General features: G+C 74.0%; 74 protein-coding genes and 3 pseudogenes (2 of these 77 running past the window's edge). 50 read left to right on the top strand and 27 right to left on the bottom strand.

Features of this window, described 5'->3' with window-relative positions; genetic code table 11:
• Positions 1 to 203 carry the 3' portion of an SCO4402 family protein gene (locus H7H31_RS20785; RefSeq protein ID WP_187061199.1) on the top strand. It extends 298 nt beyond the left edge of the window, so only the last 203 of its 501 coding nucleotides appear in the window; the start codon falls outside the window, past its left edge; its stop codon occupies positions 201 to 203.
• A gap of 32 nt (positions 204 to 235) precedes the next feature.
• On the top strand, positions 236 to 1,180 hold the full coding sequence (gene purU, locus H7H31_RS20790; protein WP_187061197.1) for a formyltetrahydrofolate deformylase: 945 nt from the start codon (positions 236 to 238) through the stop codon (positions 1,178 to 1,180).
• A gap of 99 nt (positions 1,181 to 1,279) precedes the next feature.
• Here purU and H7H31_RS20795 read toward each other — a convergent pair whose 3' ends face one another.
• Both H7H31_RS20795 and H7H31_RS20800 read right to left on the bottom strand, forming a co-directional pair.
• The gene (locus H7H31_RS20795) at positions 1,280 to 2,518 is read right to left on the bottom strand and encodes an MDMPI N domain containing protein (protein WP_408647980.1); all 1,239 of its coding nucleotides are present in this window, start codon (positions 2,516 to 2,518) and stop codon (positions 1,280 to 1,282) included.
• 302 nt (positions 2,519 to 2,820) lie between these two features.
• Positions 2,821 to 3,405 carry a sigma-70 family RNA polymerase sigma factor gene (locus tag H7H31_RS20800; RefSeq protein ID WP_187061198.1) on the bottom strand — a complete coding sequence of 195 codons (585 nt, stop codon included), beginning with the start codon at positions 3,403 to 3,405 and terminating at the stop codon, positions 2,821 to 2,823.
• Between the two features lie 396 nt (positions 3,406 to 3,801).
• Between H7H31_RS20800 and H7H31_RS20805 the strand changes: the two genes are divergently transcribed.
• Complete coding sequence (locus H7H31_RS20805) at positions 3,802 to 4,176, top strand: STAS domain-containing protein (protein ID WP_176166141.1); 375 nt, start codon at positions 3,802 to 3,804, stop codon at positions 4,174 to 4,176.
• A gap of 330 nt (positions 4,177 to 4,506) precedes the next feature.
• On the opposite strand, the gene H7H31_RS20810 is transcribed toward H7H31_RS20805, so the two are convergent.
• Positions 4,507 to 5,898 (bottom strand): helix-turn-helix domain-containing protein, encoded by a 1,392-nt coding sequence (locus H7H31_RS20810; RefSeq protein WP_372456052.1) that lies wholly within the window; start codon positions 5,896 to 5,898, stop codon positions 4,507 to 4,509.
• Between the two features lie 225 nt (positions 5,899 to 6,123).
• Between H7H31_RS20810 and H7H31_RS20815 the strand changes: the two genes are divergently transcribed.
• The 10 genes from H7H31_RS20815 to H7H31_RS20860 all read left to right on the top strand — a co-directional run bounded on the left by H7H31_RS20815 (position 6,124) and on the right by H7H31_RS20860 (position 18,922).
• On the top strand, positions 6,124 to 7,443 hold the full coding sequence (locus H7H31_RS20815; RefSeq protein ID WP_187060391.1) for an alpha/beta fold hydrolase: 1,320 nt from the start codon (positions 6,124 to 6,126) through the stop codon (positions 7,441 to 7,443).
• A gap of 224 nt (positions 7,444 to 7,667) precedes the next feature.
• A complete protein-coding gene (locus H7H31_RS20820) occupies positions 7,668 to 9,008 on the top strand; it encodes a M64 family metallopeptidase (protein ID WP_187060392.1) in 1,341 nt (446 codons plus the stop codon).
• Between the two features lie 443 nt (positions 9,009 to 9,451).
• Entirely contained in the window at positions 9,452 to 9,628 is a 177-nt protein-coding gene (locus H7H31_RS20825) for a hypothetical protein (protein ID WP_187060393.1), read from the top strand.
• Complete coding sequence (locus tag H7H31_RS20830; protein WP_187117997.1) at positions 9,625 to 10,581, top strand: hypothetical protein; 957 nt, start codon at positions 9,625 to 9,627, stop codon at positions 10,579 to 10,581. Before H7H31_RS20825 ends, H7H31_RS20830 begins: the two co-directional genes overlap by 4 nt.
• Entirely contained in the window at positions 10,578 to 11,519 is a 942-nt protein-coding gene (locus H7H31_RS20835; RefSeq protein WP_187061724.1) for a DUF6895 family protein, read from the top strand. Before H7H31_RS20830 ends, H7H31_RS20835 begins: the two co-directional genes overlap by 4 nt.
• Complete coding sequence (locus tag H7H31_RS20840; protein WP_187061725.1) at positions 11,516 to 12,718, top strand: serine hydrolase domain-containing protein; 1,203 nt, start codon at positions 11,516 to 11,518, stop codon at positions 12,716 to 12,718. Before H7H31_RS20835 ends, H7H31_RS20840 begins: the two co-directional genes overlap by 4 nt.
• Positions 12,719 to 12,735: 17 nt before the next feature.
• Complete coding sequence (locus H7H31_RS20845; protein ID WP_187061726.1) at positions 12,736 to 12,957, top strand: hypothetical protein; 222 nt, start codon at positions 12,736 to 12,738, stop codon at positions 12,955 to 12,957.
• Between the two features lie 161 nt (positions 12,958 to 13,118).
• Positions 13,119 to 15,038 (top strand): serine/threonine-protein kinase, encoded by a 1,920-nt coding sequence (locus H7H31_RS20850; protein WP_187061727.1) that lies wholly within the window; start codon positions 13,119 to 13,121, stop codon positions 15,036 to 15,038.
• Positions 15,039 to 15,340: 302 nt separating this feature from the next.
• The gene (locus H7H31_RS20855; protein WP_187061728.1) at positions 15,341 to 16,978 is read left to right on the top strand and encodes a succinic semialdehyde dehydrogenase; all 1,638 of its coding nucleotides are present in this window, start codon (positions 15,341 to 15,343) and stop codon (positions 16,976 to 16,978) included.
• A gap of 150 nt (positions 16,979 to 17,128) precedes the next feature.
• Positions 17,129 to 18,922: a GMC family oxidoreductase gene (locus H7H31_RS20860; protein WP_232110337.1), complete on the top strand. Its 1,794-nt coding sequence runs from the start codon at positions 17,129 to 17,131 to the stop codon at positions 18,920 to 18,922.
• Between the two features lie 144 nt (positions 18,923 to 19,066).
• Here H7H31_RS20860 and H7H31_RS20865 read toward each other — a convergent pair whose 3' ends face one another.
• Entirely contained in the window at positions 19,067 to 20,209 is a 1,143-nt protein-coding gene (locus H7H31_RS20865) for an LAETG motif-containing sortase-dependent surface protein (protein ID WP_187061730.1), read from the bottom strand.
• Between the two features lie 1,367 nt (positions 20,210 to 21,576).
• Entirely contained in the window at positions 21,577 to 21,891 is a 315-nt protein-coding gene (locus H7H31_RS20870) for a chorismate mutase (RefSeq protein WP_187059503.1), read from the bottom strand.
• Between the two features lie 385 nt (positions 21,892 to 22,276).
• Here H7H31_RS20870 and guaA point away from each other — a divergent pair, with 385 nt between their 5' ends.
• The 5 genes and pseudogenes from guaA (at position 22,277) to H7H31_RS20895 (ending at position 31,802) form a co-directional block, all read left to right on the top strand.
• Positions 22,277 to 23,875, top strand: a complete 1,599-nt coding sequence (gene guaA, locus H7H31_RS20875) for a glutamine-hydrolyzing GMP synthase (RefSeq protein WP_176162137.1) — start codon at positions 22,277 to 22,279, stop codon at positions 23,873 to 23,875.
• Positions 23,876 to 24,250: 375 nt separating this feature from the next.
• Complete coding sequence (locus tag H7H31_RS20880) at positions 24,251 to 24,703, top strand: MarR family winged helix-turn-helix transcriptional regulator (protein WP_187061773.1); 453 nt, start codon at positions 24,251 to 24,253, stop codon at positions 24,701 to 24,703.
• 260 nt (positions 24,704 to 24,963) lie between these two features.
• Positions 24,964 to 25,557, top strand: a complete 594-nt coding sequence (locus tag H7H31_RS20885) for a DoxX family protein (protein WP_187061774.1) — start codon at positions 24,964 to 24,966, stop codon at positions 25,555 to 25,557.
• Positions 25,558 to 26,393: 836 nt separating this feature from the next.
• On the top strand, positions 26,394 to 30,995 hold the full coding sequence (locus H7H31_RS20890) for a SpaA isopeptide-forming pilin-related protein (protein WP_187061775.1): 4,602 nt from the start codon (positions 26,394 to 26,396) through the stop codon (positions 30,993 to 30,995).
• A gap of 120 nt (positions 30,996 to 31,115) precedes the next feature.
• A pseudogene (locus tag H7H31_RS20895) lies at positions 31,116 to 31,802 on the top strand (L,D-transpeptidase).
• A 401-nt stretch (positions 31,803 to 32,203) separates the two neighbouring features.
• On the opposite strand, the gene H7H31_RS20900 reads toward H7H31_RS20895, so the two are convergent.
• Both H7H31_RS20900 and H7H31_RS20905 read right to left on the bottom strand, forming a co-directional pair.
• Positions 32,204 to 32,815: a hypothetical protein gene (locus H7H31_RS20900; RefSeq protein ID WP_187061776.1), complete on the bottom strand. Its 612-nt coding sequence runs from the start codon at positions 32,813 to 32,815 to the stop codon at positions 32,204 to 32,206.
• Positions 32,812 to 34,161 (bottom strand): PspC domain-containing protein, encoded by a 1,350-nt coding sequence (locus H7H31_RS20905; RefSeq protein ID WP_187061777.1) that lies wholly within the window; start codon positions 34,159 to 34,161, stop codon positions 32,812 to 32,814. Before H7H31_RS20905 ends, H7H31_RS20900 begins: the two co-directional genes overlap by 4 nt.
• 256 nt (positions 34,162 to 34,417) lie before the next feature.
• On the opposite strand from H7H31_RS20905, the gene H7H31_RS34155 reads away from it, so the two are divergent.
• From H7H31_RS34155 to H7H31_RS20920, 3 genes are all read left to right on the top strand, one after another.
• A complete protein-coding gene (locus H7H31_RS34155) occupies positions 34,418 to 36,790 on the top strand; it encodes a protein kinase domain-containing protein (RefSeq protein WP_372455995.1) in 2,373 nt (790 codons plus the stop codon).
• Positions 36,791 to 37,024: 234 nt separating this feature from the next.
• On the top strand, positions 37,025 to 38,287 hold the full coding sequence (locus tag H7H31_RS20915) for an ATP-binding protein (protein ID WP_187060361.1): 1,263 nt from the start codon (positions 37,025 to 37,027) through the stop codon (positions 38,285 to 38,287).
• Positions 38,284 to 39,006, top strand: a complete 723-nt coding sequence (locus H7H31_RS20920) for a LuxR C-terminal-related transcriptional regulator (RefSeq protein WP_187060362.1) — start codon at positions 38,284 to 38,286, stop codon at positions 39,004 to 39,006. The genes H7H31_RS20915 and H7H31_RS20920 overlap by 4 nt, the downstream gene beginning before the upstream one ends.
• A gap of 299 nt (positions 39,007 to 39,305) precedes the next feature.
• On the opposite strand, the gene H7H31_RS20925 is transcribed toward H7H31_RS20920, so the two are convergent.
• The 5 genes from H7H31_RS20925 to H7H31_RS20945 all read right to left on the bottom strand — a co-directional run bounded on the left by H7H31_RS20925 (position 39,306) and on the right by H7H31_RS20945 (position 44,586).
• Positions 39,306 to 40,190 (bottom strand): polysaccharide deacetylase family protein, encoded by an 885-nt coding sequence (locus H7H31_RS20925; protein ID WP_187060363.1) that lies wholly within the window; start codon positions 40,188 to 40,190, stop codon positions 39,306 to 39,308.
• Between the two features lie 211 nt (positions 40,191 to 40,401).
• A complete protein-coding gene (locus H7H31_RS20930) occupies positions 40,402 to 40,971 on the bottom strand; it encodes a Uma2 family endonuclease (RefSeq protein ID WP_187060364.1) in 570 nt (189 codons plus the stop codon).
• A gap of 227 nt (positions 40,972 to 41,198) precedes the next feature.
• Positions 41,199 to 42,407 (bottom strand): globin domain-containing protein, encoded by a 1,209-nt coding sequence (locus H7H31_RS20935; protein ID WP_187059613.1) that lies wholly within the window; start codon positions 42,405 to 42,407, stop codon positions 41,199 to 41,201.
• Between the two features lie 254 nt (positions 42,408 to 42,661).
• Complete coding sequence (locus tag H7H31_RS20940; protein ID WP_187117999.1) at positions 42,662 to 43,102, bottom strand: RrF2 family transcriptional regulator; 441 nt, start codon at positions 43,100 to 43,102, stop codon at positions 42,662 to 42,664.
• A 239-nt stretch (positions 43,103 to 43,341) separates the two neighbouring features.
• A complete protein-coding gene (locus tag H7H31_RS20945; protein ID WP_187060464.1) occupies positions 43,342 to 44,586 on the bottom strand; it encodes a C40 family peptidase in 1,245 nt (414 codons plus the stop codon).
• A gap of 408 nt (positions 44,587 to 44,994) precedes the next feature.
• Between H7H31_RS20945 and H7H31_RS20950 the strand changes: the two genes are divergently transcribed.
• Positions 44,995 to 47,856, top strand: coding sequence for an ATP-dependent DNA helicase (locus H7H31_RS20950; protein ID WP_187060465.1), 2,862 nt, complete (start codon positions 44,995 to 44,997; stop codon positions 47,854 to 47,856).
• Positions 47,857 to 48,116: 260 nt separating this feature from the next.
• Here H7H31_RS20950 and H7H31_RS20955 read toward each other — a convergent pair whose 3' ends face one another.
• Complete coding sequence (locus H7H31_RS20955) at positions 48,117 to 50,153, bottom strand: M23 family metallopeptidase (protein ID WP_187118262.1); 2,037 nt, start codon at positions 50,151 to 50,153, stop codon at positions 48,117 to 48,119.
• Between the two features lie 896 nt (positions 50,154 to 51,049).
• Between H7H31_RS20955 and H7H31_RS20960 the strand changes: the two genes are divergently transcribed.
• Positions 51,050 to 51,463 carry a cobalamin B12-binding domain-containing protein gene (locus tag H7H31_RS20960; RefSeq protein WP_176162124.1) on the top strand — a complete coding sequence of 138 codons (414 nt, stop codon included), beginning with the start codon at positions 51,050 to 51,052 and terminating at the stop codon, positions 51,461 to 51,463.
• A gap of 248 nt (positions 51,464 to 51,711) precedes the next feature.
• Here H7H31_RS20960 and H7H31_RS20965 read toward each other — a convergent pair whose 3' ends face one another.
• Complete coding sequence (locus tag H7H31_RS20965; RefSeq protein WP_254391053.1) at positions 51,712 to 53,574, bottom strand: DUF5691 domain-containing protein; 1,863 nt, start codon at positions 53,572 to 53,574, stop codon at positions 51,712 to 51,714.
• Between the two features lie 304 nt (positions 53,575 to 53,878).
• Positions 53,879 to 55,501 carry an SWIM zinc finger family protein gene (locus H7H31_RS20970; protein WP_187061690.1) on the bottom strand — a complete coding sequence of 541 codons (1,623 nt, stop codon included), beginning with the start codon at positions 55,499 to 55,501 and terminating at the stop codon, positions 53,879 to 53,881.
• A gap of 225 nt (positions 55,502 to 55,726) precedes the next feature.
• Between H7H31_RS20970 and H7H31_RS20975 the strand changes: the two genes are divergently transcribed.
• The 4 genes from H7H31_RS20975 to sucD all read left to right on the top strand — a co-directional run bounded on the left by H7H31_RS20975 (position 55,727) and on the right by sucD (position 64,724).
• Complete coding sequence (locus H7H31_RS20975) at positions 55,727 to 56,821, top strand: ATP-binding protein (RefSeq protein WP_222625075.1); 1,095 nt, start codon at positions 55,727 to 55,729, stop codon at positions 56,819 to 56,821.
• Positions 56,822 to 57,069: 248 nt separating this feature from the next.
• Positions 57,070 to 61,554 carry a DUF5682 family protein gene (locus tag H7H31_RS34160; protein ID WP_222625074.1) on the top strand — a complete coding sequence of 1,495 codons (4,485 nt, stop codon included), beginning with the start codon at positions 57,070 to 57,072 and terminating at the stop codon, positions 61,552 to 61,554.
• 1,091 nt (positions 61,555 to 62,645) lie between these two features.
• A complete protein-coding gene (gene sucC, locus H7H31_RS20995) occupies positions 62,646 to 63,818 on the top strand; it encodes an ADP-forming succinate--CoA ligase subunit beta (RefSeq protein WP_176162121.1) in 1,173 nt (390 codons plus the stop codon).
• 21 nt (positions 63,819 to 63,839) lie between these two features.
• A complete protein-coding gene (gene sucD, locus H7H31_RS21000) occupies positions 63,840 to 64,724 on the top strand; it encodes a succinate--CoA ligase subunit alpha (protein WP_176162120.1) in 885 nt (294 codons plus the stop codon).
• 1,121 nt (positions 64,725 to 65,845) lie between these two features.
• On the opposite strand, the pseudogene H7H31_RS35160 reads toward sucD, so the two are convergent.
• A pseudogene (locus H7H31_RS35160) lies at positions 65,846 to 66,019 on the bottom strand (helix-turn-helix domain-containing protein); the annotation flags it as partial.
• Between the two features lie 1,259 nt (positions 66,020 to 67,278).
• On the opposite strand from H7H31_RS35160, the pseudogene H7H31_RS34170 reads away from it, so the two are divergent.
• Together H7H31_RS34170 and H7H31_RS21010 are read left to right on the top strand one after the other, a co-directional pair.
• Positions 67,279 to 67,614 (top strand): annotated as a pseudogene (locus H7H31_RS34170) (cell division protein PerM); the annotation flags it as partial.
• A gap of 124 nt (positions 67,615 to 67,738) precedes the next feature.
• Positions 67,739 to 69,403: a cell division protein PerM gene (locus tag H7H31_RS21010; RefSeq protein ID WP_187118000.1), complete on the top strand. Its 1,665-nt coding sequence runs from the start codon at positions 67,739 to 67,741 to the stop codon at positions 69,401 to 69,403.
• A gap of 150 nt (positions 69,404 to 69,553) precedes the next feature.
• On the opposite strand, the gene H7H31_RS34835 is transcribed toward H7H31_RS21010, so the two are convergent.
• Positions 69,554 to 70,981, bottom strand: a complete 1,428-nt coding sequence (locus tag H7H31_RS34835; protein WP_308284211.1) for a collagen-like domain-containing protein — start codon at positions 70,979 to 70,981, stop codon at positions 69,554 to 69,556.
• 880 nt (positions 70,982 to 71,861) lie between these two features.
• On the opposite strand from H7H31_RS34835, the gene purN reads away from it, so the two are divergent.
• From purN to H7H31_RS21050, 6 genes are all read left to right on the top strand, one after another.
• Positions 71,862 to 72,512, top strand: a complete 651-nt coding sequence (gene purN, locus H7H31_RS21020; protein ID WP_187118263.1) for a phosphoribosylglycinamide formyltransferase — start codon at positions 71,862 to 71,864, stop codon at positions 72,510 to 72,512.
• A complete protein-coding gene (purH, locus tag H7H31_RS21025; protein ID WP_187060858.1) occupies positions 72,509 to 74,074 on the top strand; it encodes a bifunctional phosphoribosylaminoimidazolecarboxamide formyltransferase/IMP cyclohydrolase in 1,566 nt (521 codons plus the stop codon). Before purN ends, purH begins: the two co-directional genes overlap by 4 nt.
• A gap of 150 nt (positions 74,075 to 74,224) precedes the next feature.
• Positions 74,225 to 75,088 carry a bifunctional methylenetetrahydrofolate dehydrogenase/methenyltetrahydrofolate cyclohydrolase gene (locus tag H7H31_RS21030; protein ID WP_187060859.1) on the top strand — a complete coding sequence of 288 codons (864 nt, stop codon included), beginning with the start codon at positions 74,225 to 74,227 and terminating at the stop codon, positions 75,086 to 75,088.
• 84 nt (positions 75,089 to 75,172) lie between these two features.
• Complete coding sequence (locus H7H31_RS21035) at positions 75,173 to 75,670, top strand: DUF3017 domain-containing protein (protein ID WP_187060860.1); 498 nt, start codon at positions 75,173 to 75,175, stop codon at positions 75,668 to 75,670.
• 723 nt (positions 75,671 to 76,393) lie between these two features.
• Positions 76,394 to 78,727 carry a helix-turn-helix domain-containing protein gene (locus H7H31_RS34175; protein WP_232109989.1) on the top strand — a complete coding sequence of 778 codons (2,334 nt, stop codon included), beginning with the start codon at positions 76,394 to 76,396 and terminating at the stop codon, positions 78,725 to 78,727.
• Positions 78,728 to 79,782: 1,055 nt separating this feature from the next.
• Positions 79,783 to 80,772: a malate dehydrogenase gene (locus tag H7H31_RS21050; RefSeq protein WP_187059916.1), complete on the top strand. Its 990-nt coding sequence runs from the start codon at positions 79,783 to 79,785 to the stop codon at positions 80,770 to 80,772.
• A 457-nt stretch (positions 80,773 to 81,229) separates the two neighbouring features.
• Here the strand turns inward: H7H31_RS21050 and H7H31_RS21055 are convergent, their stop codons facing one another.
• Together H7H31_RS21055 and H7H31_RS21060 are read right to left on the bottom strand one after the other, a co-directional pair.
• Positions 81,230 to 82,465, bottom strand: coding sequence for a metallophosphoesterase (locus tag H7H31_RS21055; RefSeq protein WP_187059917.1), 1,236 nt, complete (start codon positions 82,463 to 82,465; stop codon positions 81,230 to 81,232).
• 921 nt (positions 82,466 to 83,386) lie between these two features.
• Positions 83,387 to 84,160 carry a hypothetical protein gene (locus H7H31_RS21060; protein WP_187059936.1) on the bottom strand — a complete coding sequence of 258 codons (774 nt, stop codon included), beginning with the start codon at positions 84,158 to 84,160 and terminating at the stop codon, positions 83,387 to 83,389.
• A 207-nt stretch (positions 84,161 to 84,367) separates the two neighbouring features.
• Here H7H31_RS21060 and H7H31_RS21065 point away from each other — a divergent pair, with 207 nt between their 5' ends.
• The 5 genes from H7H31_RS21065 to H7H31_RS21085 all read left to right on the top strand — a co-directional run bounded on the left by H7H31_RS21065 (position 84,368) and on the right by H7H31_RS21085 (position 92,430).
• Positions 84,368 to 85,870, top strand: coding sequence for an aldehyde dehydrogenase family protein (locus tag H7H31_RS21065; RefSeq protein WP_187059937.1), 1,503 nt, complete (start codon positions 84,368 to 84,370; stop codon positions 85,868 to 85,870).
• A gap of 369 nt (positions 85,871 to 86,239) precedes the next feature.
• Positions 86,240 to 87,781 (top strand): GMC family oxidoreductase, encoded by a 1,542-nt coding sequence (locus tag H7H31_RS21070; protein WP_187059821.1) that lies wholly within the window; start codon positions 86,240 to 86,242, stop codon positions 87,779 to 87,781.
• Between the two features lie 113 nt (positions 87,782 to 87,894).
• On the top strand, positions 87,895 to 89,241 hold the full coding sequence (locus tag H7H31_RS21075; protein WP_187118264.1) for a quaternary amine ABC transporter ATP-binding protein: 1,347 nt from the start codon (positions 87,895 to 87,897) through the stop codon (positions 89,239 to 89,241).
• The gene (locus H7H31_RS21080; RefSeq protein WP_232109990.1) at positions 89,238 to 91,364 is read left to right on the top strand and encodes an ABC transporter permease; all 2,127 of its coding nucleotides are present in this window, start codon (positions 89,238 to 89,240) and stop codon (positions 91,362 to 91,364) included. The genes H7H31_RS21075 and H7H31_RS21080 overlap by 4 nt, the downstream gene beginning before the upstream one ends.
• Before the next feature lies 1 nt (position 91,365).
• On the top strand, positions 91,366 to 92,430 hold the full coding sequence (locus H7H31_RS21085) for an ABC transporter substrate-binding protein (protein ID WP_187059962.1): 1,065 nt from the start codon (positions 91,366 to 91,368) through the stop codon (positions 92,428 to 92,430).
• Between the two features lie 617 nt (positions 92,431 to 93,047).
• On the opposite strand, the gene H7H31_RS21090 is transcribed toward H7H31_RS21085, so the two are convergent.
• Together H7H31_RS21090 and H7H31_RS21095 are read right to left on the bottom strand one after the other, a co-directional pair.
• On the bottom strand, positions 93,048 to 93,869 hold the full coding sequence (locus H7H31_RS21090) for an isocitrate lyase/PEP mutase family protein (protein ID WP_187059675.1): 822 nt from the start codon (positions 93,867 to 93,869) through the stop codon (positions 93,048 to 93,050).
• The gene (locus H7H31_RS21095) at positions 93,869 to 94,315 is read right to left on the bottom strand and encodes a carboxymuconolactone decarboxylase family protein (RefSeq protein ID WP_232109991.1); all 447 of its coding nucleotides are present in this window, start codon (positions 94,313 to 94,315) and stop codon (positions 93,869 to 93,871) included. Before H7H31_RS21095 ends, H7H31_RS21090 begins: the two co-directional genes overlap by 1 nt.
• 86 nt (positions 94,316 to 94,401) lie before the next feature.
• Here H7H31_RS21095 and pdxR point away from each other — a divergent pair, with 86 nt between their 5' ends.
• Positions 94,402 to 95,910, top strand: coding sequence for a MocR-like pyridoxine biosynthesis transcription factor PdxR (pdxR, locus tag H7H31_RS21100; protein WP_187118001.1), 1,509 nt, complete (start codon positions 94,402 to 94,404; stop codon positions 95,908 to 95,910).
• 151 nt (positions 95,911 to 96,061) lie between these two features.
• Here pdxR and rocD read toward each other — a convergent pair whose 3' ends face one another.
• Entirely contained in the window at positions 96,062 to 97,291 is a 1,230-nt protein-coding gene (gene rocD, locus H7H31_RS21105) for an ornithine--oxo-acid transaminase (protein WP_187060475.1), read from the bottom strand.
• A gap of 300 nt (positions 97,292 to 97,591) precedes the next feature.
• On the opposite strand from rocD, the gene trpS reads away from it, so the two are divergent.
• From trpS to H7H31_RS21130, 5 genes are all read left to right on the top strand, one after another.
• Positions 97,592 to 98,605: a tryptophan--tRNA ligase gene (trpS, locus tag H7H31_RS21110; protein WP_187060476.1), complete on the top strand. Its 1,014-nt coding sequence runs from the start codon at positions 97,592 to 97,594 to the stop codon at positions 98,603 to 98,605.
• 235 nt (positions 98,606 to 98,840) lie between these two features.
• Positions 98,841 to 99,521 carry a 2'-5' RNA ligase family protein gene (locus H7H31_RS21115; RefSeq protein WP_187060477.1) on the top strand — a complete coding sequence of 227 codons (681 nt, stop codon included), beginning with the start codon at positions 98,841 to 98,843 and terminating at the stop codon, positions 99,519 to 99,521.
• 55 nt (positions 99,522 to 99,576) lie between these two features.
• The gene (locus H7H31_RS34180) at positions 99,577 to 100,386 is read left to right on the top strand and encodes a TetR/AcrR family transcriptional regulator (protein ID WP_232109992.1); all 810 of its coding nucleotides are present in this window, start codon (positions 99,577 to 99,579) and stop codon (positions 100,384 to 100,386) included.
• Between the two features lie 731 nt (positions 100,387 to 101,117).
• The gene (locus H7H31_RS21125; protein WP_232109993.1) at positions 101,118 to 103,163 is read left to right on the top strand and encodes a HelD family protein; all 2,046 of its coding nucleotides are present in this window, start codon (positions 101,118 to 101,120) and stop codon (positions 103,161 to 103,163) included.
• Between the two features lie 193 nt (positions 103,164 to 103,356).
• Entirely contained in the window at positions 103,357 to 104,292 is a 936-nt protein-coding gene (locus tag H7H31_RS21130) for a YihY/virulence factor BrkB family protein (RefSeq protein WP_187060352.1), read from the top strand.
• A gap of 528 nt (positions 104,293 to 104,820) precedes the next feature.
• On the opposite strand, the gene H7H31_RS21135 is transcribed toward H7H31_RS21130, so the two are convergent.
• Together H7H31_RS21135 and H7H31_RS21140 are read right to left on the bottom strand one after the other, a co-directional pair.
• Positions 104,821 to 105,261 carry a nuclear transport factor 2 family protein gene (locus H7H31_RS21135; RefSeq protein ID WP_187060353.1) on the bottom strand — a complete coding sequence of 147 codons (441 nt, stop codon included), beginning with the start codon at positions 105,259 to 105,261 and terminating at the stop codon, positions 104,821 to 104,823.
• Positions 105,262 to 105,602: 341 nt separating this feature from the next.
• Positions 105,603 to 107,111 (bottom strand): D-alanyl-D-alanine carboxypeptidase, encoded by a 1,509-nt coding sequence (locus H7H31_RS21140; protein ID WP_232109994.1) that lies wholly within the window; start codon positions 107,109 to 107,111, stop codon positions 105,603 to 105,605.
• Between H7H31_RS21140 and H7H31_RS34190 the strand changes: the two genes are divergently transcribed.
• From H7H31_RS34190 to H7H31_RS21150, 3 genes are all read left to right on the top strand, one after another.
• The gene (locus H7H31_RS34190; RefSeq protein ID WP_232109995.1) at positions 107,050 to 107,301 is read left to right on the top strand and encodes an SCO4848 family membrane protein; all 252 of its coding nucleotides are present in this window, start codon (positions 107,050 to 107,052) and stop codon (positions 107,299 to 107,301) included. The two genes, H7H31_RS21140 and H7H31_RS34190, sit on opposite strands and share 62 nt — an antisense overlap.
• A 15-nt stretch (positions 107,302 to 107,316) precedes the next feature.
• Entirely contained in the window at positions 107,317 to 108,936 is a 1,620-nt protein-coding gene (locus tag H7H31_RS21145) for a metallophosphoesterase (RefSeq protein ID WP_187118002.1), read from the top strand.
• Between the two features lie 632 nt (positions 108,937 to 109,568).
• Positions 109,569 to 111,134, top strand: a complete 1,566-nt coding sequence (locus H7H31_RS21150; protein ID WP_187060219.1) for an ABC transporter substrate-binding protein — start codon at positions 109,569 to 109,571, stop codon at positions 111,132 to 111,134.
• 114 nt (positions 111,135 to 111,248) lie between these two features.
• Here H7H31_RS21150 and H7H31_RS21155 read toward each other — a convergent pair whose 3' ends face one another.
• On the bottom strand, positions 111,249 to 112,166 hold the full coding sequence (locus tag H7H31_RS21155) for an alpha/beta fold hydrolase (RefSeq protein WP_187060220.1): 918 nt from the start codon (positions 112,164 to 112,166) through the stop codon (positions 111,249 to 111,251).
• 66 nt (positions 112,167 to 112,232) lie between these two features.
• On the opposite strand from H7H31_RS21155, the gene H7H31_RS21160 reads away from it, so the two are divergent.
• Positions 112,233 to 112,658 (top strand): MerR family transcriptional regulator, encoded by a 426-nt coding sequence (locus tag H7H31_RS21160; protein WP_187118003.1) that lies wholly within the window; start codon positions 112,233 to 112,235, stop codon positions 112,656 to 112,658.
• Between the two features lie 165 nt (positions 112,659 to 112,823).
• Here H7H31_RS21160 and H7H31_RS21165 read toward each other — a convergent pair whose 3' ends face one another.
• Both H7H31_RS21165 and sdhA read right to left on the bottom strand, forming a co-directional pair.
• Positions 112,824 to 113,597 (bottom strand): succinate dehydrogenase iron-sulfur subunit, encoded by a 774-nt coding sequence (locus H7H31_RS21165; RefSeq protein WP_187060126.1) that lies wholly within the window; start codon positions 113,595 to 113,597, stop codon positions 112,824 to 112,826.
• On the bottom strand, positions 113,597 to 115,343 hold the 3' portion of the coding sequence (gene sdhA, locus H7H31_RS21170) for a succinate dehydrogenase flavoprotein subunit (RefSeq protein WP_187060127.1). The gene runs 8 nt beyond the window's last position; only the last 1,747 of its 1,755 coding nucleotides appear in the window; its start codon lies beyond the right edge, outside the window; the stop codon is at positions 113,597 to 113,599. The genes H7H31_RS21165 and sdhA overlap by 1 nt, the downstream gene beginning before the upstream one ends.

Genomic DNA, 115,343 nt, shown 5'->3' on the forward strand with positions numbered 1-115,343 from the left:
CCGCCGTGCTCCGGGTGCTGCGGATCATGCACGAGGTCGGGGCGGACGCGCCGGTCTCCACGTACATGGGCCACCCCGGCTGGCCCGAGGCGGTGCACGCGGCGCGCGAGGCCCACGTCCACCTGGCCTCGGCCGACGGCGAGGACCCGGACGTGCCGCCGCACTCGCTCCAGGCGCTGGCGCGGCTCACGCAGACGGCCTGAGCCCCGCCGGCGGTGTGCGACGCTATTGGGTTATGAACGCCTCGCAGCCCGCGCCGCCGCCCGCTCCTGAGCACGTCTCCGAGTCCGCCCCCGAGCAGTTCGTCCTCACGCTGTCGTGCCCCGACAAACAGGGCATCGTGCACGCCGTCTCCAGCTTCCTCTTCATGACCGGTTGCAACATCGAGGACAGCCAGCAGTTCGGCGACCGCGACACGGGTCTGTTCTTCATGCGGGTGCACTTCACCGGCGGACGTCGCGGCGAGGGCCCCGGCGGGTCCGCGCCGGCGCAGCCGCCGGTCACGGTGGAGAAGCTGCGGGCGAGCTTCGCCGCCGTGGGGGACTCGTTCGCGATGGACTGGCAGATCCACCGGGCCGACGAGAAGATGCGCGTCGTGCTGATGGTGAGCCGCTTCGGGCACTGCCTGAACGACCTGCTCTTCCGCTCCAGCATCGGCGCCCTGCCGATCGAGATCGCGGCCGTCGTCTCCAACCACCCCACCTTCGCCGAACTCGCCGCCTCGTACGGGGTCCCCTTCCACCACATCCCGGTCACCGCCGACACCAAGGCCGAGGCGGAGGCGCGACTCCTCGAACTCGTCCGGGACGAGGAGGTCGAACTCGTGGTGCTCGCCCGGTACATGCAGGTGCTCTCGGACGACCTGTGCAAGCGGCTCTCCGGGCGGATCATCAACATCCACCACTCCTTCCTGCCGAGCTTCAAGGGCGCCAAGCCCTACCACCAGGCGCACGCGCGCGGCGTGAAGCTGATCGGCGCGACGGCGCACTACGTCACGGCCGACCTCGACGAGGGCCCGATCATCGAGCAGGAGGTCGAGCGGGTCGGCCACGAGGTCACCCCGGACCAGTTGGTGGCGGTCGGCCGGGACGTGGAGTGCCAGGCGCTGGCCCGCGCGGTGAAGTGGCACAGCGAGCACCGCGTCCTGCTCAACGGGCGGCGCACGGTCGTCTTCGCGTAGCCGGCGGCGGGTTGGCGAGTTGACGGGTCGGTGGGCTGGTCGGTCGCGGCTCGCGGCGAACGAGTCGCGGGCGGTCCGGGCGGCCCGGGCGCCGGCCGGTCACAGCCGGGAGAGCGAGGCGGTCGCGTAGAGCACGTCGCGAATGGCCTCGGGGTCGCCGAGCTGCCCGGCCACCACGTCCAGCGGCGGCACGTGGCCGGCCACCAACCGGCAGAACTCCTCCCGGTCCAGCACGAGGTGCGCCACCTGTTCGTCGGGGGACGCCGTCGCGGTGGGCGAGTCGAGCGCGATGCACCAGTGGCCGCCGCCGTGCCCCTCGACCTCCAGGTGCAGCGAGCGGCTCGGCACCCCGGCCCGCCCGAGGTGGCGCGGCGGGCTGGCGAGCCCGGCCTGTCGCCGCTCGGCGAGCGCCCGGGGCAGCAGCCGCGCGCACAGGTCGATCATCAGGTTGAGGTGCGCGGCGGCGGGCGGCCGGTACGGGTAGCTGACGGCCTCCGCGATGTCCACGCCGTGCACCCAGCACTCGAAGGCGCGGTCGAGCAGCGCGTCGCGCAGCGGCAGCGCGAACTCGCCGTACGGCACGGAGAGTTGGCTGATGCCACGGCCGGCGAACGACACGGTCCGCAGCAACGCGTGCCCCTGCTCCCGCCACGGCCCACGGATCGCGCCCGGCCGCGGCCCGGCCCGCGAGGACTCCGGCGGCCGTGGGGTGGCCGGCCGGGAGGCGGCGCGCGGCGGCCGGACGCCGTGCGGGCGCTCGCCGTGGCGGGTGAGCTGGGCAACGTGGGCGGGCTCGGCGCGCCAGTACGCCTCGGTGCGCGCCAGCGGCCCGGTGGGCGCGCCGGGGCCGAGCGGGTCGGGCAGCCCGACGGCGGTGGCGACGATGCCGTCCACGGTCAGCAGGTGGCCGATGACGCCGGCCACGGTGGTGTCGCGCAGCCGGGCCCGCTCGCCGTCGAACCACCGCAGCGCCACCGGGGCGCGCCACTCGGCCTCGCCCATGTCGCCGATCAGCGCGTCGAGCCGGGCGGCCTCCGCGTCGTACGGCGCGGCCCACTCGGGCACCGGGATGCGGGCCGGGCGGCGGCCGAGGCAGCCGGCCAGGACGCGGGACCTGAGCTGTGGGTTGAGGTCGAGGTTCTCCTCGACGTGCAGCAGGCCGACCGCCCTGCGCAGCCGGACGGCCTCCTCGGCGCAGGTCGGGCACTGGTTCAGGTGGTGGTCGACGACCGCGATCTCCTCGGCCGAGCAGGCGGCCAGCGCCCAGGCGCCGAGCATCGACTTGAGGACGTGGTGCGAAGGGGCGGGCGTGCCGGTCAGGTCGGACTCCGCGCTCACGCCGCCGGCCTCCCCTCGCGCGCCGGGTTCGGGAGGGGTGCCGGCCGCCGCCGGCTCCTCGTCTGGTCGCGCTGTCGTGGGGTTGGGTGCATCCGTCTCGGACTCCGTGTGTCGTGTATCGGCCTCCGCGGCCTCGGGCGACCCGCCCTGCGCCGGCACCCCGCGCGGCCGGGCCGGGGCCGGCCCGGGCCAGTGCCCGCCGTCCTCGGCGGGCGGGCGCGGCGCGGGTATGCGCGGCCGTCGGGCGGGGCCGGGGGCGTCGCTGTCGTCGGGGCCGGTGCGGCCCGGTTCGCCAGGCCCGCTCACCGGGCGCGCCCGGGTCCCGGGGGCGAGCTGGCCCGTGGCGCGGCGTCGTGCGCCGTGGAGAGCAGTTGCAGGCCGAGCCGGAGTCGCCGTCTGGCCTCGTCCTCGGTGACCCCGAGCGCGGCGGCTGCTTCGCGGTAATCCCGCCGCTCGCGGTAGGCGAGTTCGAGGGCGTCGCGCAGCGGCGCGGGCATGGCGGTCACGATGTAGTCAGCGCGAGCGGCGGCGGAGGCGTGTCGGATCTTCAGCTCGACGTCCGCCGGGCTGGCCTCGTCGGCGCCCTCGTCCACGCTGACCGCCGTGGACTGGCGCAGTCGGTGCACCGCCTGCCGGTGGGTGAGGGCGGCGATCCAGGACCGCAGCGAACTCTGCTTCGGGTTGAAGGAACCCGGGTTCTCCCAGACGTGGGCGAACACGTCGCGGGTGACGCGGTCCGCGGCCTCCTCCTCGCCGAGCACGCGGTAGGCGAGGTGGTGCACCAGCGACGCGAAGCGGTCGTACAGCTCGCCGAGCGCGGCTGCCTCTCCTCGGGCCAGCCGCTGTTGCATCTTGCGGTCCCAGCGAAGCGGTGCTTGCTGCGTCATGCGGGCCCCCAACGTCCCCGTTCCCCGTCCCGGTCTTCCGGCCGTCTGTCACTGCCTACTCGAATGTAGACCGGAGCTTCGACGGCAACGGGGGTTTGCCGCAAGCTTCGTCGGCCGGGTGGTGGCGGATGGTATGGGGGCGGTCACTTTGGGCCAACGAAAGTCGGGGGACTGTGATCGATGTCGAACGCTCACGTCCGGATGTGTCGATGTGTTATGGGCGTGTGACCGGATCTTGGGGGCTGATGCGCTCTGGCGGGGCATAGGGTCGGGAGGGTTGGCCGGTTTGGCGTGGGTTCTGGGTTTCGTGGCGTGGCGCTCGGGCAGCCGCTCCAGAAGCAGCCAATTCCGGTTCACGGATTTCCGGTGGGCGGACGAGCGAAGGGCTTCGGGCGCGTGACGTTGAAGGTGTTGGAGGTCGAGCAAGGGGAGTGGGCCGTGCTGCGGGTCGCCGGCGAGATGGACCTGGTGACCTCGCCCGCCGTCCGGCAGCATGTGCACGACGCCGTCGCCGAGGGGCGCCGAAGTCTCGTCCTTGACCTGGGGGAGGTGCGGTTCTGCGACTCCAGCGGCGTGGGCGTGCTCATCGCGGCCCGTCGCCTGATGCGCTCCTGCTCCGGGCGGCTGCGGCTGATTCTCCCCGCCCAGGGAGCGGTCGACGGCTCCCACGTGAACCGCGTGCTCGCCGCCCTCGGCGTGCGTCGCCTCTTCGAGGTCTATCCCGACCTTCACACCGCGACCGACGAGACCGCCGAACCGCTCTCCGCGTAACGGCTCCCCGCCAGGGGCCACCCCCGGGCCGCGCCCGTAGGCCGGGGGTCCTACCCCGCTCCGTACACTCCGTACGCCCGCCCCGAACGTCTCCCGCGCCCCTCGCGCCCCCGGGCCGCCCGCCCGACGGCCCCGCTCGCCGCTCCCCGCCCACCGGTCCGCTCGTCGCCTGCCGGCCTGCTCGCCGCTCTCCGCTCGTCGGCCGTCGCCCGGCGCGGCCACCCGGTGACCGGCCCGACCCGGCCCCGCCTGCGCCGTGACCCGCATGTCCTGCATGTCCCGCATATCCCGTACCCCGCGTCCGCCGTGCCCGACGGCGCTCGCGGGCGGTCAGTGGGGCGTCGGGGGGCCGGCGGGGGCCGGGCCGAGGGTGGTGGTGCCGGGGGCGGCCCGGTGGCCGAGGCCGGTGCGGTACGCGTCGAGCGCCGCCTCCACCCGGCCCGTGCGGCGCAGCAGGTCGCCGAGGAGTCGGCACAGGTCGGCCAGGTCGCCGGCCGCCCCGGAGCGCTCAAGCAGGGACAGCGCGGCGCAGTAGTGCTCCTCGGCCGCCTCCAGGTCCCCGCGCTCCTCCGCGATCAGCCCGAGCAGCCGGTGCGCGCCGCCCGCGTGCACGGCGCCGCGCTCCGCCGTCAGCCCGCCGGCGGGTTCGGGCGCCGGGCCGGCCGCCGCCCCGTCCTGGCCGGCCGCCGCGGACTCCGCGCGGGTCGGGCCCGGGGTGGCGAGCAGCGGGCGCAGCAGCTCCCGCGCCTCGTCCGTCTTGCCGCGCCGCCGCAGCACGTCCGCCAGCTCCACCTCCACCTGCACGGTGAACAGCGCGGCGCGCTTGGACGCCAGCATCGAGCGCGCGGTGCGCAACTCCTCCTCGGCGCGCGGCAGGTCGCCGTCCTGGGCGTGTACGTAGCCGCGCATCCAGTGGCAGTGCGCCAGCTCGGTGTGGATGTGCAACTGCTGGTACAGCTCCTGCGCCTTGGCGAGCGAGGCGTCCGCCTCGGCCGTGCGCCCCTCCGCGATGAGGGTGCGGGCCACGCCCCGGTGCATCCCGGCGACCAGCACCGGGTCGGCGACGCGCGGGGCCAGCGCGAGCGCCAGCTCGGCCGCCTGGGCGGCCCGCGCGTGCGCGCCCATGTCCATGTACGGGGCGATGGCGGCGGTGTAGAGGAGCAGCAGCGCGTCCGGGTCGTGCAGCCCGGCGGCGTTCAGCTCGTCCAGCGCGCTCTCCAACAGGTAGCAGGAGTAGCGCAGTTCGCCCGCGAGCAGGTGCGCGGTGGCCCGGCCCCGGATGGCCGGCACCCGGCGCGGCAGCGGCTCGTCCGCCAGGAGTCGCTCGGCCTCTGCGAACCGCTGGCGCGCTGTGGCGAGTTCGCCGCTCTCCAGGGCGCAGTCGCCGAGCCCGAGCAGGGCCGTGGCCTGCTCGGCGGGGAGCGCGAGGTGCCTGGCCCGGTCGAGCAGGGCGGCGAACGCGTCGGCCGCGTCGCGGGCGGCGCCGGTCGCCAGCGTGCGCCGGGCGTCGGTCAGCCCCATCCGCAGCTCGGTCGCGGCCCGTGGGGAGCGGCCGGTGGCCAGCTCGTCGGGGCTGGTGCCGAGCCGCTCGGCGAGGTGCCGCAGCGCGGCGTCCGACGGGCGTACCCGGCCCGCCTCCAGGGTGGAGACGTAGGCGGCGGTGTACGCGGGCTCGGCGAGCTGGCGCTGGGTGAGCCCGCGCTCGGTGCGCAGCCGCAGCACGCGGCGCCCGATGGCGCGCGGCCCCGTCGGATCGTCCGGCGCCGGGTCGTCCGGTGCCGGGCCGGCCGCGTGCCCGGCCGTCCCCGTCGAGTCGTCCGCTCGGGCCGCCGCCCGGGTGCCCTTGTCAGCCACCGTGCCCTCGTCTCCCGCAGGTAGGTTTATCGCGGAGGGATTTATCTCGGCGATAAATTCACTTAACTAGTCGATTTACTGGAGGATGGACAGATGTCGAACGTGGTCGACCCCCCTGCGACCGTACGCCAGCCCGGTCTCGTCCTGACCGATCACGTCTTCGACGTCCCCCTGGACCACGCGGCGCCGGGCGGGGAGCGGATCCGCCTCTACGCCCGCGAGGTCGTCGCCGCCGACCGGCACGCCGACCGCGACGGGCTGCCCTGGCTGCTGTACCTGCAAGGGGGACCCGGCTTCGGCGCCGACCGGCCGGTCGGGCGCGGCGGCTGGCTCGGCCGGGCCCTGGACGAGTTCCGGGTGCTCCTCCTCGACCAGCGCGGCACCGGGCGCTCCACGCCCGCCACCCGGCAGACCCTCCCGCTCCGCGGCACCCCCGCCGAACAGGCCGCCTACCTCAGCCACTTCCGGGCCGACGCGATCGTGCGCGACTGCGAGCTGGTCCGCGCCCAGTTGACCGGCGGCCGGCCGTGGACCGTGCTGGGCCAGAGCTTCGGCGGCTTCTGCGCGGTCAGCTACCTCTCGTACGCGCCCGAGGGGATCGCCACCGCCCTGATCACCGGCGGACTGCCGGGCCTGGACGCGGACGCCGACGCGGTCTACCGCGCCGCCTACCCGCGCATGGAGCGCAAGACGCTGGCCCACTACGCCCGTTACCCCGGCGACGCCGAGGTCGCCGCGCGGATCGTGGCGCACCTGGGCGCGCACGAGGAGGTGCTGCCGGACGGCTCCACGCTCACCCCCGCCGCCTTCCAGCAGCTCGGCATCCTGCTCGGCTCCGGCGACGGCTCACACCGGCTGCACTACCTGCTGGAGGACGCCTTCGTGGACACCGTCGACGGGCCACGGCTCAGCGACGCGTTCGGCGAGCGCGTGGCCGCCGTGCTCAGCCGCGCCGGCAGCCCGCTCTACACGCTGCTGCACGAGTCCATCTACGCGCAGGACGGCCGCGCCACCAACTGGTCGGCGCACCGGGTGCGCGACGAGTTCCCCGGCTTCGACGCGCCGGCCGCGGTCGCCGCCGGCGCGCCCGTGCTGCTCACCGGCGAGAGCGTGCACCCGTGGATGCTGGAGACCCAGCCCGCGCTGCGCCCGCTGCGCGAGACGGCCGACGCCCTGGCCGCGCGCACCGGTTGGGGTCCGCTGTACGACGCCGAGCGGCTGGCCCGCAACACGGTGCCGGTGGCCGCCGCGATCTACCACGACGACCTGTTCGTGGACACCGACCACTCGCTGGCCACCGCCCGCGCGATCCGTGGCCTGCGCACCTGGGTCACCAACGAGTACGAGCACGACGGGGTGCGCGCGGGCGGCGTGGTGCTCGACCGCCTGCTGCGCCTGGCCCGCGACGCCTAGCCGTACCGGCCCCGCCAGAGGGAAGGCGACGGGAACGGGGCGGGCCCGTTGCGGCCCGCCCCGTTTCGTGCGTCCCGGCCCCGTTTCGTACGCCTCGTCCACCCGCTTCTTCGCACGAACCCGCGTCCGACCCATTGCCCGGGGCCGCCCGCGCCCCTACGTTGAGCGGCAACTTAACTCGGCTTAATCAGCCACTTACGTAACCGGCCCCCGGGAGAGTTGCCATGCCCAGACGCGCACGAGCCCGCATCCGCACCACCGCGATAGCCGCGGGGGTCACCGCCGTCGCGGTGCTGACCGGCACCGCGAGCGCGGCCGGCGGCGCGGCGGGCCAGCGGCCGGGGGCCGCGGGCGGCGAGCGGACGCACGAGGTCGAGTACTTCTCCGGACCTGGCGGCCACGGCCGGCACGTGCGGGTCTCGGCCGAGCCGCCCGAGCGCATCGCCCGCGCCCAACAGCCGCTGGCCGTGGCGGAACGCGCCGGGGACGGCGACGTCACGCCGATCGTGGAGAACGGGTCGACCGCCGACAAGCTCGACGTGGTCGTCGTCGGCGACGGCTACACCGCGGCCGAGCAGGCGGACTTCCACGCCGACGCCCGCGCCAAGTGGCAGCAGGTCTCGGCGGTCGCCCCGTACGACGCGTACCGGGGGCTGTTCAACGTGTGGGCCGTGGACGCCGTCTCGAACGACTCCGGCGTCTCCGGCGACCCCACGCAGTCCGTCGTCAAGGACACCGCGCTCGGCTCGTACTTCTGGTGCGACGGCCTGGAGCGGCTGCTGTGCGTGGACACGGACAAGGTCGAGTCGTACGCCGCCAAGGCGCCCGCCGCCGACCTGGTCATCGTCGTCAGCAACGCCACCAAGTACGGCGGCGCCGGCTACAACGACGTGTCGTCGGGGCCCGGTTACGACGGCATCGCCACCGTCTCCTCCGACCACCCCGACTCCGCGCAGGTCGCCGTGCACGAGACGGGCCACTCGCTGGGCAAGCTCGCCGACGAGTACGTCTACGACGAGTACGGCACCTACCCGGGCCCCGAGCCGACCGACGCCAACATCAGCACGCTCAGCGCGTCCGCCATGGCCGCGCAGCGCACCAAGTGGTACCGCTGGCTGGGCCAGCAGTCCCCGGACGGCGGCGTGGTCGGCGCGTACGAGGGCGGCGGCTACTACCCGCGCGGCCTGAACCGCCCCACCGAGAACTCGATCATGCGCACCCTCGGCCGCGCGTTCAACCTGCCCGGGCGCGAGGCGATGATCGCGGGCTTCTACCGCCACGCGAGCGTGCTGGCCAGCGACGTCCCCACGGACCGGCCGCTGACCCGTGGCCAGCGGGTGGGCGTGCGGGTGCCGGCGTCGGCGTCGGTGCGCTGGTACGTGGACGGGCACGAGGTGCGCCGGGCGCGCGACAAGCAGACGGTCACGCCCGCCTCGCTCGGCGTCCGGCCGGGCGGCCACGGCCAGCGGATCACGGTGCGGGCCACCGACGGCACGGCCGCGGTGCGCGACCCGGAGCTGCGCAAGCTCCTGACGGACAGCCGCAGTTGGCGCGTGCGCGGCTGATCCGCGCCCCGGGGCGGTGATCGCCCCCTCGCCGCAGGTTGTCGTACGTGGCGTCAAGTGGGCGACTGGCTGGATGAGTTGAGGTAGGTGCGGCGGCGGTCGGTGTGCGTCGGGTGGGAGCCCGGCGGTGCCGGCCGCCGCTGGCGTGTCGGGGTGCGGGTAGGGCAGGGGGTCGGTGAGGGCCGGTCGGGCTGCCGGCGGCACGGTCCGTGCGTTCGGTCGGATCCCTTTCGTACGGCCTATTTCTTACGGCGTTCTATTTAAGCGTCAGCAATTGACGGCTCATCTCCTCCGGCTGGTTCTGCGTCGATCCGACGGTATGGGTGCACGCCCGGTGCGCGGGGGTCGATCGTGCGGCTCTACAGAAAAGGATGAATAGGTGTAAATTAGGACATCGTGAACAGCCATCGACAGCGATGGCCACGTCTATTGAGGAGGCATCGATGCTTGCTCAGCACACCGCATCCCTACTCGCCACACCCACCGACCAAGCGGCCGTCGGTCACCTGATGACCGAGCCCGAGGCGCCGCTGAGCGACGCCCCGATGTACACGCCGCAGGCCGCGGGTGTGCTGCTGCTCCTGCTGCTCCTGTCGCCGAAGGAGCCGAAGGACAAGTGAGCCCTGATCGGTCGCAGACGGCCTACGCCGAATCGGCGGCCGACCTGGCTCGTCGTGTCCTCGGCGCCCTCAAGGGCGCCGGGGGCACGGCCCTGGTCGCCGAACATGTGGAGCGCGCGGACGACCCCAAGGCCGCGCTGGCCGCCCTGCGGGTCGTGGGAGCGGACACCTTCGCCCCGTTCCTGTTGGGCGACAGCGTCTTCCACCCCCAGGACGCGGCGGCCTTCGCCACCTCCTTCACGATCTTCCCGCCCCCCGTCACCTCCCCCACCCCACCCCCGGCGGGTCCCGCCGAACCCTGGGTCGTGGCCTGGCGCGACTGGGCGATGGCCGAGTTGCTCGGCCGGTTCACCGCGCCCGAGGGGCCCGCGCCGGCCGGCTCCGCCGCGGCCGGCCTGGCGGAGCTGACCGGCATCGACACCGCCGAGGTGACCGGGGTGCGGGCGCCGCAGCCGCAGGGCGCGCCGCTGCTGGCCGACGACCGGCTGCGGGCCGCGTACGGCGCGGGCGGCCCCCGCGCGCGCGAGGCGGTCCGCGTACCCGAAGGGTCGTACGCCGCCGACCGACTGCACGCCACCGACGCCGGGTACGCGGCCGACGCCCCCGCGTCCGCCGCCGAGGCCGCGGGCCTGGACTGGCAGCGCTGGTCGGTGCGGATGGGGCAGCTCTCGCCGCTAGCCCTGCCCGGTCTCGACGGACCCGTGCACCGCGCGGCGCGCGGCGCCCCGCTGGCCCTGGCCCGTGGCGCCAGCCGCGCCCTGCTCCGCCGCGACCACCCCACCGCCGCGCGCATCGTGCGCTGGCTCGCGTTCCTCGGGTCCGACGGGGTGCCGCTGCCGCTGGAGCTGCCCCCGCTGATCGAGCACCTGGAACTGCTCGGTGGTGGCGGCCCCCGGATCGCCCTCGACCTGGCCATCGCCCGCCGACTGCTCGCACTGGAGCCCTCCGCATGACGGCGTCCGTCACCCAGACCGCCCACCAGGTCAGCTCCAAGGCGCTGGCCTGGCTGCACACCCACCACCAGCGCGGAGCGCTGCCCGACGACACCACGGCCGACCTCGGCGACCCGAACAGCGTGTACAAGCCGCTGGGTGAGACCGCCCTGGCGGGCACGCTCGTCCTGCGCGAGGCCGCGACCGGCACCACCGAACTGCGCGTCGCCCGCGAGCTGATCGACTACTGCTGGCGGCAGTTCGGCGAGGGCGCCATGCTCTACGAGCGGCTGCTGCGCTACCCGATGATGAGCGACCCGCTGGAGACGTACTCCCACTTCACCCGGGTCGGCTACCGGCACGAGCCGCTGGAGCGGCTGCTCGCGCACACCACGCGACTGCGCACGGTGCGCGGCGTCGAGCAGGTGCCCAACCGCAAGCTCGCGGTCGCCAACGCCACCCGCGTCGTCGGCCTCGACGCGGAGCCGCACGCCTACGACTGGGACGAACTCGCCCGCGCCACCTGGCTCGGCGGCACCCCCGAGCCCTGGCTCATCGACTGGATGACCGGCTACTCGCTGACCCACGCGGTCTTCCACCTCACCGACTGGGGCGCCCGCCCCAACGGGCTCTCGCACGAGCTGACCGAGTACGTCTCGACCTGGCTGCCGGTGTGGATCGACATCTGGGCCGAGATCGAACAGTGGGACCTGGTCGCCGAGTTGATGATCGTCGGGTGCTGCCTGGAGCGCCCCTACTGCGACGCGGCCGACTGGGAGTTGCTGGCCCGGGTGCAGCACGCGGACGGCCTGATGCCGCGCGACGGCGATCCGGTCTCCGACGACCCCGACGAGCGCTTCGAGCACCACCAGCACACCGCCGTGGTCGCCGCCGTCGCGGGCACCCTCGCGGTCTCCCGCACGCTCGGCGGCGGCCAGCACGCGCCGGCGGACCGGTGAGCGGCCGGAAGGACGCGGAGTCGGCGGTCGCCGGCCGGGCGGACACGGGGCAGACGGGCGCGGGCCAGGCGGACGGGGGCCGGCGTGCCGGCCGGGGAGCGCGCGGGGGCGCGCGGCCGGCGCCGATCGGGGCCGAGCCGGCGTGGGCCACCGAGGCGCTGGTGCCGCTGTTGCGCGCGGCGCCCGGCGCCAGCGGCGTCGCGGTCGCCGCCCGGCGCGGCACGGACCGGGTCTTCCTCGCCGACGGGCGCACCGCCTGGGGCGAGGGCCGCCCCGTGGACGCCGACACGCGCTTCGAAGTCGGCTCGCTGACCAAGACGTTCACCGCGCTGCTGCTGGCCGAGTCGGTGGCGCGCGGCGAGGTGCGGTACGAGGACCCGATCACCCGCTTCCTGCCGCGCGTCGCGGCCCCCCGGGTGCCCGGCGGCCCGATCACGCTGCTGCACCTGGCCACCCACACCTCCGGGCTGCCCCGGCTGCCCCCCGGCTTCCTCACCCGCGCCGCCCCGGAGTGGTTCACCAACCCGTACGCCACCTTCCGCACCGAGGACCTGCTCGCCGCCCTCGGCCACACCCGCACCCGGACCCGCCCCGGCCACCGGTTCCGCTACTCCAACTTCGGCGTCGGGCTCCTCGGCCACCTGCTGGCCCGGGCCGCGTCGCCGGGGCGCGGCGCGTACGGCGACTACGGGGAACTCCTAGCCGCCCGGGTGCTGCGCCCGCTCGGCCTGCGCCGCACGACGTGCACGCCCGAGCTTCCGCAGGCCACCGGCTACTGGCACGGCAGGGCCCGCCCCCCGTGGGAGATCCCCGGGCTGCCCGGGGCGGGGGCCGTGCGGTCCAGCACCCGCGACCTGCTCGACCTGCTCGACGCGCTCGCCGACCCGAGCACGGCTCCGGGCACCGCGCCGGCGCGGCTGACCGAGGCCCTCGCGGACGTGACCCGGCCCCGGCTCGTGGTGCCGCGCGGCACCGCCCGGCTGGCGCTGGTCTGGAACATCCGCCCGCGCCCCGGTTTCGACCTCTACCACCACTCGGGCGGCACCCGGGGCTTCACGGCGTTCGCCGGCTTCAGCCCCCAGGCGGGCGTCTCGCTGGTCGCCCTGGCCAACCGGGCGCCGGCCTCGAACGGGGCCTTCATCCAGCAGGCGTACAGCGCGTTGCGGGGGTTGGCGACGGGGTGTGTGGAGGGCGCGTAGCGGCGCGCCCCCTCGCGGTGGAGGAACTGCATCGGGACGAGGGCCTGTCCGCGCTCGACGCCCAGGTGCGGCGCGAGCGCACGCTCCGCGAGGCACGCGCCGTGGCCCAGCCCAAGCACCCCGCGCTGGGGGAGTTCACCTGGAACGGGGCGCAGGACGACGGCGGGGCCCGGCGGACGTACGACCTCAGTGGGAACGAGGGGGCCGGATGTGCGACGTGTGGGTATCGGCCCCCGTAGCGGAAAAAGGCGAAGGTAGGCGACATTTCGCTACCGCTGTGGATACCTTCGATCGCCCCGGTGGCGGTAACTGACGCGGGGGGCAACGGCTTGGTCACCATCGGCCGCGCCCGCCCGAGGTCGGTGGAAACGCGCCACTGGCGCGAGGTAATGATTAACCCATGAATAACCATGGGGGACGGGCGAACGAGCCCACGAGTTACGGGCTCCAGCCACCGCGCGGCGCGCAGCCTCCGGTCGCCCCGGAGTCGGCCCCCGGGCAGGGTGCCGGGGCGGTCGCGAGCCAGGGCCAGCACCCGCCACACGAGCAGGACCCGGCGCGGCCCTACGGCCAGGGCCAGCCGGCGTACGGACCGGGCGCCGGGCAGCGGCAGGACCAGCACCGGGGACAGGACCAGCACCAGGGGCAGGGCCAGCCGCGCGATCCGTACCAGCCGTCGGCGGGGCAGCGGGCGTACGAGCCGACCCAGTTCGCCGGGCCCGCCGGCGCGGCGGGCGGCGGCTCGCCGACCACCGCCGGGGCGGACGCGGCCTGGGCCGCGGCGGCCGATCCGGACGCGGGCCGGCTGATCGGCGGTCGCTACCGGCTGGTGTCCCGGCTCGGGCACGGCGGCATGGGCACCGTGTGGAAGGCGCACGACCAGATCGTGGACCGCGACGTCGCCGTCAAGGAGCCGCGCGTCCCCGACAGCCTGCCCGAGCGCGAGCGGCAGACCGTCTACCAGCGGATGCAGCGCGAGGCGCGCGCCGCCGCCCGGATCGACCACCCGGCGGTGGTCACCGTGCACGACGTCGTGGTCGAGGACGGCCGCCCGTGGATCGTGATGGAGCTGGTGCGCGGCCGGTCGCTGGGCGACGTGCTCGCCGACGGCACCCTCGACCCGCGCGAGGCGGCCCGGATCGGCGTCGAGGTGCTCGGCGCGCTGGCCGCCGCGCACGAGGCGGGCGTGCTGCACCGCGACGTCAAGCCCGACAACGTGCTCCTCGGCCGCCTCGGCGCGGGCCAGGGTGAGGGGCCCGGCGGTGGCCGGGTGGTGCTGACCGACTTCGGCATCGCCCAGGTCGAGGGCGAGCAGGGGCTCACCGAGACCGGCGCGTTCATCGGCTCGCCCGAGTTCATCGCCCCCGAGCGGGTGCTCGGCCAGCGGCCGGGGCCCGAGTCCGACCTGTGGTCGCTGGGCGTCGTGCTGTACGCGGCGGTCGAGGGCATGTCCCCGTTCCGCCGCACCAACCACCCGGCCACCCTGCAGGCGGTCCTGTCGGCCGAGCCGCAGACGCCCGCCCGTGGCTCCGGCGCGCTGGGCACCCTGATCATGCAGTTGCTGCGCAAGGAGCCGGCGGCGCGGCCCACGGCGGCCGAGGCCCGGCAGGTGCTGGAGTCGGTGGCCCGCCCGGCGCCACAGCTCCCGACGATGATCGCCGCCGCTGCCGGCGCCGGCTCGCCGGCCGCCGGCACGTCCCGGCTCCCCGGTCGGCTGCGTGGCCGCAAGGCTCAACTCGGTCTCAGTGGCGGGGTGTTGGCGGTCGCGGTCGCGGTCGCGGTGGTCATGGTGGTGGTCAACCCGTTCGGCGGCAGCGGCGACGACGCGCCGGCCGGCTGGAAGACGGTCGACGCCGAGCAGCGCGTACGGGCCGAACTCGCCGCGCCCGAGGACTACACGCTCAGCGAGGACGACGACGAGATCACGCTGCTCGACCCGGGCAAGGTCTTCACGATCACCCTGAACCGGGACCCGGTCACCGACGAGTCCGACACGCCCAGCGCGCTCCAGGAGGCCAACTCCTACCTGGACGACTACCAGGAGGACTACTACGAGTACGGCTGGACCGAGGACTCCGTGGAGGGTTCGGTGCGGGCGACGACGTACCACGGCAAGAAGGCCGCGGAGCTGACCGCCACGTACACCACCAACGACTCCGACAGCCCGGAGGACCTGCGCCGCCGCGAGTTCCACTACATGAACGACTCCAAGGTGCAGTGGCAGCTCGTCGTGGAGATGCCCGCCAAGGGCAAGCCGCGCGCCGAGGGCGAGCGACTCTTCAAGGACCTGGTCAAGCACCTGCGGATCAAGGACCTGTAGCCGGCACGGGCGACGCGCGGGAGCGGGCGCGGAGGTGCCCGGTCCGCGCACGCCGTGGTCCCGGGCGCGGGACGCGGCGGCCCCGGGGCGGGATGCGGCGGTCGGGTTCGCGGCTGGTGCCGAAACCGGTCGCCGACCCGACGCGACCGTCCCGCCGCCGGGTGCAACGCCCCTGACCAGGGCAGATGTCGCCAGCGTTTACTGGCGCGGTGAAGCGGGCGGGGAGCGCGGCCGTGTCCCTGCGGCGAAAAGGGGTTACCGTCGGGTACCCAAACGGCTCCGGCGGGAATACGCTCACCCGCATGACGGACTCGAAGGGCACCACGCAGGCCACTGTCAGCACGCTCCCCGCCGTCACGGACAACCCGGTCTTCGCCGCCCCGGCGGGCACCCGTACGGCGGCCGACGTGGTGACCCCCGAGCTCGTGGCCCGGCTCACCCGGGACGTCGTCGGCAGCGGCAAGACCCGCAACCACGCGCCCGCCACCGGCGCCAAGCTCGCCGACCTGCCCGAGTCCACGCCCGACGACGTGGCCACCGCCTTCGAGCGGGCCCGCCAGGCGCAGTACCTGTGGGCGCGGACCCCGGTGCGCCAGCGGGCCGCCGTCCTGCTGCGCTTCCACGACCTGGTGCTGCGCCGCCAGGCCGAGGTGCTCGACCTCATCCAGGCGGAGACTGGCAAGGCCCGGCTGCACGCGCACGAGGAGGTGCAGGCCGTCAGCGTCGCGGCCCGGCACTACGGCCGCAAGGCGCCCAGCTACCTCGCCCCCAAGCGGCACACCGGCGTGACGCCGACCCTCACCAGGGTCACCGAGCTGCGCCAGCCGCGCGGCGTCGTCGGCCAGATCTCGCCGTGGAACTACCCCTTCGAGCTGTCGGTCGGCGACGCGTTGCCCGCCCTGGTCGCGGGCAACGCCGTGGTGATGAAGCCGGACACGGAGACCGCGCTGACCGCGCTGTGGGCGCGCGAGCTGCTGATCGAGGCCGGGCTGCCGGCGGGCGTGTGGCAGGTGGTGCTCGGCGACGGGCCGGTGATCGGGCCCGCCGTCGTCCAACACGCCGACTTCGTCTCCTTCACCGGCTCCACCCGCACCGGCCGCGAGGTCGCCCAGGGCGCGGCGGCCCGCCTGGTGGGCTGCTCGCTCGAACTCGGCGGCAAGAACGCCATGCTCGTGCTGCGCGACGCCGACCTCGACAAGGCCGCCGCCGGCGCGGTGCGCGGCTCGTTCTCGTCGGCCGGCCAGCTCTGCATCTCCATCGAGCGGCTGTTCGTGCACGAGTCGGTCGCCGACGCGTTCGTGGAGCGCTTCGCGGCCCGCACCCGCGCCATGCGGCTCGGCGGCGACCTCGCCTACGGCGCCGACATGGGCTCGCTGGTCTCCGAACGCCAACTGGCCACCGTACGACGGCACGTGGACGAGGCCGTCGAGCGGGGCGCCAAGGTCGTCACGGGCGGGCGGGCGCGGCCCGACATCGGCCCGTACTTCTACGAGCCGACCATCCTGGACGGCGTGCGGCCCGCGATGGCCGTCTGCGAGGAGGAGACCTTCGGGCCAGTCGTGTCGATCTACCGGTTCACCGACGAGGACGACGCCATCGCGCGGGCCAACGCCACCCCGTACGGCCTCAACGCCAGCGTCTGGACGCGTGACGGGGCCCGCGGCCGGGCCGTCGCCGCCAGGCTGCGCGCCGGCACCGTCAACGTCAACGAGAGCTACGCCGCCGCCTACGGCAGTGCCCAGGCGCCGATGGGCGGCATGGGCGACTCCGGGCTCGGGCGCCGGCACGGCAGCGAGGGCATCCTCAAGTACACCGAGGCGCAGACCGTCGCCCAGCAGCGGCTGGTCCCACTCGCCCCCTCCTTCGGCCTCTCGCACGAGCAGTACGCCCAGCTCATGACCCGCGGCCTGCGCGCCATGAAGGCCCTCCGGCTCCGCTGAGCCGCCCGTTCCTACGGAGGTACCCCAGTGTCACGGGACAACTCTGTCCACAACGGCTCCGCCCCCGGTTCCGCCCACGCCTCGCCCGGCCCCGCCGCCCACCCCACCTCCGAGCACGACGACGCCGCGTACGACTACGACGTCCTCGTCATCGGCTCCGGCTTCGGCGGCTCGGTCAGCGCGCTGCGGCTGAGCGAGAAGGGCTACCGGGTCGGCGTCCTGGAGGCCGGCCGCCGCTTCACCCGCGCCGAACTCCCGAAGAACTCCTGGGACGTGCGCAACTACCTGTGGGCGCCCGCCCTCGGCCTCTACGGCATCCAGCGCATCCACGTCCTGGGCAAGGTCATGGTGCTGGCCGGCGCCGGCGTCGGCGGCGGCTCGCTCAACTACGCCAACACGCTGTACGTGCCGCCGCCCGCCTTCTTCCAGGACGCGCAGTGGGGCCACATCACCGACTGGCAGGAGGAGTTGCGCCCGTACTACGACCAGGCCAGGCGCATGCTCGGGGTACGCCTGAACAAGACGCTGACCCCCTCCGACGTCCATCTCAGGGACGCGGCCGAGAAGATGGGCGTGGGGGACACCTTCCACATGGCCCCGGTCGGCGTCTTCTTCGGCGACGGCGACGACGCCGCGCCGGAGGACTCCGGGGAGGGGGTACGGGCCGCGCCCGGCGAGACCGTGCCCGACCCGTACTTCGGCGGCGTCGGGCCCGCGCGGCGGGCCTGCACCGAGTGCGGCGAGTGCATGACCGGCTGCCGGCACGGCGCCAAGAACACCCTGAACGAGAACTACCTCCACCTCGCCGAGCGCGCCGGGGCCACCATCCACCCCATGACCACCGTCGTGGGCCTGGGCGAACACCCGGGCGGCGGCTACCGGGTCGCCACCGTCCCCACCGACCGGCGCCGCGGCGCCCGCCCCAGGACGCTGCGCGCCCGCCAGGTGGTGGTCGCCGCCGGCACGTACGGCAGCCAGACCCTGCTGCACGCGATGCGCGACCGGGGCGAGTTGCCGCGCCTCTCGCCCCGGCTCGGCTCGCTGACCCGCACCAACTCCGAGGCCATCCTCGGCTCGCAGACCACCGACCGGCGCTACCGGAAGATCAGCGGCGAGCGGCGGGCCGACTTCACCAAGGGCGTGGCCATCACCTCGTCCATCCACCCCAACGCCACCACGCACATCGAGCCGGTGCGCTACGGCAAGGGCTCCAACGCGATGGGCTCGCTGTCCATCCTCCAGTTCACCCACCGCGAGCGGGTGCCCAACTGGATCAGCTTCCTCGCGACCAACCTGCGCCACCCGGTGCTCGCCGGGCGCGCGCTGTCCAACTGGCGCTGGTCCGAGAAGACCATCATCGGCCTGGTCATGCAGACCCACGACAACTCGCTGACCACCTACCGCAAGGCCAAGGGCCTCGGCAAGGGCCTGCTCACCGCGCGGCAGGGGCACGGCGCGCCCAACCCGGACCGCATCCCGGAGGGCGAGGAGGCGGCACGCCTGGTCGCGGAGTCCATCAACGGCTTCGCCGGCACCAACGTCGGTGAGCTGATGGGCACCCCGCTCACGGCGCACTTCCTCGGCGGCTGCCCGATCGGCGCCAGCGCCGAGCACGGCGTGATCGACCCGTACCACCGGCTCTTCGGCCACCCCGGCATCCACGTCGTGGACGGCGCGGCCATCACCGCCAACCTGGGCGTCAACCCGTCGCTGACCATCACGGCGCAGGCCGAGCGGGCGATGTCGCTGTGGCCCAACAAAGGCGAGCCCGACCCGCGCCCCGCGCAGGGCGAGCCCTACCGGCGCCTCGCGCCCGTGGCCCCGCGTCGACCCGCGGTCCCCGAGGGCGCGTTCGGCGCCCTGAACCTGCCGTTCCTGCCGATGCCGACCATCCCGCCGCGGGCCGTCCCGGACGGGGCGCCGGAACCCATGGCCGAGGCGTAACCGCGCGCCGGGTCGCGCCCCACGCCGGGGCCCAAGGCGCGGGGGCCGGGTCGGCTGGTTGGTGGTCCAGCCGACCCGGCCCCCGCTCGGCCGCCCGCCGCTCTCGCTCCGGCGGCGCGGCCGGTGGTACCCGGTGAGTCCGCGTTACGCGGGCGTCGCCCCGGCCTTGCGGCGGCGCACGACGAGGATGGCTCCGGCGCCGGCGACCATCGCCACGCCGCCGATCATCGCGATCGTCGGCAGGTTCGAGTCCGAACCGGTGTTGGCGAGTTCACCGGTCGGGTGGATCGCCCTGTTGCCGACGGGCCGCTTCTGGATCGGCGCCGGCAGCGGCTTCTTGCCACCCTGCGGCTTGGCGTCCGGCACCTGGGACTCGTCGCCGCCCGGGAGCTGCGCGGCCGACTTCACGACCTCGAAGTCGTAGTAGTCACCGCTGGAGTAGACGCAGTTGCCCTCCTCGTCGGCGAAGGCGCCGATGGAGATGGCGTACCCGAAGCCGTCGGGGGCGCCCTTGGCGACGCTCAGCCGCAGGTCGAGGCGGATCGTCTCGTGTGCCCGTACCGAGGTGTAGCCGACGTAGCCGTGGGCGTCGTCTTCCTGGTCGGTGGAGATGCTCTCCCAGGCCCCGGTGTCGGGGTTCTTGAACTGGAGGGTCAGGTACTTGCCGGTGCCCTCCGGGTGCTCGGCGTGCGCGGTGCCCGCCAGGATGCCGAGGTCAACGCGCTGGTAGGAGCGGTCCGAGGTGTTCTTCACGCGGAACGTGAAGCCGTGATAGCCGCTGCCGGCCACGACCTTGGACGGCAGCCCGACGAGCGTGGTGCTCAGGTCGGGGTCCTCGGCGTACTCGTCGCTGTCCTCGCAGGGCGCGGGCGGCTCGGAGTCGGTGGGCGTCGGGCTCGGCCCGTCGGTGGGGGTGCTGGTCGGCTTCCCGGTGGGCTCGCCCGTGGGCTTCCCGGTCGGCTTGCCCGTGGGCTCGCCGGTCGGGTTGCCGGTGGGGGTCCCGGTCGGGTTGCCCGTCGGGTTCCCGGTCGGGTTGCCCGTCGGGTTCCCGGTGGGGGTGCCGGTCGGCGTGCCCGTGGGGTTGCCGGTCGGGTTCCCGGTCGGTGTGCCCGTCGGCGTGCCGGTGGGGTTCCCGGTGGGCTCGCCCGTCGGGGTCGGGTCCGGCGTACCCGTCGGCGTCTGCGTCGGTGTCGGCTCCTCGGCGTACGCACCGGGCGCGGCGAGCAGCGTCGCGGGCAGGAGGGCCGCCGTGGCCGCGGCGGCCGTGAGGGTGCGGCGAAGCTTCATGAAGACCTCTTCTGGGTCCAAAGGAGCCGCCAAGGGGAGCGGCGTCCGCGGGGTCGGCCGTCGCGGCGGGGCGCGTCATGGCCGTGCGTTTGCACGTACATGACCAGCAGCCCTGGCCAAAGGTTGCACACAGAATGATCACAACTCGCGGTGATCTAGCTCACGTGTGCCCTGATCCGTCCGCGGTGACCTGCGGAATCCGCTCGCGGGCCCGGCCCGGCCCGGCGGCCCCCGGTGTGACGGAGCGCCGCCCTCCGCTCGGCGGCGTACGGCTGGCGTAGGGCTGGCGGGTGGCTGGCGTACGGCTTGGAGCACGGCTCCGGGGCGCGGGCTCGGGGTGCGGCCACGGGCTCCGGGTGTGGCCTCCGGCGGTGCCGTGGGTGACCCGGTGAGGTCAACTGCCTCTGCCCTACGGGGGGTTGGGGGCGCCCGCCCGGGCCGGGGGAGGTGCGGGCGGGCGCCGATGTGCGAGAGCCCCGCGGGCGCCGCGGGGGGATGGCGTCCACGGGGCTCTCGGCGGTCAGCATCGGCGTCAGGGCAGCGCCGGTGCTGAGAGGCGGCGCCGGGGGGTCGCGCCGCTGGCCGGGAGGGTCTCGGTGTCGCGGCCCGCGCGCACCGGTCGCGGGTCTGCCCATCGCGGCTGGTCGGGCCGTCGACGGCGGGAGCGCCACCCGGAAGGAGGGTGGTGCGGTGCGGGGGGCCTCGCTCTGCATCGTGGTGGATATGCCACATCCGGCGCAACCGTTTCGACCGGATGCGGTCGGCCCCAGGCGTCCCCGGGACCGACCGATGGTGTGGCGACCGGGCTGCTGTCCCCTGCCGTCCGGTCGCCTGACCGAAGCGAGGTCCCACGACGCGCTCCGCTTGCGTCACCACGGGGAGCGCGTCTCATCGCTTCGGGTATCCGTCCTGCCGCTGCTGGGCGCCCGATGAACAGGTACGGAAGCCACGCGTGGAATGGGGCCGCTCCTGGCTGGCGCGGACACGTGGCCCAACGACAGGCCGCGCGAGCCGGTCACGCGCCGTACGGGTGACGGCTCGACGTGCCGGGCGACTAAACGATTCCGCACACGCCGCAAATCGCCCGCCGCATGCCCTTCCCGACACTCGGCCCACCCCACCGCGCCCCCGCCGGCGCTCCGGCGTACGACCGGAACCCGAGCGCGCCGTACCGGCCCGCCGGGGCATTGGCGTACGCCCCCACCCCCGCCCGGCCGCCCCGTCCGCGCCCCGCTCCGTACGCCCCGTACGCCGCGCCCGCCCGCGCCAGCCATCTGCCGCCCGCGTTACGCCCCGCAGCCCGACCCGGCCGGCTGGGTCGGGTCGGTCCTCGGGCTTGGGCGTCGACGGCTCCGGCCGTGATCCGCTCAGGCGCGGCCCCGGCACAGTTCGAGGAGGGTCATGGCCAGGGCCGTGCCGGGCTTGCCGAGCTGGTCGCGGTAGTGGTTGAGGATCTCCAGCTCGCGGGCGAGGTTCACGCGGCGCCCGCCCGACGCGATCCGCTCGCGCTGGATCGCGGCAGAGACGGCGGCGCGCTCCTGGACGAGGCCGATGATCCGGCCGTCGAGGTCGTCGATGCGCTGCCGGGCGTCGTGGATGGCGCCCGCCGCGGCGTCAGTACGGGCCCCGGTGGCCTCGGCGTCCGTGGGCCGGGCGGGCCGCGGGGCGGCGGGCTCGGCGATGGCGGTCGCCGAGGACCGGGGCGTGCCGGTAGCGGCGGGGTCGGTCGTGGCGGCGGGGCGGGCCGGATCGGCGGGCGGGGTGGCCGAGGGGGCGAGGGGGGCGGGGGTCGCGGTGTTGGCGGTGCTCATGGGTCTCTCCTGGTCCGGGGGGTTCACCGGTCCCCGGGGCCGACCACAGACCCGGCACAACGCAGGACGCCCCGGGCCTTGGCTGGCCCGGGGCGCCTGGGAAGTCGCTTAAGTGATCAAGCAGCACGACCATGGCAGCCGGACGGGCCGGTGCCATAGGTAAAGACGAAGGTCATGTGCTTGGACATGGAGCAGAGTATGGGCCCGTTAGGATGGAAAGTCCAACCCCCCGTACCACCGCCGGAAGGCCGCCCCAGTGCCATCAGCGACTCCCTCCGCCACCGAAGCGCACGAGCCGGACCCCGTCCTCGTCGTCGACTTCGGCGCGCAGTACGCACAGCTCATCGCCCGTCGCGTGCGCGAGGCGCGGGTGTACAGCGAGATCGTGCCGTCCACCATGCCGGTGGCCGAGATGCTCGCCAAGAACCCGCGGGCGATAATCCTCTCCGGCGGCCCCTCGTCGGTGTACGAGGAGGGCGCGCCGCGCGTCGACCGCGCCCTGTTCGAGGCCGGGGTCCCCGTCTTCGGCATGTGCTACGGGTTCCAGTTGATGGCCGAGTCGCTGGGCGGCACCGTCGACGACAACGGCGCCAGGGAGTACGGGCGGACGCCGCTGGCGGTCGCCAAGTCCGGCTCCACGCTCTTCGAGGGCACCCCGGACCAGCAGACCGTGTGGATGTCGCACGGCGACGCGTGCTCCGCCGCGCCCGAGGGCTTCACCGTCACCGCCTCCACCGACGTGGTCCCGGTCGCCGCCTTCGAGAACGACGAGCAGAAGCTCTACGGCGTGCAGTACCACCCCGAGGTCATGCACACCACGCACGGCCAGCAGGTCCTGGAGCACTTCCTGTACCGCGGCGCCGGCATCGAGCCCACCTGGACCACGAGCAACGTGGTCGAGGAGGCCGTCGCGGCCATCCGTCAGCAGGTCGGCAGCAAGCGCGCGATCTGCGGGCTCTCCGGTGGCGTGGACTCGGCCGTGGCCGCGGCCCTGGTGCAGAAGGCCATCGGCTCGCAGCTCACCTGCGTCTACGTGGACCACGGCCTGATGCGCAAGGGCGAGTCCGAGCAGGTCGAGAAGGACTTCGTGGCCGCCACCGGCGTGCAGCTCAAGGTGGTCGACGCCGAGGAGCGGTTCCTGACCGCGCTGGCCGGCGTGTCCGACCCGGAGCAGAAGCGCAAGATCATCGGCCGGGAGTTCATCCGGGTCTTCGAGCAGGCCCAGGCCGAACTGGTCGCCGAGGCGGGCGAGGCCGGCGAGGACGTCGCCTTCCTCGTCCAGGGCACCCTCTACCCCGACGTCGTCGAGTCCGGCGGCGGCACCGGCACCGCCAACATCAAGTCGCACCACAACGTCGGCGGCCTCCCCGAGGACATCGAGTTCGAGCTGGTGGAGCCGCTGCGCAAGCTGTTCAAGGACGAGGTCCGGATGGTCGGCCAGGAACTGGGCCTGCCTGAGGAGATCGTCCAGCGGCAGCCCTTCCCAGGCCCCGGGCTCGGCATCCGCATCGTCGGCGAGGTCACCAAGGAGCGGCTCGACCTGCTCCGCGAGGCTGACGCCATCGCCCGCGAGGAGCTGACCGCGGCCGGCCTCGACCGCGACATCTGGCAGTGCCCCGTGGTGCTGCTCGCCGACGTCCGCTCGGTCGGCGTGCAGGGCGACGGCCGCACCTACGGCCACCCGATCGTGCTGCGCCCGGTCTCCTCCGAGGACGCGATGACGGCCGACTGGTCGCGCCTCCCGTACGACGTGCTCTCGCGCATCTCCACCCGCATCACCAACGAGGTCGACGAGGTCAACCGGGTGGTCCTGGACATCACCAGCAAGCCCCCCGGCACCATCGAGTGGGAGTGACCCCTCCCGCCTCACCGCGCCCCGCGTAACGGCCGCGCCGCCCCCGATCTCCCGGGGGCGGCGCGGCCGTTCGTGGTGGAGCACGGGGGTGGGGTTGGTCAGGTCGGGCTGGGGTGGGCAGGTCTTCGTGGTGGTGGGCAAGTCGTGGTGGTGCGTGGGGGCGGGTTGGTCGGGTGGGGCTGGGGTGGGCCAGCCGCGAGCGGTTGACGTGAATAATGGTTCAACTTTTACGGTGATCTCGTTGTCGGGAGGCCGCACCGCTCCGCGGATGCGTACATCAGCGCAGGTCACCGCGCATTCCCGAACCCGCTGTCGCGGGGCGACCGCCTTCGCGGCGGTCCGTGCGAGGTGGCCCCGACCGTGAGGAGAGGGACCGTGCTCAAGACCTACTCGGACGAGGAACTGCTGCAGCAGCCGGTCGGCTACTGGACCGGCGTCGCCCAGGAACTGGTCGTTGGCAGCATCAACGACACCCTGGGCTCCATGGGCATCCGGCAGCCGCAGTGGTGGGTGCTGAACCTGATCAACCGCTCCGACGACGGGCTGACGCGGGCGGAGCTGCCCGCGGGGCTGCGGCACCACGTGGACTCGTCCGTCACCGACTCGGTCGCCGACGACCTCACCGGGCGCGGCTGGCTCGCCGAGGGTCGGGACCAGCGGCTGCGGCTGACGGAGGAGGGGTCCGCCGCGTTCGCCACGCTGTGGGAACGCGTGCCACAGACGCTGGCCCGGATTCGCGCCGGCTTCTCGGACGCCGAATACGTCCAGCTCATCAACCTGCTGCGGCGGGTCGTGGACAACCTCGACGGCCACAGCGACCTCGACTGACCAGCGCTGGCCCTGACCTGGCCATGACCTGGCACGGCCTGTCCGGGGCTGGCATGGATTGACCGGTGCTGACCGTGGGCTGGTCTGGGCTGACCGCCGGTCGCTTGAGCAGGGCCGACCGGTCGCTTGAGTGGGGCCGGCCGGTCCGGGCGGGTGCGGCTCCGAACCGGCCGCGACCGGTGTGCCGGAGGGGGCTCCAGCACAGGCGCGCGGCCGGCCCCACGGGGACACTGGGGGCCCGGCGACCGAGAGGCGAGGCCATGACCCAGGGACGGTGGACGGCGGGCGGCGGCGCGACCGGCGGTCCGCCCGGCGGGCGACGGCGCGGCTGGCGCTCCGCGCTCGCCCCGTACGCCCTGCTGCCGCTGCGCGTCTTCCTGGGCGTGACCTTCGTCTACGCCGGCCTCGACAAGCTGACCGACGCGTCGTTCCTGTCCGACAGCGGACCGGACTCGATCGGCGAGACGATGCGCTTCGCGCGCCCGTCGGCGGCCTTCCCCGACCTGGTCGACCTGGCGTTGAAGGCGCCCACCGGCTTCGGTTACGCCATCGCCTGCGGCGAACTCGCGGTCGGCCTCGGCACGCTGTTCGGCCTGCTGGCCCGGCTGGCGGCGCTCGGTGGGGCGCTGATCTCGCTGAGTCTGTGGCTGACCGTGAGCTGGTCGACGGAGCCGTACTACTACGGCAACGACCTGGCCTATCTGATGGCCTGGCTACCGCTCGTCCTGGCGGGCGCCCCGTACCTGTCCGTAGACGCCGCGCTCGCCCGCAACCACTGGCGTCGCGAGGGTGGACGCTGGCGTCGCGGTGGCGGTCGCGGGCGTGGGCGTCGTGGTGGCCGCATCTTCGGCTGAGCGACGCGTCCGGGGGCGCCGCCCGTCCCGGCCTTCCGGGCGAGCTTCGTCCGCCGTACTTCCGAGCCTGGTCCGCTTGCCGTCCTTTCGGCTGGGGCCCGCTTACCGTCCTCCGGCCGAGGCCCGCTTGCTCTCCTCCTGGCTGCGGTCCGGTGCCGGTCGCGGTCCGCTCGCCGCCCTCCTGGCCGTGGTCTGGTGCCGTTCTCCCGGTCGTGTCCCGCTCGCGGTCCTCCCGGTCGCGGTCTCGGCCGCGGTGCCGGTCGTGCCCCGGTGGCCGGCTCGTGCACTGGTGGGTTGCGGTCGCCGCGTCCCGCCGCTGTCTCTGCCGCTGAGGCATGTCGCTGGTACGTGCTGCCAGGCGTTCGGCCGTTACGCGCCCCGGCGGGCTTGGGCCGTCGCGTCTTCGGCCGGCCCCGCTCCGGGCCCCGGCCTGAGGCCGTACCACGGCCGGCCAGAGCGCACCACGCGGACCCGGCAGCGGCGGAGCTTCGCCGCGCGGGCGCCGCGATCCGCTCGTACCATCGCGGGCCCCTCGTGGCGCGGCACGGTGGGGCGGGCGGCGTGGTGGCCGGCACCGGTGCGGCGGGGCCGACCCGGGACGGGGCCGGGGCACTGGTGGGCCGGGCCGACGGCGCATCGGAGCGGTGGCCGGCCGCCCGCGACCGGCTTCGCGCGCACTCGTGCGCCCCGGGGCGCACAAGCGCGGTCAGCCGGCACGAACGGCCTAAGCACGACTGGCGTTAATCAGCCCGTATGGGTGGGATCGTCCAGGTGACCGGCGCAAGCGCCCGTGTCACTGGCCGCCGCACCTCGCGCGGGTACGCACGATGCCGCGCATGAGACCCATCTCCGAGCGCCTAGCCGCGCTCCGATCACGCGCCGGCGCCGCCGGCGTCGCATGTGCCGTGGTCGCCACGGCCGTGCCCATCCTGACGTTCGGCCTGAGCGCACCGCCAGCGGCGGCGGCGCCCCTGCCGGGCGGCCTCGGCCCGTGTGTGCCGGGGTCATGCCCCGACCCGTTCCCGCCGGTCAACAACGACGCCTTCCACGGCCGGGACGACGCGATCAACATCTTCGTCGGCGACGACTTCCTGGTGCGCGGCCGGGCGGCCGAGGCCGAGGGCCGCGTGGTCGTGCTCGACAACTTCGACCAGAACAAGGACGCCGTCACCGGCGGCCTCTACAACCTCGGCATCGTCGGGGTCGGCTCGCGTGTCCCGCCGCCGGACGGCTCGGACTTCCTGAGCACCGGTGGCGACGTGACCATCGCGCCCGGGCAGGTCCTGGACACGACCGGCGGCGTCGTCGGTGAGCAGGGCATCGTCCGGCACGCCGGGACGCTCACCGGCACCGTCCGGGGCACGACCATCCAGGACAGTGACGCGGTCGCGCCGTACACCGCCCTGCGGGACGAGCTCACGGCGGCCAGCCGCTGCTACGCGCGGGTGGACGGCGCGCCGCGACCCGCCACGGGCACCGCGGTCAACCAGGGCTACCAGACGCTGTTCACCGGCGACGGCACCTCCTCGCTCCAGGTGTTCAACGTGGACTTCGACATGGTGGGGGCGGGCGGTGGCGCGCAGGGCATCGCCTTCGCGGGCATCCCGGCCGATGCCACGATCCTCGTCAACATCGTCGGCGCGGACCGCACCATCAACACCTACAGCGGTGGCATCACCGACGACGACCCGCTGAACGCCTACCGCGAGCGGCTGCTGTGGAACTTCCCCGACGCCACGTCGGTGGACCTGGTCGGCAGCGGCCAGTTCCAGGGCAGCGTCCTGGTGGGTGAGCAGACGTCGACGACCACGGTGACGCTCCCCGGCGTCAACGGCCGCATGTTCACCACCGGCTCGCTGACCCACACGAGCTCGGCGACCGGTGGCGGCGGCCAGGAGTTCCACGCGTACCCGTTCAACGGTGACCTGCCGGACTGCGGTACCGGCCCCGGCCCGACGACCGGTGAGGTCAGCGTCCTGAAGACGGACGCGGCGACGGGTGACGCGTTGGCGGGTGCGGAGTTCACGTTGTGGCGTGAGACGAACGGTACCGAGGGGTTGCAGACCACGGGCGATGACCCGGACACCCGGGTTTCCACGTGTACGACTCCCGCTAGTGGTGTGTGTGCGGACACCACCAGTCTCGGTACGTACTACTGGGAGGAGACGGCGGCACCTGACGGGTACGAGTTGCCTGCCGATCCGGTGTTTGGTCCGTTGACGTTGACGGAGGAGAACGCTGATACGGGTGTGCGGGTTGAGGCGGAGAACACGGATTCGCCCGAGCCGCCGGTGACCGGTGACGTGAGCGTGTTGAAGACGGACGCCGGCTCGGGTGACCCGTTGGCGGGCGCGGAGTTCGTGCTGTGGCGGGAGAGCAACGGCGTGGCTGGGCTCCAGACCACGGGCGATGACCCGGACACCCGGGTTTCGGAGTGCACGACGCCTGCCAGCGGCGAATGCTCCGAGACGACCGGCCTCGGCACCTACTACTGGGAAGAGACCGCGGCACCCCCGGGGTACGACCTGCCCACCCCGAGCATCTTCGGCCCGCTCACGCTGACCGAGGAGAACGCCGCCGAAGGCGTACGCGTCGAGGCGTCGAACAGCTCCACCCCGGTGCCACCGACGACCGGTGAGGTCAGCGTCCTGAAGACGGATGCGGCGACGGGTGACGCGTTGGCGGGTGCGGAGTTCACGTTGTGGCGTGAGACGAACGGTACCGAGGGGTTGCAGACCACGGGCGATGACCCGGACACCCGGGTTTCCACGTGTACGACTCCCGCTAGTGGTGTGTGTGCGGACACCACCAGTCTCGGTACGTACTACTGGGAGGAGACGGCGGCTCCGGATGGTTACGAGTTGCCTGCCGATCCGGTGTTTGGTCCGTTGACGTTGACGGAGGAGAACGCTGATACGGGTGTGCGGGTTGAGGCGGAGAACACGGATTCGCCCGAGCCGCCGGTGACCGGTGACGTGAGCGTGCTCAAGACGGACGCCGGCTCGGGTGACCCGTTGGCGGGCGCGGAGTTCGTGCTGTGGCGCGAGAGCAACGGCGTGGCCGGTCTCCAGACCACCGGTGACGACCCGGACACCCGGGTCTCGGAGTGCACGACCCCGGCCAGCGGCGAATGCTCCGAGACGACCGGCTTCGGTACTTACTACTGGGAGGAGACGGCTGCTCCCGACGGGTACGACCTGCCCGACCCGAACGTCTTCGGCCCGCTCACGTTGACCGAGGAGAACGCTGGCGCCGGCGTACGCGTCGAGGCGTCGAACACCGCGACGACCGTGCCGCCCGGCACCGGTGAGGTCAGCGTGTTGAAGACGGACGCGGCAACGGGTGACCCGCTGGCGGGTGCCGAGTTCACGCTGTGGCGCGAGAGCAACGGCACGCCCGGGCTCCAGACCACGGGCGCCGACCCCGACACCCGGGTTTCCACCTGCACCACCCCCACCAGCGGCGTCTGCGCCGACACGACCGAACTCGGTACGTACTACTGGGAGGAGACCGCTGCTCCCGACGGGTACGACCTGCCCGACCCGAACGTCTTCGGACCGCTCACGCTGACCGAGGACAACGCCGACACCGGCGTACGCGTCGAGGCGGCGAACAGCTCCTCGTCCGAGCCGGAGCCGACCACCGGCGAGGTGAGCGTGCTCAAGACCGACGCCGAGACCGGTGACCCGCTCGCCGGCGCCGGGTTCACGCTGTGGCGGGAGAGCAACGGCACCGAGGGGTTGCAGACCACGGGCGGTGACCCGGACACCCGGGTCTCCACCTGCACCACCCCCGCCAGCGGCGTCTGCGCCGACACGACGGGCCTCGGCACGTACTACTGGGAGGAGACCGACGCTCCCGACGGGTACGAGCTGCCCGATCCGAACGTGTTCGGACCGCTCACGCTGACCGAGGAGAACGCCGAGGCCGGCGTGCGGGTCGAGGCGGCGAACACCGCTTCGACCGTGCCCCCCGGCACCGGTGAGGTCAGCGTGCTGAAGGCGGACTCGGACTCGGGCGACCCGCTCGCCGGCGCCGAGTTCGTGCTGTGGCGGGAGAGCAACGGCACGCCCGGGCTCCAGACCACGGGCGCCGACCCGGACACCCGGGTCTCGGCGTGCACGACGCCTGCCAGCGGTGTGTGTGCCGACACGACCGAACTCGGTACGTACTACTGGGAGGAGACGGCCGCTCCCGACGGGTACGACCTGCCCGACCCGAACGTCTTCGGCCCACTCACGCTGACCGAGGACAACGCCGACACCGGGGTCCGCATCGAGGCGGCGAACCACCGCTCGTCCGAGCCGGAGCCCACCACCGGCGAGGTGAGCGTGCTCAAGACCGACGCCGAGACCGGCGACGCGCTGGCGGGTGCGGAGTTCACGCTGTGGCGGGAGAGCAACGGTACCGAGGGGTTGCAGACCACGGGCGGCGACCCGGACACCCGGGTCTCCACCTGCACCACCCCGGCCAGCGGTGTGTGCGCCGACGCCACCAGCCTCGGTACGTACTACTGGGTCGAGAACGAAGCCCCCGACGGCTACGAGCTGCCGGACGACACCACCTTCGGTCCGCTCACGCTGACCGAGGAGAACGCCGAGGCCGGTGTACGGGTCGAAGCGAAGAACACCCGCAAGGCCACGCCTCCCGGCAAGGGCTCGATCAAGCTGCTGAAGAAGGACGCCAAGCACGGGCAGCCGCTCGCGGGCGCCGTCTTCGAACTGTGGCGGGAGACCAACGGCGTCGCGGGCCTGCAGACCAGGGGCGACAACCCCGACACCCGTCAGGACCGGGGCTGCTCGACCGACAAGGCCGGCGTGTGCACCTTCGACGGCCTTCCGGTCGGGGAGTACTACCTCCGCGAGACGGCCGTCCCCGAGGGGTACGAACTGCCGGAGAACCCCGTCTCCGGCCCGTACGAGGTGACGAAGGAGAACAGCTCCGAGGGCGTCACCGTGGAACTGGCCAACAAGCGCGGCGAGCCGTGCAAGGGCAAGGACTGCAAGCCCCAGCCGCCGTGCGAGTGCTGCGACCACTGCAAGTGCTGTGACCACGGCCACGGCGGCGAGCACGGCCGCGACTGCCACCACGGCGAGCACGGCAACCACGGCGACCACGGCAAGAGCTGCCACCACCACAACAACGGTCACCACCACGACAAGAACGGTCACCACGACAAGAACGGTCACCACGACAAGAACGGCCACCACGGCAAGAACGGCCAGCACGGCCACCACAACGACGGCCAGCACGGCAAGGACGGCCGCCGCAACGACGACAACAACCACGGTCACGACCACCACAGCACCCCCAACAAGAACAAGAAGCACGACAAGAACCACAAGAACGGCGACCACCACAAGGCCGACGAGCACCGCAAGGGCGGCGACCACGGCAAGGGCGGCGAGCACCAGCCGCACGCCAACTCGCGCTCCTGACGCTCACCGGTTCGGCCGTCCATGACTGGGCGGCCGAACCGGCCCGGTGTTGCACTGACAGGGCTCCGGAACGTTCTCCCAGGAGGTTGTGACGTGCGCCCTGTCCGTCTTCCCCGTGCCGTGGCCGCTGTCGCGGCCACGGCACTTCTCGGTGCGGCGACGGCACTGGCCGGCGCCGCACCCGCCTCCGCTGCCTCAGCCTCAGCCGGTGCCGCGTGCACCGCCCCCACCGGGCCCTACCAGCGCCCACTGGAGAAACATCTGGGTCGGCCCGTCGACGGTCGGCAGTCCGCCGCGGACTGCCGGGCCATCCGCGCCTTCCAGGCCGAGCACGGCACCGCCCGCACGGACGGCTATGCCGACCTCGGCACGTATCGCACGCTGGTCGCGGTGCGGGCCGCGCACCGCCCGAATGCCGCTGGTCACTGCCCGGTTCGCTCCTTCCGAGTCACCTGCGTTGACATGGACCGACAGTTGCTGTGGATGCAGACCGGCGACCGGCTGGACTTCGGCCCCGTACCGATCCGCACCGGCCGGGACGCCCAGGAGACCCGGCCCGGCTAGCACGCGATCTACTCCCGCAGCAAGGACCACGTCTCCACCCTCTACGCCAACGCCCCCATGCCGTACGCCCAGTGCTTCGACGGAGGCCAGGCGCTGCACGGCAGGCCCGGCGACCTCTTCGACGGCGGCGGCTCAGCCGGCTGCGTGAACCTGACCGTCAAGGACGCGGCGACGCTCTGGGACCTCCTCCACCTCAAGGACCGCGTCTACGTCTGGGGCACCAAGCCCGGCACCGCCGACTGACCGGCCCCGCTCCGGCCAGCTCTCGACCGCCCCCGCGCCGCCCCTCGCGCCGGGCTGCCATGCGTCGATCCGCCACACGCCGGCTCCCCCGGCCCCGCTCGGGCCGGCCGCTCACCTTCCGCGCGGTGCCTGCCTCGCGTCCAGCAGGTGCCTGCTTCGCCTCCTCCGGGTGCCTGCTTCGCTCGGATCGGATGCCCGCATCGCCCACTCGGGATGACCGCTTCGCGGGTGCGCGTGCCGGTGCGAGGCGGCGGGCGTGGGTGGTAGGTGCGGGGTCTCCCGCCGCCGGGTGTCGGGTGGTTGGGATCGGTGCCGGGCCATCGGCGGTTGGGGCGGGCGTCGGGCAGACCGGGTGCTGGGACGTTGGGCGACCTGTCAGGTGCCGCCCGCCCGTGGCTGCCCTACCCGCCGTCGGGACCCTGGCCTGAATCCGGGTCCGGGGCCGGGTCCCGGTCCAGGTACCGGTCCGGGCGTATGTCGGTACGGCTGGTGGTGAGGTCGGGACTGGTGGAGTCCGTGCGGGTGGGGGCCGTGCCGGTGGAGCCGGTGTCCGTGGAGTGGGAGTTCGCGGGGCCAGTGTCCGGGCGGTCCGTGGTTGTGGGGTCCGTGTCGACGGTTTGGGGGGCCGGCTTCGGCTGCGCGGTGCTCGCTGGCCTCGCCGTGCTCACCGCCTCCGCCGTGCTCCCCGTACCGTGCGGGCTGCGTTCCGCCCCGTCCACCCAGGGTGCGTAGGCAGCGGCGTGTGCCCTGCGGTGCCAGGCCATGGCGAGTTCCTCGGGCGACGGCGTGCTCGTCGCGGCCTCGATGCGCCGGGCGCGGTTGCGGCGGCGGCGCAGCGCGTGGGTCATCGCTGTGATCAGCGCCGCGAGCACCAGCCCGACCCCGAGCGCCGGCAGCAGCGCGAAGGGCGGTGGGTCCCAGGTGCCGGCCGCGTCCAACGCGTACCCGACGCCGACCGCGAGCGCCGCGGCGCCGGCGATGAGTCGGCCCGGTTCGAAGGTGTGCCGTTTCATGGCCGTACCACCGCCACCTGTCCCACGCCCACGTCGAGATCGAGCACCAGCGTGCCGCGCGTCTTCGCTGCCGGCAGCGGCTTGCCACCGGCCTGCGGCTGGACGGTCACCTCGCGCGAGCGTCGGGGCGCCACGTCCACGTCGTCCCCGCGCTCACCCGGGAGTTGGATGTCGCCGAAGCCCACCGCCACCGTGAGCCGTAGCTGCACGTCGGCGGGCACCGCGACCCGCAACTTGCCCGCGCCGACCGAGGCGTGTGTGCCGAGCGTACGGCCGCGGCCCGGGCGCAGTTTGGTCAGGTCGAGCTTGGCGTACCCGGTGCCCAGCTCGTACCGATCGCGCAGCTCGGCCGGCTCGGTGGCCTGCCAGGTGCGCTCGCGCCAGTCGGCGGTCACCGACTTCGGCAGCGCCGCGGCCCCCGCGAGCAGCGCGGCCGTCAGCGCCACGGAGACCATCGTGCCGCCGCTGGTGCGCCCGTACAGACTGCTGACAGCGAGCCCGACGCCGAACACCGCCAGCGCGCACGCCAGCCCTGTCTCCAGGCTGGTGCCGAGCGGCTGGGTGCTCCACGTGGCGCTGACGCCGATCACGGCGGCGCACGTGGCCAGCAGGAACATCCGGCCGCCGATCCCCTCGCCGCGCGGGGCGGGTGGCGGGCTGGCGGAGGAGCCCGCGCGCCGCTCGTACGGGGTGTCGTCGGGGCCCCACAGATAGGCCGTGACCGTCACGGGGCGGATGGCGCCCGGCAGACCCGTGGTGCCGTCCTTGACGATCGGGTCGCGCCACCAGGACGGGGAGCCGGGCACGGGCGGGGCCCGCGTCTCGGGCGGCGCGTCGGCGACCGCCTGCGCCGTCGCCGGGTCCACCGGGCCGTCGCCCTCCGCGTGGCGCCGGTGCCGCGACCAGTACCCCGCGCCGACCGCGGCCAGCGAGACCATCATCGCGAAGCCCACGACGCTGCCGTTGTTGAGCATCGAGAGGAACAGGCCGCAGCCGACCAGGGCGGCCAGCACCGCGGTCAGCGCCGGACCCTCGACGCGGCCGGACAGCAGCCGCCTGCCCTCGTTCTCATCCTCCCCGTAGCTCGGGATGAGCAGCCAGGCGAAGCCGTACGCGACCAGGCCGAGGCCGCCCGCCGCGCCGAGCACGGCGAGCACCACGCGGAAGATGACCGGGTCCAGGTCGCAGTACCGGCCGAGGCCCCCGCACACGCCCGAGATCACCTTGTGCTCACGGCTGCGCCGCAGGGGCTCGCGCGCGGGCGGCCCTGGCTCGGTGGCCGTGGCGCCGCCGGGCGTCGTCGGGGTGCCCGCGGCGCCGTCCTCGGCGGTGGGTGCGTCGGTCATGCGTCCATGGTGTCAACCCGGCTCGCCAGATGGCAGCCGCCATGACCCTGGCCGTTCCCTGAGATCCCCCCGACCCACCCCCAAGGGGCGCTCGGGCGCACCGCGCGCCCCCGTCGATCGATGGGGACGCGAAGTCGGGAGACGGTCCGGGCGAGGCGGAGGGCTCGATTCCGCGTTGTTTTCCGCAGCCTGGGGAGCACTCCCAGGGGGCACGACGTGCGACGCAAGGCGGGGATACGGCAAGGAGGCGGCTATCGTGGCCGTTCGAACGGTGCCGGGGGAAGTAGAGGGGTGTGCGGTGTCGGACGAGGGGCGGTTGGTCGCCGAGCGGTACCGGCTGGTGGAGCGGATCGGCCGGGGCGGTATGGGCACCGTGTGGAGAGCCGCCGACGAACTGCTGGGCCGTCAGGTCGCCATCAAGCAGTTGCACATCTCGCCGCACCTGGCCGACGACGAACTGGCCACGCTGTACGAGCGGACGCGGCGCGAGGCGCAGAGCGCCGCGCGCATCGCCCACCCCAACGTGGTCGTGGTGCACGACGTCGTGGACGACCGCGGCGTGCCGTGCATCGTGATGGAGTACGTGCCCTCCACGACCCTCGCCGACGTGCTCAAGCGCAAGGGCCGCATCGAGCCCGAGGAGGCCGCCAGGATCGGCCGCGGCATGATCGCCGCCCTGCGGGCCGCGCACGCGGCGGGCGTGCTGCACCGGGACGTCAAGCCCGGCAACGTCCTCCTGGGCACCGGCGGCAGCCACGGCCCCGGCCACCACGCCGACGGCGACCCCGGCGACCACGCGACCAGCGGCGGACACCGCGCCGTGGGCCGCGGCCCGCTCGGCGACGGCCGGGTGGTGCTCACCGACTTCGGCATAGCCGTCGCCTCCGGCACCTCCACCCTGACCAAGACCGGCGAACTCGTCGGCTCCATCGACTACGTGGCCCCCGAGCGCGTCAAGGGCGGCAAGCCCGGCCCCGCGTCCGACCTGTGGGCGCTGGGCGCGACGCTGTACCAGGCGGTGGAGGGGCGGCCTCCGTTCCGTAAGGACACCGCGTTCGAGACGGCGTACGCGATCGCCGTGGACGAGCTGCCGCCGCTGCGCCACGCCGGCGTCCTCGCCCCGCTCGTGGAGGCCCTGCTCGACAAGGACCCGGACGCGCGGCCGTCGGCGGAGACGGTGGAGTGGACGCTACGGGCCGCCGCCGCCGAGGCCGAGACGGAGCTGATGCGGTCATCGCTGCTGCCGGAGCGGGACGCCGCACGCGCCACACCTGACGCGGCAGCAGCACGTACCGCACCTGACGCCGTGGCACCGGCCGCCCCAGACGCCACCGCGAACCTCGCGCCGGTCACGGCACCGACGCGTATCAACGAGGGCGTGGTGGCCGCCGGGGCGGCTCCGACCCCCGAGGCGACGCCGGCCGCCACCGGGAACGCGGCCTCCGGGACGACGCCGGGCAGCGCCCCACTCGCCGCACGCGACACTCCCGACCCGGCCCACCCCCACACGCCCACCCCGGGCGGGCCGCACTCGGACGTCGGTACCGTTCCCACCCGCTTGCGGGCCGATCGCCAGCAGACTCACTCACCGCAGCAGCCGAACCAGTCCCAACAGCCACAGCACGTACAGCAATCACAGCAGGCCGGCCGGTCGCCTCAGTCCCACCAGCCGCACCAGCCGAATCAGTCCCACCAAATTGCTCAGCCGCAGCAGCCCCAGCAGTCGCATCAGCCCGCGCAATCCCTCCAGCACGCGCCGTCCCCGCAGCAGCCCCACCCCCACGCGCAGAACCGTCCCACGCCCGTGGGGCACGCGTCCGTGGGGCAGACGTCGGCGGCGCGCCCCCAGACAGGTCACGCGTCGGCGGGCCGCTCGTCCTCGCTCACCGCACCCACCTCGATCGGCGTGCCGGACGGGGCGGGCGGCGCGGGCGGGCGGCGGCGCGGGCGGGCGACGCTGTGGGTGGCGGTGGCCGTGGGAGTGATCGCGGCCGGCGCCGGCGCCGTGGTCGTCTACCTGGCGTCGAGCGACAAGGACGACGGCGGGGCGCGGACCAGCGCGCGGCAGAGCGCGTCGCAGCGGCCCGGCAGCGACGGAGCGGGCCCGGCGAAGCCCGGCGCGCCGAAGCCCAAGCCATCCCCGGTGCCGGCCGGTTACCACCTGGTGCACGAGAAGGACCTGGGCGTCTCGTTCCCGGTTCCCGACGGCTGGACGCGCAAGTCGGGCACCGGCGAGCAGGTCGACTACGTGGACCCCACCGGCAAGGTCGGCATAAAGATCAACGTGCTGGACTTCGCCAGCTCCGACCACCTGGAGCACTTCGAGGACATCGAGGCGCAGTGGCGCGAGCGCGAGCCCACGCTCAAGCGGCTGCGCATGCAGCGCACGACGTTCCGCGGCGACCCCGCCGCCATCTGGGAGTTCTCCTTCCGCGGTAAGGCCAGGGAGTTCCGCGGCATCGACCTCGGCTTCGGCGAGGTGGGCAAGGAGGAGTACGCCATCTACGTGTCGGGGCCGAGCGACCAGTGGTCGGAGTACCGGCCCATCTTCGACGTCATCAAGGACAGCTTCCACACGGCCGACGACGTCAAGAGGGCGGAGGGCGCGGCGGCCGGCACCGGCTCCTGACCATCACCGCCACCGCCATCACCGTTCTGCTGGCCGCTGGCCGCTGGCCGCTGGCCGGTGGTGGGCGGGGCCGGGGCGGTCGGCGGCGGCCTGAGCGGGCCCCTTTCGGGGCAGGTCAGAGGGGGCGCGCGGGAGGCCCTGACGAGCGCCCCTAGGTGAGCCTCCGGGTTCCGGCGTACGGGATCAGGGTCAGCCCTGATGTCCGGGCAGCGGCCCTCGTGTGACGATCGGGGCATGACCGCCGCAGCACCCCCCACCGAGCCACCCCTGCGCAAGCTGTACCGCAGCGCCGAGGGGCGGATGCTGGGTGGCGTCGCCCGGGGGCTGGCGGGCCATCTCGGGCTGCCGGTCTCCTGGGTCCGCATCGTGTTCCTCGCGCTCCTCATGGCCGAGGGGTTCGGCGTCCTGCTCTACGCCCTGTTCTGGTTCGTCGTGCCGCTCGGCGTCGGCGGCGTGGAGGCCCCGCGGCCCGCGGCCGTCACGGGCCGGGACGGCAAGCGCAGGCTGCTGGCCCGCAAGCCGGACAAGGGCCAGATATTCGCCCTGGTCGCGGTCGTGGCGGGGATGGCCATCTTCGTCAGCAGCTTCCAACTCGGCCGGGCCAACGCCTATGTCTGGCCGCTGCTGCTGATCGGCGCGGGCGTGGCGCTGGTGTGGCGGCAGGCGGACAACGCGCGGCGGGCGCAGTGGGTGGAGCTCAGCCGCCGCAAGCGGCTGCTGCCGATCGCGCGTGGCGCGGCGGGTGTCGTGCTGGTCAGCGCCGGGGTGACGGGCATCGTCGTGATGCAGGGCTCGGCCCGCCATCTGGGCGCCGTGCTCCAGGCGGCGCTGGCCGTCCTCGTGGGCATAGCCCTGCTCGCGGGGCCCTACCTGGTGCGCATGGCCCAGGATCTGTCCGAGGAGCGGCTGATGCGCATCCGGGCCCAGGAGCGCGCCGAGGTCGCCGCCCACGTGCACGACTCGGTGCTGCACACGCTCACCCTGATCCAGCGCAACGCGGAGGACGCGCGCGAGGTCACCCGGCTGGCCCGGGCCCAGGAGCGCGAGCTGCGCGCCTGGCTGAACCGGCCCGAGGGCCGGGGGAAGGAGGAGGCCGACGAGCCGGCGACGCTCGCGGACGCGGTGAAGAGCACGGCGGCGGAGGTCGAGGACTACCACGGCGTGCCCGTCGAGGTGGTGTGCGTCGGCGACTGCCCGCTGGACGACCGGTTGGCCGCGCAGATGCAGGCCGCGCGCGAGGCGATGGTCAACGCGGCCAAGTACGGTGGCGAGGGCGGTGCCGTGCAGGTCTTCGCCGAAGTGGAGGGACGTACGGTCTTCGTGTCCGTGCGGGACCGGGGCCCGGGCTTCGATCTGGACGCGGTGCCGGACGACCGGATGGGCGTACGCGAGTCGATCATCGGCAGAATGCAGCGCAACGGCGGCACGGCGCGGCTGCGTTCCGCGCCGGACGGGGGCACCGAAGTGGAACTTGAGATGGAGAGGGTCGCGACATGACCGAAGGCGTGACGGGCACCGGAGGCAGTGGCGGCACGGAGGGCACGGCGGGAGCCGAGCGGCACGTCCGGGTCGTGCTGGTGGACGACCACCGGATGTTCCGTACGGGCGTACAGGCCGAGATCGGCGCGACCGAGCGTACGGGCGTGGAGGTGGTGGGCGAGGCGGCCGACGTGGACCAGGCCGTCAGCGTCATCGCCGCCACCCGCCCCGAGGTGGTGCTGCTCGACGTGCACCTGCCCGGGGGCGGCGGCGTCGAGGTGTTGCGCCGCAGTGCCGCGCTGATGGGCGACGCGGCGAACCCGGTGCGCTTCCTGGCCCTGTCGGTCTCCGACGCGGCCGACGATGTCATCGGCGTCATCAGGGGCGGCGCCCGCGGATACGTCACCAAGACCATCACCGGCACCGACCTGGTCGCCGCGATCTTCCGGGTGCGGGACGGCGACGCGGTGTTCTCGCCGCGCCTCGCGGGCTTCGTCCTCGACGCCTTCGCCTCCACGGACGCGCCGCCGGTGGACGAGGACCTGGACCGGCTGACCCAGCGCGAGCGCGAGGTGCTGCGGCTGATCGCGCGCGGTTACGCGTACAAGGAGATAGCCAAGCAGTTGTTCATCTCCGTGAAGACGGTCGAGTCCCACGTCTCCGCGGTGCTGCGCAAGCTCCAGCTCTCCAACCGGCACGAGCTGACCCGCTGGGCCACCGCGCGCCGACTGGTCTGAGCGAGCCGGCCCCGCTCGTCGGGAACTGCCCCGGCCCTTCCGGCCCTCGGGGACCTACCGCCGGTACGTCGGCCCGGTTGCCGGCCCACCGCGGGCGCAACCCGCCTGCGGGGCGCCGCCCGGGGAACAGCACCCGGGGAGCCCCGCGCCGGGCGCGCCCGGCGCGGGAGCCCGCCGCAGCGGGGCCCGGGGCACGGCCCGGCGGTGAGGAGCCCGAGGCCAGACCCGGGGCCGGCGTGGGCGGCCGCCCACGCGGCTGCGCTGCCCTCACGGGTGCTCTCAGGAGCGGGGAACTCCGCTCAGGGGCGGTAGACCTCGCCGGGCTGGGGCACGGCCGGGGCCATGAGTTGGGGCACCGTCACGAAGGTGAAGCCGCGCTTGTGCAGGGCGTCGATGATGCCGGGTACGGCGGGCACCGTGCCGTCGTAGATGTCGTGCAGCAGGATGATGCCGTCCCGGTCGGCCTGGTCCAGGACCCGCTTCTTGATCAGCGCGGAGTCCGTCGTGGAGTAGTCCTTGGCGGTCACGCTCCACAGCACCTGGGAGAGGCCGAGTTCCTTGCTGACCTTGGAGACGTCCTTGTTGGTGCGGCCCTGCGGCGGGCGCATGAGGGTCGGCTTGCGCCCCGTTATCTCCTCTATCGCGTCCTGGGTGAGGGCCAGTTCCTTGCGGGCCTCGTCGGGTTCGAGGTCGGTCAGCCGGGGGTGCGACCAGGTGTGGTTGGCCACCTCGTGACCCTCCGCCGCGATCCGGCGTACGAGGTCGGGGTGCTTCTTCACGTGGTTCTTGCCGAGCAGGAAGAAGGTCGCGGGGACCTTCTTGTCCTTGAGCGTGTCCAGGAGTTGCCCGGTGTCCTTGCCGGGGCCGGCGTCGAAGGTCAGCGCGATGCACTTGGCCTTCGCGCAGTCCACCGTGCCCTGCTTCCCCTTGGCGTCGTCGCCGGCCTTGGACCGCGCGGAAGCCGGCGATGTCGTATCGGTCTGCTCCGACGAGCAGCCGCTCAGCACGAGCGCGAGGGACAGCGCGCCGGCCGCGGCCACGGCCGTGCCCGAGGCCCGCAGCCGCCGGCTCCGGGAGCGCCGCCCGCCGGTCGCTGGCGCCTCGGAGGCCGGCGCGGCGGAGTCCTGGGGGGAAGCGGAGACAACGGTGTCGGGCGCGCCGGATATGGGAGGTTCAGAGAGCATGCCGAGCACTGTACAAGCCGTGTATACACGAAGTTCATACACCCCCCTCCTGGCGTTATGCGTCCGGGAGGGGGGCTCGCGGGCGATGGGCCGGCGGGTTCGCGGGGCGTGACGCGCCGCCCGGGGGCGACGCGTCGAGAGGGGGGCGTCGGCTCCGCCGCACCCCTGTGCCGGTGCGGGGACGCGCCCTGGCCGGCGCGGCCCCGCGCCGTTACGGGTACGTACGGAAGTCGGTCGTGTCCACGGTCCAACTCCCCACGGTGACGACGTCACCGAACACGTAGTCGCTGCGCGTGCGGTAGCGCGGCCCGTCAGGTCCGCGGCCGGGATCGGAGAGCGCGGCCACGGTGCCCTTGCGGGGGTCGACGAGGAGGTAGAGCGGAATGCCCATCGCCGGGTACTCCGCCATCTTGTCCAGGTAGCCGTTGGTGTGGTGGGACGGGGAGACGATCTCGGCGACGAGCGCGACGTCCGCCGGCTCGAAGGGATCCATGGTCCGCTTGGTGAAGACGTCGTACGGCACCACGAGCACATCCGGCCTCCGCAGCCGGCCGATGGTCGGGTCTGCGACCTCTCCTCTGGTGTGGGCGATCAGCCGCGGAGAGGTCTCCCGCAACTGTTCTGCCAGTTGCTCACGGATCAGCCACGCGATGAACGCGTGTAGCCGTCCGGGGGGCATCGTCATCACGATCTGATCCCCGACGATCTCGTAGCCGACGAAAGGGTCGGGGGCATGCCGGGCGAGTTCTTCGCCGATCTCCCGCATGCGTGCGTAGTCCATCGTCGTACCGCCTGTTCGCGTGGGCCAAGGTCGGCTGGCGCGACGATTCAAGCCCACGTCGTGGCGAGCCGGACTCATCTCGGGTAGGCCGGACCAGACCTCGGGCGTGCGGGGAGCGGTCGGGCGATGGCGGCACGCCCGTGCGAGCGGATGCTCCCCGCGCGCTGGCCCGCACCCCACGCGCCCCGCCCCCTTCCGCCGCGCCCGACTCCGCTACTCCCTCCTCCCTACTCCTCGCCCCGCCACAGGTCGGGGCCGAAGACCTCGTAGTGGATGCGGCTCGCGGGCAGGCCGAGGGTGCGGAGTTGGGCGCGGGTCGCGCGGAGGAAGGGGAGGGGGCCGCACAGGTAGGCGGTGGTGCGAGGGAGGTCGGGCAGCGGGAGGGCGGACAGGTCGACGCGTCCGGTGCGGTCGGGCGGCCAGGGGCCGGTCGGCTTCTCGTACCAGACGTGGGCTACGGCGTCCGGCAACTTCCGTACCAGGGCGTCGAGTTCCTCGCGGAAGGCGTGGGTGTGTTCGGTCCGGTCGCCGTGTACGGCGACCACGGGTCGCGCCGCGCCGGTGGTCAGCAGGTGGTCGAGCATGCCGATCAGCGGCGTGCAGCCGATGCCGGCGGAGACCAGCAGGAGGGGGCCGTCGTCGCGTGTGTCGAGCGTGACGTCGCCGAACGGCAGGCTGACGCGCAGCGTGTCGCCGGCGCGTACGCGGGCGTGTAGATGTGTGGAGACCGCGCCGTCCGGCGCGCCTTCGCCCTCGCCGGCGGCGGCCTTGACCGTGAGGCGCAGCCCCTCGGGGCGTGCCGCGCTCACGCTGTACTGGCGTATCTGGCGGGCCCCGTCGTCCAGTTCGACCTGTACGGAGACGTACTGGCCGGGCCGGGACGGCGGGGGCGGCGTGCCGTCGGCGGGCCGGATCAGGAAGCTCACCACGCCGTCCGCCTCCGGCGTGCGCTCCACCACCCGGTACTCCCGCCACACGTCGCCCTCGGCCACGCCGGCCGCCGCGTACAACCGGCCCTCCGCGGCGATCAGCGAGTCGGCGAGCAGCCAGTAGACCTCGTCCCAGGCCGCGGCCACCTCCTCCGTGACGGCGTCGCCGAGCACCTCGGCGATGGCCGCGAACAGGTGGGTGTGCACGACGTCGTACTGGTCGCGGGTGACGCCGAGCGAGGCGTGCTTGTGGGCTATCCGGCCGAGCAGTTCGTCGGGCGCGGTGGGCGAGGGCCCGACCAGCGTCGTCGCGAACGCCGCGAGCGCGCCGGCGAGCGCCTGCCGCTGCGCCCCGTTGGCCTGGTTGCCACGGTTGAACAGGTCGCGCAGCAGCGCGGGGTGGGCCGCGAACAGCCGGTCGTAGAAGCGTGCGGCGATCTCGTCGAGCGCGCCGTGCACGGCGGGCAGCGTGGCACGGACCGCGACGGCCGACTTCTCGGACAGCATGGCTACTCCAAATTAGATTCTGAGATTCTTCTTTTAGGTCGGGAGTTTTCGCGGAGGGGGCTTGCGAGGAGGCCGGCGTGAGGGCCGGTCGGAGGAGGGCGGGGGAGTGGGGCGACGTGGGCGCGGGCGCGTCGGCGCGGTGGCGCGCGGTGGCCGCGGTCAGGCGCGCCCGAGCCCCACCGCGGCCCGCGCGTCGCGTGGTGGACGCGGCGCGTGGTGGTCGAGTGGCGGGTGTCGGCTGGTGTGGTCGGGGGTTACGTGGGGCGGGGGGAGAGGCCCAGGAGGACGGGGCCGGTCGGGGCGGAGACGAGGTCGGCGATGGTGATCGGGTCGAGCGTGGCGTAGAAGGACTCCTGCGCCTGGCGCAGCGCGCTGCGCAGCCGGCACGCCGTGCGCAGCGGGCACGGGGGATCGTCCTCGCACCCCACCACGTCGCCCGCCCCTTCGAGCTCGCGCACCAGCCAGCCGAGCGACGCGGCGCGCCCGGTCGAGGTCAGCGCCAGCCCGCCGCCCCGGCCGCGCCGGGCCGCGACCACGCCGAGGTGGCGCAGCCGGGTGACGACCTTCGCGGCATGGCTGTACGGCACGGCGACGGCGTCGGCCACCTCGCGGGTGGTCGGCGCGCTCTCCGCGTCGAGCACCGCGAGGCGCATCGCGACGCGGAGCGCCAGATCGGTGGCCTTGGTCAGTCGCACGCCGCGATTCTATGGAATGCGACTCTTTGATTCGTCTTTGGGGGGTGTCCCCCGTCGCCCCGTGCCCGCTCGGTGAGCGACCCGGCGCCCCCCAGCGGCCTCGGTGGCCACCTTTCCTCAAGCAGCCCGGCGCCCTCCCCCCAGCCGCCCGGCGGGCGCCACGCCCTGCCCCCCCACGGGCGAGCGGGCCCGCCCCCGCGTGGGAGACGGACCCGCTCCGCGGACGGAGATCCGGCGGGTCAGGCCGGCCGCACGTTCCCGTACAGCGGCATCGTGAAGATCGACTCGATCCGCACGTTGGCCCCGGGCCTCGGCGCGTGGATCATCTGGCCCTCGCCGATGTAGAGGCCCACATGGCTGCTGTCTTCGTAGAAGAAGACCAGGTCACCGGGGGCGAGGTCGGTGGTGGCTATGCGCTTGCCCACCTTGACCTGGTCCCAGGTGGTGCGCGGCAGGGCCACCCCGGCGGCCTGCCACGCGCCCCGCGTGAGTCCCGAGCAGTCGTACGAGTCCGGGCCGGTGGCGCCCCACACGTACGGCTTGCCGAGTTGCGCCCGCGCGAAGTCGATCGCCTGCTGTGCCTTCGCCGTGTCGGCCGGGAGAGCGGGGTCGCTCGGGCGGATGTCGCCCGAGCCGTCGCCGGCGCCCGCGTCCTCGCCCTGGCCACTCCCGTCGCCGGTGCCACCGCCGTCGCTCGTGTCGCCGCTGTTCTCGCGCTCCTCCCGCTCCCGCTGTTCCCGCTCGCGCTGCTCCCGCTCCTCGCGCTCCTTCTCGGCCTGTTGGCGTGCCAACTCCCTGGCCTTGCGCTCGGCCTCGGCCTGCTTCTTGCGCTCCAGCTCCGCCAGCCTGGCCTTCTCCTCGGCGGTCAGCCTGGACAGCAGCTTGCGGGCCTCGGCCAGCTTGGCCCGCACGGACTTCTTCTTGGCCCGCAGGTCCTCCTGCGCGGCGGTGAGGGAGGCCAGGCTCTGCGTCGCCTTGCCGCGCTGGGTGGCCGCCGCCGACCGCCGGGCCTCGTAGTCCGTCAGCGCCCGCTGCTGCCGGCTGGTCATCCGGGCCAGCAGGTGCGACTGGTCGAAGAGGCTCTTGGAGTCGGCGGCCAGGAGCAGCGTCGCGGTCGAGTGGGCGCTTCCGCTGCGGTACTGGGCCGCCGCGAAGGACCCCAGCTTGCGGCGTGCCTCGTTGACCCGCTCGGTGTGCTCGGCGACGTCCCCGAGCAGTTCGTCCACCCGGGCCTGTTGCGCGTCCGTGCGTTCCTTGGCCCCGTTGTACGCCTGGGTGGCGCTGCCGGCCTCGCGGTACAGCGTGTCGACCCGCTGCCGCACCTCCTCGACCGAGGGGCGCGGCTCGCGCGGTGCGGCGGTGGCCGGCGGCGCGACCTGGGCGAGGAGGGCGAGGGAGACGAGCGCGGCCGTGGTGAGGCCGGCGGCGGTGCGACGACCGGACGGCATGCCCAGCCGGGGCCGCGACCTGCGGTGTGACGCCAAGGGAGGCGACTCCTTCCGTGGACCGCCTACCGGGTTAGCTGTCGGGTTCGGGCGCTCCGCGCGGCTAGGGGACGGGCGTCGCCGAGCGCGTGGGGAGGGAAGGGATTGCCCTACGGTCCGCACGTGGGGATGCGGTCCGATTCACCCCGGTGGTACTTCCCCCGCCCTTGGGGAACTCCCGTAGGGCGCGGGGAACGGTGGGTCCCCGGCTCCGGCCACCTCTCGGGGCCGAACTCGGCGCGGGCCGCCCGTTGCCGACGCTGTCGCCGACGGGGGTACGGGCCGCCATGACCAGGCACCGTAGCCAATGGCGCGGGTGGCTGGGAAGGCTGGAGTTCGACATGTCGGCAAGGGGTCCGGGGAAGGGCGGTGCGGGTTGTCAGTGGTGCCGCCTAGACTCGGTTCGCGATGAGCAGCCTCTTTGACGACGACTTCCTGGCGGATCTTGCTCGGGCGGGCGGCGAGCCCCCGCCCGAGGAGCAGGAGATCCCCGAGGACGCCCCGGGCGACCCGACGGTGCCCGCGGGCCAGGCCCCGGAGCAGGTCCCGCACGACCTGTTCGAGGGCTGGGACCTCGCCCCGAGCGCGGGCCCGGGGCCGGCCGCCGGCTTCGGCGAGCGCGCCGGCCGCGCGGGGCCCGAGGCGTACGGCGAGGAGCCGGAGCCGTACGGCGAGCGCGAGGCGTACTACCGCAACGGCGCGCCCCGCCCGGCCGTGGATCCGGCCGCGCTGCTCGAGGGGATGAACGAGCAGCAGCGGGCCGCCGTCGTGCACGCCGGATCGCCGCTGCTCATCGTCGCCGGCGCCGGCTCGGGCAAGACCCGGGTGCTCACCCACCGCATCGCGCACCTGCTGGGCGCCCGCCGCGCGCACCCCGGCGAGATCCTGGCGATCACGTTCACGAACAAGGCCGCGGGCGAGATGAAGGAGCGCGTCACGGACCTGGTGGGCCAGCGCGCGAACGCCATGTGGGTGTCCACCTTCCACAGCGCCTGCGTGCGCATCCTGCGCCGCGAGTCCAAGAAGCTCGGCTTCACGTCCTCGTTCTCGATCTACGACGCGGCCGACTCGAAGCGGTTGATGGCCCTCGTCTGCCGCGACCTGGACCTGGACCCGAAGCGGTTCCCGCCCAAGTCCTTCAGCGCCAAGATCTCCAACCTCAAGAACGAGCTCATCGACGAGGAGACCTACGCCGCGCAGGTGGGCGGCGACAGCGCGGGCTCCGGCGGCGGCTTCGAGAAGACGCTGGCCGAGGCGTACACGATGTACCAGGCCCGGCTGCGCGAGGCCAACGCCCTCGACTTCGACGACATCATCATGACCACGGTGCACCTGCTCCAGGCGTTCCCGGACGTCTCGGAGCACTACCGCCGCCGGTTCCGGCACGTGCTGGTGGACGAGTACCAGGACACCAACCACGCGCAGTACACGTTGGTGCGCGAGCTGGTCGGGCCGGCCGAGTCCGCCGCCGAGCTGTGCGTGGTGGGCGACGCGGACCAGTCGATCTACGCGTTCCGCGGCGCGACCATCCGCAACATCCTCCAGTTCGAGGAGGACTACCCGAACGCGACGACGATCCTGCTGGAGCAGAACTACCGCTCCACGCAGACCATCCTCAGCGCCGCCAACGCCGTCATCGAGCGCAACGAGAACCGCCGCCCGAAGAACCTGTGGACGGACGCCGGCGCCGGCGCCACCATCACCGGGTACGTGGCCGACACCGAGCACGACGAGGCGCAGTTCGTCGCGGACGAGATCGACCGGCTCACCGACGCGGGCGACGCCCGCGCCGGCGACGTGGCCGTCTTCTACCGGACCAATGCCCAGTCCCGCGTCTTCGAAGAGGTCTTCATCCGCGTCGGCCTGCCGTACAAGGTCGTCGGCGGCGTCCGCTTCTACGAGCGCAAGGAGGTCCGCGACATCCTCGCGTACCTGCGCGTGCTCGCCAACCCCGAGGACACGGTGCCGCTGCGGCGCATCCTCAACGTCCCCAAGCGCGGCATCGGCGAGCGCGCCGAGGCGATGATCGACGCGCTGGCGCAGCGCGAGCGCATCTCCTTCGCGCAGGCGCTGCGCCGGGTCGACGAGGCGTACGGCATGGCCGCGCGCTCCGTCAACGCGGTCAAGCGCTTCAACGTGCTCCTCGAGGACCTGCGGACCATCGTGGAGTCCGGCGTCGGGCCGGCCACGGTCCTGGAGGCGGTCCTCGAGCGCACCGGCTACCTCGCCGAACTCCAGGCGTCCACCGACCCGCAGGACGAGACGCGGGTGGAGAACCTCCAGGAACTCGCGGCGGTGGCGCTGGAGTTCGAGCAGGAGCGCGGCGTGACCCCGGGCGAGCCGGTGGACGCCGAGGCGCAGCCGGCCGCGGACGCCGGCGGCGCCGGCGCGGGCGAGACCGCGGCGACCGTGGCCGCGGTCGAGGAGGCGGCTGCCGCCGCGGTGGCCCAGGGCGTGGTGACGCAGGACGCCGAGGCCGGGGCGGGCGCGAACGCGGGGACCGGTGGCGGACCGGCCGAGCGGGACGCCGTGGCGGCGCCGGGCGCGACGCGGCCCGCTGTCGCGGGGCCCGAGGACGCGGTGGCTGCCGGCGCCGGGGCCACGACCGGCACGCTGGCGGACTTCCTGGAGAAGGTGGCGCTGGTCGCCGACTCCGACCAGATCCCCGACGAGGACGCGGAGGGCACCGGCGTGATCACGCTGATGACCCTGCACACCGCGAAGGGCCTGGAGTTCCCGGTGGTCTTCCTGACCGGCCTGGAGGACGGGGTCTTCCCGCACATGCGGGCGCTCGGCCAGGTCAAGGAGCTGGAGGAGGAGCGCCGCCTGGCGTACGTGGGCATCACGCGCGCCCGCGAGCGGCTCTACCTCACCCGCTCCACCATGCGCAGCGCCTGGGGCCAGCCCGCGTACAACCCGCCGTCCCGTTTCCTCGACGAGATCCCCGACCAGTACCTGACCTGGAAGCGCACGGGCTCGGCGACGCCGTCCGCCTCGATGGGTTCGGTGGCCTCCTCGCTCTCCTCGTCACTGTCCGCGTCGTCACGCTCCGGCGGCCGGGGCACCAGCAACGCCTTCGCCACCCGCCGGGTCAAAGACCGCCCCGTGGTCTCGCTGACCGTGGGCGACCGGGTCACGCACGACTCGTTCGGCCTGGGCACGGTCGTGGGGGTCAAGGGCAGCGGCGACGCGGCCGAGGCGACGATCGACTTCGGCGAGGAGAAGCCCAAGCGGCTGCTGCTGCGGTACGCGCCGGTGGAAAAGCTCTAGCCGTACGCCCCGGCGCGCGGGCCCACCGTGCGCCGGGCTCGACGTTTGGGCGGCCGGTGCGGGTGGCCCGATGGACGGGCGGGGGCGGGGTGTTCGCGCGGACGTGGGGCGCTCGCGCCATGAGGCGAGCGCCCGGCGCGGCGGGCGCGAGGGGCGTGCGCTGGAGAGAGGGTGCGCCCGGGGTCGGCCGCGTGACCTGTCGTGGTCCGCTGTGTCACCGCCGGCCGGCGCGCGAGCGAGGCGCGGCCGGCGGTGCGCTGTCAGGTCGGGTCGAGTCCGTGCCCGCGCAGCCAGGGCAGCGGGTCGATGGCCGAACCGCCGCCGGGGCGCACCTCGAAGTGCAGGTGCGGGCCGGTGGAGTTGCCGGAGTCGCCCGAGTAACCAATGGTGTCGCCTGCCTGCACCGATCCGGTACGCACCTTCGTGCTGCCCAGGTGGCAGTACCAGGTCTCGGTGCCATCGGGCGACGTCACTATCGCCATGTTCCCGTAGGCGACGTTGAACTGCGTCCGCACCGTGCCGTCGGTGGCGGCCATGACGGGCGTGCCGTAGTCGACCGGGAAGTCGATGCCGGTGTGCACCGACATCCAGTTGATGCCCGCCTGCCCGTACTGCGCGCTCAGTCCGTGCTGCTGCACTGGGAGCGCGTACTTGGGGCGCATGGCCTCCTTGCGCGCTGCCTCCTCCGCCTTGCGCCTCTTCTCGGCGGCCTGCCGCGCCTTGAGGTCGATGCGCTCCTGGGTGCGGCTGGCACGGTTGGCGAAGTTGTCGGCCTTCTCGGTGAGCCCGGCGAGCTGGGTGTCCAGCTTGCTGTTGGCGGCGGTGGGCTGCACCGTCGGGCGGTCGGGCGCGGCCTGCGTGGTCGACTCGTCCTTCTTGTCGCCGTCGCTGCCCACGCCGCTGACGGACGCGGCGGCCACCGCCGCGACGCCCATGACGGCGACGGACGGTACGGCGACGGTCAGCAGCGCGGAACGCCGCGAGCGCGTGGCCGGCCGACGCCGGCCACGGCCGCCGTCCCGGCGCGCGGGCGGGGCGGTGCCGACCGCAACCTCGGGCTGCTGCCGCCGTCGTGCGGCGCGGGTGCCGGGCTCTGCGGGGGAGGGGGCCGAGGGGCCGGAGGGGTGGGGGGAGGACGCGTCGCCGGAGGCGGCGTCGAGGTCGTACGGGGCGTCGAGATCGGCCTCGGACAAGGCCGGGAAGGTGGCCGTACGTTCAGGCTCCGCCTCGGGCGCCGGGTCGTACGCCCGCTCGTGCGCCCTGGTGTGCTCCTCGTCGCCCGACTCCGCTTGCGAGTAGGGCTGCTCGTAGCCGGGAACCCCGGCGGGCGCCGTCGCGAAGGAGCCGGTGTCCCAGCCGCCGTTCTCGTCGTACCGCCCCGGCGCGCCGGCGTGCGCCTCGCCCGGCAGGTCCATCGCCGCGCCACGGGTCACGTCGCCGGCGGTGTCCGGAACCTGGAAGGAGCCGGTGTCCCACTGGATGCTGCCGTACGGGCCGGACTCGGGCCCTCCGGTCTCCCACTGCCCGGTGTCCCACTGGCCGCTCTCGTGCTGCCCGGGCTGGCGCGGGACGCCGTCCAGGGTGCCGGTGTTCCACTGCGCGGCGTCGAACTGCCCGGAGTCGAACTGGCCGGGGGCGAACTGTCCGGTGTCGTACGCCTGGTCCGCGAAGGGGCCGACGTCGAAGGTGCCGGTGGCGAAGGGCCCGCCGTCCAACTGACCGGTATCCGCGGGCCCGGCGACGAACGACCCGGTCACGAACTGCCCGGTGTCGTACGCACCAACCTCGGACTGGCCGGTGTCCACCTGCCTCGCGTCGGACTGCCCCGCGCCCCCCCAGGCGCTGGTGTCCCACTGGCCGGAGGAGTCGGCATCCGCGCCGGTGAACGGCGCTGCGGCAGGCTGCGGATAACCGTTTGCGGCGGCCCAGTTGACCGTGGTGTCGTAGCTGCCGGTGTCATAGCCGTTCGACTGATCGTCGTACGCGGCGTTCCACTGCCCGGCGTCGTAGGAGCCGGATGACTGCCCGTCGTAGCCGGCGTCATAGGGGTCGTGCGCGGCGTGCTGCTGGCGTCCGCCGTCCGAGCCGTTGGGGAGCGCGCCGTACGAGGGGTCGCTGGCTCCGTCGGCTTCGCCGTAACCGGTGGCGAACTGGTCGAAGGTACCGGTGGCGTAACCGTCGTACCCGGAATAGCCGTGCTGTGCGCTCTGCTGGTCATACGACCCGTAATGCGCTGATGAGGCATCGGGAATATGGGCCGCCGGGTCTGGGTTCCCCGACGGGTGACGGTTGTTCACCACCAACTTCTCTTTCGCCTCGACAGCAGGAGAATTAGCGGCGACTGTACCCGGCGGTATGCGACGCCGACAATCTTCCACAGGTTTCTGGCTCGCCGAGAACGGGCATTTGGTCGCCTTTCGGCGCGTCGAGCGGCATTACTTGGCCGTGTGTTCGATATCTGTTCGATGAATTTCGCCATGATCGCGCAACCGAACCCCCTTCCCGAGCGTCTACGGGCCCTCTGCGAGGGGGCTCTGGGGGAGCGTTGTGCGTGCCGCCTCTGAGGGGGAGCGCCCGTCGGGCGGCGGTGGCGGCGGCGTCGGTGTCGGCGGTGGGTCGCGAGGTGGCGTGGTGCGTTGCGTTGTCGCCTCTGGAGTCGCGCCGGTCGCGCCGGTTGCGCTGGGGTGCGGCGTGGCGTGTGCCGTGTGCCGCCTGCTGTGCGGCCAGGTGGGGCGTCGGGGCGTGGTGGGCGGGTGAACTGGCGTCGCGTAAGTCGCCATTGCCGCGTATGCGGTCACTCTTGTGCCGGGTGCCGGGTGCCGGGTACGCGGTGCGCTGGGTGGGGGCCGTGGCGGGGTGGGTTGCGCGGTCGCGTGCGGGGAGGCGAGGGCCGAGGGAGGCGGGGGTGGCCGGTGTGGGCCGTACCCTGCGCCGGGCGGCTGACGGCGCAGGGTACGGCGACTTCACGATGGCTTTCCCGGTCGTCCCGCGAGCTGGCCGCGGCGGCGGCGCGTAGCGTACGTGGTGTCCACGTGTGATTTCCCCCTCCCTCTTCACCGGGGCACGACCGGGTGCGGGATGCTGGCGATAACGTTCGTTCACACCTATGGCCAGTGACGGCAGTCGTGCGTGGCACGTGCTGGCCGCCTGCGGGAGCAGACGGCCAGGAATCCATAAAGGCATGGAGGCAGTGATGGGAGTGACCGGTCCGATCCGCGTGGTGGTGGCCAAGCCGGGGCTCGACGGCCATGATCGCGGGGCGAAGGTCATCGCGCGTGCGCTGCGGGACGCCGGTATGGAGGTCATCTACACCGGGCTGCACCAGACTCCGGAGCAGGTCGTGGACACCGCGATCCAGGAGGACGCCGACGCCATCGGCCTGTCCATCCTCTCCGGCGCGCACATGACGCTCTTCGCCAAGGTTCTTGAACTGCTGCGCGAGCGCGAGGCCGAGGACATCAAGGTGTTCGGCGGCGGCATCATCCCCGAGGCGGACATCGCTCCGCTGAAGGAACAGGGCGTGGCCGCGATCTTCACCCCCGGCGCCCCGACCACGGACGTCGTGGCATGGGTGCGTGCCAACGTGCGGCACCCCGCAGAGGCGTAACCCCCGCGCCCACCGGCCGCCGCCCCCCGCGGCGGCCGGTGGCCGGCAGCCGCCCGTCCGAGGCGTGCGGCACGGGGGACGGGGCGTACGGAGCGTCCCCGTAGGCGGTGGTCGTGGCGGAGGCCCCGGCGCCCGCCCGTACGTGGCCGCGAGGGCCGGTCGGCCGGCGCGGTACGCAGCCGCCCGCGACCGCCCGGGGGGTGTTCGGTGCGGCCGCGGATGCCGAAGACCCAGCACCCCGCCGCTGCCTAGGCCCCGCTGACTTCCGCCCCTCCCGTCTCCTCCGTCTCTCCTGGGTCTGGCGCGCCGTCCGGTTGGTCCGGTGCGGCGGCCAGTTCCGCCTGCATGGTGGCGCGCAGGCGCAACGTGCCGACCAGCCGTTGGAACGCCTCCGACCAGTAGCCGATCGCCCCCGGCGCGCCGTCGCGGGGCTCCTCCGCTATCGCGGTCAGCACCTCGAGCCGATCGGCGAGCGCCGGGTCGAGGCACCGCTCGGCCAGGCCCATCACCCCGCTGAAGCTCCAGGGGTAACTGCCCGCGTCGCGGGCGATGTCGAGGGCGTCCACCACCGCGCGACCCAGCGGCTCGGCCCACGGCACCGTGCAGACGCCGAGCAGCCGGAACGCGTCGGACAAGCCGTGCGTCGCGATGAACTCCGCCACCCACGCGGCCCGCTCCGCCGCCGGCAACACCGCGAGCAACTTGGCCGGATCGCGCCAGGACGGGCCGGCGGCCGTCGGGGACAGGTGTCCGCCCAGCGCCGCTCGCGCCGCGGACGCGCCGCCTGCGGGCGCGCCTCCCGGATGCGCGCCGGCGCCTCCCTGTCCGCCGCCCGGGTGCCCGGCGCCCTGGGGCGCGGTGGCGGGCGGGTCGGTGAGCGGCGCCGACGGGTCGCCCTCCGGGGTGTTGAGCAGGGCGCGGGCCCAGTCGGCGTTCCGCTGTCGCACGGCGGCGCGGCCCCACGCCGCGTGCAACTCGGCCTGCCAGTCGTCGGCGACGGGGAGGGCGAGGATCTGCGCGGGCGTGCGCCCGCCGAACCGTTCGACCCAGGCGTCGAGCGGGGTCGCCTCCACCAACTGGCCCAGCCACCAGGCCCGTTCTCCGCGCCCCGACGGCGGCTTGGCGATGACGCCGTCGCGCTCCATCTCGCTGTCGCAGCTCGCGGGCGGCGCCACGGTCAGCACGGGGCGGCCGGCGTCCGCGCGCAGGGTGACGCAGGCGGTCGAGCGGGCGGCCATCCGCGCGGCGAGCGCGGAGTCGGGCAGGGCCGACAGCAGCTCGGCCGCGGTGGAGCGCACGTTGCGGCTGCGGTCGGACAGGGCCTGTTCCACGAAGGGCTCGTCGGCCTGCGAGAGGCCCTCGCGCAACGAGTCGAGGAACATCAGTCGGTCCTCGGCCCGCTCCGTGCTCCACGTGCGGGCGAGGAGGGCCAGCGCCGCGGCCGGGTCCCGGCGGCGCAGCGAGGCCAGCAGGGCCACCCGCTCGGCGAACAGCCCCTCATCCCAGACGCGCTGTGTCGCCGCCGCGTCCAGCGCGGCGCCGGGGGCGGCGGGGTCGGACGCGCCGGTCGGCGGCCCGCCGCGCAGGGCGAACTTCCAGTCCGGGTTGAGCCGCGCCAGCCACAGCGCGCGCGGGCCCGCCAGAGTGAGCGCGGCCGGGCGCAGGTCGGTGCGCGCGCGGGCCGCGTCGAGCAGGGCGGGGAGCAGGGCCGAGGGTGCTCGGTAGCCGTGCCGGTTGGCGGCGGACAGCCACTGCGGCAGCAGTTCCGCCAGGTCGGGTGCGGTGCGCGAGCCGCCGCCCCCGGAACCGGCGCGCTCGGTGAGCAGCATGGCGAGCCGTACGCGGGCCGCGGGCGGCAGGTCCGGCCGTGGGTCGGCGGGCGCGGGGGCGGGGCCGCGCCGCGCGGCGGCGGGACGCAGTCCCGCCCTGCGCTGCACGGTACTGATCGCGGCGGCCTCCAGGAGCGCCGCCGCGGGGTCCTGGCCCGGCCGCGCGGCCACCGGCGGCGTGCGCCGGTCGGTGCCGAGGAGCGCGGCGGCCAGCAGGTCGCCCCAGTCGGCCACGGGGCGTACGCCGCCGGGCGCCGGCGGGGCAGCCGAAGTGTCGGTCAACGTCACGGTGTGCCTCCAGGAGAGGTGGGGCGGCGGGTCGGCGGGTGGGGCAGGTGCTCGGCGGGACGAGGTGCTGGCCGCGCGTCCGTCCGGGGGCCCGGCCGTCCGTCGGTGGGCCGGGCGTCGGCGTGCGGCGTCGCCCTGGTGTGGCGCCGCCCGGGCGCGTCGGCCACGGTGGGCGTGCTGACGGGGTGGTGGGGTGGTGGCGGTGCGGCCTGGCCGCGTACGGGTGCGCGTGCGCGCGTGACGAGGCGCGCGCATAACGAGGCGCGCCCGTGCCGAGGGTGCGGCGCGGGCCGTGGCGTCACGGTCCGGTGCGGTGGGTGCCGGAGGTGAGCGCGACCGGCGCGCCGTTCCAGACGGTCAGTGGTACGAAGCCGCGGTGCCCGCACTCGCCGAAGACCGTGAGGGGGGCGCCGCCGGATATCGCGGTGAGCTGCCACAGGTTGCTCGTACAGCGCGGGTCGATGGGCAGGGCGAACGTCCCGCCCGCGTCGGCCAGTTGCCAGCCGTCGTCGCCGGTCCGGGTCGCCGACTCGGTGGCGGCGCCGGCACCGCCGCCCCGCTGTCCGCCGCGCGGAGCGCCCGCGTCGGCGAGCGCCTCCAGAGCCGCCGCGTCCGGCACCGGGACGACCCGGGAGAGGACCACGGGCCAGGCGTCGAGCCAGGGATCGTCCCGCAGCGCGGTGCCGTACGCGGCCAGGGCGGTGGAAACGTCCACGCCGGGCGGGGCCTGCGCGGGAGCGCCGGCCGCGCGCGTGGCGCCGGCGTGCGCCGCGGAGGCCGCGTCCGCGCCGGCTGACCGGGCCGGGGCGACGGCAGCCGCCGGTTCGGGCGTGGAGGCGACGGCGGGGGTGGGCGCGCCGCCGCCGTTCGTCGTCCCGTAACGCCGGCCGAGGGCGGCGCGCAGGGGGCGGGCGGCCGGGTAGTACGCGAGGTCCGCGTCGAGCACCAGGCCGACCGGGAGGGCCAGTTCGGGGGCGCGGCCGGCGGCGCCGAAGGAGAGCAGCAGGGCCATCCGGCCCGTGCGCTCGCCGCGCAGCCATACCCGCCGGGTGGTCAGCTTGCCGTCGTCGCTGTCCTGCCGGCCGAGCACCAACCAGTCGTCGCGGACCGGCTCCGCCGTGGCCAGCAGCTCCGCCGTGTCCGTGGTCAGCCCGACCCGCGTGCGGGCCGTGGCGGCCAGCGGGGCGGGGAGGTCGGCCACGCGCTGGAAACCCTCGCTGAGCAGGTGCAGGAGAGCGCACTCCTCCAGCAGGCGGGACGGCCAGCCGGCCCCCGACGTGGTGATCGCCCCCAGTTCCCGCACCCGCGCCGCAAGGCCCGGGGCCTGGGCGTCGACCATGCGGGCGGCCGTCTCGTCCCACTGCGCGTACCCGGACCGGTCGGCGCCGGCCAGGCCGTCCCGGATGAGGTCGGTCAGCCGCTGCTCCAGCTCCGTCGCGCCCGCGGCGATGCGCCGCTCACGCTGCTCGATCCGGTCCGCGCGGCGGCGCGCCGCCGCCCCGTCGTCACCGGCCCCGGCCGCCCCCTCGCCGGCGTCCGCCCCCTGCGCGCCGGCGTACGAGGCCGCCTCGCGCTCCGCGCGCTCGCGCCGGCCGGTCAGCCACTCCGCGGCCCACGGTGGCGCCTCGGCGTCGGGCATCGGCTCCTCCGTAGCCCAGAGCAACAGCAGGCCGAGCGCGTGCTTGCACGGGAACTTGCGGCTCGGGCAACTGCACCGGTACGCCGGGCCCGAGAGGTCGATCACGGTCTGGTACGGCTTGCTGCCGCTGCCTGAGCACAGCCCCCACAACGCCCCGTCGCGCACGCCGGTGCCCGACCACGGCGCGGGCGACGACAGCTTGCCGCCCGCCTTCTGTGACGCGGCGTCAGGAGCGAGCGCGAGCACCTGTTCCGCCGTCCATCGTTCCCCCTGCCAATTCATGTCCACGACGCTAGGCCACCCCACTGACAATCGCCCTGACCTGCTGTTTCCCCAGCCCGAGCGGGATTGTCAGAGGGGTGGTGCATGGTGGTTGACGTCCCCGGCCGAAGCAGCCGGACGGGCAGGTGAAGAGGGGGATTTGTGACCGTGTCTGGAACCACGAACACCGTGTCGGACACCGCGCGGGCCGCGTCGGAAGCCACCGCGACCGCCGATGCCGCACCGCTGAGCGAGGAGCGCCCGGAGGCGCTCCGACCGCACGCCGAGGACGCGTTCGCCGAGGAGCTGGCCGCCCTCGCCGCGGCCGACGACCGGCCGCGACCGACCAACTGGCGCCTCTCGCCCTGGGCCGTGGCCACGTACCTGCTGGGCGGCACGCTGCCGGACGGCACCGTGATCACCCCGAAGTACGTGGGACCGCGCCGCATCGTCGAGGTCGCCGTGACGACGCTGGCCACGGACCGGGCGCTGCTGCTGCTCGGCGTGCCGGGCACCGCCAAGACCTGGGTGTCGGAGCACCTGGCGGCGGCGGTGAGCGGCGACTCGACGCTGCTGGTGCAGGGCACGGCGGGCACCTCGGAGGAGGCCATCAGGTACGGCTGGAACTACGCCCAACTCCTGGCCCACGGGCCGAGCCGGGACGCCCTCGTGCCCAGCCCGGTGATGCGGGCCATGGCTGACGGCATGACCGCGCGCGTGGAGGAGCTGACCCGCATCCCGGCCGACGTGCAGGACACGCTGATCACCGTCCTGTCGGAGAAGACGCTGCCCATCCCGGAGTTGGGCGCCGAGGTGCAGGCGGCGCGCGGGTTCAACCTGATCGCCACGGCCAACGACCGGGACCGGGGCGTCAACGAGCTGTCCAGCGCGCTGCGCCGCCGGTTCAACACCGTGGTGCTGCCGCTGCCCGCCACGCCCGAGGCAGAGGTCGAGATCGTCGCGCGCCGCGTCGACCAGCTCGGCACGTCGCTGGACCTGCCGTCCACGCCCGAGGCCATAGCGGAGATCAGGCGCGTGGTCACGGTCTTCCGCGAGCTGCGCTCCGGGATGACCAGCGACGGCCGGACCAAGCTCAAGTCGCCGTCGGGCACGTTGTCCACGGCCGAGGCGATCTCGGTCGTCACCGGTGGTCTGGCACTGGCCGCGCACTTCGGTGACGGCGTGCTGCGCGCGGACGACGTGGCGGCGGGCATCCTGGGCGCCGTCGTCCGCGACCCGGCCGCCGACCGGGTGATCTGGCAGGAGTACGTGGAAACCGTCGTTCGCGAGCGCGATGGCTGGAAGGACTTCTACCGCGCCTGCCGTGAGGTGAGCGCGTGACGCACGCGCACGAGCGGGAAGCGCCCCAGGCCGACGCGGCGCGGGCGCTCCCCGAGGCGGCCGGTGCGCGTGGGGGCGCGCGCACCGGCTCGGGCGCCGGGGCCGATACGGGGGCCGGCGACCCAGCAGGAGGCACGCGGTGGAGCGCGCGTGCCGGCACGGATGCAGGTTCGAGTGCGCCGTCGGGCGCGGACGCGGCGCGAGCCGCGGTCGCCCCCGGGGCGCCGTTCACGGCCGCGGGGGTGGCGATGTTCCGGCAGGGATCGGTTACGTGCGAGGAGAACGCGGTGGACGCTTCGTGGGGGAGTGCGGCGGACGGTCCCGCCGAGGCGGGAGTCGTCGCCGTAGCGGACGACGCCGACGGCGGACCGTCCACGGGGGAGGCACGGGCCCTGGCGCGGGCGGCCAGGGCGATCGGCGAGCGGGCCGCGCGGCCGGCCGGGCCGACCGCCGCGACCGGCGACGGCGCGGGGCCGCTGCTCCTCGGCGTCCGGCACCACGGGCCGGGCTCGGCCCGCGCCGTGCTGGCCGCGCTGGAGCGGTGCGCGCCGAAGGCGGTGCTGATCGAGGGGCCGCCGGAGGGGGACGCGCTGCTGCCGCTGGCCGCCGATCCGCAGATGCGACCCCCGGTCGCGCTGCTCGCGCACGTCGCGAACGAGCCGGGCCGGGCGGCGTTCTGGCCGCTCGCGGAGTTCTCGCCGGAGTGGGTGGCGATCCGCTGGGCCCTGCGGCACGGCGTTCCGGTGCGCTTCATCGACCTGCCGGCGGCGCACACGCTGGCGCTCACCGGCGCGGCCGACGAGGCCGCCGCCGACGCGCCGGGGCGCGGGGGTCCCGACGCGGAGGTCGACGGCGACGCCCCGGACGGCGAGGGCGACGCGCCGCGGGCCGGGGGCGCGCCGGTGCGGGTCGACCCGCTGGCGGCGCTCGCGGCGGCGGCGGGGTACGACGACCCCGAGCGGTGGTGGGAGGACGTCGTCGAGCACCGGGGCGAGGCCGCGCCGGGCGACGTCACCGACCGGGACGAGACCGACCGGGTCGACACTGACCGGGACGACACCGACCGCCTCGTCGGGCCGGCGCGCGCGCTCGCCCAGGACGACGGGCGCGACGGGCACGCGACCGCCCGGGCCCGGGTACTGGCCCCGTTCGCGGCCATCGGCGAGGCCATGGCCGCCCTGCGCGCCGAGCACGAGCCCACCGAGTCGGACGGGTCCGCCGCCCGGGCCGAGCCCGCCGGCCGAGGCGAGCCCGACGACCGGGTCGGCCAGGGCGGCGCGGACGGCCGGGACCGGGACGCGGTGCGCGAGGCGCACATGCGGCTGCGGCTGCGCGAGGCGCGGCGCGAGTTCGGCGACGAGGTCGCGGTCGTCTGCGGCGCCTGGCACGTACCGGCGCTGACCACCAAGGCGACGGTGGCCGCCGACCGCGGGCTGCTGCGCGGCCTGCCGAAGGCCAAGGTGGAGCTGAGCTGGGTGCCGTGGACCCACCGCAGGCTGTCCCGGGCCAGCGGGTACGGCGCGGGCATCACCTCGCCGGGCTGGTACGGGCACCTGTTCGGCGCGCCCGACCGTCCCGTGGAGCGCTGGCTGACGAAGGTCGCGGGGCTGCTGCGGGAGGAGGACTACCCCGTGTCGACGGCGCACGTCATCGAGGCCGTACGGCTCGCGGACACCCTCGCCATCCTGCGGGGCCGCCCGTTGGCGGGGCTCACCGAGACCACCGACGCCATCCGGTCCGTGCTCTGTGAGGGATCGGACGTGCCGCTGTCCCTGGTCCGTGAGCGGCTGGTGGTCGGCGATGACATCGGCGAGGTCCCCGACGCGGCGCCCGCCACGCCGTTGCAGCGCGACCTGGCCCGGGCCCAGCGCGCCCTGCGCCTGAAGCCGACGGCGACCGACCGCGAGATGGAGCTGGACCTGCGGAAGGAGACCGACGCGGAGCGCAGCGCGCTGCTGCACCGGCTGGGGCTGCTCGGCATCGCGTGGGGCGTGCCGTCGCGCAACGCCCGCGCCAACGCCGGCACGTTCCGCGAGACATGGCGGCTGCGGTGGGAGCCCGAGTTGGCGGTGCGGGTCGCCGAGGCCGGCGTCTGGGGGACCACGGTGCGCTCGGCCGCGACCGCGCGGGCGGCGGCCCTGGCCGTCGACGCGGAGGGGCTGGCCGACGTCACCGAACTGGCCGAACGCTGCCTGCTCGCCGGGCTGCCCGACGCGCTCCCGGTCGTGATGCGGGTGCTCGCGGACCGGGCCGCGCTCGCCGCCGACGTGGGCCACCTCGCCCAGGCGCTGCCCGCGCTGGTGCGCTCCGTGCGCTACGGCGACGTGCGGGGCACGGACGCGGCGGCGCTCGGCGAGGTCGCCGTCGGCCTCGCCGAGCGGGTCTGCGTCGGCCTGCCGCCCGCCTGCGTGGGCCTGGACGCGGACGGCGCCGAGGAGATGCGCGGTCACCTGGACGCGGCCCACCGCGCCATCGGCCTGCTGGCCGAGACCCGCCGCCCGGCCACCGGAGCCGGGCCCGCGGCCCCGGCGGCTCCGAACACCCCACGACCCACCGACCCCGTCGCCGCCACCGACGACGACAACCACGCCGACGCCGCCCCCGGCCCGGCCGGCGACGAGAGCCCGCAGGCAACCGCCGGCCCCGCGGCTCCGGGTACCCCACGGTCCACCGACCGCGTCGCCGTCACCGACGACGACCACCACCCCGACGCCGCCCCCGGCTCGGCCGGGGACGACCGCCCACGAGCAGCCGCCGCCCCAGCCATCCCCGCCACCCCCAGCGAGCCGGGCCTGCGCACCCGCTGGACCGCCGTGCTGCGCGTGCTGGCGGAACGGGACGGCACGCCCGGCCTCATCCGAGGCCGTTCCGCCCGACTCCTGCTGGACGACGGGCAGTTGGCCGACGACGAGGCCGCCCGCCTGATGGGGCTCGCCCTGTCGCCCGGCACGCCGCCGGTCGCGGCAGCCGCCTGGATCGAGGGGTTCGTCGGCGGGGGAGCGGGCGGCGGCATGCTTCTCGTCCACGACGAACGGCTGCTCGCCTTGGTGGACGACTGGTTGTGCGGCGTGGCACCCGAGGCGTTCACCGACGTCCTGCCGCTGCTGCGGCGCACCTTCTCCGCGTACGAGGAGGGGGTGCGCCGCACGCTCGGCGAACTCGTGCGGCGCGGGCCCGGCGGTGGCGCCCGCGCCGGTGCCACCGCCGCCGGCCCGGCCGCGGGCTTCGGCCCGGAGACCGACCTCGAGCGGGCGCGCGCCGTGCTGCCGACGCTGTGGGCCCTCCTCGGACTCGACGGCCCGGCCCCGGCGGGGCCACCGCCCACACCGGTGGCGGAGGCAGCGGCCGAGCCGCGGGCCACGTCCGGGGGCCAGGCCATGCCGGGCGAACAGGCCGCGCCCGGGGCCGGGGAGTCGGCCGGGGCCCCGGCGGCGGGTCGGCCCGCCGCCGGGCCGGCCGGGGCCGCCGCGACCACGGCGACCGCCGACGGCGGGACCGCCCGAACCAAGGCGCCCGAGCAGGACGACGCCGCCGCACCGGCGCCACGCGTACCGGACGCGGAACGGCTGCGCCGGTGGCGCCTGGTGCTCGGCGGCGGGGACGGCGCCGACGGCACGGGCCACGCGCTCGACGGACGGGACGCCGCGATGGACCGGACGTTGGAGGCGCTGTACGGGGGAAGTGGCGTGGGTGGGGTGGCCGGGCGCGGCAAGGGCGGGTCGGCGGCGGGCCAGCGCTCCGCGGGGCTCGGCGACTCGGCGCCGCGCGTGGCCCGTTGGCTCGGCGACATCCGTACGTACTTCCCCACCTCTGTCGTGCAGGTCATGCAGCGTGACGCGATCGACCGGCTCGGCCTTTCCACGCTGCTCCTGGAGCCGGAGATGCTGGCGGCGGTGGAGGCCGACGTGCACCTGGTGGGCACGCTGCTCTCGCTCAACGAGGCGATGCCGGAGACGACCAAGGAAACCGCGCGGGCCGTGGTGCGCAAGGTGGTGGAGGACCTCGAGAAGCGGCTCTCCAGCCGCACGCGCGCCACGCTCAACGGCGCGCTCGACCGCTCCGCGCGCGTGAGCCGCCCCCGCCACCAGGACATCGACTGGAACCGCACCATCCGCGCCAACCTCAAGAACTACCTGCCCGAGTACCGCACGGTGATCCCCGAGCGGCTGATCGGGTACGGGCGGGCCGCGCGCGGGGTGAAGAAGGACGTCATCCTCTGCGTCGACCAGTCGGGGTCGATGGCGGCCTCCGTCGTCTACGCCTCGGTGTTCGGCGCCGTGCTGGCGTCGATGCGCTCGCTCGCCACCCGCCTGGTCGTCTTCGACACGGCGGTCGTGGACCTCACGGACGAACTCGACGACCCGGTGGACGTGCTCTTCGGCACGCAACTGGGCGGCGGCACGGACATCAACCGCGCGCTGGCCTACTGCCAGTCCCAGATCACCCGGCCAGCCGACACCGTCGTCGTGTTGATCAGCGACCTGTACGAGGGCGGCATACGCGACGAGATGCTCGGGCGGGTGGCCGCGATGAAGGCGTCGGGCGTGCAGTTCGTGACGCTGCTGGCGCTGTCCGACGAGGGCGCGCCGTCGTATGACCGGGAGCACGCGGGGGCGCTCGCGGCGCTGGGCGCGCCGGCCTTCGCCTGCACGCCCGATCTGTTTCCCGACGTGATGGCGGCGGCTATCGAGCGACGTCAACTCCCCCTACCAGATGGGGAGTCACATCGGTAAGCCGACGACCGAGGGCTTGCGCGGCCCCCTGTGCAGCGTGCAAGGATCGCCCCGCACCGAGACGTTCACTGCCTCGCCCGCCGCATGGTCCGCATCCCGTAGTCCGCTGTTCTCTTCTCCGCTCTCTCCGCTCCCTCCGCACGCCCCTCCCGCGCCCCTCGCTCGCCTCGGCTCCCGTCAGCTCTCCTCGTGCCGCTCGTCCGCCTCGGGGAGGCGGGGCCCGGGGCGCGGCAGCCGATGTCGGTGGGTGGTGGACCCGGGCATCGCGGCGGGCGGGTTCGTACTCGGTGGTGGCACTCCCACGGCGGAGCGCGGCGGTCGCGCCGGCCGGGCGGCTCCGGCCCCGCCGGGCGCACCGCCCCCAAGCCGCCGGAGAGCCGGGCTCCGCCAGGCCCGGCTCTCCGGCACCCCGCCGCCCGCCGCGGGGAGCCCCGGCAGGCGCCGGACCAGACGCCCGCCGCGAGCCAGGCCCGCGCCCGCCCCGCCCTCGCCGCGCCGCCCGGGTTCCGCGCGGCACCGTCCGCCACCCGCGTCCGACCCCGAGCCCGCGCGCACGCCCCCCGGTGCACGAGCCTCCGCCACGGCAGCCCGCCGCCGGCAGACGCCCCCCGCCACCGACCGAAGGCGGCGCCACGGAGGAGGCGCGAGCGAGAGGGGACTACGGAACGGCGTCGCTGGGCGTTCCGGGCGGCGCGAGTCGTCGGGGACGGAGACCCGGAGATGGAGACGCGGGGAGGGAAGGGTTTCGACGGCATGAACGGCTCGCGCCTGGCATCGGAAGGTCATCGGGCGACACGAGGCCCACATCGGCCGAGCGGGTGATCCCTGTGGTGGCCAGCCACCCTTGCGTAGCGATCTGTGACTGTTATCACCGCCCAAGTGTGATCTGTGATTTAGGGAGCCCCGGCATGCGGGGATAACCTGCCAGGCGGACATGCCGCGTACCCGGCTGACGCGTACAACCTCGAAGCCACCCTGTAGCGACCTTGGTGACCGCGTCGTCACGCTGCCCTTCGCGGCACGCCCGCGCAGACAAGAACCGCGATCACTCAGACCGCCGGTGTAGTTGAGAAGCAAAGGGACGGACGCGCGTGGACCTGTTCGAGTACCAGGCGAGGGACCTCTTCGCCAAGCACGGTGTACCGGTGCTGGCCGGTGAAGTCATCGACACGCCTGAGGCGGCGCGCGAGGTGACCGAGCGTCTCGGCGGCCGGGCGGTCGTCAAGGCGCAGGTGAAGGTGGGTGGCCGCGGCAAGGCCGGTGGCGTGAAGCTCGCCGCCGACCCGGCCGACGCGGTCGAGAAGGCCAACCAGATCCTGGGCATGGACATCAAGGGCCACACGGTCCACAAGGTCATGCTGGCCGAGACCGCGGACATCGCGGAGGAGTACTACGTCTCCTTCCTTCTCGACCGCACCAACCGCACCTTCCTCGCCATGGCCTCCGTCGAGGGCGGCGTGGAGATCGAGGTCGTCGCGGAGCAGAACCCCGAGGCGCTCGCCAAGATCGCGGTGGACGCCATCGAGGGCGTGACCGACGAGAAGGCCCGCGAGATCGTCGCCGCGGCGAAGTTCCCGGCCGAGATCGCCGACCAGGTGGTCGAGGTCCTGAAGACGCTGTGGAAGGTCTTCATCGAGGAGGACGCGCTCCTCGTCGAGGTGAACCCGCTGGTCAAGACCGGTGACGGCAAGGTCATCGCGCTGGACGGCAAGGTGTCGCTCGACGCCAACGCCGAGTTCCGCCAGCCCGACCACGCCGCCCTGGAGGACAAGGCCGCGGCCAACCCGCTGGAGGCGGCGGCCAAGGCCAAGGGCCTGAACTACGTCAAGCTCGACGGCCAGGTCGGCATCATCGGCAACGGCGCGGGCCTCGTCATGAGCACGCTGGACGTCGTCGCGTACGCGGGGGAGAACCACGGCAACGTGAAGCCCGCCAACTTCCTCGACATCGGCGGTGGCGCGTCCGCCGAGGTCATGGCCAACGGCCTGGAGATCATCCTCGGCGACCCGGACGTGAAGTCCGTCTTCGTCAACGTCTTCGGCGGCATCACCGCCTGTGACGCGGTCGCCAACGGCATCGTGCAGGCGCTGGAGCTCCTCAAGACCAAGGGCGAGGACGTCACGAAGCCGCTGGTCGTGCGCCTCGACGGCAACAACGCGGAGCTGGGTCGCAAGATCCTGACCGACGCGAACCACCCGCTGGTGCAGCAGGTGGACACGATGGACGGTGCCGCGGAGCGGGCCGCCGAGCTGGCTGCGAAGTAAGGGACGAGGTCACCAGTAACCATGGCTATCTTTCTCACCAAGGAAAGCAAGGTCATCGTCCAGGGGATGACCGGCTCCGAGGGCCAGAAGCACACCAAGCGGATGCTTGCCTCGGGCACGAACATCGTCGGCGGCGTGAACCCGCGCAAGGCCGGCACCACCGTTGACTTCGACGGCACCGAGGTGCCGGTGTTCGGCGGCGTGAAGGAGGCCATCGAGGCCACCGGCGCCGACGTGACGGTCATCTTCGTCCCGGAGAAGTTCACCAAGGACGCGGTCATCGAGGCGATCGACGCCGAGATCCCGCTGGCCGTCGTGATCACCGAGGGCATCGCCGTCCACGACACCGCCAACTTCTGGGCGTACGCGGGCAGCAAGGGCAACAAGACGCGCATCATCGGCCCGAACTGCCCCGGCCTGATCACCCCCGGTCAGTCGAACGCCGGCATCATCCCGGCCGACATCACCAAGCCGGGCCGCATCGGCCTCGTGTCCAAGTCCGGCACCCTGACGTACCAGATGATGTACGAGCTGCGCGACATCGGCTTCTCGTCCTGCGTCGGCATCGGCGGTGACCCGATCATCGGCACCACGCACATCGACGCGCTCGCCGCGTTCGAGGCCGACCCCGACACCGACCTGATCGTCATGATCGGCGAGATCGGTGGCGACGCCGAGGAGCGGGCCGCGGACTTCATCAAGGCCAACGTCACCAAGCCGGTCGTCGGCTACGTGGCGGGCTTCACCGCGCCCGAGGGCAAGACCATGGGCCACGCCGGCGCCATCGTCTCCGGCTCCTCCGGCACGGCGCAGGCCAAGCAGGAGGCCCTGGAGGCCGCGGGCGTGAAGGTCGGCAAGACGCCGTCCGAGACGGCCCGCCTGGCCCGCGAGGTCCTCGCCGGCTGACACGGTCGCTCCGCACGTGGTCCCGCCCGGCCGGCCGACCAGGCCGCCCGGGACGGACCACGTGGGCTGACTGAACCGCGCGACGGGCGCGGGTCCACTCCCCCATGGGGGCGTGGGCCCGCGCCCGTTGTCGTGGGCGGCGCCCACGTGGCCCCTGCCCGCCTACCGGTCGCGGTGTCTGACCGTCAGGGGTGACTGGTGGGTCCGGTGGGTCCGGTGGGCCCGGTGGTGGCGGTCCCTTTCGTGGCGGTCACGTCCGTGGGGGACGTGGCGTCGGGGGACGGCGAGGTCGAGGGGGACGGGGGCGCGGAGGAAGCGGGCCCCGGGGATGTCGCGGCGGGGCGGGTCGGGCCGGTGGCGGGTGCGTCGGACTCCGCGCTGGTCACCAGGGTCAGCGCCGTGGCGGCGGCGATCAGCGCGGTGAGCCCCACGGACGCGCGGACCATGAGGGTCGTCGTGCGCTCGCTGCCGCTCCGGACGGCCTCCGCCGCGCGCACGCGTACCGGCTGCGCCACGGCCAGCGCGCCCAGGCGCTGGTGCAGGGCCGCGCCCAGGCGGTCCCGGGGGACCCGGCGCAACTCCGGCAGCCGCTCGACCAGCGCCTGCCGGGCATGCATGAGCCGACCGGCGGTCGCGGGGGTGCTGGCCTCGGTCTCGGCCGCCGTTTCGGGCAGGTCGAGCCCCACACCGTCGTAGAGGAGCAGGGTGCGGCGGTACGAGCGCGGCAGGCTCAGCAGCGCGTCGAGCAGCGCCGGGTCGCTGGGCGGCACGGTGCCGGGGCCCGCCTCGATGGCGGCCCGCCGCACCGCTCGCCGCAACGCGGTCAGCCCCCGGCCACGGGCCCAGCGGCGGCGCCGAATGGTGCGAACGGGCGGCTCGCCGGCGTGGGCGCCCGCGTCGGCCCTCGGCTCGGCCGCGTGGGGGCGGGCCTCGGTGGCCTCGGTGGTGGTGTGAGCGCTGGCCTGGCTGGCGGCGTGGGCCGGTGCGTCCTTGGCGGCGGGCGCGGCGGCGACCGGCCTGCGCCGGGGCAGGCGCGGGCGGAGCCGGCGTGGGGCGAGCAACCGCCCGCGCTTCTCGGGCTCCCCCTCCGCCGGTGTGGGGGTTGCTGAGCTGGTGGTGGGGGAGTCGGCGGGGGCGCGTGGTGGCTTCTTGCGCTCCGGGCGGAACTGATGCCACGGGGAGAGCGCGAACTCGTACACCGCTGCCCGCACCCAGCCGGCCGGATCGCGATCGACGGCGACTTTCGGCCACTGCTGCCAGGCGAGCCGGAACGCGTACTCCACGGCCTCCTCGGCGAGCTGGGACCGTCCGGTGAGCAGGTACGCCTGCCGGATGAGCGCCGGCGCGTGCCGGACGTACAGGGCGTCGAACGCGGCGGCGGGGCTGGTCGGGACGTCGCGCCCAGGGGCCTCGCCGGCGGCCGACTCCGGCTCGCCGGGAGCGGGCCCGCCGGGCTCGGCCTCCGCGGCAGCCGGCAGGGCGGCGGTGGCCGGCGCAGCCGTCGGCCGCGCGTCGCTGTCCGTCGGGCGTGGCGGTGCGTCGGCCGCCGTGTGGCGCGGCGCGGAGTCGGAGGTTCCGCGGCTCCGTGCGCCGTGGCCGTTCGCGGCCTTCGTGCGAGGCTTCGCACCACCACGGCCCGCGGGCTTCTCGGACCTCCCCGGCCGCGACCCGCGCGCTCGGCCCGGCTCCTGTCGGGGGCCTCGTTCCTGCCGGGGGCTCGGCTCCGTCCTGGAGTCCGGCTCCTGCCTGGGGCCAGGCCGGTCCCCGGGGCCTGGCTCGTTTCTGAGGTCCGGCTTGCTACCAGGGGCGGCCGGCTGGGGCGTCGGGTCGACGGCGTTGGGCTGAACCCCTCGTTCCGGGTGCTTCCAGCTGACCGGTCCGCCCGGCCGCTCCCACCCGCGCGAGCGACCCGGCGGGGCGCCGCGGTTCCGCTGGCCCCGTGGCGGTCGCCGCGACGGCTTCGGTTGCCCCAACCGGTCCCGTCGAACTGGCCGATCCGAGTGGTTCTGGGAAGCCCTACGGGCCGACGGCTGCGGCGTACGCCCCGATTGGTCCGCCCCGGCCGAGCTTCGGCAGTGGCCGGATATCTTCGCTCGTACGCCGCCCGGGGCGGCGTTCCCGCCCGCCGTGGCGCCGCCCTCGCCCGTGGGGGTCGGTTGCGTGTCCGCAGGGGGCGAACCCGGTTCGGCCGCCGTGCCCCCGCTCGGCGCGGGGCCGCTCATGCGGGCTGACGAACCGTTCGCAGGTGCCCCCGCTCCCCGCCGCCGGCCGCTACCCCCACCCGGCGACGGCGGTGACGGCGATGGTGACGGCGACGGCGAATGCGCGCGGGGAGAGGCCGCGTTCGACGTGGCGTCAGGCGGCGCGGCGTCAGGCGGCGCGGCCTTGCGGCGTCTCATGCGGGAGGCTCGGCCGCGGGGGCGGCCGTGGTGGGCGAGTCGGTACGGGCAAAGTGGATCAAAGCTCGCATAAGAACATGTTGAGCGACACGGCGACCATGTGCCTGCTACGGGGACAAAACGGGTGTTATTGGGAGCATGGCCGAGTGACCCACATGACCGATCTCAGCCTTTCGTCGTCCTCGCGGGGCCGCGTTGCCGCCCGGCGCTCGCCTGCCGCCGGGCAGGCGTTGCTGAGCGGCGCGGTGGCCGCCGGGCTTGGGCTCGGCGCGCTCGCCGTCGTCGTCCTGCTGCTGTGGATCACCTCGCCGTTCCCCGACGGCAGCCCCGATGGCACCCTGCGGGTCGCCGCGGGCCTGTGGCTGCTGGCCCACGGCGCCGAACTCGTCCGCACGCACACGGTGACCGGCGGCCAGACCACGATGGGCCTCACCCCGCTGCTGCTCACCGCGCTGCCGTGCTGGCTCCTCTACCGTGCCGGGCGACACGCCGTCGAGGAGGCCGAGGCGGTGGCCGAGGCCGCCGGCGCGCGGTCGGGGCGCCGGCCCGGGCGGTGGGAGAGCGTGCCCCTCACGGGACCCGCCGAGCGCGCGGCCTCGTCGGACGCCGACGCCGGTGCCGACGGCCACCGCGAGGCAGCCCCGCCCGCCTCGGCCCACCGCCTGCCCGTCGCTGCTCGGTTCGGACCGCGCGGACCACCCCGGGCGGGCGGCGCGCTCCGTGATCGGCCTGGTGGTCGGCGGGTACCTGCTGGTCGGCGTCGCGGCGCTGGTGTACGCCGACTCCGGCGCGCTGCCCGTCGAACCCGGCGGCGCCCTGTTGCGGATGGCGGCCCTGGCCCTGGTGGCGGTGACCGCCGGCGCCTGGCTGGCCAGCGGGCGCCCCGCCTGGCCGCTGCCCGCCCCCGCCCGCCTCGCGCTCGACCTGGTCCCGTCGGCCGTACGCCGCAACCTGCCGCCACCCGTGGTGGTGGCAGCGCTGCGCGCCGGCGGCTGGGCCGCGCTCGTGCTGGTCGCCGGGGGCGCGGTGCTGACGACCGTGTCGCTGGTGACCAACGCCGGCGCCGTGGAGGGCGCCTTTCCGTACCTGGCGCGCGACTGGTCGGGACGGTTCGCGGTCCTCGCGCTCTGCCTGGCGCTGTTTCCCAACGCGATGGTGTGGGGCGCCTCCTACGGCCTCGGAACCGGTTTCACGGTGGGCGCCGGCAGCCTCGTGGGGCCGGTGGAGACGACGGCGTACCCCGTGTTGCCGCACTTCCCGCTGTTCGCCGCGCTGCCCGAGACCGGGCGGGGCGATCTCGTGCTGTGGGGGCTCGTCGGGGTGGTGCCGGCGGTCGCCGGGCTCGCGCTGGGGCGCGCGGTCGCCGTGGCCGCGAGCCCGGAGCGCGGGCGGGCCGGGCGGGCCCGGGGGTGGGGCTGGGCACGCACCGCCCGCGCGGCCGCGCTGGCCGGCCTGGTCTGTGGCGCCGCGACGGCCCTGCTCGCCTGGGCCGCGGGCGGCCCGCTCGGCACGGGCACGCTGGCGGAGTTCGGCCCCGACCCGTGGTGGGCCGGGCTGGCCGCGCTGGTCTGGACGGTGGCGTTCGGCCTGCCGAGCGCGCTGCTCGTGCGCTGGTGGCGCCGGCTTACGTGGCGCCGGCACACGTGGCGCCGGCGAGCGTGGCGCCTGCGACCGGCGTGGTACGACCGGTGGCGCAGCGCGCGGGCGTACGCGGCGCAGTGGAGGGCGTACGAGGCCGCGGTGGAACGGGCGTACGAGGTCAGCGGCGTCGCGGGCGCCGACCCCGCGCAGGACGCGTGGCACGCGACGGGCGCCCGGCGGGCGCGCTGGGCGGCGCTGCGGGAGTCGTCGGGTGGGCTGATGGCCGACTTCGAGCCCGCCATCCCACCGAGCGACGACACCACCGAGCCCGCGCTGTCGGATGAGCCCGCGCCACCGGACTCGCCCGCCTCCCGGCCTTCACCTGCCGCGCCGACCTCGTACGCGCCGCCTACCTCACCCGCCCCGGCGGCCTCCTCCGTCCCACCACCCCCGTACGCCCCGCAGCCGCACCCCGTTGTCGAGCGGCACGCCCCGTCGCTCGCGGCCACCGCCGACACCGCCCCGGCCACGGGCGACGGTGACCCGGACGAGCCGGATCGGGCGGGCACCGGCGGGGCAGACGCCGAGCCGCGCGCCTGCGCCCGCGACCCGCGCCGGTCGCCCGACCCCGGCCCGAGCCGGCCCGATCCGGAGAGGCAGCCGGGCCCGGACGCCCGGGGTCCGGTCGAGGGCCCGTGACCACGGCGCGGAGCGACGGGCGCGGGCTGGCCGCCGCACGGCTCGGCACATGACCGTGGGGGCCGGCCGTCGATCGGCCGGCCCCCACGGGTCGCTCGGGTCGGGCCGTTACGGGCGGCCCGCTGGTCCGCTCAGTCGTCCCAGCCGTCCTCAGTCGTCCAGGATCGGCCGGAGCGGCTCCGGCAGGTGCCGGTCGCACGTCTGGCGCGAGGACTTGGTCAGCGCGTCGTCCGTGCACGTGTAGTAGTCGCTGTACACGAGCTGGAAGGTGTACGTCGCGATGACGATGGCCAGCGCGATACCGCCGGTCACCACGCCGCTGATGGCCGCCGTCGACTGCTGCCGCGAACCGTTGCCGTTCTTCGGGGCGGGCAGCGGCGCCGAAGTGGCGTCGGGCGCGGGCGGCGGGGCGTCCACGGCCGCCGCCACGGGCTCCGGCCGGCGCTGCTTGGCCCGCAGCGCGCTGATCCCCCAGTACAGCGCGAGCGCGCCGAGCAGCAGGGCGATCTCCGGGAGACTGAACAGGGCGAAGAAGAACGCCCACATGCCGGACAGCAGCGAGTAGCGGGCACGTCGCTGGGCCGGGTCGGTGGGGTCCCAGCGGGAGCCGCCCTTGCCCTTCTGGCCGTTCTGGTTGCCCTGGTTGCCCTGGTCACCCTGGCCGCGCTGGGCGCCGGGCCGGCCGCCGCTCGGGCTCGCGCCGAAGCCGCCACCGCTGCTGCGGCCCGGCTGCCGGCTGCTCCACTGGCTGCCCCACGCCGGCGGCTGCTCCTCCTCGTCCTGCCCCTGCCCCTGCCCCTGCCCCTGGCCCTGCTGAGAGTCCTGGCCCTGCTGGGAGCCCTGGCTCTGGCCGGACTGCTGGCCGTGTCCCGGGCCGTGGCCGTGGGGCGGCGCGCCGCCCTGGTCCCCGGGGCGCGGGCCCCAACCCGGGGTCGCGGCCGGGCCGGCGGGTGGCTGCTGGCCGCCGCCCTGCTGCCCCTGGCCGGTGGGCTGGTCGCTGGCCGCCGGTCCCCAGCGGGCCCAGCGGTCGCGCTTGCCGCGCTGTCCCGCGCCGGCGCTCGCCCCGCCCGGCGCGGGCGGGCCGCTGGGCGCGGCGGGCCAGGCCGGCGGCTGCTGGCCCGGCTGCGCGGGCGGCTGCGCCGGGGCGTGTGGCTCACCGGCCGCGCTCTGCCCGTTGGCGGGCGCGCCCGGCGTGGTGGGCGCGGCGTTCGGGGCCGCGGGCGCGTGGGCCGCGCCGGAGCCGCCGCCACGCTCCCCCTCGGCGCCGGGGCGCGCTTCGCCGGTGCCCGGCTCTCGCGCACCCTGTGAGTCCTGGGTTCCCTGCGGGCCGTGCGCGTCCTGCGACCCCTGGGCGCCCTGCGCGCCCTGCGCGTCACGCGAGCCCTGTGCGTCCTGAGGCTCTCGCGGCTCCCGTGAGCCCTGTGGGTCGGGCGTGCCCTGCGGGCCCGACGGGTCGCCCTGTGGGCCCGGCGCGGGCGGGGTGGTGGGGTCGCTGGGGCCGTCGCCGGGGGAAGCGGGCGACGAGGGCCGCCCGTCGCGCAGCAGCGGCAGCACGCGTGGCGTGTCGGCGTACCTCACCGCGACCCCCCGGCTCGGGGGGAAGACGGTGGGAAGTGGAGCGCCGCGCGGCGGTTTGGGTCCGGCATGTGGAGTGTGTCTTCCCCTTGTGTCGTCGTCCCGCGGGCCGGGCCTGGTGGCCCGGCTGGCGCCGTCCGGCCTGGGCGCAGACGGGACTGTGGTTCCCACGTCATCAGCGAATCCTCCGGGTCGGTCCGCTCGACCCCGCCCCCTGGCGACCTCTCTTCCTGACGGGTCCCCCGGTGGGTTCCCGGTGGTTTCCCGGGCCTCCGGGGCGGTTTCTCCGGCTTTCCCAGCGGATTCGCAGTCCAGACGCTACCTCCCGTGCGCGCCCCCGTCCCGTGGGGGCCGTTGCGTGTGCCGGTATCGTTGCCGACGGTCGGCCGCTTCGTAGAGTTCCCTGGAATTCTGCGTTCCGCGATCTCGTACGACCGTACAAAGCCCGGCCGCGGCGGAATGTCCAGGTCAACCGCCGTGCCGGCATCAGGCAACCGCATATCGCTCCACCGCGTCCGGCGCGCCCGCTCCGGCCGCCCCGTCCGTTCAGCCCCGCCCCTCGCCCGTCCGTCACCCGCCGACACCGCTCGATCCGACCGCCCGACCCGGGCCGGGGGAGCGCGCCGCCCGCCGTGGCGTCGGCCCGCACCACCCGTACGACCAGCGCACCACCCCGCACGTCCCGCACCACCCGCACCACCCGCGTGAGGAACCCCGCATGCGCGTGCGGCGCCCGTGCGCGCACCACGAGAAAGAGACCGCCGTGGCCTCCCCGCCCCCCTCCGCGCCCCCCTCCGCATCGGCGGGTGCCGAGCGCGCGCCCGCCCCCGCCGACCCGCCCCGGGCGGGCGACACCGCGGCCCCCGGCGAGCGCCCCGCCGCCATGGCCGTCGCCCCGCGCGGGCCCGGCGAGCCCCCCGCCCGACTGGTCGTGCTGGTCTCGGGATCGGGGACCAACCTGCAGGCCCTGCTCGACGCCATCGCCGCCGACCCGGACGGGTACGGGGCCACCGTGGTCGCCGTCGGCGCCGACCGCACCGGCATCGCCGGCCTGGAGCGGGCCGAGCGGGCCGGGATCGAGACGTTCGTGTGCCGGGTCGGGGCGTATGGGACGCGCGCCGAGTGGGACCGGGCGCTGACCGAGGCGACCGCCGCGTACGAGCCCGACCTCGTCGTCTCGGCGGGGTTCATGAAGATCGTGGGCCCGGAGTTCCTGGCCCGCTTCGGGGGGCGGATCGTCAACACGCACCCCGCGCTGCTGCCGAGCTTCCCGGGCGCCCACGGCGTGCGGGACGCGCTCGCGTACGGCGCGAAGGTCACCGGCTGCACCGTCCACTTCGTCGACGACGGGGTCGACACCGGTCCGATCATCGCCCAGGGCGTGGTCGAGGTCCGGGACGAGGACGAGGAAGACGGGGGGACCGCTCTGCACGAGCGGATCAAGGAAGTCGAGCGCAGGCTGCTCGTCGATGTCGTGGGGCGTCTGGCCCGACACGGCTACCGCATTGAGGGACGAAAGGTAAGAATCCCGTGACCGTCGAAGGTACGAAGCGGCCCATTCGCCGCGCGCTGGTCAGCGTCTACGACAAGAGTGGGCTTGAGGAGCTGGCGCTCGGCCTGCACGCCGCGGGCGTCCAGCTCGTCTCGACCGGCTCGACGGCCGGGAAGATCGCCGCGGCCGGGGTGCCGGTGACCAGGGTCGAGGAACTGACCGGGTTCCCGGAGTGCCTGGACGGCCGGGTCAAGACGCTGCACCCGCGCGTGCACGCGGGCATCCTCGCCGACCAGCGCTTGGCCGACCACCGCGAGCAGCTCGCCGAGCTGGGCGTGGAGCCGTTCGAGCTGGTGATCGTGAACCTGTACCCGTTCGAGGAGACCGTCGCCTCCGGCGCGGACCCGGACGCGTGCGTGGAGCAGATCGACATCGGCGGGCCGTCCATGGTCCGCGCCGCCGCCAAGAACCACCCGTCGGTGGCCGTGGTCGTCAACCCCGACCGCTACCCGCAGGTGCTCACCGCCGTGGCCGACGGTGGTTTCGACCTCGACCACCGCAAGCGGCTGGCCGCCGAGGCGTTCCACCACACCGCCGCGTACGACACGGCCGTCGCCTCCTGGTTCGCCGCCGACTACGTCGGAGGCGGCGAGGAGTTCCCCGGCTTCCACGGCGCCACCTACGAGCGCAAGAACGTGCTGCGCTACGGCGAGAACCCGCACCAGGGCGCCGCCCTCTACACCGCCGGCCGCGGCGGTCTGGCCGAGGCCGAGCAGTTGCACGGCAAGGACATGTCGTACAACAACTACGTGGACACCGACGCGGCCCGCCGCGCCGCCTACGACCACGGCGCCGACCAGGCGTGCGTGGCCATCATCAAGCACGCCAACCCGTGCGGCATCGCGGTCGGCGCGGACGTCGCCGAGGCGCACCGCAAGGCGCACGCCTGCGACCCGCTGTCCGCCTTCGGCGGCGTCATCGCGGTCAACCAGCCGGTCTCGCGCGCCATGGCCGAGCAGGTCGCCGACATCTTCACCGAGGTCATCGTGGCCCCGGACTACGAGGAGGGCGCCGTCGAGGCGCTCGCCAAGAAGAAGAACATCCGGGTGCTGCGCTGCCCGCAGGCCCCCGCCGCGCGGGTGGAGTTCCGCCCGATCGACGGCGGCGGCCTGGCCCAGGCCAAGGACGCCTTCCAGGCCGAGGGCGACGACTCGGCGAACTGGACGCTGGCCACCGGCGAGGCGCTGGACGCGGCCGGGCTCGCCGAGTTGGCGTTCGCCTGGCGCGCCTGCCGCGCGGTCAAGTCCAACGCGATCCTGCTGGCCAAGGACGGCGCCACGGTCGGCGTCGGCATGGGCCAGGTCAACCGGGTGGACTCGGCGCGGCTCGCGGTGCAGCGCGCGGGCGAGGAGCGGGCGCGGGGCGCGTACGCCGCCTCCGACGCGTTCTTCCCCTTCCCCGACGGCCTCGAGGTGCTGACCGAGGCCGGCGTCAGGGCCGTGGTGCAGCCCGGCGGTTCGGTCCGCGACGAGCAGGTCGTCGAGGCCGCGAAGGCGGCCGGTGTGACCATGTACTTCACGGGCACGCGCCACTTCTTCCACTGAGCCCACCCTGAGCCCACCGGCCCCGCCGACCTCGGCGGGGCCGGTGGCCCAGCCGTTCCCCCAGCCCGTACGGGGCCGCACCCCGGGGCCAGGTCAGCGCCGACCGGCCCGGGGGCGCGCCGATCTCCGCTTATCCAGGAGGATGGGTCCATGACCGCCCAGATTCTCGATGGCAAGGCCACCGCCGCCGCGATCAAGTCCGCTCTCAAGACCCGCGTGGAGGCGCTGAAGGCCAAGGGCGTGCAGCCCGGTCTCGGCACCCTGTTGGTGGGCGACGACCCGGGCAGCACGTGGTACGTGGCGGGCAAGCACCGCGACTGCGCGCAGGTGGGCATCGCCTCCATCCGGCGCGAACTGCCGGACACCGCGACGCAGGAGGAGATCGAGGCGGTCGTCCGCGAGCTGAACGAGGACCCCGAGTGCACGGGGTACATCGTGCAGTTGCCGCTCCCCAAGGGCATCGACACCAACCGGGTGCTGGAGCTGATGGACCCGGCCAAGGACGCCGACGGGCTGCACCCGATGAGCCTGGGCCGCCTCGTCCTCGGCGAGCCGGGGCCGCTGCCGTGCACCCCGTACGGCATCATCCAGCTCCTGCGCCACCACGACGTGGCCATCGACGGGGCGCACGTCGTCGTCGTGGGCCGCGGCATCACCGTCGGCCGCTCGATCGGCCTGCTGCTGACCCGCAAGTCGGAGAACGCGACCGTCACCCTGTGCCACACCGGCACCCGCGACCTGCCCGCGGCCCTACGCCAGGCCGACATCATCGTGGCCGCCGCGGGCGTGGGACACCTGATCAAGCCGGAGTACGTCAAGCCGGGCGCCGCGGTGCTCGACGTGGGCGTCAGCCGGGACGGCGAAGGCAAGATCGTCGGCGATGTGGACCCCGGCGTCGCCGAGGTCGCCGGCTGGCTCTCGCCCAACCCCGGCGGCGTCGGCCCGATGACCCGGGCGCAACTCCTCGTCAACGTCGTCGAGGCCGCCGAGCGCGCGGCGCGGGCGCAGGGCTGACCCCGGCCCCGGGTGCCGCCGGCACCCGCGCGGCCAGCGGTCACGAGAAACCAGAGCAAGGGGGCGACCAGCCATGAGCCAGCCATGAGTGCGCACGCCAGCGGCGAGGGCGGCCTGGCCGCCGCGGCGGCCGGAGCCGCGGCACAGCACGGGCCGCGACCGGGAACGCGGGCCCAGCGCCACTCCGGACCCGGCCGCGGCTCGCGCAGATTCCCGCGCATCACCCGGGACACGGCGCGCCCGGAGGGCGGCGGCCGGGCGGCGAGCGGACAGGCGCCCGCGCCGGCGCGCCAGTGGCCGCTGCTCACGGTGATGAGCGGCGTCGCCGCCGGGCTGCTGGTCGTCGCCCTCGACGCGCACCGCGCCGGCACCCTGGTGATCGGCTTCTCGCTGCTCCTCGGGGCGCTGCTGCGCTGGCTGTTGCCCTCCGTGGGGATGCTGGCGGTCCGTTCGCGCTTCACCGACATGGTGACGTACGGGCTGCTCGGGTCCCTGATCGTGGTGCTGTCGATGATGACGCAGCCGGACCCGTGGCTGGAGATCCCGTTCCTGGAGGACCTGATGGAGTTCACGGTCCGCTGAGCCGGGTTCCGCGCGCCGGCCGGCCGGTCGGCTTCGCGGCGGGGCGGGTACGACATGACGGCGGCTCGTCCTCCACCCCCGTGGGAGGACGAGCCGCCGCTCGCTGCGTCCGGGCCCACGTCCTCCGGTGCTTCAGAAGTGACGGCCACTGTCGCGCGGTATTGCAGTGTCGCGCTGGTGTCGTGGTATCACGCTGGTGTCGCACTGGAGCGCGGATTGTTTCCCGGCTCGCGTTTCGAACTGTGTACGAGCATCGCCGCGGGGGACGCCGCGGATCAAGCGCAGGGTGTGGCCTGTGGCGCGGAAGTGACTGTTCCGGTACCGCGTCGCAGTTACGCAACGGGACCGCTGCGAACGCGTCCCCTCTGACCTGCGCCGCGCCCACCTGGTCGGCGGCGAGCGGATCGGCGGCGCACGGATCGGCGGTGCGGTGCGGCGGGCGAGACGGTCGCCGCCGGCGCCGGCAGCGGAGAGCGGACGGAACGGGGTCCCGTGGTGCGTCCCGTATGCGGGAAACTGTCATCCTTGGGTACGGCCTGCGGTCAGCGGATCTGACGGTCGGATGGACGTACGGTCGGCAGGCCGTACGGTCAGCAGGTCGTACGGTCGGTGTGGTGCCGACCGGGCCGCGGGCGTTGGGCTTTCGCCGGAGCCGGGCGTACGGGGCGGGCCCGACGACGACGTCGTACGAAGCGAATGAGGAAGTAGGGGGGCGGGGGGACGATGCCTCGCTGGAGAGAGCTTCCGGAGGAACTCGATCCGCGCGTGCGGGACTTCACCGAGCGGCTGCGCGAGCTGGTCGAACGCGCCGGGCTGAGCGCGAGCGCGGTCGCGGAACGCACCGGCTACGAGCGCGCCGCGTGGGGGCGCTTCCTCGGCGGCAGGGCGCTGCCGCCGCGCGACGCCGTGGCGGCGCTGGCCGAGGCGACCGGAGCCGACGCGGACGAGCTGGACGCGCTGCGGGACGCTGCGGAGCGCGCGGCGCGCGGCGCGGAGGCGCGGCACGACCGCGCTGCGACACCACCCCGTGGCGCCCCCGTGCGCCCCGCGCTCGCGCAGGCCGCACGGCGCGACGGCGCGAGCGCCACGGCCCCGGCGCGGGCCGAGCCGGGGGCGCGCGACGTCGGAGAGGCGGGCGGCTCGACGCGTACGGACGCGAGCGAACCGGCCGCCCCCGACGGCGGCCCGGGCACCGGGCGGCGTACGGCGGCGGCGCCGGCCGCGTCGAACGGGCGCACCCCGCCACGATCCTGGCCGGTCCTTGACCGGGAGCGCGCGCTCGGCAGCGGCCCCACCGCCGCGCTGGTCCGCCGCCCCGGGGCGCGGCGTGCGCCGGCGGGGGAGCGGGCCGTCGCGGGTCGGCAGGCGGCCACCGGCGACGAGGCCACGGCCGACGCCAAGCCGGCGGCCGGCCAGCAGACCACCGGCCGACCGTTGCCCGACCGGGGCCAGCGGGCCCTGCCACAGCCGCGGGCGCCGCGCTCCGAGCCCCGCCGACCGGCCGCCAAGCGTTCGCTCCTGACGGCCCGCAAGGCGCTGACCCGCAAGGCGGCGTCGAACGCGGACCCCACCGCGAGCGGACCGGCGCCCGAGGGGCCGGACCTGCCCGCGCCGTTCGCGGCCGACGCGGACGCCACGGCCAACCCAGCCGACGCGGCCCCCGCAGCCGCCGCGCCGAAGGCGACGCGGCGGCCGGGCGCGGGCGCGAACGAACCGGCGCTGCCGGCGGACACCCTCGAAGCGCGGCGGGCGGCCGACCTCCTCGCGGCGATGCTCAAGGCACGGGACGCGGCGCGCGCGAAGAGCACGGCCAACGAGGAGGCCGGACCGTCCGCCGCCACGCCTGCCGAGACAGCGGCGACAGACCATGAGGGGGCGGACCAGGCGGACCAGACGGAGGCGGGCCAGGGGGCGGGCCAGGCGGAGGCGGAGCCGACGACGGCTTCGCAGGAGCCGGACGCGGCGGAGTCGGGGCCGGCGGCCGAGCCTGACGACGCGCCTTCGTCAGGGGCGGCCACGGGAACGGCGCCGCCTCCAAAGCCCGCCGCCCGGGCTGGTGCGGTGAAGCCGAAGGCCGGCGCCGACGCGGGGCGGGCGAAGGGCCCCGCCGAAGCGCGGCCGGCGACCGATGCGGCCGAGGCGACCGAGGGGGCCGAGGCGACCGAGGGGGCCGAGCCGGGGGACGCGGCGGATGATGCCGCGCGGCCCGCGCCCCGGTTGTCCTGGCCGCGGGCGCTCGCGACACCGACGCCGACGCCGGGCCAGGGCGCGCCGCCGCGCACGCCCACGGGCCTCACACCACGGACCGCCGCCGGCGCACGCCCGGCGCGCCAGTCGTGGGCGCACGGGCCGGCGGAGGCCGACGAGCCCGGGGCGCCGGCGCGGAGCCTGGTGCCGGCGGCCCCGGCCCCGGTCCCGATCCCGGCCGCCGCCGCTGCCGCCGGCGCCACCGGCGCCGGCGCCCGTACCGGTGCGGAGCCCGCGCCACGGGGCGGGTCCGGCGCGCCGCCGAAGCCGGTCGCGGACGGCGAACCGGCCGCGGCCGGCGCACCGAGCGGGCGTTGGCACCGGTTGGGCATGTTCGCCGCGGGCGTCGTGGGCACCCTGCTCGTGGTCGCGGCGGCGATGCTCGTCTTCGACGTCCGGTTCGGGGACGGCGAGTCAAACCGGTCCGCCCCGACGACGACGCCCAGCGCGCCCCTGCCGGACGGGGTCCGGTGCACCGGCGCCGCCTGCGGCGGCAAGGACCCCGAGGCGATGGGCTGCGGCGGGACGCACGCGAAGACCACCACCGACGCCATGGTGGGCGGCGTGTACGTGGAGGTCCGCTACAGCAAGGTGTGCGGCGCCGCCTGGGCCCGCATCGCCCAGGCGGCACCCGGCGACGAGGTGCGCGTACGGGGCGGGGCCGCGGGCGCGGAACGGGGCCAGGAACGGCGCCGGACGGCAGACGCCGACGGCGACGCGTACACCGCCATGGTGCCCGTGCGGTCGGCGAAGCTGGCCACAGCGTGCGTCACGCGAACGACGGGCGAGACCGGGTGCACCAGTTCGTGATGGGCCGTGAGCGGCCGGTGCCGGTGCCGGTGCGGGCGTTGCGGCTTCGCCGGCCGGGTGGTCGAGGATCGCCCGGCCGTACGCGGGGCGCGCCCAAGCGGTGCGAGAACGCCGCCGGCACGGCACGGCGCGACACAGTACGGCGCGGCGCGGGCGTCGGCGGCGAGGCGGGGTGGCGGCGGTGCGGCGGCGGGCGCAGTCGCCCGGCGCGAGGGAGGGTCGGCGGCACTCTTGACGGAGCGTCACGCGGGGTGGCCTGCTTTGCCCTGTTCTGTTGGTGAATTGCGTAGGGGGCGTGACCTTTCGGTGATGGTACGCATCTTGGGGGCATGCGCACGCCAATGCGGGGCAAGCGACTAGTAACCCCCCACGGGTACGGCAAGGCCGCTGGCGGTCGTTCGCGTTTCCTCCTGAGCGCGAACGGCCGCCGCTGGCTTGTCCGGGCCGGCCCCGCCCGACCCACCGGCCCCCCTCCCGGGCCCGCGCGGGCCGCCCCGCGTCCGACCCTTCGGGACGCACGGCCGACCCGCCTCCGGCCCGTCGCCGACACCGCCGAACGCTTCCCCGCGCCGCCGGCCCCGCCCCCGTCGCCCCGCCGCCCCCGCCGGCCTCGGCTGACGCCCCGGCTTCGACCTCGTAGGCCGCCCCGTCGACCGACTCGTACGCCGACCCGCGCCCCACCCCGCGCGGAGAAGGCGCACGGCGTGGGGTGCGGGGCATGGTGCGGGACGAGAGCGGGCCACGAGGCGCACGGCATGGCGCGGGACACAGGGCGCGGCGCCCCGCACGACAATGCGCAGGCCACCGCCCCGGCAGGCCCGTAACACCGCGCGCGCTGGCGCGTCCACGGCAGGCGTGGCCGCCGCGATACGGCAGGCTCAGCCGCTGCCGCAGAGCGGGCTCAGTCGCCGTCGCACGGCCGGTGAGGTGGGACACACCGGGCAGCGGAGTGGGCGTTCGCCGCGTCGGATAGCCTGACGCCGCGTCTCTCGATACCAAGAGACCTCGGAAAATGGGCAGGGACACCCACCGCTAGCTCGCAGCAGGAGATTGCCATGACCCGCACTCCCGTCAATGTCACCGTTACCGGCGCGGCCGGCCAGATCGGCTACGCGCTGCTCTTCCGCATCGCCTCCGGCCACCTCCTCGGCGCGGACGTGCCGGTCAAGCTCCGCCTCCTGGAGATCCCGCAGGGCCTCAAGGCCGCCGAGGGCACCGCCATGGAGCTCGACGACTGCGCGTTCCCGCTGCTGCGCGGCATCGACATCACGGACGACCCGAACGTGGCCTTCGACGGCGCCAACGTCGCCCTGCTCGTGGGCGCCCGCCCGCGGACCAAGGGCATGGAGCGTGGCGACCTGCTGGAGGCCAACGGCGGCATCTTCAAGCCGCAGGGCGCGGCGATCAACGCGCACGCCGCGGACGACATCAAGGTCCTGGTCGTGGGCAACCCGGCCAACACCAACGCGCTCATCGCGCAGGCCGCGGCGCCGGACGTGCCGCGCGAGCGTTTCACCGCGATGACCCGCCTGGACCACAACCGCGCCGTCTCGCAGCTCGCGCAGAAGACCGGCACCCCGGTCAGCGAGATCCGCAAGCTCACGATCTGGGGCAACCACTCGGCCACCCAGTACCCCGACATCTTCCACGCCGAGATCGCGGGCAAGAACGCCGCCGAGGTCGTCAACGACGAGAAGTGGCTGGCGAACACCTTCATCCCGACCGTCGCCAAGCGCGGCGCCGCGATCATCGAGGCCCGCGGCGCGTCCTCGGCCGCCTCGGCCGCCAACGCCGCCATCGACCACGTGCACACCTGGGTCAACGGCACCGCCGCTGGCGACTGGACCTCCATGGGCATCCCGTCGGACGGTTCGTACGGCGTGCCGGAGGGCCTCATCTCCTCCTTCCCCGTCACCACGCAGGGCGGCACGTACGAGATCGTGCAGGGCCTGGAGATCAACGAGTTCTCGCGGACCCGCATCGACGCGTCCGTCAAGGAGCTGGCGGAGGAGCGCGAGGCCGTGCGCGGCCTGGGCCTGCTCTGATCCACCGGCCCGCCCCGGGCCGCTGAGCCTCGCGGTCTTCCGGACTCCGGTCCTCCGACCGGGCGCGCGGGTCGTGGCGCGTACGTCGCGCCTGAGAGAGACACGAAAGGCCGTTCCCCGGCAGCGTGCTGGGGGACGGCCTTCGCCGTGCGACGGGTGTGACGACGGGGCCGTACCGACAGGGCGTGCCGGCGGGGCGGGCCGATGGGGCGTACGTCGGCCAACGGCACGCGTAAGTCATACGAACCAGCAGTTGTCCACAGGGGCCCGGCCCCACTTATCCACAGCCTCTTCCGCTTTTCCCCACGCCCGCCCCGCCTCCTCTAACGTGAAACACAGCTCGCGGATGACACCCCCGCAACCCGTCGGGGACCACGTGCCGTTCGCCGTCGCGTCGACGGGCGGGCGCGTTCTCACCGGACGCGCCCCTGCCGCTGGCGTCGTGACTGGCAGAGCGTCAGGAGCGTGCGCTCAGCGCCGAAGTGGAGGTGAAGCGATGGACCCGCGTGGCGGTGGCAGTGGCCACGTCCACGGTGTAGGCGTCGATGGTCAGCTCGCCCGTCGACACCTTCATCACCATGAAGCCGTGCTGGCCGAAGTCCTGCCAGCGCGCCGGGTGATCGTCATGTGCCTTGCCGTCGCCCTTCTTGCCCGCGGTGCCGCACACGATCTGCCGCGTGCCCCGCGACCGCTTGGTGGGCTCAAGGATCTGCTGGGTGTGATCGTGCCCGGACAGAATCAGATCGGCCCGGCCGCACACCACCTCCTCATACAGCTCCTTGAGGTGCACGCCGCTGGTGTAGTGGCCGACCGTGAAGCCGTCATAGGAGCCCGCACTACCGTGCTTGCCGTTGTTCAGGTACGGGTGGTGCCCGATGACGATCTTCCAGGTGGCACGGGAAGCGGTGAGCGCCGAGTCCAACCAACGCCGCTGCTCGCGCATGTACGGGCCGTCCCAGCGGAAATACGGGTCGAGTTGTGTGACGGTCGAGGCCACCGGGTTGGTGTCCACCGCGAAGAACTCCACCACGGGCGCGCCTCTGCCGGGGCCGGCCGGCAGCGCGGTCGAGTAGTAGCGCGCGGGCATGTGCCAGCGGCGCGACGTCGTCGCGTACGCCACCTCGCGGTCACCACGCGAGGGGTCGCCGCCGCTGCCGGGTATCAGCCCGGAGCAGTCGTGGTTGCCCAGGACCATCAGCCACGGCACGTCGATGCCGGTGTTGGGCTTCTCGAACTTGGTGTGGAACTCGTCGTCGTGCGCCGACTCCGGCCCGTTCTCATACAGGTTGTCGCCCAGGCCAACGGCCAGCCCGACACCCTCGGTGCGGCACACCTTCCTCGCGGCTTCGGCGACGGCGTACTGGGCCTCGTTGCCGGTGCCCGCGTCCCCGGTGACCAGCACCGCATACGAACCCCCGGGCCCCGGCCGGCTGGGCAGGGGGAACTTGTCCACCGGGGCACCGCTCGCCGCCCGCGCGGCCTGCGCCGCCTGAGCTGCCTGCGGTAGCAGGGCGAGCGCCGCCGCCCCGGCCACCGCGCCGCCCAGCACGGTGCGGCGACCCACGCCCGAACCAGCGGCCCCGACGACGGGCTCGGCGGCGGGCCGGCCGGTGGTGACGATGCTGTCGTCGAGGTCGAGCCACTGCCTCTCGGTCAGATCCGGGCGCGGCGGTGTGTATTCGTCATCGCACATGCCAGGTTTCTCGCAGGTAACTTCGACCCGCTGGTGGAGGGGCCGCGAACACCCGGTGAAGGTCTGCGGGCGGCGGGGGAGGAGGGGAGGGGGAGGGGGGGAGGGGGAGGGGCCCCGCCCCCACACGGCGCCTCCGGGACCCCGCCTCCGCCCCCCTCACGCCGCCAACGCCCTCACGCCAACGCCCCCTCCTGCAACCCCCGCCAACGCCCCCACGCCAACGGCCCGCCCCGCGCCGAGCGGCGAGGCGGGCCGTAGAAGAAGCCGAGGTGCGGGTCCTGAGAGTCGGGGCAGCGGACCGGCCAGGCCGTAGGGGCTTGGCCACCTGAGCCGGGTCGGGCTGAGACCGGCCGTAGCGAGTCGCCCCGAAAGAGCCGGCGAATCGCTCCGATAGACCCAGCCGAGCCCCGCCCCTCAACCCGAACCCCAGCCCGAACGAGCCCAGCCGAGGCGCCAATCCGAACCAAGCCCAGGCGCCGCGCCGAGCCCCGAGCGAGCAAGCCACGCAACGGAGGCCAGGCCCCACCAAGCCCAGCCCAGCCCAGCCAAGGCGCCAAGCCGAACCAGGCCGAGGCGCCAAGCCGAGCCCCGAGCGAGCAAGCCACGCGACGGAGATCCAGACCCCACCAACCCCAGCCAAGACGCCAAGCCGAGGCGCCGAGCCCAGACCGACCCGGCGCCGAGCCCAGCCCAGCCGAGGCGCCAAGCCGGACCAAGCCGAGCCCCGAGCGAGCAAGCCACGCGACGGAGACCAGACCCCACCAACCCCAGCCAAGACGCCAAGCCGAGGCGCCGCGCCGAGCCCAGCCCGGCCCGGCACCGAGCCCAGACCGGCCCGGCACCGCCGGCTATCCAGCCACCCGGCTATCCAGCCAACCAGCCAACTGGCCAGCCACCGGCTACCGCGCCCCGACCGGCCACCTACTTGCCGAACTGCTCCTCGAACTTCGCGATGTCGATGACCTCGCTCGCGGGCGGCGGGGTGGTGTCGACGGGCTTCTCGTAGTCGTTCAGCTCGACCGTGCCGGGCTCGTTGCCGCCCACAACGCTGATCTTGAGCGGGTACGGCTTGCCGGTGGCGGCGACGTACATCGTCTGCTTGCCGCCGCCGTCGCTCGGGCCCGTGAGGGGGACGACGAGCTGGCTGCCGAGCTTGGTGGGTTCGCCCTTGGTCAGCTTGTCCTTGGTGTCGCTGTCCGACTTGATGGATGCCTGCATCGCCGACAGGTTGCACATCTCGGCGCTGTCCTTGAGCATTTCGTCGTCGGTGGTGCCGTGGATGTAGCGGTCCTTGAACAGCTCGGCCGCCGCCTCGCCCTCCTTGCCGCCGACGTCGGGCTGCGTCCAGAACTTGGCGTTCGGCTTCATCCAGACCTTGGTGTCGGCCTTGATCAGCTCGGAGCTGGCGCCCTGGGCATCACCGATGGTGCCGTTGCAGTTGCCCTTCTTGTCGAGGGCCAGGTTGATCTTCATCGACTCCGCGCCGGTGCCCTGGTCCATCTTTATGCGCAGCGAGGTCGCGCCGAGCAGGGCCTCCTTGGCCTTGTCGGAGATCTGCTGCGCCGACAGGTCGGCGAGTTCGTTCTTTGGCTCCTGCGACGCCTTGTCGCTCTTGTTGTCGTCGCCGCAGCCCGTCAGGCCCAGCACCGCAACCACACAGGCCGTCGCGGCCAGCACGCCGTACTTCCTCGTCATGGTGAGATCCATCCCCCTCAGTTAACTAGCGGAGGGTGAATTTATCAGCTCTTTACTCCCCAAAGCTTGCCACGCTTAATTACAGGTAGTGAGACAGACCACTTTCCATGAAAAGTGATGCATACGTTGGTGTCTTCCGGGGAGGGGTTCCGGTTGCTGGTGTGACCAGCGGCGGAACATTTCGGTGTATCGGAAGGCAGAACCAACGTGTCGGCGATCGAGACCATCCATGTTGACGGAGAGTGGCGAGCGGCTGCCAGTGGCGCCGAGCGGGAGGTGCTCGACCCAGCGGACGCGACCACCCTCGCAACGGTGGCCGAAAGCGACGCGTCCGACGTTGACGCGGCGGTCGCCGCGGCGCGCCGGGCCTTCGACAGCGGGCCGTGGCCGCGTACGCCGGTGGCCGAGCGCGCCGCGTTGCTGCGCCGGGTGGCCGACCTTCTCCAGCGGGACCGCGAGGAGATCGCGCTGACCGAGAGCCGGGACACCGGCAAGACCCTGGAGGCGGGTCGGGTCGACGTCGACGACGTGACCGCCGCCTTCCGCTACTTCGCCGACCTCGTGATGAACGAGAGCGGCGGCCGGGTCGTGGACGCGGGCAGCCCGGACGTGCACAGCGTGGTCGTCCACGAGCCGGTCGGCGTCTGTTCGCTGATCACGCCATGGAACTACCCGCTGCTCCAGGCGAGTTGGAAGGTCGCCCCGGCGTTGGCCGCGGGCAACACCTTCGTCCTCAAGCCCAGCGAGGTCACCCCGCTGTCCACCGTCCACCTGGTGCGCCTCCTGGTGGAGGCCGGGTTGCCGGCCGGCGTGGCGAACCTGGTGACCGGCGCGGGCGACCCGGTGGGCGCCCGCATGTCGGAACACCCGGACGTCGATCTCGTTTCGTTCACCGGCGGCCTCGCCAGCGGTACGAAGGTCTCCCAGGCCGCCGCGCCGACCGTGAAGAAGGTCGCCCTCGAACTGGGCGGCAAGAACCCCAACGTCGTCTTCGCCGACGCCTGCGCCACCGACGAGGGTTTCGACACCGCCGTCGACCAGGCGCTGAACGCCGCGTTCATCCACAGCGGCCAGGTCTGCTCGGCGGGCGCCCGGCTGATCGTCGAGGAGTCCGTACGCGAGCGCTTCGTCGCCGAACTCGCCCGCCGCGCCGAGCGGATCAAGCTCGGCCGGGGCACTGAGCCCGGCGTCGAGTGCGGCCCGCTCGTCTCGCGGCAGCAGTGGGAGAAGACGCGGGCGTACGTGGAGTCGGCGCTCGCCGAGGGCGCGTCGCTGCGCTGCGGCGGCGGCCAGCCCGAGCCCGCCGCGCACCGCCCCGCCACCGGGTTCTTCTTCGCCCCCACCGTGCTCGACCAGTGCCACCGCGAGATGCGCGTGGTCCGCGAGGAGACCTTCGGGCCCATCCTCACCGTGGAGACCTTCCGTACCGAGGACGAGGCGGTGGCGTTGGCCAACGACACCGAGTACGGGCTCGCGGGCGCCGTGTGGAGCTCCGACGCGGGCCGCGCCCGCCGGGTCGCCGGGCGGCTGCGGCACGGCACCGTGTGGATCAACGACTACCACCCGTACCTGCCGCAGGCCGAGTGGGGCGGGTTCGGCAAGTCCGGCGTGGGGCGGGAGTTGGGCCCCACGGGTCTGGCGGAGTACCGCGAGGCCAAGCACATCTACCAGAACCTGGACCCGCGGCCCGTCCGCTGGTTCGCGGGCTGACGCCCCCGCGGGCACCCCGGCCCGCCCGTCCTCGCGGGCACCCCGGCCCGCTCGTCCTCGCGGGCACCCCCAACCCGCCCGCCCCCGCGGGCGCGCCAACCCGCCCACGGCCGCCGGCGGATCAGCCCGCCGGCCGCCGCGGACCCGCCAGCCCACGCACCCGCGCACCCGCGCGCAAGCGCCAGCACCCTCGCGGGCACGCGAGCCCGCCCCACCCGCGCGGACGCGCCAGCACCTCCCCGCGCGGACCCGCCAGCACCCCCCGCCGCCCCCGGCGGACGTACCAGCCCGCCCACCCCCGCAGGCACGCCAACCCGCCTGCCCACGTCCCACGTTCACGCACGTACCTTGCAGAAGGAGCGACCCTCCATGTCCGTTTACGACTACGTCGTGGTCGGCGGTGGCACCGCCGGCTCGGTGATCGCCTCCCGGCTGACCGAGGACCCGAACGTCACCGTCGCCGTCATCGAGGGCGGTCCCACCGACATCGACCGCCCCGACGTGCTTACCCTGCGCCGCTGGCTCGGCCTGCTCGGCGGCGACCTCGACTACGACTACCCGACCACCGAGCAGCCGCGCGGCAACTCGCACATCCGGCACAGCCGCGCCCGGGTCCTCGGCGGTTGCTCCTCGCACAACACGCTGATCAGCTTCAAGCCGCTGCCCGGCGACTGGGACGAGTGGGCCGAGGCCGGCGCGCGGGGTTGGGACGCGGAGTCCATGGACCCGTACTTCGCCCGGCTGCGCAACAACATCGTGCCGGTGCACGAGAAGGACCGGAACGCGATAGCCAGCGACTTCGTCGCCGCCGCCCAGACCGCGCTCGACGTGCCGCGCGTCGAGGGGTTCAACAAGGCGCCGTTCCACGAGGGGGTCGGCTTCTTCGACCTGGCGTACCACCCGGAGGACAACAAGCGCTCCTCCGCCTCCGTCGCCTACCTGCACCCGCACATCGAGGCGGGCGACCGGCCGAACCTCACCCTCCTCCTGGAGACCTGGGCCTACCGCCTCGAACTCGACGCGGACCGGGCCACCGGCGTGTGGGTGCGGGCCAAGGACGGCACCGAGGAACTCGTCGAGGCGTCGCGCGAGGTGCTGGTGTGCGCGGGCGCGGTGGACACCCCGCGGCTGCTGATGCACTCGGGCATCGGCCCGCGCGGCGACCTGGAGGCACTGGGCATCCCCGTCGTCCACGACCTGCCGGGCGTCGGCGAGAACCTGCTCGACCACCCCGAGTCGGTCATCGTGTGGGAGACCAACGGCCCGATCCCGGACAACTCGGCGATGGACTCCGACGCCGGCCTGTTCGTACGCCGCGACCCCGAATCCCGTGGTCCGGACCTGATGTTCCACTTCTACCAGATCCCCTTCACCGACAACCCGGAGCGCCTCGGCTACGAGAAGCCCGCGCACGGCGTGTCGATGACGCCCAACATCCCCAAGCCGCGCAGTCGCGGCCGGCTCTACCTCACCAGCGCCGACCCGGCCGTCAAGCCCGCCCTCGACTTCCGGTACTTCACGGACGAGGACGACTACGACGGCCGCACCCTGGTGGACGGCATCAAGATCGCGCGCCGGGTCGCGGCGCAGGAGCCGCTGGCCGGTTGGCTGGGGCGCGAGGTGTGCCCGGGCCCTGAGGTCACCTCGGACGAGGAGATCAGCGAGTACGCCCGTAAGGTCGCGCACACCGTCTACCACCCCGCCGGCACCTGCCGGATGGGCGCGGGTGACGACGAACTGGCGGTCGTGGACCCGGAGTTGCGGGTGCGCGGGCTGCGGAACCTGCGCATAGCCGACGCGTCGGTCTTCCCGACGATGCCGGCCGTCAACCCCATGATCGGGGTCCTGATGGTGGGGGAGAAGTGCGCCGAGATGTTGGTGCGCACCCAGACGCCGGGAGGTGCCGCGTGAGCAGCGCCCGTCACTCCCAGGACAACACGCGGGGACCGAAACCGCCGGCGTCGGAACGCGCGCGCTCCGACGCCGCCGCCCCGACCAGCGTGACTGCCGCCACCTCGACCAGCGTGGCTGCCGCCACCCCGACCCGTACGGCTGCCGCCACCCCGGCCACCGGGCAGGCGGGCGCCCCGGCCGTCTTCGCGGTGCGCGACCTGTGGAAGGTCTTCGGACCGAAGGCCGACCGGATTCCCGGCAGCCCCGAAGCCGACCTGCCGGCCGCCGAGTTGCGCGAGCGCACCGGCTGCACGGCGGCCGTGCGCGGCGTGAGCTTCGACGTCCGCAAGGGCGAGGTGTTCGTCGTGATGGGCCTGTCCGGATCGGGCAAGTCCACGCTGGTGCGCTGCCTGACCCGGCTGATCGAGCCGACCAGCGGCAGCGTGGACATCGACGGCGAGTCCGTGCTCGCCATGGACCGTTCCCGGCTGCGCGAACTGCGCCGGCACCGGGCCGCCATGGTCTTCCAGCACTTCGGCCTGTTGCCGCACCGCACGGTGCTCGACAACGTCGCGTACGGCCTTGAGGTGCAGGGCCTGGGCAAGGCGCGGCGGCGCGCGAAGGCCGCCGAGATGGTGGCCAAGGTCGGCCTGACCGGCCTGGAGCACCGCCGGCCCGGCCAACTCTCCGGCGGCCAGCAGCAGCGCGTGGGCCTGGCCCGCGCGCTGGCGGTCGACCCCGAGGTGCTGCTGTTCGACGAGCCGTTCAGCGCGCTCGACCCGTTGATCCGGCGCGACATGCAGGAGGAGGTCATCCGCCTGCACCGCGACGAGGGTCGCACCATGGTCTTCATCACCCACGACCTGAGCGAGGCGCTGCGCCTGGGCACCCGCATCGCGCTGATGCGCGACGGTCGGATCGTGCAACTCGGCACGCCCGAAGAGATCGTGGGCTCTCCGGCGGACGCGTACGTACGGGACTTCGTCCGCGACGTGCCCCGCGAGCAGGTGCTCACCGTCCGCCGCGCGATGCGCCCGGTCCGCCCCGGCGAGGCCGACCAGGGTCCCGCGTTGGCGCCGGGCGCCACCGTCGCGCAGGCCATCGAGGCCGTGGCCCGCTCCGGCGGCCCGGCCCGCGTGATGGACGCCGGCCGCTGCCTCGGCGTGGTCGACCACGCCCGCCTGCTCGATGTCGTCGCCGGGCTGGACGAGCCGGCCACCGCCACCGCTCCCGGCGTCCCGGCCCCCATCCCCGGCCCCGCAGCGCCGGCCGCCACCCACGCGGACGGCCCGGCCACCACCCGCGCGGACGACCCGACCGCCCCTACCCCGGTCGATCCGCCCGCCACGACCACGGACGCCCCAACGCCCGACCCGACCACCGGCCAGTCCCCCGACCAGAACCCCGTGCCGGCCCCCGAACCCCCGGGCGACGGCACCGAATCCGCCGCGGCGGCCGGCACGGGGGGCCGCGGATGAGCGCCGCCACCCCGCCCGCCACCGGCCAGGGGTCCGCGCCCAGCGCCGACCCCGCCGCCACTCCGGCCGCCGACGCGCCGAGCACAGGCAGCACGGGCACCACAGACACCAAAGACATCACAGGCACCAGCACGGGAGCCCGCAAGCCCAAGCCCAAGGCCAAGCCCCACCCCGGGACCGCCCCCGCCGGGGGCGACGGCGGCGGCCAGAGCCGCCTCCGCGCGCTGCTGCGCCACCGTGGCCTGCACAAGCTCGCGGTGCTCGCCGTGCTGGCCGCCGTGCTGGTGCCGATCGCGCACGCCAAGTGGTCCAGCGGGAGCTGGCCCGAGGCGCTGACCGTCGACCTGACGGACCCGCTGACCGACACCAACGACTGGATCATCGACAACCGCGACAGCCACCCGCTGTTCCTCTACTTCTTCGGGCACATCAGCAACGGCATCGTGGCCTCGGTACGCGGCGTCTACCTGGTGCTGCTCGCCCTCGGCTGGACCGGCGTCACCGCCGCCGCGACGCTGGTCGCCTGGCGCACCGCGGGCGCGCGGACCGCGCTGACCAGCGCCGTCTCGTTCGCGGTGTGCGGGTTGCTCGGCATGTGGGTGCCGACCATGCAGACGCTCGCGCTGATGGTCGTCGCGGTCGCGCTGTCCGTCGTGGTCGGCGGGTTGCTGGGGCTGGCCGGCGGGCTGTTCGAGCGGGCCTTCCGGGTGCTGCGCCCGGTGCTCGACACCATGCAGGTGCTGCCGGCGTTCGCGTACCTGCTGCCCGTCGTCCTGGTCTTCGGGATCGGCGTGCCGGGTGCGGTGCTGGCCACCGTCATCTACGCGGCCCCGCCCATGGCCCGGCTCACCGCGCTCGGGCTGCGCGGCGCCGACCCCGGCGTCCTTGAGGCCGTCGACTCGCTGGGCGCCAGCCGCTGGCAGCGCCTGGTGACCGCCCGGCTGCCGCTGGCCCGCAGGGAGCTGCTCCTCGGCCTCAACCAGACGATCATGATGGCGCTCTCGATGGCCGTGATCGCGTCCATGATCGGCGGCGGCGGCCTCGGTGACCGGGTCTACCAGGCGCTGTCGTCGGTCGACGTCGGGGCCGCGCTGGCCGCCGGCATCCCGATCGTGCTGCTGGCCGTCGTCCTGGACCGGACGACCGCCGCCGCGGGCGAGCACTCCCACGCCCCGGCCGCCCCGCGCTGGCTGCGCGGCCTGGACGGCTGGGCCGTCGCCGCGACCCTGGTCGCGGGCCAACTCGCCGACTCGCTGACGTGGCCGAGGAGTTGGACGGTGGAGATCGCCGAGCCCGTCAACGACGCCGTCGACTGGATGACCGACCACCTCTACTCGGGCGTCCCGGTCGTCGGCGGCACCGCCGACTGGGCCGGCCACTTCACCTCCTGGGTGCTCGACCCGCTGCGCGACGGCCTGCAGGGCCTGCCGTGGTGGTCGGCGCTGCTGATCGTCGCCGCCCTCGCCTGGCTGATCGGCACCTGGGGCACGGCCCTGACCGCCACCCTGGCGATGGCCGCCGTCGGGGTGCTCGGCGTGTGGGACGAGTCGATGAACACCCTCTCCCAGGTTCTGGCCGCCGTCGCCGTCACGCTCGTCATCGGCTTCGCGATCGGCATCGCGGCGGCCCGCAGCGAGCGCCTGGAGCGGCTGTTGCGTCCGGTGCTCGACGTGTTCCAGACGATGCCGCAGTTCGTGTACCTGATCCCGGTGGTCGCGCTGTTCGGCGTAGGGCGCGCCCCGGCCGCTGCCGCCGCCATCGTCTACGCGCTCCCCGCGGTGGTGCGCATCACCACCCAGGGGCTGCGCCAGGTGGACCCGGCGGCCCTGGAGGCCGCCCGCTCCCTCGGCGCGAGCCGTGGCCAGCAACTGCGCCAGGTGCAACTCCCGGTCGCCAGGCCCGCGCTGCTGCTCGCGGTCAACCAGGGCGTCGTCCTGGTGCTGGCCGTGGTCATCATCGGCTCGCTGGTGGATGGCGGCGGCCTCGGCTACGAGGTGCTGTTCGGCCTGGCCCAGGGCGACCTGGCCACCGGCCTCGTCGCGGGCGCGGCCATCGTCTGCCTGGGCCTGATGCTCGACCGCGTGACGCAGCCGACGGCGCGCCGCGCCCGGAAGGGAGCCTGACATGGCCATCCGTACGCCAAACTCCCGCACCCCGCGCGCCCACCCGGCCGCCTCCCGCCGGTCCGCCGCGCCCGCGCGCGGGAGGCGCCGGCTCGGTGGGCGGGCGCGCACGGTCGGCGCGCTCGCCGCGGTGGCGTCGCTGCTGACCCTCACCGGCTGCGGCAAGGCCGACATGACCAAGCAGTCGTCCCCGTACGCGAACGTGTCCGGCGCGAAGACCGTCACCCTCTCCGTCCAGTCCTGGGTGGGCGCGCAGGGCAACGTGGCGGTCGCCGCGTATCTGCTGGAGCACGAGCTGGGCTACCGCGTGGACACCGTGCAGGTGGACGAGGTGCCGGCCTGGGACGCGCTCAGCCAGGGCCGGGTGGACGCGATCCTGGAGGACTGGGGCCACCCGGAGCAGGAGCGGCGGTACGTCGAGGAGAAGAAGACCATCGCGCGCGGCGGCGACCTCGGCGTCCAGGGCCACATCGGCTGGTGGGTGCCGAAGTACTTCGCCGACGCGCACCCGGACGTCACCGACTGGAAGAACCTCAACAAGTACGCGCACCGGTTGCGCACGGCCGAGAGCGGCAAGAAGGGTCAACTCCTCGACGGCTCGCCGTCCTACGTCACCCACGACAAGGCGCTGGTGAAGAACCTGGGCCTGGACTACCAGGTGGTCTTCGCGGGGTCCGAGGCGGCGCAGATCACCCAGATCAAGCAGTTCGCCAAGGAGAAGAAGCCGTTCCTGACCTACTGGTACGAGCCGCAGTGGCTGTTCAACGAGGTGCCGATGGTCGAGGTGAAGCTGCCCGAGTACACCGAGGAGTGCGCCACCCGGGGCACCGAGGACCCGGCCTCCGTCGACTGCGCCTACCCGACGACCCCGCTGCAGAAGTACCTGAACGCGGACTTCGCGGACAAGGGCGGCGACGCGGCCCGGTTCCTCAGGAAGTTCCACTGGTCGAAGGAGCACCAGAACGACGTCTCGGAGATGATCGCCTCCCAGGGCCTGTCGGCCGACGAGGCCGCCGAGCGCTGGGTCAAGGCCAACCCGGAGGTGTGGAAGCGGTGGCTCCCGTAACTCTTCCGTCCTCTTCCTGCACCGGCGCCACCGCGGCCGGGTAGGCGCGCCGGACAGCGAACGCGGAAAAGGGCCGCCGAAATGCCAGGCATTCCGGCGGCCCGCCGCGGTGCCCCCGTGCGCCGCGGTTTCCCCCGTACGGCCGGCCGTCCGACAGGCGGTCCGGCACCCCCGTTGCGCCAGGCCGCCGATGAAGCGGCCGGGCTTTCCCCCGTGCGCCGCGCCCCGAGCAGGCGGCGCGGTTCCCCCCGTGTCGCCGTGCCACCCCCGTGGTGGCGCGGCCCCCCGTGTGCCCCGTCGCCCCCGTGCGACGTGGCTCCCCCGTCACGCCGCGGCCCGTGGACCGCGACGCTCCGTACCACCGGGCCCGCGGGCCCCGGCGTCGTGCACCGGGCTCCCGCGCGGCCTGGCCCCGATGGGCCAGCCCGCGGGTGGCGAGGCGCCCGCCACGCCCCGCTGCCCGGCGATCCGGCCGGTGAGGTGGCCCCCGTCGTACGCACGTCCCCCGTCGTACGCGTCCCACCCCACCGGCCCGCTCTGTGGGCCTCCGCCACGGATGGACCGTGGCGGAGGCCAGGGGCGCCAGAACCCCCGTGTCCGGCGCTCCCGATCAGGGGCTACGCGCTGGGCTGGGCCGAGCGCAGTCGCTCGGCGTGGCCGCGCAGCGCTTCCATCGCCTCGTGGAACAGCCCGGGCCCGAAGGTGATCCGGGCCGCTCCCAGCTCGCCGATCTCGGCCAGGGACGGGCCGCCGGGCATGGCGGCCATGTTCAGCGGCGCGCCGACGCCCTGGGACAGCTCCGTGACCAACTCGACCGGAGCCAGCAGCGGGTAGATCACGTCCGCGCCCGCCGCGACGTACATCCTGGCCCGCTCGATGGCCGCCGCCGCGCTGGTGTCGCCGCGCAGGAAGGTGTCCACCCGGGCGTTGATCACCAGCCGGTCGCCGGCCTCCTGGCGCACCTGTGCCAGCCAGTCGGCGTGCTGCCGGGCGTCCTTGAGCTGGCCCGTCGCCAGGTCGGTGTCCTCCAGGTTGCAGCCCACCACGCCCGCTTCGAGCAGCCGCTCCACCAACTCGGCCGGGGCCAGGCCGTAGCCGTCCTCGACGTCGGCCGACACCGGGATGTCCACCACCCGGGTGATGCGGGTGATCGCCGCGAACATCTCGTCGACCGGCGTGCCGCCGCCGTCCTCGTAGCCGAGCGAGGCCGCGATGCCCGCGCTCGGCGTCGCCAGCGCCGGGAAGCCGGCGTCGGCGAAGATCCGCGCGCTGGCCGCGTCCCAGGGACCGGGAAGGATCAGCGGGTCGGCCGGCGCCCGACCGTGGTGCAGGGCCAGGAACGCCTTGGCCGTGTTCTCAGCGTTGTCAGCGTCGGCGGCGTGAGCGGCGTTGCCGTTCTCAGCGGTGTCCGCTGTGTCGTCAGGGTGGGTGGGGGGCATCACAGCTCCTCGGAGGGCGGTTTACCGGGGGACATCCGCGTGGTCACGCTGATCCGGTTCCACGCGTTGATCGTGATGATCAGGCTGACGAGTTGGGCGAGTTCGGCGGCCTCGAAATGCTCGGCCGCCCGGTCGTAGACCGCGTCCGGTACGAACCCGTCGGTGAGGACGGTCACCGCCTCGGTCAGCGCGAGCGCTGCCTGTTCCTTGGCGGTGAAGTACGTCGGCGACTCCTCCCACGCGTTGAGCAGGTATATCCGCTCCTCGCTCTCCCCTTCCGTCCGCGCGTCCCGGGTGTACATCGTGATGCAGAAGGCACAGTGGTTGATCTGCGACGCGCGAATCTTCACCAGCTCGATCAGGGCGGGGTCGAGACCCCGTCTGGCCGCCGCGTCAAGATTGATCATGGCCTTGTAGAACTCGGGCGCGAGGGTGGGCAGTGCCATCCTCGGCTCCCGTCTACGGGCCGTTTCGCTCGTCGCCATGGCCCTCACGCTACGGCGGCACTAGCCCAGGGGTATGGTCCATTTCCATGGCAGATTCTTGGGCCACTGAGACGCCGTCCGATGAGGCCGCCGACTTCGCCGTCGGCAGCGACCTCCACCTGGAGCTGAGCCGAACGGGAGGTGTCCGGGCGTCGCTGATGAGCGCGCTGCGGGACGCCGTACGATCCGGCCGGCTCGCCCCCGGCACCCGCCTGCCCTCCTCCCGCACCCTCGCCACCGACCTGGGCATCGCCCGCAACACGGTCGCCGACGCGTACGCCGAACTCGTCGCCGAGGGCTGGCTCACCGCCCGCCAGGGCTCCGGGACGCGCGTGGCCGAGCGCGCCGTCGCCCCCGAGACCCGCATCGAACCCCCGACCCCGGTACGCCGCCCGCCCCCGCGCCCCGCGCCCGCCCCCACCCCGGTCTACGACCTGATGCCCGGCTCGCCCGACGTCTCGTCCTTCCCGCGCGCCGCCTGGCTGACCGCCGCCCGCAAGGCCATCACCCACGCGCCCAACGACGCCTTCGGCTACGGCACGCACGTCGCCGGTCGCCCCGAACTGCGCCGGGCGCTCGCCGACTACCTCGCCCGCGCCCGGGGCGTACGCGCGGCGCCCGAGCGCATCCTCATCTGCTCGGGCCTGTCCGAGGGACTGCGCCTGGTCGGCGAGGTGCTCGGCGACACCGCGCGGCTGCCCGGCGCCACGCCCGGCGCCGACCTGGTGGCGGTCGAGTCCTTCGGCCTGGACATCCACCGCGACCTGCTCACCGGCTGCGGGCTGCGCACCGTGGCCGTCGGCTTCGACGAACACGGCCCGCGCACCGAGGAGTTGGCGAGCACGGGGGCCAGGGCGGCGCTGATGACGCCGGCCCACCAGTTCCCGTTCGGCGTCTCGCTGCCGCCCGACCGGCGCGCGGCCACCGTCAAGTGGGCGGTGGAGACCGGCGGCGTGCTCCTGGAGGACGACTACGACGGCGAGTTCCGCTACGACGGGCAGCGGGTCGGCGCCGTGCAGGGCCTGGACCCCGAACACGTCGTCTACATGGGCACCGTCAGCAAGAGCCTGTCGCCCGCGCTGCGGCTCGGCTGGCTGGTGCTGCCCGAGCGGCTGTTCGCGGCCGTCGCCGAACTCAAGCGCCGCCCCGGCTCCCAGACCAGCGGCCTGGACCAGCTCACGCTGGCGGAGTTCATCACCTCGGGGGCGTACGACCGGCACGTACGCGGCATGCGCCAGCGCTACCAGCGCCGCCGCGACCAACTCGTGGCCGCCCTGGCCGAGCGCGCCCCGCACGTCAAGGTCAGCGGCATAGCGGCCGGCCTGCACGCGGTCCTCGAACTCCCGCCGGGCACCGAGCAGTCGGTGATCAACGGCGCGGCCTGGCAGGGCCTGGCCCTGGAGGGCCTGCGCCGCTACCGGCTCGGCGCGGGCACCGGCGGCGACGCCGCCCCGCGCGACGACGTCATCGGCGACGCCCTGGTCGTCGGCTACGGCACCCCGCCCGACCACGCGTACGCCGGCGCGCTGGACGCCCTGTGTCGGGCGCTGCCGTAACGAGGCCCCCGCGCGGGCCCGCGGCTTTCGCGGCGGGCCCGCCTCCTCGTGAGGTGAGTGAGCGGAGCGAGCTGAGTGAGCTGAGTGAGGTGAGAGAGCTGACTGTCCGGCTCTCGCTGGTCGGCCGGTTGTCCTAGCTGCCCTAGCTGTCCTAGCTGCCCTGGGCGTCCTCGCCGGCCGAGGCCAGCACGGCGCGGAGCTGCTCAAGGCCCCAGTCCAGGTCCTCCTTGCTGACCACCAGCGGCGGGGCGATCCGAATGGTGCTGCCGTGGGTGTCCTTGACCAGCACGCCGCGGGCCATCAGCCGCTCGGAGACCTCGCGGCCCGTGCCGAGCGCCGGGTCGATGTCCACGCCGGCCCACAGGCCGCGCCCGCGCACCTCGCGCACCGCGCCGCCGCCGGTCAGCGCCGCCAGCTCGCGGTGCAGGTGCTCGCCGAGTTCGGTGGCCCGCTGCTGGTACTCGCCGCCGCGCAGCATGTCGATCACCTCGAGGGCGACGGCGCAGGCCAGCGGGTTGCCGCCGAAGGTGGAGCCGTGCTCGCCCGGGCGGTAGACGCCCAGCACGTCGCGGTCGGCGACCACGGCGGAGACCGGCACCACGCCGCCGCCGAGCGCCTTGCCCAGCACGTACACGTCCGGAACCACGTCCTCGTGGTCGCAGGCGAAGGTCCTGCCGGTGCGCCCGAGCCCCGACTGGATCTCGTCCGCGATGAACAGCACGTTCCTCTCCCGGGTCAGCTCCCGCACGCCCGGCAGGTAGCCGGCCGGCGGCACCAGCACGCCCGCCTCACCCTGGATCGGCTCGATCAGCACAGCGACGGTGTGCTCGTCCACCGCCGCCTCCAGGGCGGCCAGGTCGCCGTACGGGACGATCTCGAAGCCGGGCGTGTACGGACCGAAGTCGGCCCGCGCGTCCGGGTCGGTGGAGAAGCTGACGATGGTCGTGGTGCGGCCGTGGAAGTTGTCGGCCGCGACCACGATCTTGGCCTGCCCGTCCGGCACGCCCTTGACCTGGTAGCCCCACTTGCGGGCCGTCTTGACCGCGGTCTCGATGGCCTCGGCGCCGGTGTTCATCGGCAGCACCATCTCCTTGCCACACAGCGCGGCAAGCTCCGTGCAGAAGTCGGCGAACCTGTCGTGGTGGAACGCCCTCGACGTCAGCGTGACCCGCTCCAACTGGGCCTTGGCGGCGTCGATGAGGCGGCGGTTGCCGTGTCCGAAGTTGAGCGCGGAGTATCCGGCGAGCATGTCGAGGTAGCGGCGCCCCTCGACATCGGTCACCCAGGCGCCGTCCGCGGCGGCGACGACGACGGGCAGCGGGTGGTAGTTGTGCGCGCTGTGCGCCTCTGCTGCGGCGATGCTGCGTTCACTAGCGGTCACGTGCGCTCCATCCTTACGGAGTCGGGGCGGGCTCAGCCTTCTTTCTATCGTTGCCCGGGGGGAATGCGAAGAAAAATTGCGTAGCCAACCGTGTGGGCCCCGCGCTTCCGCGCCCCGCCGACGCCGTGTCGGCGGGTCGCCGGCCTGTCGCCGTGCGTGGTCGTCCCGTGCCGCGCGCGTGCCGTGCGCGCTGGCGCGCGCCGGCGCCTGCCTCGCGCGCGGCGGCAGGGTGCTGCCAACCGCCCCCCAGTCTTCGACCGGGGGCCGTGATCGCGCCGCGTACCTGAGAGAATGGATGCCATGGCCCACGACCGTCCCCGCGCGCTCTCCGGTATCCAGCCCACTGCGGGCTCCTTCCACCTCGGGAACTACCTAGGCGCGATCCGTCAGTACGTCGCCTTGCAGGAAACCCACGACGCCTTCTACATGGTGGTCGACCTCCACGCGATCACGGTCCCGCAGGACCCGCGGGAACTGCGCGCCAACACCCGGGTCGCCGCCGCGCAACTGCTGGCGGCCGGACTGGACCCGGACCGGTGCACACTCTTCGTCCAGAGCCACGTGCCCGAGCACGCGCAGCTCGGCTGGGTGATGAACTGCCTCACCGGCTTCGGCGAGGCGTCCCGCATGACGCAGTTCAAGGACAAGTCGGCCAAGCAGGGTGCCGACCGGACGACCGTGGGCCTCTTCACGTACCCGGTCCTGCAGGTAGCCGACATCCTCCTCTACCAGGCCGACCAGGTCCCGGTCGGCGAGGACCAGCGCCAGCACATCGAGCTGACCCGGGACCTCGCGGAGCGGTTCAACAGCCGCTACGGCCACGCCTTCACGGTGCCCTCGGCGCACATCGTCAAGGAGACCGGCAAGATCTACGACCTGCAGGACCCGTCGATCAAGATGAGCAAGTCGGCGTCCACGCCGAAGGGCATCATCAGCCTGCTGGACGAGCCCAAGGTCTCCGCGAAGAAGATCAAGAGCGCGGTGACGGACCTGGACACCGTCATCCGCTTCGACGAGGAGAACAAGCCCGGCGTGAGCAACCTGCTCACCATCTACGCGACCCTCACCGGCACCAGCATCGCTGACCTGGAACGCAAGTACGAGGGCAAGGGCTACGGCGCGCTGAAGACCGACCTTGCGGAGGTCATGGTCGACTGGGTCACACCGTTCCGCAGCCGCACCCAGGAATACCTGGACGACCCCGAGACGCTGGACAACATCCTGGCCAAGGGGGCCGAGAAGGCGCGGACCGTCGCGGCCGAGACCCTGGCCCTGGCGTACGACAAGGTGGGTCTGCTGCCCGCCAAGCACTGAGCGGCCACGCCCCGCCCGCCGGGCCGGCGGTGGCCCGGCGGCCCGGCGGCACCGTGGCCGGGTCCGGTTAGGCAGCGGACGGGGCATTGGTCCAGGCCGGTGGGGCCCGAGGAACCTAGCCGGGACGGCCGGGAAGCCGGCACACTGACACGGGCGCTCCACCGCCTGACAGGGACACGAGGTGTGCGGCGTGACGGACAGCTTGACCAGACAGTGGTGCGGAAGGGAGAACGCAGTGGGGACCGTAACGATCGGCGTTTCGATCGCGGTCCCGGAGCCGTACGGCAGCTTCCTCCAGGAGCGGCGCGCGGGCTTCGGGGACCCGGCCGCGCACGGCATCCCCACGCACGTCACGCTGTTGCCGCCCACCGTGGTGGACGCCGCGGCGCTGCCCGGCATCGAGCGCCACCTCGCGGAGGTCGCGGCCGGCTGGGGCCCCTTCCCGATGCGGCTGTCCGGGACGGACACCTTCCGCCCGCTCTCGCCGGTCGTCTTCGTGAAGATCGTGGAGGGCGCCGAGGACTGCACGGCGCTCCAGGAGCGCGTCCGAGCGGCGTCCGGGCCGTGCGCCCGCGAGCTGCAGTTCCCGTACCACCCCCACGTCACCATCGCGCACGGCATCTCCGAGGAGGCGATGGACCGCGCGTACGCCGAGCTCAAGGACTACGAGGCGGCGTGGACCATCGAGGGCTTCGCCTTGTACGAACAAGGCCAGGACGGCGTCTGGCGGTTGGAGCGCGAATACCCTTTCGGCTCGGCGGGAGGGCGGGGTCCGGGCCCGACCTTCCCGCGCCAGACGCAGCACGCGGACCATGACCGGGACGGGCGGGACCGCGCCCGGGGCCGGGACTCCGCTCGCGACCGGAGTCGGGGCCACGGTCCGGCGCGGAACGAACCGCTGAATGTGACCGAGTAAGAAAAGATTCCGCGACGCACTTTTAACCGGGTCTCAATAGCGGTAGGCTGTCCTCATGGACGGCCAACCGAGTCTTCGCGAGCGCAAGAAGCAGCGCACCTATCAGGCGATCTCCGACGCCGCGATCGCGCTCTTCCTCGAGCAGGGCTTCGACCAGGTCTCGGTGGCGGAGATCGCCGCCGCGGCCATGGTGTCCAAGCCCACGCTGTTCCGCTATTTCCCGACCAAGGAAGACCTCGCGCTCTACCGCTTCGCGGACCACGAGGGCGAGGCCAGCCGCGTGGTCCGCGACCGAGCCCCCGAGCAGAGCCCCCTCCAGGCGCTGCACGCGCACTTCCGCGCCGGCCTCGACCGCCGCGACCCGGTCACGGGCCTGTGCGACGACAGCGAGGTCCTCGCCTTCCACCGCCTGCTGTACGGCACCCCGAGCCTGGTGGCGCGGCTGTACGCGTACACGACGCGGTCCGAGGAGGCCCTGGCCCGCACGCTGTACGAGGCGGCGCACGCCCCCGAGGCGGCGCTCCACCCGGCCGACACCCCGCCGGCCGAGGCTCCGCCGGTCGATGTTCCGCCGGCTGAGGCGGCCCCGGCCGACGCGCACGGGCCCGGCGCCGGAGCGGCCCCGGGCCCGCTCGGCGGCCCTGGCCTGCCGGGCGCCGGAGCCGGCCTGCCGGGCCCTGAGGAGCCCACCGGACTGGAGGCGCTGACGGCCCGCCTCACCGCCAGCCAGGTCATAGCGGCGCAGCGCATTCTGGCGCTCGACAACTGGCGCCGGATAGCCGACGGGGAGAGCGCCGACGAGGTCTATCCGTCGGCCGTCACCGCCGCCGACCACGCCTTCTCCGTGCTCGGCTCCCACCTCTGAGCGAGGAGGCCAGCGCCCCTGACGGGCGCCCCGCCCCACCCTGGGCTGACCGCTGACCGCTGACCGCTGACCGCTGACCGCTGACCGCTGACCGCTGACCGCTGACCGCGCGTCGGGGGCTGCGACGGAGGCCGGGGGCCGTGGGTCGGGGGCCGTGGGCGCGCTGGCGCGGGGCCGGGCGCGAGGCGTGGGCTTGGCGTGCTTCGGCCTGCTGCCTCGGGCTCCGGCCTCGTTCAGAGGAGCTGGCCGCCCGCTGACCACCCGCCTTCCGCCACTCAGCCCGTGGGGCCGCGCCCCGCCGCATACCGCCACTCCACCGTCCGCCCCGCTCGGCGCGCGCCGAGCGGCGATGCGCGCTGCTCGCGAGCGCGCCCGCCGAGCCGGCCCGCCCGCCACTCCCACGCGAAAGGTGTACCGAGATGACCTCACGACCCCACGGCGTGGCCGCCGACGCGCCGCATCGGCCTTCGGCCTCGGCTTCCCCGAACCAGCCGCCCTCGGCTGAGCCTTCCCCGACCGAGCAGGGACCGCCGCCGGGACCGCCCCGGGCTACCCCGCGCCCACCGGCTCCCCGTCCCGACGACCCGGGCGGGAGTTCCGGCGGCGGCCCGGGTGATGGCCCGAGCGGCGGTTCCGGCGGCGGCCCGGGCGGGGGTGCCGGCGGTGAACCGGACGCAGGGCTGGCCGCCGAGCGGGCGCACGTCGGCGCGTGCCGGGCCACGCTGGCCCGCATGGTCGAGTCGGCCCGGCGGCAGGTGTCGCTCGGGGAGGACGTCTCCGGCGACGGCGCGAGCGCCGAGGTGCTCGGCCGCTACCTGCGCGGCTACGCCCGGCAGTTGGCACAGGAGCCGGAGGCCCCGCTGTTCTTCGGGCGCCTCGACTTCGACACCGCCCCCACCACCGGAGACCACCGCGGCCAGCGCTACTACATCGGCCGCCGGCACATCGCGGCCGACGCCACCGCGACGCCCATGGTGATCGACTGGCGCGCACCCGTCTCCCGCGTCTTCTACCAGGCGTCCCCGCGCGCCCCGCAGGGCGTCGCGGTACGCCGCAGGTTCGGCTGGGCCCCCGCCAGCCGGGGCGAGCCGGGCGACCTCACCAGCCTGGAGGACGAGCGACTCGGCGCGGCGACCACGGCGGCGGGCCGGGACGAGGAGGCCGCGGCGGCCGGGGCCGGCAGCCGGATCGTGGCCGCGGAGATCGAGCGCCCCCGGGTGGGCCCGATGCGGGACATCGTCGCCACCATCCAACCCGAACAAGACGACCTGGTACGGGGCGCGTTGGCGGAATCGGTGTGCGTACAGGGCGCTCCCGGCACGGGCAAGACGGCCGTCGGCCTGCACCGCGCCGCCTACCTGCTCTACACCTACCCCCAACGCATCCAGCGCGGCGGCCTGTTGGTCGTCGGACCCAACCGCACCTTCCTGCGCTACATCGCCGAGGTGCTGCCCGCGCTCGGTGAGATCGACGTCCGCCAGTGCACCGCGGACGACCTCATCGACCGCTTCCCGGTGCGTGGCGAGGACACCCCGGACGTCGCCGCCGTCAAGCACGACCCCCGCATGGCCGAGGTTCTCGCGCGCGCCCTGTACCGGCGCGTGCGCCCACCGAGCGAGTCCCTGGCCATCCCGGACGGCACCTACCGCTGGCGGGTGGACGCCGACGAACTCGCCGAGATCGTCGCCCAGGTCCGGGAGCAGGCGCCGCCCTACGCCACGGGTCGCGACTGGGTGCTCTCGCGCACCATGGAACTCGTCCGCCGCCAGGTCGAGCGGCGCGCGGGCCCGCCGCCCCAGGAGTGGGTGCGGCGCATGAGCCGCTCCCGCGCCGTCAAGGCGTTCCTGGACGCCGCCTGGCCCGTGGCGCGGCCCGAGGAGGTCGTCGCCGAACTGCTGAGTGCCCCCGACGCGATCCAAGCGGCTTCGGACGGGCTGCTCTCGCCCGCCGAACAGGCCGCGCTGTGCTGGGCCAAGCCGCCCCGCTCGGCCAAGAGCGCCCGTTGGTCGGCGGCGGACCTGGTGCTCATCGACGAGGTGGCGGGCCTGATCGAGCGCCCGGGCAGCTTCGGCCACGTGGTGGTGGACGAGGCGCAGGACCTGTCACCCATGCAGTGCAGGGTGCTGGCCCGGCGCAGCGACTTCGGTTCCCTGACCGTGCTGGGCGACCTGGCCCAGGGCACCACGCCCTGGGCGGCGCGGAGCTGGCCGGAGCACCTCGCGCACCTGGGCAAGCCGAACGCGACGGTCGCCCCGCTCACGACCGGTTTCCGGGTGCCGGCCGCCATCGTGGCCGTGGCGAACGCCCTGCTGCCGCACCTGGAGACCTGGGTGCCGCCCGCCCGCTCGCTGCGAAGCGAGGGAGAGCTGCACGTCCACCCCGTGGCCGACGCCCTGGCCGGCACGGTGGCGGCGGTGCGCGCGGCGCGGCGCGCGGCCGGTTCCATCGGGGTGATAGCCGCCGACGCCGCCGTGCCCGAGGTGCGCCGGGCCCTGGCGGAGGCGGGCATCGCCACGGCCGAGCCAGACGAGGCCGACCCGGCGCGGCGGGTGACGGTGCTGCCCGCGTCCCTGGCCAAGGGCCTGGAGTACGACCAGGTGGTCGCCGTGGAGCCGGCGGCGATCGTGGCGGCCGAACCGCGCGGGCTGCACCGGCTGTACGTGGTGCTCACTCGGGCGGTGTCGGGGCTGCGCATCGTGCACTCCCGCCCGCTGCCGCCGGCCCTGGGCACGCTGCGGGCCCAGCCCGGAGCCGAACCGTCGACCGGAGGGGGATAGCGCCCGCGGCCACGGGGAAAGCGCAGCCCAAACAGGGGGCGCGCGGACGGCCCCCGAGGAGGACCGACGACCACCGGGCAGGCCGGACCAGACGGGGCGGGAGGAACGGGCGGACCAGACGAGCCAGATGAGCCAGGCATAACGGGCTGACCGGCAAAGGAATGAATATGCAGGTAAGGGTAGAAAAAGGCTCATGGACTGGTTGACCCGACTGCCGTGGATCGGCCCGATCGTGGCGCGGCTGATGCGTACGCACGCGTGGCGCACGTACGAGACCCTGGAGCGGGTTCACTGGACGCGGCTGGCCGCCGCCATCACCTTCATCAGCTTCCTCGCGCTGTTTCCGCTGATCACGGTGGGGGCGGCGATCGGTGCCGCGGTACTCAGCGACGCCAGCATGCGCGAACTGGAGGAGAGGCTGGCCGCCCAGGTGCCGGGCATCTCGGGCCAGCTCGACCTCAGCGGGCTGGTGGAGAACGCGGCCACGGTCGGGGTCCTGGCGGGTGCGGCGCTGCTGTTCACCGGCATCGGCTGGGTCGGCTCGCTGCGCGAGTGCCTGCGGGCCGTGTGGGAGCTGGACGACGAACACGACAACGTGGTGGCGCGCAAGCTCAAGGACGGCGGCATTCTGCTGGGCCTCGGTGGGGTGGCCCTCGGCTCGTTCGCCGTCTCCACGTTCGCGGTCACCGCGGTGGGTTGGGCGGCATCGAAGCTGGACATCCCCGAGGACGGGGTGGGGAGCTGGCTGCTGCGGCTGGCCGCGTTCGCCGCCGCGGTCGGCGCCGACTTCCTGTTGCTGTGCTACGTCCTGACCTGGCTGCCGGGTGTCACCCCGCCCCGCCGCGCCGTCATCGTCGCCGCGCTCATCGGCGCGATCGGCTTCGAACTGCTGAAGTCGCTGCTGAGCGGCTACATACAGGGCGTGGCGGCGAAGAGCATGTACGGGGCGTTCGGCACGCCCATCGCACTGCTGCTGTGGATCAACTTCACGGCCAAGCTCGCGCTGTTCTGCGCGGGTTGGACGGCGACCCCGTCCAAGGCCCACGAGATACTCGCGCCCCCCGACGACCAGCCCGGGCCGACGGAATCGGAGCCCGGGCCGACCGAGAGGGACCCCGGGGCGGAGTGACGGGTCCGGTTGACGAAGGAGCCCTATGCCGGGCCCACGCACACGGGGCCCGCGCCCGCAGAAGCGGCGCACGCGCGAGCGACGCCGGCCGCCACGGATGCCGTACGGACGCGCGGCAACAAGACGGACGCCGGCGAGGCCGCGACCTCAGCGGACCCGGCCGGCGCGGCCGGCGCCCCGGCAGGGCGGCAGGAGCGCGAGCGGGAGGCCCGGGAAAGGCTGGGCCCCGGCAGCAGCTAGTGCTGTGACCGCGTAGGTGCGCCGGGTTGGTGGTCGTGGCGGCTGGATGTGCGGTGACGTCCATTCGACCGCTGGAGGCGCGGTGGCGGAGCCTGTCCGCGTGCGCAGACTGCCCGATCGTGAGGGGCAGAAGCTGGACAGATCGTGCGTCGGGGCAGTATGAGTTCGGTGCGCTACCGGCGGTGGCCACTGGGAATTCGGCGGTCGGCCGACTCACCGTGCGCTGGGGCAGCCGACATCGGTCACCGATTTGGTTCTGCTGTTCGGCGGGGTGTGACCGCATCGCGGTCAGGCAGAGGATGACGGCGACGGAACCTCTCCGAAGACCATGCGGTGCCCCCGGGCTGTGTCCATGTATTCGCGCACCCGGTGGATCAGCTCGTCCCGGAGCTCGAAAACGAAGCAGTAGTCGTTGGCGTAGTGGTTGCCGTTGGCCAGGGTCGCCGTCATGGTCTCCTCCACGACCACCCGCTCGCCGTCGGCGTGGAACGCGTGGAAGGTGACTGTGACGTCACGCGCGAACAAGCGGGGGAAATCCTCAGCGAGGAAGCGCACGATCGCCTTCCTGCCGACCATGTGGCTGGGGGCATCCAGCGCGATGGCAGTTGCGTTGCCTGGCGGCGCGAGCCACTCGGCATCCTCGGTGAAGACCGCGGAGATGCGGTCAGCGTCGTGGCTGGCGAACGCCTTCCAAGCGTTCTGGACGATGCTGCGGCTCTGCTGTGACATGCCCGCCGACCCTAGGCGAGCGCAGGCGAAGGGGCTGGCGATGTTTCGACAACACCTCCTGGGAACGCAAGACTGACGCCTCCGCATTGCGCAGTAGGCACCATTGCGCAGTACGCATCGCTCGGCTCGGGCGCGCGGTTGTCGCCTACCTCCGGGCCGACAGCGGGCAGCCAGGCGCCCCGTATCAACCCGTATCAGTCCGTATCAAGCAGCCGACTGCTTACAGGCGACAGGCGACAGGCGACAGGCGACCGGCGGGCAGGCAGGCAGCGTGCGGCGGTGGGGGACGCGGGCCGAGGTGCGGGGGCCGCCGTGGAGGGGCGGCCCCCGCGGGGTGGGCGTCAGGGGCGGGAGCGGCGGCGGACCATGTCGGGGAGGGGCCAGCGGCGGTGTACGGCGTAGGCGGCTGCCGCGAGGAGGGCCAGCGAACCGGCGGCGATACCAGCGGCCGTCCAGCCTCCGCCCCCCGCGCCGTCGCCGGCCGGGACGGCGGCGTTGGCCTGCTGGTGGCTGTTCTTGCCGCCGCCCGCTACCCCGTCCTTCTCGGCGGCCTCGGCGTCGGCCACTCCGTCGGGGCCCGGCGCGACCAACGTGCCCACCGGTTCGACGGCGTCGGCCGCCTTGAAGCCCCAGTCGAAGAGCTTGGCGGTCTCCCGGTAGACCTCGTTGTGCTCGTTCTTCGCGGGGTTCATGACGGTGACGAGCAACACCCGGTCGCCGCGTTCGGCGACGCCGGTGAAGGTGGCGCCGGCCTGCGTGGTGGAGCCGTTCTTGACCCCGGCGATGCCCTGGTACGGGTCCAGGTCGGTGTCGCCGGTGAGCAGCCGGTTGGTGTTCTGGATCTCGAAGTGCTCGCGCTTGGCCTTCTTCGTCTTCTTGTCCTTCTTCACCTCACCGGGGAACTTGGCCCGCGCGGTGGACGCGTACTCGCGGAAGTCCGCCTTGCGCAGCCCGGAGCGGGCGAAGAGGGTCAGGTCGTACGCGCTGCTGACCTGCCCCTTCTCGTCGTAGCCGTCCGGGCTGACGACGTGCGTGTCGCGCGCGTTCAGCTCGTCGGCGTGCGCCTGCATGTCGCGTACGGTCTGCGGCTTGCCGCCGTTCATGGCGGAGAGCACGTGCACGGCATCGTTGCCCGAGCGGAGGAAGACGCCGAGCCACAGGTCGTGCACGGAGTAGGTGTACTTCTCCTTGACCCCGACCAGACTGCTGCCCTCGCCCATGCCCGCCAGGTCGGACAGCTCGACCTTGTGGGTCTGGTCCTTGCGGAACTTCGGCAGCAGCGTGTCGGCGAAGAGCATCTTGAGCGTGCTGGCCGGGGGCAGCCGCCAGTGCGCGTTGTGCGCGGCCAGCACCTCGCCCGACTCGGCGTCCGAGACCATCCACGACCGCGCGGTGAGCCCCTTCGGCAGCGGCGGCGCGCCCGCCTTGAGACGCACCTGGGTGCCCGGTTTGCCCAGTTGGGTGCCGCCCACGGTGGACATCGCGGCCGGCGGCTTCGGCTCCTTCGGCTTGTCCTTCCCCGGCCGGTCATCGGCGAGCGCGGGGTGCGCGGTGGCGAGCAGGCACGAGGCCAGCAGCGCGGCGACCGCCGCGGAGCCCCCGCGCCCACGGGAGCGCGGGGGCGGGGGTGGGGCCTCGGCGGTGCGCTGAGCGCGGGGGGTACGCGAAGTACGGAAGGTCGTCGACACGGACGTGAACGTATCGGTAGCGGTACGGGGCGTCACCGGCGCCTCGGGAGAACGCGACCCTCCCGCCGGCTCCGTGGAGCGGTTCCGCATACTGGAAGCCATGAAGCTCAGCCGCCCCGTGTCCTGGTTCCTGCTCGCGTTCGGGGCGTGGAGCTGGTGCATTTGGTTCACCTTTGTAAAAAACCTCTGGAAAGACTCAAGCGGACTCGCCTTCGACGAGTCCGGCGACCCGACCACGTACTTCTGGGTCCATCTCGCGCTCGCGATCACCTCGTTTCTCTTGGGGACGGGGATCGGGGTGCTCGGGTTCCGTGGCGTGCGGGCCCTGCGGCGCGAAGGCGCCTCGACGTAACGGAAGGATGGGGGGATGGTCGCCGTCTTCGCGCTGGTCGCGCTGCTGATCGTCGCACTGCTGGGGGGCGTGCACTGGTACGTCTGGCGCCGCATGGTGCGCGATATCACTACGGCGGGCGGCTGGCCACGGCGCGTCGGCACCTGGGCGGTGATCGCCCTGCCGTTGCTCAGCGTCGGGGCTCTGGTCAGCGGGCGCGCGGGCGCCCCGTTCACCGTGCAGCGGGTGCTGGCCTGGCCGGGTTACCTGTGGTTGGCGACGCTGCTGTACCTGACCCTCGCCCTGGTCGTCGGTGAGGCGGTCCGGCCGCTCCTCCTGCGGGCCCTCGAACGGCGCGCGAGACGCACCCCGCCCCCGCCCTCCGCCGCCACGACCGCCTCGGCCACCACCACCTCCGCTGGTCCCCCCGCCGCGACCGGCTCCGCCACGGAGACCGTCACCGCCACCACTCGCGCGGGCACCACCACCGCACGCCCCACACCGACGCCCGCCGCGACCGCCACCAGCGGTGCCACCGCCACCACCGCCGCCACATCCACCTCATCCGGCACCGGCACCGCCACCGACCGTCCGAACGCCACGGACAGCCCGGACGCCACCTCGCCCACCACCGACACCCCGAGCACCGCCGGCAGCCCGCCCACCGCCACCACCCCGGAAACGGCCACCGCGAGCACCCCCACCGCCCCCGCCACGGCCACCGCGTCCGCCACGACGGCCGGCGCCACCCCGGACACCCCCACCCCGAACGCCGCCACCCCGGACACCCCCACCCCGGACGAGGCCACCCCGGCGCCGGCGGTGGCCCAGACCTCGCGGCGGCTGTTCGTCGCGCGGACCGTGGCCGCGGGGGCGGGGGCCGTCGCCGCCGCGACCGTGGGCTACGGCACGTACAGCGTCTTCCGTGGCCCGCGCGTCAAGCGGATCACCGTGCCGCTCGCCAAGCTGTCCCGGCAGGCGCACGGGTACCGGATCGCGGTGGTCAGCGACATCCACCTGGGTCCGATCCTGGGCCGGGCGCACACCCAGCGCGTGGTGGAGACGATCAACCGGGTCAACCCGGACCTGGTGGCCGTGGTCGGCGACCTGGTGGACGGCAGCGTGGCCGACCTCGGGCCCGCCGCCGAGCCGTTGCGGCACCTGCGGGCGCGGGACGGGTCGTTCTTCGTCACGGGCAACCACGAGTACTTCTCCGGCGCCGACGCGTGGGTGGACCACGTGCGCGAGCTGGGCCTGCGCCCGTTGGAGAACGAGCGCACCGAACTGCCCGGCTTCGACCTTGCCGGGGTCAACGACGTGGCGGGCGAGGACGAGGGCAAGGGCCCCGACTTCGGCCAGGCGCTCGGGGACCGGGACCGGGGCCGCGCGGCCGTGCTGCTCGCGCACCAGCCCGTGGTCATCCACGACGCCGTGCGGCACGGCGTGGACCTCCAGCTCTCCGGCCACACCCACGGCGGGCAGCTCTGGCCCGGCAACTACCTCGCGGAGCTGGCCAACCCCACGGTCGCGGGGCTTGAGCGGTACGGCGACACCCAGCTCTACGTCTCGCGCGGCGCGGGCGCGTGGGGCCCGCCGGTGCGCGTGGGCGCGCCGCCGGACATCACGGTCGTCCAACTCGCTTCGCTCCACGCCTAAAGCGGTCGCCCCGCATTTCGCCGCACGCCCGATCGGACGGCTTACTTCCCTTCCTTTCTCCCGCTCCTCTCCCGCCTCGACGCATTGGTCTGGGCCTTTTACGTACCGCGCTGCCGCACCCGTACCACACGCCCGTATCCCACACTCCGCACCGTGGCAGCCCGCGCCACAATCGCCCCACACCGCGTCCACTTCGCAAACCGGCATCGCACCACAACCGCAAGGACTTTCGTTTATCGGGCCGCCGCCGGCAGGGAAATGGCGGCGGTTCGGGAGATCTGTTGGCCGCCGCCGAGCGACTTGCCCTCTTTGTGGTGCGGATCGGCCCCTCTTTCTCCCCGGAACGGCGAAGAGCCTCCTTTGCCCGCCTCTTCCGGTATCTCCGTGAAACGCTACGCCGAGAGGCGAGCGGAAAGACCCTTTCCGGGGTCGGGCCGCTTACCGGTGCGTGGCAGCCGCACCGTACGCATGCGTAAAGTGGTCAAATCCCCGACTGGAAAAGAAGGTTGCTAGCGCATGCGTCAGCCGTGTGATTGGGTGAAGCGCATTGTTGAGCGGGGAACAGGTTGCGGGTTTGTCGCATGCGCCTGCGATTTTCTCCCCGGGTTGTGAAGTGCCGGAGGGGGCGCGGGATGCGATGGGTCGGCAAGCGATGTCTTGCTCTGGGGTGGGCGCTGGGTGCCGTGGTGACCGGTTGGGGCGTGAGCGGCTGTGACGTCCTGTCCTCGTCGGACGACGACGAGCCGATCACGGTGGGCACGGCCGACCCGGTGACCACGCTCGACCCGGCGGGCGCGTACGACGCGGGCTCCTGGGGTCTGTACAGCAACGTCTTCCAGTCGCTGCTGACCTTCCGGACCGAGAGCCCGAAGCCGGTGCCGGACGCGGCGAAGAGATGCGACTTCGCCGGCGAGGAACTGCGTACGTACATCTGCGAGCTGCGCCCCGGCCTGCGCTTCGCCGGTGGGCGCGACATCACGGCGGAGGACGTGAAGTTCTCCTTCGACCGGATCGTCGCCATCAACGACCCGCGCGGCCCGATGTCGCTGCTGACCAGCCTCAAGTCGGTGGAGACCCAGGGCGACGACAAGGTGATCTTCCACCTCAGGACGGCCGACGCGACGTTCCCGTACAAGATCGCGACCGGCGCCGGCTCCATCGTGGACCGGGAGAAGTACAGCCCCGACAAGCTGAGCACCAGCGAGGACGTGACGGGGTCCGGGCCGTACGTGCTCAGGAAGTACGAGCCCGAGAAAATAGCCGAGCTGCGCCCCAACGGCGATTACCAGGGCGCCATAAAGGACACCGGAAAGCCCGTCACGGTCCGCTACTTCGCGGATTCCGAGGCCCTGCGGGACGCTTGGAAGAAGAAGGACGTGGACGTCGCCGCGCGACAGTTGCCGGCCGCCTACGTGCGTTCGCTTTCCGCGACCGACCCCGCCGTGAAGGTGATGGAAAACCCGGGCGCCACCACCGGCAATCTGGTCTTCAACGTGCGCGAGGGATCGGCGCTGAAGAACCCCGCCGCGCGCCGGGCCATTGCCGCCGCCATCGACCGGGGCGAGATCATCCGCAAGGCACACAGCCGCACCGTCGACCCGCTCTACTCGCTCATCCCGAAGGGTGTCACCGGCCACAACACCGCCTTCTACGACTCCTACCCGAAGCCCAGCACCGACGAGGCCCGCCAACTCCTCCAGGCGGCCGGCATTTCCACCCCGGTCAGCTTCCGCATGGCGTACGCGCCGGGCTCGGCGGGCAAGGCCGAAGGCGAGGAAATCAAGGCGCAACTGGAGAGGACGGGCCTATTCAAGGTCTCGTTCAAGCAGTACAAGTGGGACGAGTTCCAGCGCGGCTTCAACAAGGGCGACTACGACGCGTACGGAATCATCTGGTATCCGGACTTCCTCGACGCCGACACCTTCATCAGCCCGCTGGTGGGGGAACAGTCCACGTTGCACAACGGCTATCGCAGCGACCGGGTGCGGGCCCTGATCCGCGACACCCAGAAAACCCCGCAGCGGGAACGCGTGGTGTGGGACTTCCGGGAGATCCAGCGGCTGATCGCCCACGACGTGCCGGTGCTGCCGCTGTGGCAGGGCAAGGACATCGTGGTCAGCAGGGACGGGATCGCCGGCACCCAGTTCCTCTCCGAGGGCACCGGCATGTGGCGGCTGTGGGAGCTGGACCGCATCTGACCACCACGCCGGGCCGGCCCCGTCCACGGGCGGCCCGGCCAGTGGGGGACTTCCAGCGGCTCCCGCGCGGAGCGCTCAGAGCGCCTGGTCAGAGCGCCTGCTCAGAGCCCGTGCTCAGAGTCCGTGCCGGGTCAGGAAGTCCGTGATCAGCTCGGCCCACTCCGCCGGTGCCTCCACCATGGGCAGGTGCCCCGTGGCCAGCTCGGCGTACTCGGCCCCCGCGATGTTCTCGGCCAGCGGGCGCGAGTGGTCCGGGGAGACCAGCAGGTCCGCGGTCGTGGCGATGACCAGCGTGGGCACGGTGATGCGCGGCAGGTCGGCCGTGGTGTCCACGTCCAGTACCAACGCCGCCTGGTCCGGCGCGCCGGGCGGCACGGAGGCGGCGATGTCGTCGAGCAACGGGTCCAGTGCGTCGGCCGCTAGGCCCTCGTACGTCGCGGGGGCGAACGCGGTCAGCGCCACCAGTTCCGCGAAGGCCCGCCGGTCGCTCAGGGCCAGCAGCCGGCGCCAGAGCGCGAGCGTGGTCCGCAGCCGGTTGTCGGCCCTGGTCAGCCCCGCCGTGAGCACCAGGCCGCGCACCCGCTCCGGGTGCCGGGTAGCGGCCCGTACGGCGACCGCCGTGCCGAGCGAGTAGCCGACCAGCGTGAACGTCTCCACGCCGGCCCCGACCGCCTCCGCCACCAGCGCGTCGGCCAACCCGTCCAGGGTCAGCGGCGCGCCGGCGCGCGGCGTGTCCCCGGAGCCCGGGTAGTCGGGCGCCACGACGGTGTGGCCCGCGGCCAGCGTCGGCAGGATGGGCACGTAGTTGCCCTCGATGCTGCCGCCGGCCCCGTGCGCGAGCAGTACCCCGGGACCCGAGCCGGTGACCCGGGTGGCCAACGGACCGACGGGCGCGGCCGGGGCGGGAGCGGTAACGGGGCCGGGGGCGGGACGCCCGGGCGCGGCGGAAGCAGCCGCGTCAGTGGCGGACGCGAGAGACGAGGAGGGGGACAGGGCCGGGTGCGCGGTGCTGGCCGCGGGAATCTGTGCCATGGCCGGTAGGTTGCCCTTTGACATCGGTGTGAAGGTCAAGTCGAAACGGAAGGACGGCCGGGCGGGATGCTGATCGGCGAGCTGGCACGGCGCACGGGCGTCAGCACGAGGCTGCTGCGCTACTACGAGGAGCAGGGCCTGCTCCGCTCCGAACGGGACAGCAACGGCTACCGCCGCTACGCCCCGGAGGCCGTGGAGCGGGTGCGCCGGGTCCGCGAACTGCTGGCCACGGGGCTGAACACGGACGCGATCCGCACGGTGCTGCCCTGCACGCACAGCGCGGGCCCCGGCGTACGCGACTGCGCGCACTTCACCGACATCGTGGACGGCCAGCTCTCGAAGCTGGACGACGACATAGCCGAGCTCCAGCGCCGCCGCGCCGCCCTTACCGACTACGCGGCCCTCTCCGACCTCCCCACTCCGGCCCCCGCCCCGAACCCGACACCGGGCCCGGGCCCCTCCTCCGCCACCCCCTCCAGCATCGCGAGCTGACCCGGCGCCCGCCCCGGGCCCGGCCCACCGGCCCGCGCCCGGCCCCCCACCCGTAGCAGCGCCACCCGCACAGCACGAGGGCCCCGTACCGGCCAACAGCCGGTACGGGGCCCTCACACGCGCTGGGGCCGACCACGAGGTCAGCCACAACGGCCGACCGCGAGGTCAGAAGCGGCGGGTGATCAGCGCCCGCTTGACTTCCTGGATCGCCTTGGTGATCTCGATGCCGCGCGGGCACGCCTCCGTGCAGTTGAACGTCGTGCGGCAGCGCCACACGCCGTCCCGGTCGTTGAGGATCTCGAGCCGCTGCTCGCCACCCTCGTCGCGCGAGTCGAAGATGAAGCGGTGCGCGCCGACGATCGCCGCCGGGCCGAAGTACTGGCCGTCGTTCCAGAACACCGGGCACGAGGACGTGCACGCGGCGCACAGGATGCACTTGGTGGTGTCGTCGAAGCGCTCGCGGTCCGCCGCGGACTGCCGGCGCTCGCGCGTCGGCTCGTTGCCCGTGGTGATCAGGAAGGGCATCACGTCCCGGTACGCCTGGAAGAACGGCTCCATGTCGACCACGAGGTCCTTCAGGACCGTCAGGCCCTTGATGGGCTCGACCGAGATCGGCTTGTGCGGGTTGATGTCCTTGATCAGCGTCTTGCAGGCGAGCCGGTTGCGGCCGTTGATCCGCATGGCGTCCGAGCCGCAGATGCCGTGGGCGCACGAGCGGCGGAACGTCAGGGTTCCGTCGAGCTCCCACTTGATCTTGTGGAGGGCGTCCAAAACGCGCTCCTTGGGGTCCATCTCGATCTGGAAGTCTTCCCAGACCGCCTGGTCCGAGACCTCCGGGTTGAACCGGCGGATCCGGAACGTGACCGTGATCAGGTGCGCGGCGGTGGACTCTGCGTCCGCCGGTGCCGAGGAGTTCTTCTCAAGGGTCGCGCTGCTCATCAGTACTTACGCTCCATCGGCTCGTAGCGGGTCTGCACGACGGGCTTGTAGTCGAGCCGGATCGACTCGGTGCCGTCCGCACCCACCTCGCGGTACGCCATGGTGTGCCGCATGAAATTGACGTCGTCGCGGTTCGGGTAGTCCTCGCGGTAGTGGCCACCGCGCGACTCCTTGCGGGCCAGCGCGGAGACGGCCATCACCTCGGCCAGGTCGAGCAGGTTGCCCAGCTCGATGGCCTCAAGGAGGTCGGTGTTGAACCGCTTGCCCTTGTCCTGCACGGAAACGTTCCGGTAGCGCTCGCGCAGGGCGCCGATCTCCTCGACCGCCGTCTTGATGGTCTGCTCGGTGCGGAAGACCATGACGTTGGCGTCCATGGTGTCCTGGAGCGCCTTGCGGATCTCGGTGACGCGCTCGCTGCCCGTCGAGTCCCGCAGCCGCTCGACCTGCTCGATGACCAGCGAGGCCGGGTTCTCGGGCAGCTCGACGTAGTCGGCCCTGGAGGCGTACTCGGCGGCGGCGATGCCGGCCCGACGGCCGAAGACGTTGATGTCGAGCAGCGAGTTGGTGCCGAGCCGGTTCGCGCCGTGCACGGACACGCAGGCGACCTCGCCGGCGGCGTACAGGCCGGGCACGACGGTGTCGTTGTCGGCCAGCACCTCGCCCTCGACGTTGGTCGGGATGCCACCCATCGCGTAGTGCGCGGTGGGCTGGATCGGGATCGGGTCCGTGTACGGCTCGATGCCCAGGTAGGTCCGCGCGAACTCGGTGATGTCCGGCAGCTTGGCGTCGAGCTGCTCCGGCGGCAGGTGGGTCAGGTCCAGGTAGACGTGGTCGCCCTCGGGGCCACAGCCGCGCCCCTCGCGGATCTCGGTGTAGATCGAGCGGGAGACGACGTCACGCGAGGCGAGGTCCTTCATGACGGGCGCGTACTTCTCCATGAAGCGCTCGCCGTCCTTGTTCCGCAGGATGCCGCCCTCGCCGCGCGCGCCCTCGGTGAGCAGGATGCCCATCCGCCAGATGCCCGTCGGGTGGAACTGGAAGAACTCCATGTCCTCCAGCGGCAGCCCGCGCCGGTAGACGGCCGCCTGGCCGTCGCCGGTGAGGGTGTGCGCGTTGGAGGTCACCTTGAAGAACTTGCCGCAGCCGCCGGAGGCGTAGATGACGGCCTTCGCCTGGAAGACGTGGATCTCGCCGGTGGCCAGCTCGTACGCGACCACGCCGGCCGACTTCTTGACGCCGTCGACCTCGGTGATGAGCTGGTCGAGGACGTAGAACTCGTTGAAGAACTCCACGCCCTCCTTGACGCAGTTCTGGTACAGCGTCTGGAGGATCATGTGGCCGGTGCGGTCCGCCGCGTAGCAGGACCGGCGGACCGGGGCCTCGCCGTGGTTACGCGAGTGGCCGCCGAACCGGCGCTGGTCGATGGTGCCGTCCGGGGTGCGGTTGAACGGCAGGCCCATCTTCTCCAGGTCCAGGACCGAGTCGATGGCCTCCTTCGCCAGGATCTCCGCGGCGTCCTGGTCGACCAGGTAGTCGCCGCCCTTGATCGTGTCGAAGGTGTGCCACTCCCAGTTGTCCTCCTCGACGTTGGCCAGGGCCGCGGCCATGCCGCCCTGCGCCGCGCCGGTGTGGGAGCGGGTCGGGTAGAGCTTCGTCAGGACGGCGGTCCGGCTGCGCTTGGTCGACTCGATGGCCGCGCGCATCCCGGCGCCACCGGCGCCGACGATGACGGTGTCGTACTTGTGG

The sequence above is a fragment of the Streptomyces buecherae genome, assembly GCF_014295035.1.
Lineage (GTDB): Bacteria > Actinomycetota > Actinomycetes > Streptomycetales > Streptomycetaceae > Streptomyces > Streptomyces youssoufiensis.

Coding starts and splice junctions, on each gene's coding strand:
- purU (WP_187061197.1), top strand. CDS start 236: ATGAACGCCTCGCAGCCCGCGCCGCCGCCCGCTCCTGAGCACGTCTCC.
- H7H31_RS20800 (WP_187061198.1), bottom strand. CDS start 3,405: ATGACGCAGCAAGCACCGCTTCGCTGGGACCGCAAGATGCAACAGCGG.
- H7H31_RS20815 (WP_187060391.1), top strand. CDS start 6,124: ATGTCGAACGTGGTCGACCCCCCTGCGACCGTACGCCAGCCCGGTCTC.
- H7H31_RS20820 (WP_187060392.1), top strand. CDS start 7,668: ATGCCCAGACGCGCACGAGCCCGCATCCGCACCACCGCGATAGCCGCG.
- H7H31_RS20825 (WP_187060393.1), top strand. CDS start 9,452: ATGCTTGCTCAGCACACCGCATCCCTACTCGCCACACCCACCGACCAA.
- H7H31_RS20835 (WP_187061724.1), top strand. CDS start 10,578: ATGACGGCGTCCGTCACCCAGACCGCCCACCAGGTCAGCTCCAAGGCG.
- H7H31_RS20850 (WP_187061727.1), top strand. CDS start 13,119: ATGAATAACCATGGGGGACGGGCGAACGAGCCCACGAGTTACGGGCTC.
- H7H31_RS20855 (WP_187061728.1), top strand. CDS start 15,341: ATGACGGACTCGAAGGGCACCACGCAGGCCACTGTCAGCACGCTCCCC.
- H7H31_RS20865 (WP_187061730.1), bottom strand. CDS start 20,209: ATGAAGCTTCGCCGCACCCTCACGGCCGCCGCGGCCACGGCGGCCCTC.
- H7H31_RS20885 (WP_187061774.1), top strand. CDS start 24,964: ATGACCCAGGGACGGTGGACGGCGGGCGGCGGCGCGACCGGCGGTCCG.
- H7H31_RS20890 (WP_187061775.1), top strand. CDS start 26,394: ATGAGACCCATCTCCGAGCGCCTAGCCGCGCTCCGATCACGCGCCGGC.
- H7H31_RS20900 (WP_187061776.1), bottom strand. CDS start 32,815: ATGAAACGGCACACCTTCGAACCGGGCCGACTCATCGCCGGCGCCGCG.
- H7H31_RS20905 (WP_187061777.1), bottom strand. CDS start 34,161: ATGACCGACGCACCCACCGCCGAGGACGGCGCCGCGGGCACCCCGACG.
- H7H31_RS20915 (WP_187060361.1), top strand. CDS start 37,025: ATGACCGCCGCAGCACCCCCCACCGAGCCACCCCTGCGCAAGCTGTAC.
- H7H31_RS20920 (WP_187060362.1), top strand. CDS start 38,284: ATGACCGAAGGCGTGACGGGCACCGGAGGCAGTGGCGGCACGGAGGGC.
- H7H31_RS20925 (WP_187060363.1), bottom strand. CDS start 40,190: ATGCTCTCTGAACCTCCCATATCCGGCGCGCCCGACACCGTTGTCTCC.
- H7H31_RS20930 (WP_187060364.1), bottom strand. CDS start 40,971: ATGGACTACGCACGCATGCGGGAGATCGGCGAAGAACTCGCCCGGCAT.
- H7H31_RS20935 (WP_187059613.1), bottom strand. CDS start 42,407: ATGCTGTCCGAGAAGTCGGCCGTCGCGGTCCGTGCCACGCTGCCCGCC.
- H7H31_RS20950 (WP_187060465.1), top strand. CDS start 44,995: ATGAGCAGCCTCTTTGACGACGACTTCCTGGCGGATCTTGCTCGGGCG.
- H7H31_RS20960 (WP_176162124.1), top strand. CDS start 51,050: ATGGGAGTGACCGGTCCGATCCGCGTGGTGGTGGCCAAGCCGGGGCTC.
- H7H31_RS20970 (WP_187061690.1), bottom strand. CDS start 55,501: ATGAATTGGCAGGGGGAACGATGGACGGCGGAACAGGTGCTCGCGCTC.
- H7H31_RS34160 (WP_222625074.1), top strand. CDS start 57,070: ATGTTCCGGCAGGGATCGGTTACGTGCGAGGAGAACGCGGTGGACGCT.
- sucD (WP_176162120.1), top strand. CDS start 63,840: ATGGCTATCTTTCTCACCAAGGAAAGCAAGGTCATCGTCCAGGGGATG.
- purN (WP_187118263.1), top strand. CDS start 71,862: ATGGCCGTCGCCCCGCGCGGGCCCGGCGAGCCCCCCGCCCGACTGGTC.
- H7H31_RS21030 (WP_187060859.1), top strand. CDS start 74,225: ATGACCGCCCAGATTCTCGATGGCAAGGCCACCGCCGCCGCGATCAAG.
- H7H31_RS21035 (WP_187060860.1), top strand. CDS start 75,173: ATGAGTGCGCACGCCAGCGGCGAGGGCGGCCTGGCCGCCGCGGCGGCC.
- H7H31_RS34175 (WP_232109989.1), top strand. CDS start 76,394: ATGCCTCGCTGGAGAGAGCTTCCGGAGGAACTCGATCCGCGCGTGCGG.
- H7H31_RS21050 (WP_187059916.1), top strand. CDS start 79,783: ATGACCCGCACTCCCGTCAATGTCACCGTTACCGGCGCGGCCGGCCAG.
- H7H31_RS21055 (WP_187059917.1), bottom strand. CDS start 82,465: ATGTGCGATGACGAATACACACCGCCGCGCCCGGATCTGACCGAGAGG.
- H7H31_RS21060 (WP_187059936.1), bottom strand. CDS start 84,160: ATGACGAGGAAGTACGGCGTGCTGGCCGCGACGGCCTGTGTGGTTGCG.
- H7H31_RS21070 (WP_187059821.1), top strand. CDS start 86,240: ATGTCCGTTTACGACTACGTCGTGGTCGGCGGTGGCACCGCCGGCTCG.
- H7H31_RS21080 (WP_232109990.1), top strand. CDS start 89,238: ATGAGCGCCGCCACCCCGCCCGCCACCGGCCAGGGGTCCGCGCCCAGC.
- H7H31_RS21085 (WP_187059962.1), top strand. CDS start 91,366: ATGGCCATCCGTACGCCAAACTCCCGCACCCCGCGCGCCCACCCGGCC.
- H7H31_RS21090 (WP_187059675.1), bottom strand. CDS start 93,869: ATGCCCCCCACCCACCCTGACGACACAGCGGACACCGCTGAGAACGGC.
- H7H31_RS21095 (WP_232109991.1), bottom strand. CDS start 94,315: ATGGCACTGCCCACCCTCGCGCCCGAGTTCTACAAGGCCATGATCAAT.
- pdxR (WP_187118001.1), top strand. CDS start 94,402: ATGGCAGATTCTTGGGCCACTGAGACGCCGTCCGATGAGGCCGCCGAC.
- trpS (WP_187060476.1), top strand. CDS start 97,592: ATGGCCCACGACCGTCCCCGCGCGCTCTCCGGTATCCAGCCCACTGCG.
- H7H31_RS34180 (WP_232109992.1), top strand. CDS start 99,577: ATGGACGGCCAACCGAGTCTTCGCGAGCGCAAGAAGCAGCGCACCTAT.
- H7H31_RS21125 (WP_232109993.1), top strand. CDS start 101,118: ATGGTCGAGTCGGCCCGGCGGCAGGTGTCGCTCGGGGAGGACGTCTCC.
- H7H31_RS21130 (WP_187060352.1), top strand. CDS start 103,357: ATGGACTGGTTGACCCGACTGCCGTGGATCGGCCCGATCGTGGCGCGG.
- H7H31_RS21135 (WP_187060353.1), bottom strand. CDS start 105,261: ATGTCACAGCAGAGCCGCAGCATCGTCCAGAACGCTTGGAAGGCGTTC.
- H7H31_RS34190 (WP_232109995.1), top strand. CDS start 107,050: ATGAAGCTCAGCCGCCCCGTGTCCTGGTTCCTGCTCGCGTTCGGGGCG.
- H7H31_RS21140 (WP_232109994.1), bottom strand. CDS start 107,111: ATGCACCAGCTCCACGCCCCGAACGCGAGCAGGAACCAGGACACGGGG.
- H7H31_RS21145 (WP_187118002.1), top strand. CDS start 107,317: ATGGTCGCCGTCTTCGCGCTGGTCGCGCTGCTGATCGTCGCACTGCTG.
- H7H31_RS21150 (WP_187060219.1), top strand. CDS start 109,569: ATGCGATGGGTCGGCAAGCGATGTCTTGCTCTGGGGTGGGCGCTGGGT.
- H7H31_RS21155 (WP_187060220.1), bottom strand. CDS start 112,166: ATGGCACAGATTCCCGCGGCCAGCACCGCGCACCCGGCCCTGTCCCCC.
- H7H31_RS21160 (WP_187118003.1), top strand. CDS start 112,233: ATGCTGATCGGCGAGCTGGCACGGCGCACGGGCGTCAGCACGAGGCTG.
- H7H31_RS21165 (WP_187060126.1), bottom strand. CDS start 113,597: ATGAGCAGCGCGACCCTTGAGAAGAACTCCTCGGCACCGGCGGACGCA.